99 protein-coding genes (1 of these 99 running past the window's edge) are annotated in these 114353 nt (G+C 71.0%); 35 read left to right on the top strand and 64 right to left on the bottom strand.

Annotated elements, in window-relative coordinates; all coding sequences use genetic code 11:
- Window positions 1-239 precede the first annotated feature (239 nt).
- The 8 genes from IE264_RS25185 to IE264_RS25215 form a co-directional block, all read right to left on the bottom strand.
- Window positions 240-2180 carry a DUF3492 domain-containing protein gene (locus tag IE264_RS25185; protein ID WP_032757842.1) on the bottom strand — a complete coding sequence of 647 codons (1941 nt, stop codon included), beginning with the start codon at window positions 2178-2180 and terminating at the stop codon, window positions 240-242.
- A gap of 190 nt (window positions 2181-2370) precedes the next feature.
- Entirely contained in the window at window positions 2371-4038 is a 1668-nt protein-coding gene (locus IE264_RS25190; protein ID WP_051821858.1) for a dipeptide ABC transporter ATP-binding protein, read from the bottom strand.
- Complete coding sequence (locus tag IE264_RS25195) at window positions 4035-5024, bottom strand: ABC transporter permease (RefSeq protein WP_015611198.1); 990 nt, start codon at window positions 5022-5024, stop codon at window positions 4035-4037. The genes IE264_RS25190 and IE264_RS25195 overlap by 4 nt, the downstream gene beginning before the upstream one ends.
- Window positions 5021-6019: an ABC transporter permease gene (locus tag IE264_RS25200; protein ID WP_032757839.1), complete on the bottom strand. Its 999-nt coding sequence runs from the start codon at window positions 6017-6019 to the stop codon at window positions 5021-5023. The genes IE264_RS25195 and IE264_RS25200 overlap by 4 nt, the downstream gene beginning before the upstream one ends.
- Window positions 6020-6021: 2 nt before the next feature.
- A complete protein-coding gene (locus tag IE264_RS25205; protein ID WP_032757837.1) occupies window positions 6022-7746 on the bottom strand; it encodes an ABC transporter substrate-binding protein in 1725 nt (574 codons plus the stop codon).
- 221 nt (window positions 7747-7967) lie between these two features.
- A complete protein-coding gene (locus tag IE264_RS38735) occupies window positions 7968-8063 on the bottom strand; it encodes an Ms4533A family Cys-rich leader peptide (protein WP_309544399.1) in 96 nt (31 codons plus the stop codon).
- A 78-nt stretch (window positions 8064-8141) separates the two neighbouring features.
- Entirely contained in the window at window positions 8142-9566 is a 1425-nt protein-coding gene (locus tag IE264_RS25210) for a DUF3152 domain-containing protein (protein ID WP_032757991.1), read from the bottom strand.
- An 8-nt stretch (window positions 9567-9574) separates the two neighbouring features.
- Window positions 9575-10540, bottom strand: coding sequence for an alpha/beta fold hydrolase (locus IE264_RS25215; RefSeq protein WP_099130234.1), 966 nt, complete (start codon window positions 10538-10540; stop codon window positions 9575-9577).
- 110 nt (window positions 10541-10650) lie between these two features.
- Here IE264_RS25215 and IE264_RS25220 point away from each other — a divergent pair, with 110 nt between their 5' ends.
- From IE264_RS25220 to IE264_RS25235, 4 genes are all read left to right on the top strand, one after another.
- Window positions 10651-10866, top strand: coding sequence for an Rv3202a family protein (locus tag IE264_RS25220; protein ID WP_032757836.1), 216 nt, complete (start codon window positions 10651-10653; stop codon window positions 10864-10866).
- A gap of 167 nt (window positions 10867-11033) precedes the next feature.
- Entirely contained in the window at window positions 11034-11675 is a 642-nt protein-coding gene (locus IE264_RS25225; protein ID WP_015611192.1) for a TetR/AcrR family transcriptional regulator, read from the top strand.
- Between the two features lie 140 nt (window positions 11676-11815).
- Window positions 11816-12043 (top strand): DUF3107 domain-containing protein, encoded by a 228-nt coding sequence (locus IE264_RS25230; protein ID WP_015611191.1) that lies wholly within the window; start codon window positions 11816-11818, stop codon window positions 12041-12043.
- Window positions 12044-12282: 239 nt separating this feature from the next.
- Window positions 12283-12555 (top strand): hypothetical protein, encoded by a 273-nt coding sequence (locus IE264_RS25235; RefSeq protein WP_032757834.1) that lies wholly within the window; start codon window positions 12283-12285, stop codon window positions 12553-12555.
- A gap of 14 nt (window positions 12556-12569) precedes the next feature.
- Here IE264_RS25235 and IE264_RS25240 read toward each other — a convergent pair whose 3' ends face one another.
- Window positions 12570-13316, bottom strand: a complete 747-nt coding sequence (locus IE264_RS25240) for a ferritin-like fold-containing protein (protein WP_032757833.1) — start codon at window positions 13314-13316, stop codon at window positions 12570-12572.
- A gap of 451 nt (window positions 13317-13767) precedes the next feature.
- Between IE264_RS25240 and IE264_RS25245 the strand changes: the two genes are divergently transcribed.
- Window positions 13768-15978 (top strand): DEAD/DEAH box helicase, encoded by a 2211-nt coding sequence (locus tag IE264_RS25245; RefSeq protein ID WP_032757832.1) that lies wholly within the window; start codon window positions 13768-13770, stop codon window positions 15976-15978.
- Between the two features lie 354 nt (window positions 15979-16332).
- The gene (locus tag IE264_RS25250) at window positions 16333-17190 is read left to right on the top strand and encodes an alpha/beta fold hydrolase (RefSeq protein ID WP_015611187.1); all 858 of its coding nucleotides are present in this window, start codon (window positions 16333-16335) and stop codon (window positions 17188-17190) included.
- A gap of 65 nt (window positions 17191-17255) precedes the next feature.
- On the opposite strand, the gene IE264_RS25255 is transcribed toward IE264_RS25250, so the two are convergent.
- Entirely contained in the window at window positions 17256-18167 is a 912-nt protein-coding gene (locus IE264_RS25255) for an NYN domain-containing protein (protein WP_015611186.1), read from the bottom strand.
- 207 nt (window positions 18168-18374) lie between these two features.
- On the opposite strand from IE264_RS25255, the gene IE264_RS25260 reads away from it, so the two are divergent.
- On the top strand, window positions 18375-18527 hold the full coding sequence (locus IE264_RS25260) for a DUF8834 family protein (RefSeq protein ID WP_015611185.1): 153 nt from the start codon (window positions 18375-18377) through the stop codon (window positions 18525-18527).
- A gap of 114 nt (window positions 18528-18641) precedes the next feature.
- On the opposite strand, the gene IE264_RS25265 is transcribed toward IE264_RS25260, so the two are convergent.
- The 3 genes from IE264_RS25265 to IE264_RS25275 all read right to left on the bottom strand — a co-directional run bounded on the left by IE264_RS25265 (window position 18642) and on the right by IE264_RS25275 (window position 21138).
- Window positions 18642-19247, bottom strand: coding sequence for a MarC family protein (locus tag IE264_RS25265; RefSeq protein ID WP_015611184.1), 606 nt, complete (start codon window positions 19245-19247; stop codon window positions 18642-18644).
- A gap of 163 nt (window positions 19248-19410) precedes the next feature.
- The gene (locus IE264_RS25270; protein WP_032757831.1) at window positions 19411-20298 is read right to left on the bottom strand and encodes a PHP domain-containing protein; all 888 of its coding nucleotides are present in this window, start codon (window positions 20296-20298) and stop codon (window positions 19411-19413) included.
- A 162-nt stretch (window positions 20299-20460) separates the two neighbouring features.
- On the bottom strand, window positions 20461-21138 hold the full coding sequence (locus IE264_RS25275; protein ID WP_015611182.1) for a DUF6758 family protein: 678 nt from the start codon (window positions 21136-21138) through the stop codon (window positions 20461-20463).
- 159 nt (window positions 21139-21297) lie between these two features.
- On the opposite strand from IE264_RS25275, the gene IE264_RS25280 reads away from it, so the two are divergent.
- Window positions 21298-22548, top strand: coding sequence for an MFS transporter (locus tag IE264_RS25280; protein ID WP_032757829.1), 1251 nt, complete (start codon window positions 21298-21300; stop codon window positions 22546-22548).
- A gap of 18 nt (window positions 22549-22566) precedes the next feature.
- Here the strand turns inward: IE264_RS25280 and IE264_RS25285 are convergent, their stop codons facing one another.
- Entirely contained in the window at window positions 22567-23151 is a 585-nt protein-coding gene (locus IE264_RS25285; RefSeq protein WP_015611180.1) for a suppressor of fused domain protein, read from the bottom strand.
- Window positions 23152-23619: 468 nt separating this feature from the next.
- Here IE264_RS25285 and IE264_RS25290 point away from each other — a divergent pair, with 468 nt between their 5' ends.
- Both IE264_RS25290 and IE264_RS25295 read left to right on the top strand, forming a co-directional pair.
- A complete protein-coding gene (locus tag IE264_RS25290) occupies window positions 23620-24747 on the top strand; it encodes a magnesium and cobalt transport protein CorA (protein WP_015611179.1) in 1128 nt (375 codons plus the stop codon).
- Window positions 24748-24776: 29 nt separating this feature from the next.
- Window positions 24777-25298 carry a hypothetical protein gene (locus IE264_RS25295; protein WP_032757828.1) on the top strand — a complete coding sequence of 174 codons (522 nt, stop codon included), beginning with the start codon at window positions 24777-24779 and terminating at the stop codon, window positions 25296-25298.
- Window positions 25299-25307: 9 nt separating this feature from the next.
- Here the strand turns inward: IE264_RS25295 and IE264_RS25300 are convergent, their stop codons facing one another.
- Window positions 25308-26069, bottom strand: coding sequence for a hypothetical protein (locus tag IE264_RS25300; protein WP_015611177.1), 762 nt, complete (start codon window positions 26067-26069; stop codon window positions 25308-25310).
- Between the two features lie 164 nt (window positions 26070-26233).
- Between IE264_RS25300 and IE264_RS25305 the strand changes: the two genes are divergently transcribed.
- From IE264_RS25305 to IE264_RS25315, 3 genes are read left to right on the top strand one after another with little or no spacing between them, the layout of a single operon-like run.
- The gene (locus IE264_RS25305) at window positions 26234-27511 is read left to right on the top strand and encodes a magnesium transporter MgtE N-terminal domain-containing protein (protein ID WP_015611176.1); all 1278 of its coding nucleotides are present in this window, start codon (window positions 26234-26236) and stop codon (window positions 27509-27511) included.
- Window positions 27498-28061 (top strand): DUF1003 domain-containing protein, encoded by a 564-nt coding sequence (locus tag IE264_RS25310; protein WP_015611175.1) that lies wholly within the window; start codon window positions 27498-27500, stop codon window positions 28059-28061. The genes IE264_RS25305 and IE264_RS25310 overlap by 14 nt, the downstream gene beginning before the upstream one ends.
- A gap of 43 nt (window positions 28062-28104) precedes the next feature.
- Complete coding sequence (locus IE264_RS25315) at window positions 28105-29238, top strand: Mrp/NBP35 family ATP-binding protein (RefSeq protein WP_078618755.1); 1134 nt, start codon at window positions 28105-28107, stop codon at window positions 29236-29238.
- Between the two features lie 70 nt (window positions 29239-29308).
- Here IE264_RS25315 and IE264_RS25320 read toward each other — a convergent pair whose 3' ends face one another.
- The 5 genes from IE264_RS25320 to sigE form a co-directional block, all read right to left on the bottom strand.
- Window positions 29309-29974, bottom strand: coding sequence for a hypothetical protein (locus IE264_RS25320; protein ID WP_015611173.1), 666 nt, complete (start codon window positions 29972-29974; stop codon window positions 29309-29311).
- A 125-nt stretch (window positions 29975-30099) separates the two neighbouring features.
- Entirely contained in the window at window positions 30100-30597 is a 498-nt protein-coding gene (locus tag IE264_RS25325) for a sec-independent translocase (RefSeq protein WP_032757827.1), read from the bottom strand.
- Between the two features lie 126 nt (window positions 30598-30723).
- Window positions 30724-32445: a trypsin-like peptidase domain-containing protein gene (locus IE264_RS25330; RefSeq protein ID WP_032757826.1), complete on the bottom strand. Its 1722-nt coding sequence runs from the start codon at window positions 32443-32445 to the stop codon at window positions 30724-30726.
- A 122-nt stretch (window positions 32446-32567) separates the two neighbouring features.
- Entirely contained in the window at window positions 32568-33635 is a 1068-nt protein-coding gene (locus IE264_RS25335; protein WP_032757825.1) for an anti-sigma factor family protein, read from the bottom strand.
- Entirely contained in the window at window positions 33632-34390 is a 759-nt protein-coding gene (gene sigE / locus IE264_RS25340) for an RNA polymerase sigma factor SigE (protein WP_179115456.1), read from the bottom strand. The genes IE264_RS25335 and sigE overlap by 4 nt, the downstream gene beginning before the upstream one ends.
- Before the next feature lie 177 nt (window positions 34391-34567).
- Between sigE and IE264_RS25345 the strand changes: the two genes are divergently transcribed.
- A complete protein-coding gene (locus IE264_RS25345) occupies window positions 34568-35242 on the top strand; it encodes an O-methyltransferase (protein ID WP_015611168.1) in 675 nt (224 codons plus the stop codon).
- 92 nt (window positions 35243-35334) lie between these two features.
- Here the strand turns inward: IE264_RS25345 and IE264_RS25350 are convergent, their stop codons facing one another.
- Window positions 35335-35502, bottom strand: a complete 168-nt coding sequence (locus tag IE264_RS25350) for a DUF3117 domain-containing protein (protein ID WP_003966491.1) — start codon at window positions 35500-35502, stop codon at window positions 35335-35337.
- Window positions 35503-35819: 317 nt separating this feature from the next.
- Between IE264_RS25350 and chcB the strand changes: the two genes are divergently transcribed.
- The gene (chcB, locus tag IE264_RS25355; protein ID WP_032757824.1) at window positions 35820-36632 is read left to right on the top strand and encodes a 2-cyclohexenylcarbonyl CoA isomerase; all 813 of its coding nucleotides are present in this window, start codon (window positions 35820-35822) and stop codon (window positions 36630-36632) included.
- A gap of 9 nt (window positions 36633-36641) precedes the next feature.
- Here the strand turns inward: chcB and IE264_RS25360 are convergent, their stop codons facing one another.
- Window positions 36642-37238 (bottom strand): DNA-3-methyladenine glycosylase I, encoded by a 597-nt coding sequence (locus IE264_RS25360; protein ID WP_032757823.1) that lies wholly within the window; start codon window positions 37236-37238, stop codon window positions 36642-36644.
- Window positions 37235-37687, bottom strand: a complete 453-nt coding sequence (locus tag IE264_RS25365; protein WP_051821857.1) for a cell division protein DivIVA — start codon at window positions 37685-37687, stop codon at window positions 37235-37237. Before IE264_RS25365 ends, IE264_RS25360 begins: the two co-directional genes overlap by 4 nt.
- Window positions 37688-37751: 64 nt before the next feature.
- Between IE264_RS25365 and folP the strand changes: the two genes are divergently transcribed.
- Complete coding sequence (gene folP / locus IE264_RS25370) at window positions 37752-38624, top strand: dihydropteroate synthase (RefSeq protein WP_015611164.1); 873 nt, start codon at window positions 37752-37754, stop codon at window positions 38622-38624.
- 128 nt (window positions 38625-38752) lie between these two features.
- Here folP and IE264_RS25375 read toward each other — a convergent pair whose 3' ends face one another.
- Complete coding sequence (locus tag IE264_RS25375) at window positions 38753-39538, bottom strand: LOG family protein (protein ID WP_015611163.1); 786 nt, start codon at window positions 39536-39538, stop codon at window positions 38753-38755.
- 120 nt (window positions 39539-39658) lie between these two features.
- Complete coding sequence (gene dapE, locus IE264_RS25380; RefSeq protein WP_032757821.1) at window positions 39659-40738, bottom strand: succinyl-diaminopimelate desuccinylase; 1080 nt, start codon at window positions 40736-40738, stop codon at window positions 39659-39661.
- 165 nt (window positions 40739-40903) lie between these two features.
- Between dapE and IE264_RS25385 the strand changes: the two genes are divergently transcribed.
- On the top strand, window positions 40904-41824 hold the full coding sequence (locus IE264_RS25385; protein ID WP_180289091.1) for a hypothetical protein: 921 nt from the start codon (window positions 40904-40906) through the stop codon (window positions 41822-41824).
- Window positions 41825-42111: 287 nt separating this feature from the next.
- On the top strand, window positions 42112-42549 hold the full coding sequence (locus IE264_RS25390) for a hypothetical protein (protein ID WP_015611160.1): 438 nt from the start codon (window positions 42112-42114) through the stop codon (window positions 42547-42549).
- A gap of 95 nt (window positions 42550-42644) precedes the next feature.
- Here the strand turns inward: IE264_RS25390 and dapC are convergent, their stop codons facing one another.
- Window positions 42645-43739 carry a succinyldiaminopimelate transaminase gene (gene dapC, locus IE264_RS25395; RefSeq protein ID WP_032757820.1) on the bottom strand — a complete coding sequence of 365 codons (1095 nt, stop codon included), beginning with the start codon at window positions 43737-43739 and terminating at the stop codon, window positions 42645-42647.
- A 114-nt stretch (window positions 43740-43853) separates the two neighbouring features.
- Window positions 43854-44174, bottom strand: a complete 321-nt coding sequence (gene fdxA, locus IE264_RS25400) for a ferredoxin (protein WP_003966501.1) — start codon at window positions 44172-44174, stop codon at window positions 43854-43856.
- Between the two features lie 117 nt (window positions 44175-44291).
- On the opposite strand from fdxA, the gene IE264_RS25405 reads away from it, so the two are divergent.
- The 3 genes from IE264_RS25405 (at window position 44292) to IE264_RS25415 (ending at window position 47102) form a co-directional block, all read left to right on the top strand.
- Entirely contained in the window at window positions 44292-45293 is a 1002-nt protein-coding gene (locus tag IE264_RS25405; RefSeq protein WP_032757819.1) for a GNAT family N-acetyltransferase, read from the top strand.
- Between the two features lie 71 nt (window positions 45294-45364).
- The gene (locus tag IE264_RS25410) at window positions 45365-46246 is read left to right on the top strand and encodes a transglutaminase-like protein (protein WP_015611157.1); all 882 of its coding nucleotides are present in this window, start codon (window positions 45365-45367) and stop codon (window positions 46244-46246) included.
- 250 nt (window positions 46247-46496) lie between these two features.
- Window positions 46497-47102 (top strand): response regulator transcription factor, encoded by a 606-nt coding sequence (locus IE264_RS25415; protein WP_015611156.1) that lies wholly within the window; start codon window positions 46497-46499, stop codon window positions 47100-47102.
- Here IE264_RS25415 and IE264_RS25420 read toward each other — a convergent pair.
- The 5 genes from IE264_RS25420 to IE264_RS25440 all read right to left on the bottom strand — a co-directional run bounded on the left by IE264_RS25420 (window position 47071) and on the right by IE264_RS25440 (window position 54809).
- Window positions 47071-48900, bottom strand: a complete 1830-nt coding sequence (locus IE264_RS25420; RefSeq protein WP_032757818.1) for an ATP-binding cassette domain-containing protein — start codon at window positions 48898-48900, stop codon at window positions 47071-47073. The two genes, IE264_RS25415 and IE264_RS25420, sit on opposite strands and share 32 nt — an antisense overlap.
- Window positions 48897-50708, bottom strand: coding sequence for an ATP-binding cassette domain-containing protein (locus IE264_RS25425; protein ID WP_032757817.1), 1812 nt, complete (start codon window positions 50706-50708; stop codon window positions 48897-48899). The genes IE264_RS25420 and IE264_RS25425 overlap by 4 nt, the downstream gene beginning before the upstream one ends.
- A 135-nt stretch (window positions 50709-50843) precedes the next feature.
- On the bottom strand, window positions 50844-50975 hold the full coding sequence (locus tag IE264_RS25430) for a SapB/AmfS family lanthipeptide (protein ID WP_015611153.1): 132 nt from the start codon (window positions 50973-50975) through the stop codon (window positions 50844-50846).
- A gap of 69 nt (window positions 50976-51044) precedes the next feature.
- On the bottom strand, window positions 51045-53666 hold the full coding sequence (gene lanKC, locus IE264_RS25435; protein WP_032757816.1) for a class III lanthionine synthetase LanKC: 2622 nt from the start codon (window positions 53664-53666) through the stop codon (window positions 51045-51047).
- Window positions 53667-53831: 165 nt separating this feature from the next.
- A complete protein-coding gene (locus IE264_RS25440; protein WP_190167704.1) occupies window positions 53832-54809 on the bottom strand; it encodes an ArsR/SmtB family transcription factor in 978 nt (325 codons plus the stop codon).
- An 86-nt stretch (window positions 54810-54895) separates the two neighbouring features.
- Here IE264_RS25440 and IE264_RS25445 point away from each other — a divergent pair, with 86 nt between their 5' ends.
- Both IE264_RS25445 and IE264_RS25450 read left to right on the top strand, forming a co-directional pair.
- Complete coding sequence (locus tag IE264_RS25445) at window positions 54896-56131, top strand: MFS transporter (RefSeq protein ID WP_032757815.1); 1236 nt, start codon at window positions 54896-54898, stop codon at window positions 56129-56131.
- 71 nt (window positions 56132-56202) lie between these two features.
- Complete coding sequence (locus IE264_RS25450; protein WP_032757988.1) at window positions 56203-56769, top strand: sugar O-acetyltransferase; 567 nt, start codon at window positions 56203-56205, stop codon at window positions 56767-56769.
- A gap of 69 nt (window positions 56770-56838) precedes the next feature.
- On the opposite strand, the gene IE264_RS25455 is transcribed toward IE264_RS25450, so the two are convergent.
- Window positions 56839-57363, bottom strand: coding sequence for a DUF4265 domain-containing protein (locus IE264_RS25455; RefSeq protein WP_032757813.1), 525 nt, complete (start codon window positions 57361-57363; stop codon window positions 56839-56841).
- Between the two features lie 322 nt (window positions 57364-57685).
- On the opposite strand from IE264_RS25455, the gene IE264_RS25460 reads away from it, so the two are divergent.
- A complete protein-coding gene (locus IE264_RS25460) occupies window positions 57686-59482 on the top strand; it encodes a pectate lyase-like domain-containing protein (protein WP_015611147.1) in 1797 nt (598 codons plus the stop codon).
- 75 nt (window positions 59483-59557) lie between these two features.
- On the opposite strand, the gene IE264_RS25465 is transcribed toward IE264_RS25460, so the two are convergent.
- The 5 genes from IE264_RS25465 to IE264_RS25485 all read right to left on the bottom strand — a co-directional run bounded on the left by IE264_RS25465 (window position 59558) and on the right by IE264_RS25485 (window position 65228).
- Window positions 59558-60826 carry an ATP-binding protein gene (locus tag IE264_RS25465; protein ID WP_190167705.1) on the bottom strand — a complete coding sequence of 423 codons (1269 nt, stop codon included), beginning with the start codon at window positions 60824-60826 and terminating at the stop codon, window positions 59558-59560.
- Window positions 60827-60972: 146 nt separating this feature from the next.
- Window positions 60973-63213: a hypothetical protein gene (locus IE264_RS25470; RefSeq protein WP_158706536.1), complete on the bottom strand. Its 2241-nt coding sequence runs from the start codon at window positions 63211-63213 to the stop codon at window positions 60973-60975.
- Window positions 63214-63388: 175 nt separating this feature from the next.
- Entirely contained in the window at window positions 63389-63898 is a 510-nt protein-coding gene (locus IE264_RS25475) for a DUF6113 family protein (protein ID WP_032757806.1), read from the bottom strand.
- On the bottom strand, window positions 63895-64914 hold the full coding sequence (gene mshB, locus IE264_RS25480; RefSeq protein ID WP_032757804.1) for an N-acetyl-1-D-myo-inositol-2-amino-2-deoxy-alpha-D-glucopyranoside deacetylase: 1020 nt from the start codon (window positions 64912-64914) through the stop codon (window positions 63895-63897). Before mshB ends, IE264_RS25475 begins: the two co-directional genes overlap by 4 nt.
- Window positions 64915-65033: 119 nt before the next feature.
- Window positions 65034-65228: a hypothetical protein gene (locus IE264_RS25485; protein ID WP_015611142.1), complete on the bottom strand. Its 195-nt coding sequence runs from the start codon at window positions 65226-65228 to the stop codon at window positions 65034-65036.
- Window positions 65229-65399: 171 nt separating this feature from the next.
- Here IE264_RS25485 and IE264_RS25490 point away from each other — a divergent pair, with 171 nt between their 5' ends.
- Window positions 65400-67526: a S9 family peptidase gene (locus IE264_RS25490; RefSeq protein ID WP_032757802.1), complete on the top strand. Its 2127-nt coding sequence runs from the start codon at window positions 65400-65402 to the stop codon at window positions 67524-67526.
- A gap of 151 nt (window positions 67527-67677) precedes the next feature.
- Here IE264_RS25490 and IE264_RS25495 read toward each other — a convergent pair whose 3' ends face one another.
- The 13 genes from IE264_RS25495 to IE264_RS25555 form a co-directional block, all read right to left on the bottom strand.
- Complete coding sequence (locus IE264_RS25495; RefSeq protein ID WP_032757800.1) at window positions 67678-68964, bottom strand: ABC transporter ATP-binding protein; 1287 nt, start codon at window positions 68962-68964, stop codon at window positions 67678-67680.
- Window positions 68954-69931, bottom strand: a complete 978-nt coding sequence (locus IE264_RS25500; RefSeq protein WP_032757798.1) for an ABC transporter ATP-binding protein — start codon at window positions 69929-69931, stop codon at window positions 68954-68956. The genes IE264_RS25495 and IE264_RS25500 overlap by 11 nt, the downstream gene beginning before the upstream one ends.
- A gap of 13 nt (window positions 69932-69944) precedes the next feature.
- Window positions 69945-70922 carry an ABC transporter permease gene (locus IE264_RS25505; protein ID WP_015611138.1) on the bottom strand — a complete coding sequence of 326 codons (978 nt, stop codon included), beginning with the start codon at window positions 70920-70922 and terminating at the stop codon, window positions 69945-69947.
- Window positions 70915-71838 (bottom strand): ABC transporter permease, encoded by a 924-nt coding sequence (locus tag IE264_RS25510; RefSeq protein WP_031123129.1) that lies wholly within the window; start codon window positions 71836-71838, stop codon window positions 70915-70917. The genes IE264_RS25505 and IE264_RS25510 overlap by 8 nt, the downstream gene beginning before the upstream one ends.
- Before the next feature lie 104 nt (window positions 71839-71942).
- Window positions 71943-73574, bottom strand: a complete 1632-nt coding sequence (locus tag IE264_RS25515; RefSeq protein WP_032757796.1) for a peptide ABC transporter substrate-binding protein — start codon at window positions 73572-73574, stop codon at window positions 71943-71945.
- Between the two features lie 177 nt (window positions 73575-73751).
- Window positions 73752-74894: an ABC transporter ATP-binding protein gene (locus IE264_RS25520; RefSeq protein ID WP_015611135.1), complete on the bottom strand. Its 1143-nt coding sequence runs from the start codon at window positions 74892-74894 to the stop codon at window positions 73752-73754.
- On the bottom strand, window positions 74887-75945 hold the full coding sequence (locus IE264_RS25525) for an ABC transporter ATP-binding protein (RefSeq protein WP_015611134.1): 1059 nt from the start codon (window positions 75943-75945) through the stop codon (window positions 74887-74889). The genes IE264_RS25520 and IE264_RS25525 overlap by 8 nt, the downstream gene beginning before the upstream one ends.
- An 11-nt stretch (window positions 75946-75956) precedes the next feature.
- Window positions 75957-76916 (bottom strand): ABC transporter permease, encoded by a 960-nt coding sequence (locus IE264_RS25530; RefSeq protein WP_015611133.1) that lies wholly within the window; start codon window positions 76914-76916, stop codon window positions 75957-75959.
- Window positions 76909-77835: an ABC transporter permease gene (locus IE264_RS25535; protein ID WP_015611132.1), complete on the bottom strand. Its 927-nt coding sequence runs from the start codon at window positions 77833-77835 to the stop codon at window positions 76909-76911. The genes IE264_RS25530 and IE264_RS25535 overlap by 8 nt, the downstream gene beginning before the upstream one ends.
- Window positions 77836-77927: 92 nt before the next feature.
- Window positions 77928-79550, bottom strand: a complete 1623-nt coding sequence (locus IE264_RS25540; protein ID WP_015611131.1) for a peptide ABC transporter substrate-binding protein — start codon at window positions 79548-79550, stop codon at window positions 77928-77930.
- A 505-nt stretch (window positions 79551-80055) separates the two neighbouring features.
- A complete protein-coding gene (locus IE264_RS25545) occupies window positions 80056-80424 on the bottom strand; it encodes an SH3 domain-containing protein (RefSeq protein WP_015611130.1) in 369 nt (122 codons plus the stop codon).
- Window positions 80425-80653: 229 nt separating this feature from the next.
- Window positions 80654-82525, bottom strand: coding sequence for a translational GTPase TypA (typA, locus tag IE264_RS25550; protein ID WP_015611129.1), 1872 nt, complete (start codon window positions 82523-82525; stop codon window positions 80654-80656).
- Between the two features lie 357 nt (window positions 82526-82882).
- Window positions 82883-85360 carry an ABC transporter family substrate-binding protein gene (locus IE264_RS25555; protein WP_032757794.1) on the bottom strand — a complete coding sequence of 826 codons (2478 nt, stop codon included), beginning with the start codon at window positions 85358-85360 and terminating at the stop codon, window positions 82883-82885.
- 386 nt (window positions 85361-85746) lie between these two features.
- Here IE264_RS25555 and IE264_RS25560 point away from each other — a divergent pair, with 386 nt between their 5' ends.
- Both IE264_RS25560 and IE264_RS25565 read left to right on the top strand, forming a co-directional pair.
- On the top strand, window positions 85747-86817 hold the full coding sequence (locus IE264_RS25560) for a LacI family DNA-binding transcriptional regulator (RefSeq protein ID WP_032757792.1): 1071 nt from the start codon (window positions 85747-85749) through the stop codon (window positions 86815-86817).
- A gap of 28 nt (window positions 86818-86845) precedes the next feature.
- Complete coding sequence (locus IE264_RS25565) at window positions 86846-87307, top strand: PaaI family thioesterase (RefSeq protein ID WP_032757790.1); 462 nt, start codon at window positions 86846-86848, stop codon at window positions 87305-87307.
- A gap of 133 nt (window positions 87308-87440) precedes the next feature.
- Here the strand turns inward: IE264_RS25565 and IE264_RS25570 are convergent, their stop codons facing one another.
- Window positions 87441-88460, bottom strand: a complete 1020-nt coding sequence (locus tag IE264_RS25570) for an acetylxylan esterase (RefSeq protein WP_032757788.1) — start codon at window positions 88458-88460, stop codon at window positions 87441-87443.
- Window positions 88461-88812: 352 nt separating this feature from the next.
- Between IE264_RS25570 and IE264_RS25575 the strand changes: the two genes are divergently transcribed.
- From IE264_RS25575 to IE264_RS25595, 5 genes are all read left to right on the top strand, one after another.
- Window positions 88813-90057, top strand: a complete 1245-nt coding sequence (locus IE264_RS25575; protein WP_032757787.1) for a sugar ABC transporter substrate-binding protein — start codon at window positions 88813-88815, stop codon at window positions 90055-90057.
- Between the two features lie 2 nt (window positions 90058-90059).
- On the top strand, window positions 90060-91010 hold the full coding sequence (locus IE264_RS25580; RefSeq protein WP_032757786.1) for a carbohydrate ABC transporter permease: 951 nt from the start codon (window positions 90060-90062) through the stop codon (window positions 91008-91010).
- A complete protein-coding gene (locus tag IE264_RS25585; protein WP_032757784.1) occupies window positions 91007-91891 on the top strand; it encodes a carbohydrate ABC transporter permease in 885 nt (294 codons plus the stop codon). Before IE264_RS25580 ends, IE264_RS25585 begins: the two co-directional genes overlap by 4 nt.
- 101 nt (window positions 91892-91992) lie before the next feature.
- The gene (locus IE264_RS25590) at window positions 91993-93198 is read left to right on the top strand and encodes a glycoside hydrolase family 1 protein (protein WP_032757783.1); all 1206 of its coding nucleotides are present in this window, start codon (window positions 91993-91995) and stop codon (window positions 93196-93198) included.
- Window positions 93199-93358: 160 nt separating this feature from the next.
- Window positions 93359-94822, top strand: a complete 1464-nt coding sequence (locus IE264_RS25595) for a glucoamylase family protein (RefSeq protein ID WP_032757782.1) — start codon at window positions 93359-93361, stop codon at window positions 94820-94822.
- Between the two features lie 88 nt (window positions 94823-94910).
- Here IE264_RS25595 and IE264_RS25600 read toward each other — a convergent pair whose 3' ends face one another.
- The 5 genes from IE264_RS25600 to IE264_RS25620 all read right to left on the bottom strand — a co-directional run bounded on the left by IE264_RS25600 (window position 94911) and on the right by IE264_RS25620 (window position 107643).
- A complete protein-coding gene (locus IE264_RS25600) occupies window positions 94911-95198 on the bottom strand; it encodes a DUF3027 domain-containing protein (RefSeq protein ID WP_199814997.1) in 288 nt (95 codons plus the stop codon).
- A gap of 466 nt (window positions 95199-95664) precedes the next feature.
- Complete coding sequence (locus IE264_RS25605) at window positions 95665-96138, bottom strand: hypothetical protein (protein WP_229887755.1); 474 nt, start codon at window positions 96136-96138, stop codon at window positions 95665-95667.
- Between the two features lie 72 nt (window positions 96139-96210).
- A complete protein-coding gene (locus tag IE264_RS25610; protein ID WP_229887757.1) occupies window positions 96211-103239 on the bottom strand; it encodes a polymorphic toxin-type HINT domain-containing protein in 7029 nt (2342 codons plus the stop codon).
- A gap of 128 nt (window positions 103240-103367) precedes the next feature.
- On the bottom strand, window positions 103368-106955 hold the full coding sequence (locus tag IE264_RS25615) for a laminin G domain-containing protein (RefSeq protein ID WP_032757780.1): 3588 nt from the start codon (window positions 106953-106955) through the stop codon (window positions 103368-103370).
- Window positions 106956-107220: 265 nt separating this feature from the next.
- Complete coding sequence (locus tag IE264_RS25620) at window positions 107221-107643, bottom strand: MarR family winged helix-turn-helix transcriptional regulator (protein WP_015611113.1); 423 nt, start codon at window positions 107641-107643, stop codon at window positions 107221-107223.
- Window positions 107644-107837: 194 nt separating this feature from the next.
- Between IE264_RS25620 and eno the strand changes: the two genes are divergently transcribed.
- Complete coding sequence (eno, locus tag IE264_RS25625; protein WP_032757779.1) at window positions 107838-109142, top strand: phosphopyruvate hydratase; 1305 nt, start codon at window positions 107838-107840, stop codon at window positions 109140-109142.
- A 50-nt stretch (window positions 109143-109192) separates the two neighbouring features.
- Here the strand turns inward: eno and IE264_RS25630 are convergent, their stop codons facing one another.
- The 5 genes from IE264_RS25630 to IE264_RS25650 form a co-directional block, all read right to left on the bottom strand.
- Window positions 109193-109579, bottom strand: coding sequence for a PPE family protein (locus IE264_RS25630; RefSeq protein WP_032757778.1), 387 nt, complete (start codon window positions 109577-109579; stop codon window positions 109193-109195).
- A gap of 112 nt (window positions 109580-109691) precedes the next feature.
- Complete coding sequence (locus IE264_RS25635) at window positions 109692-110081, bottom strand: hypothetical protein (protein WP_032757777.1); 390 nt, start codon at window positions 110079-110081, stop codon at window positions 109692-109694.
- 24 nt (window positions 110082-110105) lie between these two features.
- Window positions 110106-110558 (bottom strand): hypothetical protein, encoded by a 453-nt coding sequence (locus tag IE264_RS25640; RefSeq protein WP_032757775.1) that lies wholly within the window; start codon window positions 110556-110558, stop codon window positions 110106-110108.
- 62 nt (window positions 110559-110620) lie between these two features.
- A complete protein-coding gene (locus IE264_RS25645) occupies window positions 110621-111046 on the bottom strand; it encodes a hypothetical protein (RefSeq protein ID WP_032757774.1) in 426 nt (141 codons plus the stop codon).
- Between the two features lie 55 nt (window positions 111047-111101).
- Complete coding sequence (locus IE264_RS25650) at window positions 111102-111371, bottom strand: hypothetical protein (protein ID WP_015611107.1); 270 nt, start codon at window positions 111369-111371, stop codon at window positions 111102-111104.
- A 93-nt stretch (window positions 111372-111464) separates the two neighbouring features.
- Between IE264_RS25650 and IE264_RS25655 the strand changes: the two genes are divergently transcribed.
- Both IE264_RS25655 and IE264_RS25660 read left to right on the top strand, forming a co-directional pair.
- Window positions 111465-112304, top strand: coding sequence for a helix-turn-helix domain-containing protein (locus IE264_RS25655; RefSeq protein WP_032757985.1), 840 nt, complete (start codon window positions 111465-111467; stop codon window positions 112302-112304).
- Window positions 112301-112516: a DUF397 domain-containing protein gene (locus IE264_RS25660; protein WP_032757773.1), complete on the top strand. Its 216-nt coding sequence runs from the start codon at window positions 112301-112303 to the stop codon at window positions 112514-112516. The genes IE264_RS25655 and IE264_RS25660 overlap by 4 nt, the downstream gene beginning before the upstream one ends.
- Window positions 112517-112574: 58 nt before the next feature.
- Here the strand turns inward: IE264_RS25660 and IE264_RS25665 are convergent, their stop codons facing one another.
- Both IE264_RS25665 and guaD read right to left on the bottom strand, forming a co-directional pair.
- Window positions 112575-113900 carry an MFS transporter gene (locus IE264_RS25665; protein WP_032757771.1) on the bottom strand — a complete coding sequence of 442 codons (1326 nt, stop codon included), beginning with the start codon at window positions 113898-113900 and terminating at the stop codon, window positions 112575-112577.
- A gap of 17 nt (window positions 113901-113917) precedes the next feature.
- Window positions 113918-114353, bottom strand: partial view of a guanine deaminase gene (gene guaD / locus IE264_RS25670; RefSeq protein WP_032757768.1) — the end only. 890 nt of this gene lie beyond the right edge of the window; 436 of the gene's 1326 nt are visible here — the last part of the coding sequence; its start codon lies off the right edge, out of view; the stop codon is at window positions 113918-113920.

Consider the following 114353-nt stretch of genomic DNA (forward strand, 5'->3'; position numbering starts at 1 on the left):
CGGAACCGGCAACCCCGGCGGACCCGGCGGACGCGACGGAACCGGCAACCCCGGCGGACGCGATGGCCCCGGCGGCCCCGCCAGACCCCCCGGTCCCAGCGCCCGCGACCCCCACAAGAGGTGCGTCCCCCGCCACGAGGTCCCCCGAGGGTGCGGCGGAGGCCGGAGCGGCAGGCGCTGTGGTGTCTTCCGGACGGGGCATCGGGTGGTCTTCTCCGTGGTCGGGGCGGATCGGGTGGTCACGCATCGCCGTCCCCCGGTCCGCAGACGCACGCGGGCTCCCGGACCGGCCCGGACCGGCGGGCGGCAACAGGCTCCGGGGCCGGGGCCGGACTCAGGGCCGGGCCGGGGCCGGGCCCCGAGGCAGGCTCGCGCTGCGGGGATCGGCCCGGCTGCCCGGCGGCCACCTGCTCCAGCTCCCCGGCGCACTCCGCCCCCTCCTCCTCCGGCTCCGCCCCGGCGGCCCAGCTCGGCGACCGGGCCCCGGTGGCCGGAGGCTGCGGCTGGGTCCAGTGGCCCAGCAGCCGGGCCTCCGCAGGGGTGGCGAAGAGCAGGGGCTCGCCGTCGGCGTCCACGGCGTCGGCCTCCCGGCGCACCGGGGCGTGCGAGATCAGCTCCAGGTAAATGCCGCGAAATGCCGCGAGGTTCTGTTCGACGGTGAAGAGTTCGAGCGCGCGGGCCCGCGCCGCCGCTCCCAGCCGCGCCCGGCGTTCGGGGTCGCGCAGCAGCGCGATACAGGCGTCCGCGAGCGCCCGGGGGTTGCGCGGGGGCACCACCAGGCCGGTGCCGCCGATGACTTCGACAACGGCTCCGACGTCCGTGGAGACGGTGGCCCGGCCGCAGAACATCGACTCGACGAGGCTGATCGGGAAGCCTTCGACCACGCTGGAGAGCACGATCACACCGCCCGCCGCGTACGCCTCGGCGAGGTCGGGGACCTCGGGGCCGCCGATCTCCTCGAAGCTGACCGGGCTGACGCCCTCGGCATGGGCGCCGGTGGCCTCGTCGGGGAAGAGCTGGGCGGCCAGCGCCCGGCAGTGCGCGAGGTACGTGGTGGCCTCGTCGCTCTCGGCCGGGGCGCCGAAGATCCGCAGCCGGGCGTCAGGCTCGGCGCGGCGGACCTCGGCGAAGGCGTGCAGCAGGGCGATCAGGTCCTTGGCGGGCTCGATCCGGCCGACCCAGACCAGGGTGTCCGGGCCGCCCGCGTCGTCGTCCTCGCCGACCGGGGAGAAGCGTTCGGCGGCCATGCCCGGGTAGACCGTCCGCTGCTCGGCCGGGTCGGCGCCGCACCGCTGCTGCCAGCGGCGGACGTGGGTGTTGCCGGCGGTGACGATCGCGGCCTGCCGGTAGACCTCGGCTGCCAGTTGGGCGTGGAAGTTGGCGAGGAGGGCGCGCACGGGGGCGCCGAAGGGCGCGTCGGGCGCGGAGAGGTAGTGCGTACGGAGCTGCACGCCGTGCTCGGTGACCAGGAGCGGCACCCCGAAGAAGCGTTTGGCCAGCAGTCCCGGGAGTGCGGCCGCCCCGCCGGAGGCTGCGTGGCAGAGGTCGACCGCGCCGAGGCTCTCCTGGTCGTACCAGTCGAGGGAGAGGGGGCGCAGGACGCGCTCCAGCTCGGCGGCGAAGGCGAGGTGGTCCACGACGGTGGCGCTCTGCACGGTCCGGCCGGTGCCGCGGGCGCGGGAGGCGGCCTCCAGGATCCGGACGGTGGTCTCGGAGCGCAGGGCGAGGTGGAGGCCGCCGCGCTCCCGGGCCAGCTCGGCCAGGCCGTAGAGCCCCTCGGTGAACAGCTCCGCGCCGGGCCCCTCGCCGGTGGCCGGGTCCGGGCCCGCGTCCTCGGTGGCGCAGATCGCGGTGGCCAGGGCGGTGAGGTGGTGGGCGAAGCGCCTGCGGTCGCGCCGCCCGAAGGAGACGCCGCCACCGGTCACCAGCCGGGCCAGCAGGCCGCGTTCACCGCTGCCGCGCAGGGTGCCGTCCTCGGGGGTCCAGAGCGGCGCGGTGCGCACCCGGCTGACGTGGTGCGGCAGTCTGACCCAGCCCTGGTCCTCCTGATGGGCGGAGCGGCTCAGCGCGAAGAGGTCGAACTCGTGCTGCGGCAGGCCGCGCACCAGTCGGTCGCACCAGAGTCTGGACTCACCGGTCGCATACGGATAACCACCGTCGGTGAGCAGTCCGATCCGCACGAGTACACCCCCGATCTCCCTTGTGGGCGGCCGCCGTTGGAACGGCGACTCGCAGCGGGACGACCGTAAGCGGATACGCCGGTGGCGCGACGGACGGTTGTCCGTCGCACCACCGAAAGGGGTGAACCGTCGTAACTTTCCCGGCCGGGTCGCGTTCCGTCGCGATAAGGCGGTCGGTTGTTACGGAGGGTCAGGCTGCGGCCAGCTCCTTGCGGGCCGCCCGGCGGGCCGCGGCGAGCCCGGGGTCGAGCGCCGGAACGGCCGCCAGCAGCTGCTTCGTGTACGGGTCGCGGGGGTCTCCGTACACCTCGTCGGCGCTGCCCTGTTCGACGATGAGGCCGCCGCGCATCACCGCGACCCGGTCGCTGACCTGCCGGACCACGGCGAGGTCGTGGGCGATGAAGACCAGGCCGATACCCAGCTCGCGCTGGAGTTCGGCGAGGAGCGCGACCACCTGGGCCTGGGTGGTGACGTCGAGCGCGGAGACCGGTTCGTCGCAGACGATGACCTTCGGCTCGGCGGCCAGGGCGCGGGCGATCCCGATGCGCTGGCGCTGTCCGCCGCTGAACTCGTGCGGGTAGCGCTCGAAGTGCGCCGGGTCGAGCCCGACGCGCTCCAGGAGTGCGCCCACCCGGTCCCGGATGCGCCCCTCGTCGCCCTCCCCCGCGGCCCGCAGCGGGTCGGCCACGGACTCACCGACCGAGCGGCGCGGGTTCAGCGAGGCGACGGGGTCCTGGAACACCATCTGGAGCTCGCGCCGGAAGGGCCGCAGCTCCTTCTCCGACAGCGAGCCGATCTCCGTACCCCCGTAACGGAGCCGGCCCGCCGTCGGGTCCAGCAGGCGCACCAGCATCCGGCCGAGCGTGGTCTTGCCGCTGCCGCTCTCCCCGACGATGCCGAGCGTGCGCCCGGCGTGCACGGTGAGCGAGACCCCGCCCACGGCGGCCACCTTCCCGTTCCCCCGGCCGAACTCGCGCCGCAGGCCGACGGCTTCGAGCAGGGGTACGGAGGCTTCCTCGGCGCGCGGCGAGGGCACCGGCACCACCCGCCGGGTCTCCACCCTGGGCACCGCCGCCAGCAGCTCCTTCGTGTACGCCTCGCGCGGAGATCCGAGGACCCGGGCCACCGGCCCGCGCTCCACCTCGCGGCCGTCGCGCATGACGAGCACGTCGTCCACGCTCTCGGCGGCCACGCCCACGTCATGGGTGACCAGCAGCAGCCCCATGCCGGTCTCCTGGCGCAGGGTGTGCAACAGGTCCAGGATCTGGGCCTGCACGGTCACGTCGAGCGCGGTCGTCGGCTCGTCCGCCACGATCAGCTGCGGCTCACAGGCCAGCGCCATCGCGATGAGCGCGCGCTGCCGCATCCCGCCGGAGAACTCGTGCGGCCGCAGCCGGGAGCGGCGGGCCGCGTCCGGGATGCCGACCCGGTCCAGCACCTCGACGGCCCGGGCGCGGGCCGCCTTGCGGGAGACGCGGTGGTGGACCCGGTGGACCTCGGCGATCTGGTCGCCCACCGGGTAGTACGGGTCGAGCGAGGAGAGCGGGTCCTGGAAGACCATGGCGGCCTTCGCGCCCCGCAGCGCCCGCAGTCCGGCGTCGTCGGCCGCGTTCACGTCCGTACCGGCGACCTCGACCGTGCCGCCCACCCGGGCGCCCGTCCCGCGGTGCAGGCCGAGCAGGGCGTAGGCGGAGGCGCTCTTGCCGGAGCCGGACTCCCCCACCACGGCGAGCGCGCCGCCCGCCTCCAGGGTGAAGGAGAGCCCGTCGACGGCCCGTACGGAACCGAAGTCGACGGTGAGACCGGCGACGCGCACCAAGGGTTCACGCGTTGTCTTCAGTAGGTCGTGCGTTGTCATGAAAGGACCACCCGTCGGTCGGCCAGCGCGTACAGCACGTCCGCGAGGGCATTGGCGAGGACGACGAAGAAGCCGGTCACCAGCACCATGCCGACCACGACGGGCAGGTCGACGACCTTGACCGCGTGGACCAGCTCGCGGCCGATGCCCGGGATGCCGAAGAGGGATTCGGTGAGCACCGCGCCGCCGAACATCGTGCCGAAGTCCAGGGCGCTGAGCGCGATGACGGGCGCCACCGCGCCCCGGAGCGCGTGCCGGCCGATGATGGCCCGCTCCCCGACCCCGTACGCCCGGAAGGTGCGCACATGGTCCTCGGCGAGCGTCTCCAGCATGGCGCTGCGGGTGAGCCGCGCGTACTTGGCGGACTCGATCAGCGCCAGCGACACCCAGGGCAGCAGCAGTCCCCAGGCCCACTGTTCGGGGTCCTCGGCGAAGGGGACGTAACTGGGGGCGGGGAGCCACTGGAGGGTGGAGCAGAACACGATGATGAGCAGCAGCCCGATGACGAAGACGGGCGTGGCCGCGCCCGCCAGGGTCAGCCAGGTCAGTACGCGTTCGGTGAGGCGGCCGCGGCGCCAGGCGGAGAGCACGCCGGTGCCCACACCGAGCAGCAGCCAGCCGGCGAAGGCACCGATGACCAGGGAGCCGGTGACCGGGAGCTTGGCCAGGATGAGCTGGGTGACCTGCTGGTCGGACTGGTAGGAGACGCCGAGGCAGGGCGCGGAGCAGTGCTCCACACCGGTGCCGGTGGAGAAGTCGCGCCCGGCGACGATGCCCTGGAGGAAGTGCCCGTACTGCACGTACAGCGGGTCGTTCAGCCGCAGCTGCTCGGTGACCTGGGCGACCTGGGCGGGTGAGCAGCGCGGGCCGCAGGCGATCTGGGCGACATCGCCGGGGGCGACGTAGAAGATCCCGTACAGGATGGCGGTCAGGGCGAACAGGACGAGAACGGCCCCGCCCAGCCGCCGGACGAGGAAGCCGGTCACGCCGCGCCTCCCTCGGTGTGCTTGGCGCTCTTCGTGCCCACGCGCAGCCGGGAGGCGGCGCGCGGGTCGAGTGCGGTGCGGACGCCCTCGCCGAGGACGGTGAGCGCGAGGACGGTGACGAACAGCAGCCCGGCGGGGAGCAGCAGATACGTGGGGGCCGCCTGGTACCAGGTGTCGGCCTCGGTGAGCATCTGGCCCCAGGACGGGGTGGGCGGTTTGATGCCGACGCCGAGGAAGGAGAGGGCCGCCTCCACGATGATGTTGGAGGGGAAGGCCAGGGCGGCGTACGTGATCACGGGGGCGGCGAGCGAGGGAAGCAGCTCGCGGCGGGCGATGGACCACTTTCCGCGTCCGCTGAGCCGGGCCGCCGAGACGAAGTCGAGGGACTTCAGGGTGAGCGCCTGGGCCCGCACGATCTTCGACGTACCGGCCCAGTTGATGCCCCCGATGACCAGGGCGATCAGGACGGGCCGGGGGAAGGTCTCGGGGACGATCGCCAGGAGCGCCAGCGCGATGACCATGATCGGCAGGGCGACGTTGATGTCGGTGATCCGGCTGAGGAGCTGGTCGACCCAGCGGCTGCCGAGGGCGGCGGCCAGGCCGATGATCAGGCCGAGGGTGATCTGCAGGACGGTGGCGACGAGGGCGACGCCGAGGGAGACCCGGGCGCCGTACACGATCCGGGCGAACAGGTCGCGGCCGGTCTGCGGTTCGACACCGAGCCAGTGGTCGGCGCTGATGCCGCCGAAGGGGCCGATGGGGACGCCGCCGGCCGCCGAGTCGACGAGGTCGGGGTGGTAGGCGTTCGGGTCCTGGCCCGCCAGCGCGGTGAGCAGCGGCGCGGCGAGCGCGACCAGGACGAGCAGGAGGACGACGAGGGCCGCGGCGGAGGCCGCGCGCTGGGCGCGCAGCCTCCGCCAGAACAGCCGGGCCCCGGAGGCGGGGGCGACGACCGGCGCCGCTCCCGCCTCCTTGACCAGCAGGGCTTCCGACATGGCTACTTGACCGCGACCTGGGAGACGTCGAGGACGCCGGTCCAGTCGCTGATGACGATGTTCTTGACGTCCTGGCCGTACAGCCGCTTGTAGACGGGGTGGAACAGCGGCACGGTCAGCGCCTTCTCACCGATCTTCTTGTCGAGCGCGCCCCAGCGGGTGGCGGCGGCCTTCAGGTCGGTCAGCTTGTTGATCTCGTCGATCTCCTTGTTGACCTCGGGGTCGTTCAGGAAACCGGTGTTGAAGTTGGCGCCGCCCTCGACGATCTGCCGGCCGTCGAAGATCGGGGCGAGGAAGGGACCGCCGGAGGGCCAGTCGGCGCCCCAGTGGGCGAGGAAGAAGCCGGGCTCCTTCTTGGCGTCGTGGATGGTGTCGGAGTAGTCGTTGCTCTCCAGGCCCTGGAGCTTGACGGTGATGCCGGCCTTCTTGAGCGCGGCCTGGATCGCGGTGGCGATCTCCGGGCTGGTCTCGAAGTCCTTGTCGTTGGAGTGGGTGAGGGTGACGGTCAGGCCCTTGTCGTACCCGGCCTCCTTCAGCAGCTCCTTCGCCTTCACCGCGTCACCGGTCTTCCCGGCCGGGAAGTGGTCGTAGGGCGTGTGGCCGAAGGAGTCCCGCTCGGGGAGGAAGGTGGTGGCGGGCTCGGCGAGCGAGGAGCCGCCCGCCGCGTTGACGACGGAGGAGCGGTCGATGGCGTACGAGACGGCCTGGCGCACCTTCGGGTCGTCGAAGGGCTTCACCTTCGGGTTGAAGGCGATGTAGTTGGTGTAGCCGAAGTGGCCGGTGCCGACCCGGGCGGCGAGCTTCTTGTCGCTGCTGACCTTGGCGAGTTCGGCCGGGCCGAGGTTGGTGTCGGTGGTGACGGCGGCGGCGTCGGGCCCCTGGGAGGCGGAGAGCCGCTGGTTGATGACGGCGGAGTCGAGGCCGGAGCGGACGTCGATCCGGTCGGGGTAGGCCTTGCGCTCCTCGTCGGTCGTGGCCGACCAGTGCGGGTTGCGCTCCAGGACGAGGCGCTCGCCGTCGTTCTCGTTGGTGACGACCTTGTACGGGCCCGAGGAGACGGGGTGCTCCTCGTACTTGGTGCCGGTGTCCTTGGCCTTGGGCACCGGGGTGGTCTGGGTCTGCGTCGCCAGGTAGGGGAACTCGCCCTCGGGCTTGTTCAGGCGGAACACGATGGTCCTGTCGTCGGGCACCTCGATGGAGTCGAGGCCCTTCTTGTCCTTGTACGGGCCCTGGTAGTCGGCCCCGCCGATCAGCCAGTCCCGCAGGTAGGGGGCGCCGCCGGAGAGTTCGGGGGCGAAGGAGCGCTCGATGCCGTACTTGATGTCGGCCGAGGTGATCGCGGTGCCGTCCTCGTACTTGAGGCCCTCCTTGAGGGTGTACGTCCAGACCGTGGCGTCCGCGTTGGGCTTGCCCAGGTCGGTGGCGAGGTCGGGGACGACCTGCGCGCCCTCGGCGCCGTCCTCACGGTTGCGGGTGGTGAGGGTGCGGAAGACGAGGGAGGGGATGTTGCCGCCGCCGGAGGTGTAGAGCCGGGCGGGGTCGAAGTCCTGCTGGGTGTTGGAGTTCAGGACGGTGAGGGTGCCGCCCTTCTGCGGCTTGCCCTCGGCCCCGGAGCCGCTGTCGCCGCCCTTGCTGTCCTCGGGACCGCAGGCCGCGGCACCCGCGGCCAGGACGAGGGTGACGGTGGCCGCTGCCACGCGGCGCGATATGACGGACGGTTGACGCATCGGAAAATGACCTCTCGGAATGCTGCTGTGCATGAAGCGGGAAAGGGGGAAATCCGCGCAGGCGACAGCGGGAGAGGGCCCTGGTTCAAAGGAATCAGGCCGAATAAGGAAAATGCCGCGCCTGCGGACGGAGTACGTCCGGGCGCAGCAGTCGAGGGGCCACCGGAGCCGGTCAGGGGCTCACGGAAGGGAAAAGGGGCCGACGCGCGCTCGGACAGGCGTCAGCGACAGAGAATGTCGGCTACGCAGTGCCCGGTCACGCCGAGAAGCGCCAGCTCAAGGGCGGCGATCTCGGAAGGTGCGGGGCTGCGTGACATGCCGAGAAATATGAACGACCGCCTTGACCGCTGTCAAAGCGGAACAAGACGGCCGTCTCGGTATGCGGACACTCTTCGTCAACTACCGGGGTGCACCCAAGGGTTGGGTTTGCACTTGATGCCCTCGATGTCCAGGGATTTGGTCTGCTGCTGCATCACCGGGGCCAGGGCGCCGGGCGTGCGGCAGCTCACATGGTTGTACCCGAGCCGGTGGCCGACCTCGTGGTTGATGAGCATCTGGCGGTAGGCGAGCAGCTTCTCCGGGCCGAATGTGGCGGAACCCTGCGCCCAGCGATAGGCATTGATCATCACGCGGTCGGTCGAGGCGGAATCGCACGAGACATTGTCGATCGTCGTGTCCAGACCGGATTTGGCACACCAGTCACCGGTCGTCCCGGGGCTGGCGAGCGTGATCACGAAATCCGGTTTGCCGGACGAGATCCGCTCGAAGGTCATCGCACCGTTGTGCGCCCAACTCCGGTCGTCGTTCAGCGTCTTCTGGACGGCTTCGGCGAAAAGACCGGCGTCGAGGGAGAGGCCCTTCTCGACATCGATCCGATAGCGGTGCTTCTGCCCCTTGCCGGGTGCCTTCGCCAGCCCGGGAACAGCCTCGAATTTCCCGGTCGCCTTCAGGTCCGCGGCGAGCGGGACGGGCTGCGCCATCCGCTCGGCGTACGAGAGGGGCTTGACCTCGGGGGGCTTCGACGCGGGCTGCTCGGGGGTCGGCCGGGCGTCGGAGCGCGAGGCGCCCTCGCCCCCGTCCCGGTCGACGCCCGCCGCCCGTGCCGCCGCGGCTTCCCGGCCGGCGGAGTCGTCGGCGACCTGTCCGGCCACCACGACCGCGAGCACGGTCGTCACCGCGGCCGCGGCGATCCCGGTGAAGGTCCGCCCCTTGCCGCCCTTGGCATCGCGGCGCTCAGAGGACTCCCCGCCCAGGGCCTCGTCCGGCTCCACCGGGGGTCCGGCGGCCCCGGCGCCCGGGCGGGCGTCGGGTGTACCCGCCGGGGCGGAAGCATCGGCGTCGAACGCGTCGACGAACTCCCGGCGCGGGCCCGGCATCGCCCCGGGGCCGGCGGCCGGCTGACGCACCGTCCGCCCGTCGGCCGCACGCTGCGCGGCCCGCTGGGCGGACACCTGGCGCGCCACGGCCTGCTCGCGGGCGGCGTCCTGGTCCGGACGGCCCGGTGCGTCGTCGCCGTACGGCGACGACTGCCCGGCGGCAGCCCCGTAACGCGACTGTCCTGCGGGCCCGCCCGGAGCGTCGTACCGGGGCTGCGGTCCGGTGCCCCAACCGCCGCCCGGCTCGTGCTGCTCGGGGTGGCCGCCCCGGACATGGGGGGCGTCCTGGAAGGGGGTGTGCCCGTCGGCGGGGGGCACGGGCGCCTGGCGCCTGCGCCGGCCGCCGCCGGAGGCGGGCCGGGGTACGGCACGCGGGCCGCCCGGATCCGCCGCTGCGGCGTCCGGGCGGGTGGCCCCGGTGCCCTTTCGGCTGTGTCGTCCCACGCCCCGGATCAGCTCCCGCCGCAATCGTCCAGCAGTTCCCGGAACGCCTGGGCGACCGCCTCCGGGTACTCCATCATCGCCACGTGCCCCGCGTCGGGCAGGGTCAGCAGCCGGGCGTCGCGGAAGGCCGCGGACGCCCTGCGTGCCATCCGGTACGAGACGAGCTGGTCCCGTCCGCCGTACACGAGCTGGGTCGGTGCGAGCACCCGCTCGGCCTGGCGCCACAGTCCGTGCTGGCCGCCCAGGGTGTACGCATCGACGATGCCCCGGGCCGAACGCGTCATCGCGTCCCAGAAGTACGGCAGCTCCAGCCGGCGCTCCATCTCGGCCACCGCATGGCGGAAGGCCTCGTCGGAGATCCGTGCCGGATCGCCGTAACAGAGTGCCATGACTCCGCGCGTCCGCTGCTCCGCCGTCCAGCCCTTCGTGAGCCGGGCGAACAGTGGAGCGACCCCCGGCACCGCCAGCAGCCCGGTCGGTACGGCGGGCCGCTGCACCCGCCACTCGGGCAGCGCGGGCGAGATCAGGGTGAGGGTGCGCACGAGGTCGGGGCGGACGGCGGCGACCCGGGTGGCGACCGCGCCGCCCAGTGAATTGCCGAACAGATGAACGGGGCCACGTTCACCCGCGTCCAGCAGCCGGATCACCGCACGGGCGTGCCCGGTGATCGAGAAGTTGCCGTCGTCCGGCGGCGGCGAATCACCGAATCCGGGCAGGTCGACGGCGTCGCTGTCGACCACGTCCGCCAGCAGCGGCATCAGCGCCGACCAGTTCTGCGAGGACCCGCCGAGCCCGTGCACGAAGAGCGCCGGGGGCAGCCCCGTCCGGTCGGCGGGCCGGGAACGGACGGTCAGCGTGAGCCCGGGGAGCGCCACGGAGCGCAGCCGCTCCCCCTCGGCGACCCGGACGGCGCTGACCGTGGGGGCCATCGCGGCGGCGATGGCCTGAGTACCCGGCAGCTCGGTCGAAGACATGCGGCAATGTTACGAGACGATCACGCACCAGTTCATGTGTTCGCGGTCACAGGCCGCATCGCGGGGTAGGAGTGTTGCTCCTACGCTTCAAGGGAAGGAAGGGAGCCACCATGACGGTCGACCCGAGCGACCCGGACACCTTCGACCACGCCGACCCGGACGAGCCGGGTCCGGAGGCGCCGGAGGCGGACGCCGCCGAGCAGCGCACGGACATCCGGCCGGAGGAGGACGAACCGGTGGAGAACGTCGACCCGGCCACCGCGAACGAGGCCGATGCGGCGGAACAGCGCAGGGTGATCCCCCTGGATGAGGACGATTACCGATAGAACGCCCCGCTTTGCTCCCGACCTGGGAGAACTGTGGCTTCCGAAGCCGTCCGGTCCGTGAAATTCTGCGTCCGCGCCGCGCGCACCGGGGTTACCCAAAAGTACGATGGCTGTACGGCGCAGCGTGTACGGATCGGCTGTGCTGGAACACACATTTGGGAGGCGGCGTGAGCGCCATCGAGCAGACAGAGGCAGCGCGCCCGCGGGGCACGCGCCTTCCCCGCCGCGCCCGACGCAATCAGCTGCTGGGCGCCGCGCAGGAGGTCTTTGTCGCACAGGGCTACCACTCCGCCGCGATGGACGACATCGCCGAGCGGGCCGGCGTGAGCAAGCCGGTGCTCTATCAGCACTTCCCCGGGAAGCTGGAGCTCTACCTGGCCCTTCTCGACCAGCACTGCGAGTCGCTGCTCCAGGCCGTGGTCACGGCGCTGGCGTCGACGACGGACAACAAGCTGCGCGTCGAGGCGACGATGGACGCCTACTTCGCGTACGTGGAGGACGAGGGCGGCGCCTTCCGGCTGGTCTTCGAGTCCGACCTGACCAACGAGCCCGCCGTGCGCGAGCGGGTCGACCGGGTCTCCCTCCAGTGCGCCGAGGCGATCTCCGACGTGATCGCCGGGGACACGGGCCTGTCGAAGGACGAGTCCATGCTCCTGGCTGTGGGGCTGGGCGGCGTGTCGCAGGTGGTGGCGCGCTACTGGCTCTCCAGCGGCTCCAGCATCCCGCGCGACACGGCTGTGCAGCTGCTCACCTCGCTGGCGTGGCGGGGCATCGCGGGCTTCCCGCTGCACGGCGCCGAGCAGAACTGACGCCCCGGCCGGGCGGCGCGGCGCACCGTGTTCGCTGCGGGCGTTGCCGGTCGGGCCGTGAGGCGTGCTCCCACCGGGCTAATGTGGCTGCGTACGGCGCGGTTCGCCGCGCAGGGACTGACCGTCGGAGGGACATAGCCGTGGAGGTCAAGATCGGGGTGCAGCACACGCCCCGCGAGATCGTTCTGGAGAGCGGGCTTTCCGCCGAGGACGTCGAGAGCGCGGTCGCCGCTGCACTGGGCGGCAAGGCGGAGCTGCTGAGCCTCACGGACGACAAGGGCCGCAGGGTCCTGGTGCCGGCCGACCGGATCGCCTACGTGGAGATCGGCGAGCCCAGCACCCGGCGTGTGGGGTTCGGCGCGCTGTAGTCCACGGACGCGACAGCTCACAGGAGCGGCCCGGCGGGATTCCCGCCGGGCCGCTCCTGTGTTGCTTCTGTGCTCCTGCTCCTGTGTGGCCTGCCGGGCCGCTCCCGTTACGACGTGGGCGCGCGTGCCGTACCCGTACGGGTTCCCCGGCTCGGGGAAGGGTTGTACGGCATGGGCCGGGGGTAGTACCGCCTACGACCGATTTGCCCGCCCCGCACACCCCCGCGAGGTGATCCTTAGTGATCTGGGAATCCTTCGGCGCCGCCGCGCTCGGACTCGCCCTGTCCTGGGCGGCCGTCCGCTCACTGGCCGACCGGCTCCCCTCCGCCCGTGCTGTTTATCTCACCGGCGCTTTGGGGGCACTGTTCGGAGCGTTCCTCACACATTCGGCGCTGGGCCCCGGCCACGGCGTGGCGACCCTGATCGGCGCCGTCTCCGTCGGGGCGGTGACGCTGTCGCTGCTGATCCGTCCACGCGGCCGCCGCCTCACGAGGTCGGCGGCGGCCCAGTAACCCGAGGTCAGGTGTTACGCGGCCAGCCCGAGCGCGGCCATGCGCTTGGTGTGGGCCTCGGTGATCCGGGAGAACATCCGGCCCACCTCCGCCAGGTCGAAGCCGTCCGCGACGCCGCCCACCAGCATCGTCGAGAGCGCGTCGCGGTCGGCGACCACCCGCTGGGCCTGCGACAGCGCCTCGCCCATCAGCCGGCGGGCCCAGAGCGCGAGCCGCCCGCCGAGCCGGGGGTCGGCCTCGATCGCGGCGCGCACCTTCTCCACGGCGAAGTTCCCGTGGCCCGTGTCGTCGAGCACGGCGAGGACCAGGGAGCGGGTGTCGGTGTCGAGCCGGGCCGCGACCTCCCGGTAGAAATCGCTGGCGATCGAGTCACCCACGTACGCCTTGACCAGGCCTTCCAGCCAGTCCGACGGAGCCGTCTGGCGGTGGAAGTCGTCGAGCGCCTTGGCGAAGGGCTCCATCGCGGCGGTCGGGTCCTCGTCGACGGCCGCGAGCCGGTCGGACAGCTGCTCGAAGTGGTGGAACTCGGCGGAGGCCATCTTCGCCAGCTCCGCCTTGTCCCCGAGGGTCGGCGCGAGTTTCGCGTCCTCGGCGAGGCGCTCGAAGGCGGCCAGCTCGCCGTAGGCGAGGGCGCCCAGCAGGTCCACGACCGCGGCCCGGTACTGCGGCTCGGCGGAGGCGGTGGTCCAGCTCTGGGCGGCGATTCCGGTCGCTGCGGGCGCTTCTTCGGGGTGTTCAGTGGCGTTGTCAGGCGTCTCCATGAACCGCACAATAGCCCGCCCGACGAGGGGCGGAAGGGCCCGGTGAGGAGCGGACATCACACCGTTCCGATGAATTCGTCCAACACACATGCGCGAATCCGGGGTACAGTGGTATTGCGCTTACTGAGCATTTTCCTGTGCCAGGGGCGCGTCCTTTGAATGAGGATGCCCGGTCGGTGGCCCGATCGGCTCCGACCCGACAGCCCTCCACGCGGTGCGTACGACACGTACGACTGCAGATGAGGGGCCCCCTCAGCGGCACGAGCGCTCGAGCGACGGCAGTGGTCCCGCGCCACCCGGCCCATCCACGGCCGGATGACCAACCCCGGCACGGTACGACCCCCAGCGTTCGCCTCGGACCGCGTCTCACAGAAGAGGCAGCACCCTGACTACGTTCCGAGACCTCGGTATTCTTTCCGAGACGGCCGAAGCCCTTGAGGCGGTCGGCATCATGTCCCCCTTCCCCATCCAGGAGATGACGCTCCCCGTAGCGCTCTCCGGCTCCGACGTCATCGGCCAGGCCAAGACCGGCACCGGCAAGACGCTCGGCTTCGGACTCCCCCTCCTGGAGCGCGTGACCGTCCCCGCCGATGTCGAGGCGGGGCGCGCCACGCCCGAGCAGCTGACCGACGCGCCGCAGGCGCTCGTCGTCGTCCCCACCCGTGAGCTGTGCCAGCAGGTCACCAACGACCTGCTGACCGCCGGCAAGGTCCGTAACGTCCGCGTTCTCGCGATCTACGGCGGCCGGGCCTACGAGCCCCAGGTCGAGGCCCTCAAGAAGGGCGTCGACGTGATCGTCGGCACCCCGGGCCGGCTCCTGGACCTGGCGGGCCAGCGCAAGCTCGACCTCTCCCACATCCGCGGGCTCGTCCTCGACGAGGCCGACGAGATGCTGGACCTGGGCTTCCTGCCCGACGTCGAGCGCATCATCACGATGCTGCCGCCCAAGCGCCAGACGATGCTGTTCTCGGCCACCATGCCCGGTGCCGTCATCAGCCTCGCCCGCCGCTACATGTCGCAGCCGACGCACATCAACGCCACCTCGCCGGACGACGAGGGCACGACCGTCAAGAACACCGCGCAGTACGTCTACCGCGCGCACAACATGGACAAGCCGGAGATGCTCTCCCGCATCCTCCAGGCCGACGGCCGCGGGCTCGCGATGATCTTCTGTCGCACGAAGCGGACGGCCGCCGACATCGCCGAGCAGCTGGAGAAGCGCGGCTTCGCCTCCGGCGCGGTCCACGGCGACCTCGGCCAGGGCGCCCGCGAGCAGGCGCTGCGCGCCTTCCGCAACGGCAAGGTCGACGTCCTCGTCTGCACCGACGTCGCCGCGCGCGGCATCGACGTCGAGGGTGTGACCCACGTCATCAACTACCAGTCGCCGGAGGACGAGAAGACCTACCTCCACCGCATCGGCCGCACCGGCCGCGCGGGCGCCAAGGGCATCGCGATCACGCTGGTCGACTGGGACGACATCCCGCGCTGGCAGCTGATCAACAAGGCACTGGACCTGAAGTTCCCGGACCCGCCGGAGACGTACTCCACCTCGCCGCACCTCTTCGAGGAGCTCGGTATCCCGGCGGGCACCAAGGGTGTCCTGCCGCGTGGCGAGCGGACCCGTGCCGGTTTGCGCGCGGAGGAGGTCGAGGACCTCGGCGAGACCGGCGGCCGCGGCCGCAAGTCCGCAGCCGCACCCGCTCCGGCCCGTGAGGAGCGCGAGCCCCGTACGCGTACGCCGCGTCAGCGCCGCCGCACCCGTGGCGGTTCCACGGAGGAGGGCACCGCGACGGTCCCCGCGCCCGCCAAGGAGGCCACCCCGGTCACCCCGGCCGGCGACGAGGCCCCCGAGGGTCCCCGCACCCCGCGCCGCCGTCGCCGTACGCGGCTCACCGCGGCCGAGACCGTGACCGAGGCGGCCGTGGCGGTCGCCGAGGCTCCGGCTCCGGTGGCTCCGGCCGTCGAGACCGCCGTCCCCGTGGTGGCCGAGGCCGCTGCCCCGGTCGTCGCCGAGGCCGAGCCGGTCGCGGAGGCCAAGCCGCGCCGCCGTCGCAGCCGCGCCGCGGTGAAGCCGGTGGCCGAGCCGGTGGCGCAGGTTCCTGCCGCCGCCGCTCCGGTGGAGGCCGGGTTCCAGACCGTGGCGGTCGCCGCGGGCATCGCGGAGCCGGTCGCCGAGCCGGTCGCGACCAAGCCGCGCCGCCGCACCCGGATCGTGAAGCCTGCCGACGAGGTGGACTTCCAGATCGCCCCGGCCTCCGAGCCGGAGCCGGATGCGAAGTCCCGCCGTCGCCCGGCGCGCACCACGAGCCGCCCGAAGGCGGAGTCGAAGCCCAAGGCGGAGACCGCGCCGAAGGCCGATGCCGGTACGAAGGCGGAGTCGACGCCCAAGGCCGAGTCGAAGCCGAAGAGGGTGTCGAGGGCGAAGGCCGCGGCCCCCGTCGAGGCCGTCGCGCCGGAGGCTCCGGCCGCCGCCGAGGCGGAGACCGAGGCCAAGCCGCGCCGCCGCCGGGCGACCCGCAGCGTCACCTCGACCGCGGTCCAGGAGGCCGCTGTGGTCTCCGAGGCCGAGGCCGTGGTGAGCGAGGCCGCCGCCGAGGCCAAGCCGCGCCGCCGCCGCGCCACCCGCGCCGCGGGCAAGGCGACGGCGACGACCGAGAGCTGACAGCCTGCTCCACCCGCTCCACCTACGGCCCCGGCCCCCGCACCTGCGGGGGCCGGGGCCGTTCCGCTGCCCGGCGGCGGTTCGGCACGGCACGGAGGGCTCGGCCTGCTTGATGGCGCCCGGGGCCGACGGCGCCCCCCGGCCCTGCGGCCCGGCACGGCGGCACGGCCTGCCCCGTTGGTGCCCCGGGCCGACGGCGCCCCCAGCACTGCCACCTGGCACGGTGGCGTGGCCTGCCCCGTGGCGCCCCGGCACGGCTGCTCGGCCCGCCCTATAGTGCCCCGGCTGCCCCGGGCCGGCGGCTCGCCCCGCCCCGTGGCGCCCCGGGCCCGGCGGCGGGGATAGCCTCGCCCCATGAGCCGGCCGCCCACCTTCACCCCGCCCCCCTGCGCCACCCGACGCGTCCTGCGTACCGAGCGCGGGGACTTCGCCGTCCTGGACGCCGTCCCGGCCGGGACCGCCCGCGCCACCGCCCTGCTGCTGCCCGGGTACACCGGCAGCAAGGAGGACTTCATCGCCCTGCTCGAACCGCTGTGCGCGGCCGGGTACCGCGTGGTCGCCGTCGACGGGCGCGGACAGTACGAGTCCGAGGGGACGGACCAGCAGGAGCCCTACGCACAAGGGGAGTTGGCCCGGGACGTGCTCGCCCAGGCGGCGGCGCTGACCGAGGGCGGCGGAACGCTGCACCTGCTCGGGCACTCGCTGGGCGGCCAGATCTCCCGCGCGGCCGTCCTGCTGGACGCCACCCCGTTCCGCTCGCTGACGCTGATGTCCTCCGGCCCCGCCGAGGTCGTCGCCGCCCAGCGGGACAAGGTGAAGATGCTGGGTGACGCCCTGTCCGTGCTCTCCATGGACGAGGTGTGGGAGGCGATGCGGGCCCTGGACCCGCCGCAGGACGCGGACACCGGCGACGGCGAGGATATGCGCCGGCGCTGGCTGCGTCACCGCCCGGCGCAGCTGATCGCCACCGGCGCCCAGCTGCGCACCGAACCGGACCGGGTGGACGAGCTGGCCGCCCTCCATCTGCCCGTCCACGTCCTGTCCGGCGAGCGCGACGACGTATGGCCGGTGGAGCAGTTCGACGCGATGGCCCGGCGCCTCGGTGCGCGCCGCACCACGATCGCCGGGGCCGAGCACTCCCCCAACACCGCCAGGCCGCACGAGACCGCCGAGGCGCTCGCCGCGTTCTGGGACAGCGTGGACGGGGCCTGAGCCGCCGCAGACGGCCCCCCGCAGCACTTCCGTACGGCAGGGGGCCGCCCCCGCACCGCAATGGCTCAGTACTGCGACTGCAAGTGCTGCCAGAACCCGTCGCGCAGCGCCCGGCGCAGATGCGCGTGGCCGCGCAGTGAGTGCTGGAGCAGGCGTTCGGCCTCGACCAGCAGGTCCTGGTCGACGGAGCCCGGCAGGTAGGGGTGGCCGGGCAGCAGGTCGGCGAGGGATTCCCGGCCGCGGGCGGCGAGCCAGGCGGCGGCGATCTGGGCGCCGACGAAGCGGACGTCCTCCCGCGAGGGGGCCGGGGTGTCGTCCTCGTACGTCGTGACCGGGCGGCGGGTGACGTAGGGGCGGCAGAAGTCGAGGTCGAAGGTGCGCTGGCTGTCGACCTCCCAGAGCAGCGGCTCGGCCTGGTTGCGGCCCTCGCCGGCCTCGATGCCCCAGAGGTGGACGCGCGCCCCGTAGCCCTGCGCCGCCTCGACCGCCGAAACCAGGTCCTCGTCGCCGCCGATGAGGGCCGCGTCGCTGATGGCGCGGTGCCGGGCGAGCGATTCGAGGTCGGTGCGGATGAGGGAGTCGACGCCCTTCTGCTGGTTGTTGGCGTTGAGGTTGCCGAGCCGCACCTTGACGTCGGGGAGTTCGGCGATGGCCTGCTGCTCGGTGGTGTGGATGCGGCGCCTGGCCCCGTCGTACCAGTAGACGCGCAGCAGCCGGCTGTCCGCGAAGATCGTGCGGGCCTTGTCGATGAAGGCCTCGATCAGCCCCTCGGCGTCGAGATCGAAGGAGCGCCGGTCCTCGGTGCCGGTGACGAGCAGCCCGGCCGCGGCGTACACATAGCCCGCGTCCACGAAGATGGCGTGCGTCGAGGGGGTCTTGGAGACCTCGACGAGCATGCGCTGGAGCAGCTCGTTGGTGCGGTCCAGGCGCTCGGCGATCTCGGCCTGGCGGGGAAGCTGCGGGTCGGCCGCGCTCATGCGAACCTCATGGTCTGTGTATGGGTGGCTACCGACGGGTACTTAGGCATCCAAAAAATTTCCTTAGCGTAGGGAATGTTTGTACCGGGCAAGCCGTTGTAACACTCGTGGAACGCGAGGGAAGCCTCGCGTTCCTATCCTTGCGGGTAGGTCACATCGCCCGTGCCAGTAGTTCTCCAGCAGGAGGATCAGACGAAGGGAAGCCATATGCGCTTCGAGATCATGCGACTCGACGACGTCGACGGTACCGCCGTGGACAGCACCGTCGTGGACGCCGCCTCCGTCAACCGGATCGTGCAGCAGGCCGCAGCCATGGGCCAGCGCATCTACATCCGGCCCGCCGAAAGCTCGGCTTCGTAACGCTCCATGGGCTTCTGACGCCTGATTACGCATTGCGCCGCTAAAGACGAAGCGCCCCCGCACGGATGGTCCGTGCGGGGGCGCTGTGGTGTCCGGAGGGCACCCGTGCGGGCCTCAGGAGTTCTGGACGACCTGGGTGACACCGTTGATGATCTGCTGGACGGCGATGGCCGAGAGCATCATTCCGGCGAGCCGGGTCACCAGGACCACCCCGCCGTCCTTGATGATCCGGATGATCACCAGCGAGTAGCGCATCGCCAGCCAGAGCACCACGTGCATGGCCACGATCGCGGACCAGACGGAGAGCTGACCGCCGAAGCCGTCGGCGTGCTGCACGGCCAGGATGACCGAGACGATCGCACCGGGACCGGCCAGCAGCGGCATGCCCAGCGGTACGAGCGCCACGTTGACGTCCTTGGTCTGCGTCGGCTCGTCCGTCTTGCCGGTCAGCAGATCCAGCGCGATGAGCAGCAGCAGGAGCCCGCCCGCGATCATCAGGGCGGGCACGGAGACATGCAGGTAGTCGAGGATCTGCTGGCCGAGCAGACCGAAGACGGCGATCACACCGAAGGCGACCGCGACGGCCTGGAGCGCCATCCTGCGCTGGACCTTGGCAGGGCGGCCCGCGGTGAGGGCGAGGAAGATCGGGGTGATCCCGGGCGGATCCATAATCACAAAAAGGGTGAGAAAAAGGGATCCGAAGACAGCGACGTCGAACACAGTGAGCCTTGCGAGAGAAGAGCGGGCGGTACGGGGGGTGCGCGGGCCCGGTGGGCGGCCGTCGGCATACGACGGCAGGTCAAAGGGCGCGCGAGGAGTGGGACGTGGTGCGGGGGGGGAGGGTGAGCCCCAGGGCGTGTCCGGCGGATCAGGGCCGACCCGGTCAGGATCCGCCGGACACGCCCTGGCGGCGGCCGGGTCCACCGGCGCCCGGCACCGGGAAGGCTCCCGTGGCGCGCCGGGTGATCTCGCCGTAGATCTCGGGGTCGGTGGTGTACTCGCCGAGCGCTACGGTTTTTCGGCTGCCGTGGTAGTCGCTGGAGCCGGTGGGCAGGAGCTCCAGCTCCCGGGCGAGGCCGCGCAGCCGGGCCCGGGTGGGCTCGTCGTGGTCCATGTGGTCGATCTCGATGCCGTCGAGACCCGCTGCGGCGAGCGCGGCGATCGTGGCCTCGGGGACCACCTCACCGCGTTTCGAGGCGGCCGGGTGGGCGAAGACGGTGACTCCGCCGGCCGCCTTGACGAGCCGGACCGCCTCGAAGGGGTCGAACTCGTGCTTCTCGGCGTAGGCCCGGCCGCCGTTGCCCAGCCAGTCGGCCGTGAAGGCGTCGGAGACGGTGGGTACGACCCCGATTTCGACGAGGGCGGCGGCGACGTGCGGGCGGCCGACCGAGCCGTCCCCGGCGATGCGGGCGACCTGCTCCCAGGTGATGGGCACGTCGAGGGCGCGGAGCTTGCGGACCATCTCCTGGGCGCGGGGCACCCGGTCGTCGCGGACGAGTTCCCGGGCCCGCTCCAGCTCGGCGTCGGCGGGGTCGAAGAGGTACGCCAGCATGTGCATGCCCACGCCGTCGACGCGGCAGGAGAGCTCGGCGCCGGTGACCAGGGTGAGCCCTTCGGGCAGCGCGTCGATGGCCTGCTTGTGGCCGCCGACGGTGTCGTGGTCGGTGAGCGCGACGACGTCCAGGCCCGCGGCGGCGGCGTTGGCCACCAGCTCGGCGGGGGTGTCCGTACCGTCCGAAGCGGTGGAGTGGGTGTGCAGGTCGATGCGCACGACGCTTGACTCCGGGGCTCGCGGGCGGACGGGGGACCGCTCAAGGATAACCGCCGCCACCGGGCCCCCGGCCGCGCCGAACCCTCGGTCCCGCCGCGCTGAATCCCGGGTCCGGCCGCGCTCACGCCCGGGTCCGGCCGCGTTCACCCCTCCCCGCGCGGGCTACCGCCGCCCCGGCCCCTGCCGCGGCGGTGTCTCCGGGGCGGCGAGCAGGCGCGGGGTGAGCGCGCCGCACGGGACGAGGTCCACCTCTCCCCCGGCGTCGCGCAGATCGGTCAGCACCAGCTCGTCGTACATCAGCAGCCCCGACTGCTCCGGCCACAGGATCGCCCAGAGCCAGAGGCCGCGCGCCTCCCCCGCGAAGACCGCCCGGTCCTCCGGGGCGTTCCTGACGTGCCAGAGCGGGGTGGGTCGGCCGGCGGCGTGCACCTTGGCGTCGGGGGCGGAGTCGACGTCCAGGTGGTGGCCGGGGTCGAGGCCGTCGATCCCGGCGTACCGGGCACCGAGTCCGACGCCGAGCTCCTCGGCGACCAGGAGCAGCTCACCCATGCCCCCAAGCGGTCCGGGACCCGAGCAGGCGACGACGGTCGCGCGTCCGCCGCTGCGGTCATCACCCGCGCAGGCCACGCCGGTGAAGAGCCAGCCCACGGGGAGCGGCCAGGGCATCCAGACGGGCACCTGCGAGCGGTGCACCACGACGCCGAGCGCCTCGACGCTCGGTGGGACGACCGGCTGCATCGGGTGCACCTGGCCGTGCACGGCGCACTGCCAGGCGTCGACGAAGAGTCCGGGCGCCCTGACCCGGCCACCGCACTTCGGGCAACTGGGTTCGCCCCTCATAGGGCCCAACCGTCCTCCCCGCCGGTCGCCCCGTCAAGGACGATCACCCGTCCGCAGCGTGGCTGCCACCCGGGAAAGTAGATGTAACTTGCATTTATTAGATCGCCTAACTTAATCTGTGCATAACGCATCGACCAGGAGGAGAGAGGGAGCCGACCCATGCAGGGATTGAGGCAAGGAGAGGACCCGTTCGACGAAGGGTCGACGGCGACCGGCATCCTGCGCCAGCCGAAGGCCGTCTGGGCCACGGCGGGCGCCTCGGTGGTCGCCTTCATGGGGATCGGCCTGGTGGACCCGATCCTGCCGTCCATCGCCCAGGGGCTGGACGCCACACCCAGTCAGGTGTCGCTGCTGTTCACCTCGTACTTCCTGATCACCGCCGTCGCGATGCTCGTCACCGGCTTCGTCTCCAGCCGCATCGGCGGCCGCAGGACCCTGCTCGCCGGTCTCGCGCTCGTCGTCGTCTTCGCCGCGCTCTCCGGCACCTCGTCCTCCGTCGCCGAACTCGTCGGCTTCCGGGCGGGCTGGGGCCTGGGCAACGCCCTCTTCGTCTCCACCGCGCTCGCGGTGATCGTCGGAGCGGCGGCGGGCGGCAGCTCCGCCGCGATCCTGCTGTACGAGTCGGCGCTCGGCCTCGGCATGGCGTGCGGGCCGCTGCTCGGCGCCCTGCTCGGGAACGCCAGCTGGCGCTATCCGTTCTTCGGCACGGCGGCGCTGATGGCGATCGGCTTCCTCTGCATCGCCGCGTTCCTCAAGGAGCAGCCGAAGCCCGCCCGCAAGACCTCACTGCTCGACCCTCTCAAGGCGCTCGGCCACGGCGGTCTGGCCTCGGTGGCCGCCTCGGCCTTCTTCTACAACTACGCGTTCTTCACGATCCTGGCCTTCACGCCGTTCGTGCTGGACATGACCCCGTACAAGTCCGGCGCGGTCTTCTTCGCCTGGGGCCTGCTGCTCGCGGTCTTCTCCGTGCTGGTGGCCCCGCGCCTCCAGCGCCGCTTCGGCTCGCTCAAGGTGCTCGGGGCCTCGCTGGTGCTGCTCGCCGTCGACCTGCTGGTCCTCGGTTACGGCAGCCACAGCACGGCGATCGGCGCCACGATCGTCTCCGGTGCCTTCATCGGCATGAACAACACCGTCTTCACCGAGCTGGCCCTCGGGGTCTCGGACGCGCCGCGCCCGGTGGCGAGCGCCGGGTACAACTTCGTCCGCTGGTTCGCAGCGGCGGCCGCCCCCTTCCTCGCCCCGAAGATCGAGGAGTGGAGCGACGTCCACATCCCGTTCGTGGTGGCCGCGCTCGCCGCCCTCGCCGGAGCAGCCGTCGTGGGCGTACGGCGTACGGCGCTGACCCACGAGGCCGAGGAGCTGGAGCCGGTCCACGCCCTGGAGGACGGCGTGACGGTCTTCGCCGACTGACCCTTCGTACGGGCGGGTTCAGTCCAGCGGTACGGACGTGCGCAGCGGGTCGCGCAGGTCCGTACCGTGCGTGAGCCACCGCTCCTGGAGCTCCTGCGCCCCGCGCACCCGCTTCCAGGCGGCCTCGTTGCGGGTCATCGGCAGCAGCGGCAGGAACCGCACCGGATCCATCGGCTCGTCCAGCTCCAGGTCCTCCACAAGCCCCCCGGACTCCGCCACCAGCACCGAGGTGAAGGGCGCGCCCGTCCAGAGCGGGTCACCCAGGTCCAGCGAGGCCCCCGGCGCCACGATGAGCCCCTCGACCTGCGGGGAGGCGGCCAGTACGGCGAGGGGGCGCAGCACCTGGTCGGTGTCGGCGAGCCCCACCCGTACCGACAGGACCAGCTCGGCGCGGGGGCCCTTCACCGGGTCGGCGAGCGGTGAGGTGGGGTCGGCCATCGGCTGCCCGGACATGCCGAGCGTGGCGTAGCGCACCACATCGCCGTCGAGGAAGCGGAGCACCTCGATACGGTCCGTGCCGAGGAACGTCACATCGGCGCGGGCGTCCGGTTCCCCGAGGGCCGAGCGGAGCCGGGCTTCGACCAGAGCGAGAATTTCTGCCATCCGGCGAGCATAGAGTGCGCATGGAGTGGGCAAAGTAAGGGATTCGGCCTGGGACGGCTGATAGCCTGGCCGCCGGTCGGGACAGCGCGCAGAAGCGTCGCTCTCTTTGTCCCGACGACACGTCGTCCCCCACGGGGGACCGGCCGGAGGAGGTGGGGACTGCTATGGATCCAAGTCGACCGTGCAGTACCGATCACTCTTCCGCTTACCGCCCTTCCTGCTGAACTTCTCGCTGAACTCCCCGTTGAACTGACGACTCGTCGGCCATTGCCGATGGCCCGTGGACGGTCGTTCGCACCGCGGAAGAGCTCCAGGAATCCGCGGAAGAGTCTCTCGTTCTTTTGCCTGTCTGTTGCGAACGCCGTCATCGCGCCTGCGCGGTGGAGCCCGCTTTGCGGACGTGAGCACACGTCCCCATTCCGGGCTGTTCCACGCCCTCGCCGACGGCCCTCCGTGAAGGAGCCAGCCATGTCGATGATCCGTGACCTGCGCGCCGCCGTGCGCCCGTCCCTGCGTCCCTCCCTCCGTAAGAACAGCGCCCCCCACAGCGGGTACGACACCACCCGCGACCCCTCCGCCTCCAGCGCCGTCGTCGACTGCGCGGTCTACCGCGACGGCAGCCGCCTGGAGGGAACCACGGCCCCGACCCCGCACGAGGCGATGCTTCAGGTGCGCGAGGAGGGCGGCTTCGCCTGGATCGGCCTGCACGAGCCGACGGAGGAGGAATTCGCGGGCATCGCCCGGGAGTTCGGACTCCACCCGCTCGCCGTGGAGGACGCCGTCCACGCCCACCAGCGGCCCAAGCTGGAGCGGTACGACGACACGCTGTTCACGGTCTTCAAGACGATCCACTACGTGGAGCACGCCGAGCTGACCGCGACCAGCGAGGTCGTGGAGACCGGCGAGGTGATGTGCTTCACCGGCCGGGACTTCGTCATCACCGTCCGGCACGGCGGCCAGGGCTCCCTGCGCGCCCTGCGCCACCGCCTCCAGGACGATCCGGAGCTCCTCGCCAAGGGCCCGTCCGCCGTGCTGCACGCCATCGCGGACCATGTCGTCGACGGGTACATCGCGGTGGCGGAGGCGGTGCAGGACGACATCGACGAGGTGGAGATCGATGTCTTCTCCACCCCGGCGAAGGGCGGCCGGCGCGGTTCGGACGCGGGGCGGATCTACCAGCTCAAGCGTGAGGTGCTGGAGTTCAAGCGGGCCGTCTCGCCGCTGCTGCGGCCGATGCAGCTGCTGAGCGAGCGGCCGATGCGGCTGATCGACCCGGACATCCAGAAGTACTTCCGGGACGTCGCCGACCACCTCGCCCGGGTCCAGGAGGAGGTCCTCGGCTTCGACGAGCTGCTGAACTCGATCCTCCAGGCCAATCTGGCGCAGGCGACCGTCACCCAGAACGAGGACATGCGCAAGATCACCTCCTGGGCGGCGATCATCGCCGTGCCCACGATGATCTGCGGGGTCTACGGCATGAACTTCGACTACATGCCGGAGCTGGAGTGGAGGTACGGCTATCCGCTGGTGCTGGGCGTCATCGGCGCGGTCTGTTTCTCCATCCACCGCATCCTGAAGCGCAACGGCTGGCTCTGAGCGGTGCCGGCCGGTCTAAGCTCCCGGCCATGAGTGATGCTGCCGACGCGCTGCTGGAGAAGGCCCTCGTCGAGGAGGCCACGAAGAAGTCCGGTCTCATCTGGGTCAGGGCCGCCGGGCCCGCCCGCGCCGTGTGGCACGTCTGGCACGAGGGCGCGGCCCACCTCGTCGGGGACGGCCCCGGCGAGCAGCCACTGCCCGAGGGCCTGACGGACGGCGGCCACGCCGAGGTCACCGTACGCAGCAAGGACAAGGGCGGCCGGATCGTCGCCTGGACGGCGGGGGTACGGGTGGTGGCGCCGCACTCCGAGGAGTGGGAGGAGGCCGTCGCCGAGCTGAAGGGCAAGCGGCTGAACGCGCCGGACGCCGAGGTGATGACGGAGCGCTGGGCGAAGGAGTGCACGGTGGTGCGCCTGACGCCCGAGGCGGTCAGCACGGACCTGCCGGACACCTCACTGGCCGCGGCCCCGCTGCCGACCGGGGCGACCACGCGGCAGCCCGCACCCGCCGCGCTGCCCCGGCTGCTGCTGAAGCGGCGCCGGGGGCGCTGAGGGGGCCGCTCAGCCGGAGGACTTGGGGAGCTTGCCGCCGTAGTCGACGGTGTCGTCGTCCTGCGGGGCCTCCAGCGGGACGGTGCGCCCCCAGTCGGCCAGGGTGACGGTGCCTCCGCCGCCGCCGCGGGCCACCCGTACCGGGTACGGCTTGCCCTCCAGGGAGACGTCGAGCGCGCCGCCCTCGCCCTTGCCGCCCAGGAGCTGGATGGTGCGGTGGCCGGTGACCGTGTCCCGGGCGCCCTTGTTCAGGGTGCCGTGCAGCGTCAGCAGGCCGTCGAGCAGAACCTTCTTGTCGGTGAAGCCGCGCAGCTGGCGGTAGCTGGGGTCGTCCTGGGGGACCTTCACGTACTTGCCGCCCAGCTTCTCGGCGGCCTCCTGGTCGGAGGAGCCCGCCTTGCCGCCCTCCTCGTGGATCCAGAAGTCGGCGTCGGCCTTGATGAAGAGCTCGTCCTCGATCCGCAGGAGCACGAAGCTCCGCTTCTTGGAGGAGACCGACCCCGTGCCGCCCTTGTCGCTGAGCTTCATGTTCAGCATGTAGGTGCCGCCCTTGCTCACCAGGGTGCCCGCCAGCCGGACCCCGTCGGCGCTGTCGGCCGCCGCCCTGGCCTTGTTGTCGATCTGCTCCGCCGAGAGTTTCCCGACACCGTTGGTCCCCTTGTCCGGGTCCTCGCCCGCGCAGGCGGTGAGGGCCGCGACGAGCCCGCCGCAGAGCACGACTGCGAGGGCGGTCCGGCGATGATTCCGGACGGCCGGGGCAAAAGAGGTCACGGGCGTACTGCCTCTCAACTGCGATCGGGGGGGCAGAGCGCAGCGTACCCGGGGACCGCGCACCGCCCGGCAGCCAGCCGTACGGACGGGTCCGCCGGGGCGCTCCACCACGGCAACGGCTAGCCTGATCATGGCGTACGGCGGCACGGAGAAGGAGGCGGAGCATGGCGGCAGGAGCCCCTCGGGTCTTCGTCTCGCATCTTTCCGGGGTGCCGGTGTTCGACCCGAACGGGGATCAGGTCGGCCGGGTCCGCGATCTGGTGGCGATGCTGCGGGTCGGCGGACGGCCGCCGCGCATCCTGGGTCTGGTCGTCGAGGTGGTCAGCCGGCGGCGGATCTTCCTGCCGATGACCCGGGTGACGGGCGTCGAATCGGGCCAGGTCATCACGACCGGCGTGGTCAACATGCGGCGCTTCGAGCAGCGGCCCACCGAACGGCTCGTCCTCGGCGAGTTCCTCGACCGCCGGGTGCGGCTGGTGGAGAGCGACGAGGAGGTCACCGTCCTGGACGTGGCGATCCAGCAGCTGCCCGCCCGCCGGGACTGGGAGATCGACAAGTACTTCGTCCGTAAGGGGCGCGGCGGGGCGCTGCGCCGCAAGGGCGAGACGTTGACGGTGGAGTGGTCGGCGGTCAGCGGCTTCTCGCTGGAGGAGCACGGGCAGGGCGCCGAGAACCTGGTCGCCACCTTCGAACGGCTGCGCCCGGCGGATGTCGCCAACGCCCTGCACCACCTCTCACCCAAGCGCCGGGTCGAGGTGGCCTCCGCACTCGACGACGACCGGCTGGCCGACGTCCTGGAGGAGCTGCCCGAGGACGACCAGGTGGAGATCCTCGGCAAGCTCAAGGAGGAGCGGGCCGCCGACGTCCTGGAGGCGATGGACCCGGACGACGCGGCCGACCTGCTCTCGGAGCTGCCCGAGGAGGACAAGGAGCGGCTGCTGACCCTGATGCGGCCGGGCGACGCCGCCGACGTACGGCGTCTGATGGCGTACGAGGAGCGGACCGCGGGCGGTCTGATGACGACCGAGCCGATCGTGCTGCGCCCGGACGCCACGGTGGCCGACGCGCTCGCCCGGGTCCGTCAGTCGGACCTCTCCCCCGCGCTCGCCGCACAGGTGTACGTGTGCCGCTCCCCCGACGAGACGCCGACCGGCAAGTACCTGGGCACCGTGCACTTCCAGCGGCTGCTGCGCGATCCGCCGTTCACCCTGGTCAGCTCGATCGTCGACAGCGACCTGGTGCCGCTGCCCCCGGACACCCCGCTGCCGACGGTGACCAGCTATCTGGCCGCGTACAACCTGGTCTCGGCGCCCGTCGTGGACGAGAGCGGCTCCCTGCTGGGCGCGGTGACCGTGGACGACGTCCTGGACCACCTGCTGCCCGAGGACTGGCGCGAGACCGACTTCCACGGCGAGGGGGGCATCCGCCATGGCCGAACGTGAGGAGCGGACGAAGGCCGCCTCGACGGGCTCCTCCGGCCTGATGCGCCCGCCGCGCACCCGGCTCGACCAGCCGAAGTCGCCGCGACGCAGGCTGCTGCCGGAGTACGACCCGGAGGCGTTCGGCCGGTTCTCCGAGCGGATCGCGCGGTTCCTGGGGACCGGGCGGTTCATCGTCTGGATGACGCTGATCATCATCGTCTGGGTGCTGTGGAACATCTACGCGCCCAAGGATCTGCGGTGGGACGAGTACCCGTTCATCTTCCTGACCCTGATGCTCTCGCTCCAGGCCTCGTACGCGGCCCCGCTGATCCTGCTGGCCCAGAACCGGCAGGACGACCGGGACCGGGTCACCCACGAGCAGGACCGCAAGCAGAACGAGCGCTCCATCGCCGACACCGAGTACCTCAGCCGGGAGATCGCGGCGCTGCGGATGGGCCTCGGTGAGGTCGCCACCCGGGACTGGATCCGCTCGGAGCTCCAGGACATGGTGAGGGACATGGAGGACCGGCAGATCCTCCTCGCGTCCGAGAGTGACGAAGCCGACCGCTGACGGGCTACCCGCCCGTAGGGCCGGGCGCCGTAACATCGTCGGTATGGCTACGGAAGACGCGGTGCGTGAAGCACTGGCGACAGTGAACGACCCGGAGATCCACCGCCCGATCACCGAGCTGGGCATGGTGAAATCGGTCGAGATCGATCCTGACGGTGTAGTCGCTGTCACGGTGTATCTCACGGTCTCCGGCTGCCCGATGCGCGACACGATCACCAGGAACGTGACGGAGGCGGTATCCCGCGTCGAGGGCGTCTCCCGCGTGGAGGTCACCCTCGATGTGATGAGCGACGAGCAGCGCAAGGACCTGGCGAGCTCGCTGCGCGGCGGGACCGCCGAGCGGGAGGTGCCCTTCGCCCAGCCCGGCTCGCTGACCCGGGTGTACGCGGTCGCCTCCGGCAAGGGCGGCGTCGGGAAGTCCTCGGTGACGGTGAACCTCGCGGCGGCGATGGCGGCCGACGGGCTGAAGGTGGGCGTCGTGGACGCGGACATCTACGGGCACAGCGTGCCCCGGATGCTCGGCGCGGACGGCAAGCCCACCCAGGTCGAGAACATGATCATGCCGCCGTCCGCGCACGGCGTGAAGGTCATCTCCATCGGCATGTTCACCCCGGGCAACGCGCCCGTGGTGTGGCGCGGCCCGATGCTGCACCGGGCGCTCCAGCAGTTCCTCGCCGATGTGTACTGGGGCGACCTGGACGTCCTGCTGCTCGACCTGCCGCCGGGCACCGGTGACATCGCGATCTCCGTGGCGCAGCTCGTGCCGAACGCGGAGATCCTGGTCGTCACGACCCCGCAGCAGGCGGCGGCCGAGGTGGCCGAGCGGGCCGGTTCCATCGCCGTGCAGACCCACCAGAAGATCGTCGGCGTCGTGGAGAACATGTCGGGCATGCCGTGTCCGCACTGCGACGAGATGGTCGACGTCTTCGGCTCGGGCGGTGGCGCCCGGGTCGCGGAGGGGCTGACGCGGACGGTCGGCGCGGAGGTGCCGGTGCTCGGCTCGATCCCGATCGACCTGCGGCTGCGCGAGGGCGGCGACGAGGGCAAGCCGGTGGTCCTGTCGGACCCGGACTCCCCGGCCGGCAAGGCGCTGCGTGCGATCGCGGAGAAGCTGGGGGGCCGTCAGCGCGGCCTGTCGGGCATGTCGCTGGGGATCACCCCGCGCAACAAGTTCTGAGCTTCTCCGGCTCTTTGCTCGTCCTGTGCCGGACGGGCTGGTTCTGCCAGCCCGTCCGGACGCTTCGGGCCTACGCGTACGCCGCGATGTCCTTGATCACCGCGAACCCGAGGCCGTACGCGCTCATCCCCCGCCCGTACGCGCCGATGTGCACGCCCTCGTGCGCCGACCCGGCCAGCACCCAGCCGAACTCGGACTCCCGGTAGTGGAACTCCACCGGAACCCCGTCCACCGGCAGGGAGAGCGTCGACCAGGGCGCGGAGCCGAGGTCGTCGGCGAGGGTGAACGCCGTCTCGGTCTGCTGGTCCAGCCAGTCGTCGCGCAGGGCGTGGTCCATCTGCGGCGGCCACGTGTACGCCAGCAGGCCCGAGCCGGCCAGCCAGGCCGCCGAGGAGACCGTGGTGGCGTCCAGGACCCCCGTACCGTCACCGCTGCGTCTCACGGGACTGGCGGCGACCGTGATGACGGCCGCGAAGCGTTCCTTCTCGGCCGCGGCCCCGTCCGTCTTCACCGAGGGCTCCTCGCCATGACCGGTGGAGCCGTGCTGCACCGTGCCGTCCGCCGCCGTGCCGACCTGCATCAGCCAGCGCGGGCCGGTGAAGGCCTCGTCCAGCCCGTACCAGGGGAAGGGGGCTTCCAGGTAGCCGTCGACGGTACGCCGCCGGGCCGCCGGCACCTCCTCCGCCGTGACCGTGCCAGGGGCACCGTCCGTATCCACCCGACTCGTCGTCTCCATCTGAGCGGCCGCCTCCTCGATCAGTTCCGATCCGGAGCGGCCCGCCCCCCGCGGGCGTGGGCGTCCTCGCAACCGGACAGATGGAGAATAGCCATACCGTCCGGACGAGTCGGGATCGACTGGCGTCAGGTGGCGTCCGCGTCGAACGGCGGCCGCTCGCTCTGCGCCTGCTGCGGAGCCTTCTTCAGCAGGTCAGGGGTGGTGTCGCCGGTCTTGGTGAGGCTGGGCGAGGTGCCGGTGCCCGACGCGCCCGCCGAGCCGTTCGCCGCACTGTTGGCGGAATCCGGTGCCGACGTGCGGCCGTTGACCGCGTCGGTGACGTCGGAGATCTCCTTGCGCAGGTCGAAGCTCTCGCGGATCTCCTTCAGCCCCAGGTCGTCGTTGCCGTCCATCAGCTGCTTGCGGACGAACGTCTTGGGGTTGAGGTCCTCGAACTCGAAGTCCTTGAACTGCGGGCCCAGCTCGGAGCGGATGTCGTCCTTGGCGCTGTCCGAGAACTCACGGATCTTGCGGATGGTGCGCGTGACGTCCTGGATGAGCTTGGGCAGCTTGTCCGGGCCGAAGACGAGTACGGCCAGCACCCCGAGCGTCAGCAGCTCCAGTGCGCCTATGTCATTGAACACCTAGCTGCTCCTCGTGTTCTCCGCCTGATCCCGACTTCTGCGTCTGGTCCCGGCCAGGTGGGACGAGTGCCCGGACCGTTCAACGGTACCTGGCCAACCTGTCCGGGCGGTACCTTGCCGTGTCGCTCACGTGCCGCTCGCCGAACCGAGCGTCAACGTGACGGACAGCTCCTTGCCCCCACGGGTCAGCCGCAGCTCCAGCCGGTCGCCCGGCCGGTGGGCGCGGATCTTCACGATCAGCTCCTCCCCGCTGTGCACCCGCTGGCCCCGGACCTCGGTGATCACGTCACCGGATCTGATGCCCGCCTTGGCTGCCGGGCCGTCCTTGGTGACCGCCGGGCCGTCCTCCGGGCCCTTCTCCCCGACCTTGGCCCCGTCGCCCGTGTACTTCATGTCCAGCGTGACGCCGATCACCGGGTGGGTGGCCCTGCCGGTGTTGATCAGCTCCTCGGCGACGCGCTTGCCCTGGTTGATCGGTATCGCGAAGCCGAGGCCGATGGAGCCGGACTGGCCGCCGCGCTCGGTCCCCTTGCCGCTGTCGGCGGCGCGGATGGCGCTGTTGATGCCGATGACGTGGGCCTGGGTGTCGACGAGCGGGCCGCCGGAGTTGCCGGGGTTGATCGGGGCGTCGGTCTGGAGGGCGTCGACATAGCTGATGTCGCTGCCGTCGCCCTTCTCGCCGCCCGCGGTGATCGGCCGCTGCTTGGCGCTGATGATGCCGGAGGTGACCGTGTTGGACAGGTCGAAGGGGGCGCCGATGGCCACCACCGGGTCGCCCACCCGGACGTTGTCGGAGTTGCCCAGCGGCAGGGGCTTGAGGCCCGAGACTCCCTTGACCCTGACGACGGCGAGGTCGTAACCGCTGTCCTTGCCGACGAGTTCGGCGGCGGCCGTCTCACCGCTGCTGAACGTCACGGTGATGTCCCCGCTGGATCCTGCCGGGGCGACGACGTGGTTGTTGGTGAGGATGTGGCCCCGGGCGTCGAGGACGAAGCCGGTGCCGGTGCCGGACTCGGCGGTGCCGCTGACGTGCAGGGTGACCACGCTGGGCAGGGCGCTGGCGGCGATGCCCGCGACGCTCTCGGGCGCCCGGTCGCCGTTGTCGTGACTGGCCTGGGGCAGCTCGACGGTGGTCAGGCCGCCGGTGCGCTCGATGTACGCGCCGACCCCGCCGCCGATACCGCTGGCCACGAGGGTGAGCAGCAGCACTCCGGCGAAGGCCCCGCCCCGGCGGTTCTTCCGGTTCCCCGGCTCGGTGCCGGCCGGTGGTCCCGCCTGGGTCAGCGGCTGCCCCGGCGCACCCCACGGGTCGTACTGGCCCCACTGCGAGGACGGGGACCGCTGCTCCCCCGGCCCACCGGCCCCGTGCGTCGTCGCGTACGGCGGCTGCTCCGGAGCGCCCTGCGGCGGTACGGGGGCTGGGTGCGGGGGCTGGGGCGAGGACTGCGGCGGTACGGGGGCGGCCTGCGGGTCCACCGGGGAGGGCTGCGGCGGCAGGGGTGCGGCCTGGGGCGGTACGGGGGTGCCGTGGGCCGGGGTCGGCCGCTGGACCGGTGGCGCGGGCGCCCACGGTCCGGGGCCGCCGTAGGGCGGGGTGCTGTACTCGTCGGGCTCGTGCAGAGGCGGCCCGGACGGGAGGGACGGCTGCACCTCCCGGCCTTCCGGCGCCCGGCCTTCCGGCGCCTGGTCCTCCGGTACCTGGTTCTCCGGTGCCTGAGTTTCAGATGCCTGGTTCTCCGGTGCCTGAGTCTCCGGCTTCCGGTTCTCCGGCCCGGAGCGGCTCGGCCGCCCCTCGGCGGGGCGGCTCCACCACTTCGCCTGCGGCCCGGTGGGCTTCCCGTCGTCCATGCTCTCCCCGCAACTGGCCTCTGCACGCCCCACAGAGGCGTCCCTCCCCGGAATTCAACCAGGTTTGCGAATCCCCGCGCAGGGTCCCGTCCCGGTTCGGCCGGCGTTCGGCCGGGACCCGGTCAGCGCCGGGGCAGGAGCGGGCTCGCCAGGTCGTTGGTCGGCGTCGGCCGGACCGGGTCCGAGGAGACCGGTGGTGTGAGCGCCTTCGCCGTCGAACCGCCGCCCAGCACCGTCGCGAGCAGCGGGGTGGAGCCGCCGGTCGGGCGTATCAGCGGCGGCACGGACACGTTCAGCACGGGGAACGTGAAGGGGTGCCCGCCCAGGGGGGAGCTGGAGAAGGGCGGCGGGGCCGTCGTCTGCGCCCGGGGCGACAGGGGCGGCTTCACCCCCGGGGCGACGGCTGCCGGCGGGGCGGAGAGCAGGGGCGAGGGCCGGTGCCCGCCGGTCGACGACACATCGGCAGCCGACCGGTTGACGGCCAGGCGGCCGCCGCCCACCGACTGGGCGCCGCCGCGGCGGCTGACCGCCTCGGTGGATCCCCCGGCGCGGGTCTCGGCGTCGAGCGGGATCACGCTGTTCCCGCTGCCCTCGGCGCGCAGGAGGGGGTCGGGGCCGGAGTCCAGCGGCAGGGTGCCGCCGAGCGCGATGGCCGCCAGGGAGACCGCACCGGCCGCGGCGAAGGCGAAACGCCGCCCGCGCCACGGCGAACGCTCGGCGTCCCGGGCCACCTCGTGGAAACGGAAGGCGGATCCGGAGCCGCCGGGCAGGACGGCGGTGGAGCCGTGGGCCGCGGGGAGATAGCCGAAGTCGTCCAGCGGGGAGGAAGGCGCGGCGGGGTCGCGGCGGGTGGAGCCGGAGGAGCGCAGCGGGGGGAAGAACTCGTCGGCGAACGGCCCGCCGGAGCCGAACGGCCGACCGGAGCCGGTGTCGTCGCCGCCAGGACCCCCGGGAAGGCCCTGCAGACGGGCCAGGAACCCCTCGGAGGGCGAGGGTGCGGCGGACATCGCGAAGGCGCTCTTGAGGCGCCGCTGGGCGTCGGCCTCGACCTTGCACCTGGCGCAGGTGGCCAGATGGGCGAGGACCCGCTCACGGGCGTCGTGGTTGAGCTCGCCGTCGACCAGCGCGGCGAGCCGGTCCCCCAGATGCGCTTCGGCCGGGGTGGGACCGGTGAGACCTGTGCCGCTCACGCCGTTCCGCCCTCCCCTGCCAGGACCGCGTCCGCCAGGGAGCGCTGCTCGGCGCGGGCTTCGGGCGAACGGTGCTTGAGCGCCTTGCGCAGGTGCGAGCGGCCGCGGTGGATGCGGCTGCGCACGGTGCCGAGCTTCACGCCCAGGGTCGCGGCGATCTCCTCGTAGCTGAGGCCCTCGATGTCGCAGAGGACCACGGCCGCACGGAATTCGGGCGCGAGGGTGTCCAGCGCCTGCTGCACGTCGGCGTCGAAGTGGGTGTCGTTGAAGACCTGCTGCGGGGACGGCTCCCGGCTGGGCAGCCGCTCGGCCGCGTCGTCGCCGAGCGAGTCGAACCGGATCCGCTGCTTGCGCCGGACCATGTCCAGGAAGAGATTGGTGGTGATGCGGTGCAGCCAGCCCTCGAACGTGCCGGGCGTGTAGGTCGACAGCGAGCGGAAGACTCTGACGAAGACTTCCTGGGTGAGGTCCTCGGCGTCGTGCTGGTTACCCGTCAGCCGGTAGGCAAGGCGGTACACGCGACCGCTGTGCGTGCTGACGATCTCTTCCCATGAGGGCGGGGTCCACGCCTGATCCGCATCGGAGGCGAAGGTCGCGGTCGGTGCGGAATTTTCGGAAGAACGGTCAGCAATGTTGGTCACGGATTTCGGCTCACCGGCCGACCTGAGAAGGCGCCGCAGCACCCCTCCCCGATCCACAGGCGCAGCCGCACCTCCCCTATCGGCTCTGGTGGTGTCCAGTGGAGCCCCTACCATAGCCACCTCGCCCGTTAGCTCCGGATAAGCCTTTTCCCTGCTGGGGCCGGGCGCCGCCCGGGACTTCCTCGCAGCTCACCGGTCCGATCCGCGGGCCGGGGCGCTGCGCTTTCCCCACTCCTTGCACAACGCCCGGTCCCATCTGCGGGTTCCCGGGTCCAGCGGATACAGTCACCGTTGCGCCAACTACGGGGACAGGAGAGGGTCATTACCGCCAACCGGCAGACGAGCTGGGGCCTCGCCGACGCCTTTGTCGCCGAGGACGAAGCTCTGCACCGGGCCCGGGAGCGGGCCCGCGAGCTGGGGCTGCGCTCGGTGTCCCCGGGCACCGGCGCCGCGCTGCGCCTGCTGGCCGGGGCCGCGGATGCCAAGGCTGTGGCGGAGATCGGCACGGGCACGGGCGTGTCCGGCATCTATCTGCTGCACGGAATGCGGCCGGACGGTGTGCTGACGACGGTGGACCCGGAACCCGAGCGCCAGCAGTTCGCCCGGGAGGCGTTCCGCGAGGCGGGCTTCGCCTCCAACCGGGCCCGTTTCATCCCCGGCCGCGCGCTGGACGTCCTGCCCCGGCTCGCGGACGGCGGTTACGACCTCGTCTTCTGCGACGGCGACCGGCTGGAGAGCCTCGACTGCCTCGCTGAATCGTTGCGCCTGCTGCGTCCGGGCGGTCTGGTCTGCTTCGAGGGCGTCTTCGCGGACGGCCGCACGGTCGACTCCGCCTCCCAGCCGGCCGAGGTGCTGCGGCTGCGGGAGCTGCTGCGCGCGGTGCGCGAGAGCCAGGAGCTGATGCCGACGCTGCTACCGGTCGGCGACGGGCTGCTCTGCGCGGTCCGGCGCTCCCGGACCCCGTAGAGCCTGAGGAAAAGCCTGAAGAGCGTGCAGACGCACCACTGCCCGGTACGGAATCCGTACCGGGCAGTGGTGCAGGTGATGGGCGTTCCGCGTCAGCCGACGACCTTCTTCAGCGCGTCGCCGAGGGCATCGGCCTCGTCCGGAGTCAGCTCGACAACAAGCCGACCGCCGCCTTCGAGCGGAACGCGCATGACGATGCCCCGCCCCTCCTTTGTCACCTCGAGCGGGCCGTCGCCCGTCCGCGGCTTCATGGCCGCCATGCTCGTTCCCCTTCCTGAAACCAGCTCATCGCAACCGGCGGCCCCATGACAGGCGCTGCCTCACCGGCATCGAACACATTGCTTCTTCACCATTATCCCGCATCAACGACCCCGATGACCAACATCGCTCTGCATCGCTTGCGCAACGCGCTCTCTCAAAACCACCCAATTCGGCGATCCGGCTGCGATACTGCGCCGCCCTGGACCCCCAGGTGAGAGCCAATTGTTAGACGCAGGTCACATCTACACCCCGCCCCGCGTCGGCCATGCTTGCCTCCAGTGGCAACGATGCCCGCGCAGTGAGGGGATGGACCGCAATGGCCGACGAGCCGGCGAACACCGTGCTGTACGACGTGAGCGAGGGTCTCGCGACGATCACGATCAACCGACCCGACGCGATGAACGCCATGAACACCGCGGCGAAGGTCGCGCTCCGGGACTCCCTGCGGGAGGCGGCCGCGGACCCGGCGGTACGGGCGGTTCTGCTCACGGCCACCGGGCGCGCCTTCTGCGTCGGCCAGGACCTCAAGGAGCACGTCGCCACGCTGGCGGCGACCCGTGAGTCGGGCGGCGGGAACGCGCTGAGCACCGTGCGGGAGCACTACAACCCGATCGTGCGGGCGATCACCGAGATGGCCAAGCCGGTGGTCGCCGGGGTGAACGGCGTCGCGGCCGGGGCCGGGTTCGGTTTCGCCCTGGCGGCCGACTACCGGGTGGTCGCCGACACGGCCTCCTTCAACACCTCCTTCGCGGGTGTCGCACTCACCGCGGACTCGGGCGTGTCCTGGACGCTGCCGCGGCTGATCGGCCCGAGCCGCGCCGCCGATCTGCTGTTCTTCCCGCGCTCGATCTCCGCGCAGGACGCCTTGGAGCTGGGCCTCGTCAACCGTGTGGTCCCGGCGGCCGAGCTGGCCGAGCGGGCCGCCGCGGTGGCCCGCACCCTGGCGGACGGCCCCACGGTGGCGTACGCGGCACTGAAGGAATCGATGGCGTACGGCGCCGGGCACACGCTCGCTGAGGCTCTGGAGAAGGAGGACGAACTCCAGACCCGGGCGGGCGCGTCGCAGGACCATGTCATCGCGGTGGAGGCGTTCCTCGCGAAGGAGACCCCCGTCTACCTGGGGAAGTAGCGGGTCACCCTACGGAGCTACGGGGGCACCACCGCGGGCCACGCAGTCCGCGAGGTGGTCGTCGACGAGGCCGCAGGCCTGCATCAGCGCGTAGGCGGTGGTCGGGCCGACGAAGCGGATCGAGCGCTTCTTCAGCTCCTTGGCGAGCGCGGTGGACTCCGGGGTGACGGCGGGCACGTCGCCCAGCCCGCGCGGGGCGGGCCGGACGGCCGGGTCGGGGGCGTAGGACCAGATCAGCTCGTCCAGCTCCCCGGCCGGCCAGTCGGCGAGCACCTTCGCGTTGTCGAGGGTGGCGTCGACCTTGGCCCGGTTGCGGATGATGCCCGGGTCGGCGAGGAGCCGCTCCCGGTCGGTGCCGGTGAACTTCGCGACCTCGGCGATGCGGAATCCGGCGAACGCCGTACGGAAGGTCTCGCGGCGGCGCAGGATCGTCAGCCAGGACAGGCCGGACTGGAACGCCTCCAGGCAGAGCCGCTCGAACAGGGCGTCGTCGCCGTGGACCGGGCGGCCCCACTCGGTGTCGTGGTAGGCGAGGTAGTCCTCGGTGGACAGGCCCCACGGGCAGCGCAGCCTGCCGTCGGGGGCGGCCACGGCTCCGCCGCTCATCGTGCGTCGTCCTCGCCGCGGGCCGGGCCGTGGCCCTGGTCGCCCGGCTCGGCGGGCCGGTCCCCCGGCTGCTTGAACAGGTCGGTCCCCGTCGTCACCGCGGACGCCTGCACCCCGGCCAGGGCGGACTCCAGCTCCGCGATCCGGGCGTCCCGCTCGGCCAGCTCCGCGCCGAGCCGGGACAGCGCCTCGTCGACGTCGGCCATCCGGTAGCCGCGGGCGGCCATCGGCAGGCGCAGCGCCTCGACGTCCGCCCGGCCGACCGGGCGGGTCGCGGGCAGGGGGTCGGTGAACCGCTCGGGGGTGACGTCCTGGAGCACGGGGCTCCCGCCACCGCCGACCACCGCGAGGGTGACCGCCGTGACGACCACGACCATCGTGAGCAGCAAGAACCAGAACACGCGCATCTCCCCGGGGGCGGAAACCTCGTCCGGCTCCGATCGTGCCATGCGGCACGGACAGTCGGGGCCGGACGTTAGGGTCGCAGGCGGGCTATCGAGGAGGAAACACGGGATGCGAAGCGGTGCACTCAGGCTGGGGCGGCGGGAATTCGGGCCGCACGAGCCGGTGATCATGGCGATCGTGAACCGGACCCCGGACTCCTTCTACGACCAGGGCGCCACGTTCCAGGACGAGCCGGCGCTCGCCCGGGTCGAGCAGGCGGTGGCCGAGGGCGCCGCGATCATCGACATCGGCGGGGTGAAGGCCGGCCCCGGCGAGGAGGTGAGCGCCGAGGAGGAGGCGCGCCGCACGGTCGGGTTCGTCGCCGAGGTCCGCCGTCGCCACCCGGATGTGGTGATCAGTGTGGACACCTGGCGGCACGATGTGGGCGAGGCGGTCTGCGAGGCCGGGGCGGACGTGCTGAACGACGCGTGGGGCGGGGTCGACCCGAAGCTGGCGGAGGTCGCCGCGCGGTACGGGGCGGGGCTCGTGTGCACGCACGCGGGGGGCGCGGAGCCGCGGACGCGGCCGCACCGGATCGCGTACGACGACGTCATGGCGGACATCCTGCGGGTGACGGTGGGGCTTGCGGAGCGGGCGGTGGAGCTCGGGGTGCGGGCGGACGGGATCATGATCGATCCGGGTCACGACTTCGGGAAGAACACCCGGCACTCTCTGGAGGCGACGCGTCGGCTTGAGGAGATGGCGGAGACGGGGTGGCCGGTGCTGGTCTCGCTGTCCAACAAGGACTTCGTGGGCGAGACGCTGGACCGGCCGGTGAAGGAGCGGGTCATCGGCACGCTGGCGACGACGGCGGTGTCGGCGTGGCTGGGGGCGCGGGTGTACCGGGTGCATGAGGTGGCGGAGACGCGGCAGGTCCTGGACATGGTGGCGTCGATCGCCGGGCACAGGCCTCCGGCGGTGGCGCGGCGGGGGCTGGCGTAGTTCTGCCGCCTGCCCGGCGGGCGGGGCCGGGGGCGCTGCCCCTGGGCCCCGCTCCTCAAGCGCCGGAGGGGCTGAGTGCGGCCGGACCGGCCGGAAAAGATGTCCTCAAACGCCGGACGGGCTGAAAATCACCGCCCGACCTCCTTCGTCACCAGGGTCACCGCTTCGTCCACGTCGTCCGTCACGTGGAACAGCAGCAGGTCCTTCTCCGAGGCCTTGCCCTGGGCCACCACCGTTTCGCGGAGCCAGTCGATCAGGCCGCCCCAGTAGGCGGTGCCGAAGAGGACGATCGGGAAGCGGGTGACCTTGCCGGTCTGGACGAGGGTGAGCGCCTCGAAGAGTTCGTCCAGGGTGCCGAGGCCGCCGGGCAGGACCACGAAGCCCTGTGCGTACTTCACGAACATCGTCTTGCGGACGAAGAAGTAGCGGAAGTTGACGCCGATGTCGACGTGCGGGTTCAGTCCCGACTCGAAGGGCAGCTCGATGCCGAGGCCGACCGAGACGCCCTTCGCCTCCCTGGCCCCCTTGTTGGCGGCCTCCATCGCGCCGGGGCCGCCGCCGGTGATCACCGCGAAGCCCGCGTCGACCAGCGCCTTGCCGATCCGGACGCCGGCCTCGTACTCCGGCGATCCGGCCGGGGTGCGGGCCGAGCCGAAGACGCTGATCGCGCTCGGCAGTTCGGCGAGCGCGCCGAAGCCCTCCACGAACTCCGACTGGATGCGCATCACCCGCCACGGGTCGGTGTGCACCCACTCGGAGTCGCCCTCGGAGTCCAGCAACCGCTGATCGGTCGTGCCGGGCTGGACCTGCTCCCTGCGGCGCAGTACCGGACCCAGCCACTGTTCCTCGGGGGCCACCGCGCCCTCGGGGACCTCCGCACCTTCAGGGATTCGTGCGTCCTCGGCGTTGCCCATGTTCCGCTCCCTCCACCGGCCTGTGTCGTCCTGGGCCGGGCTGTGTCGTGCTGCGTCCGGCCAGCGTAGATCGGCGGAGGTTACGTACGGGGGAATGCCGTGCGTCGGGCGGTCGGGCGCTCAGGCGGTCAGCCAGGAGCGGAGGCGGTCCTCGCAGTGGGTGATCTTCTCGACCACCACGTGCTCGTCGCGCTTGTGGGCGTAGATCGGGTCGCCGGGGCCGTAGTTCACCGCGGGGACGCCGAGGCCGCCGAAGCGGGAGACGTCCGTCCAGCCGAACTTGGGCCGGGCCGTGCCGCCGACCGCTTCCATGAACGCCTTGGCGGCGGGGTGGGAGAGGCCGGGCATGGCGGCGCCGGAGTGGTCGTCGATGACGATCTCGGCCACCCCGCAGTCGGCGAAGACCTCGCGGACGTGGGCGATGGCCTCCTCCTCTGTGCGGTCGGGGGCGTAGCGGTAGTTGACGACGACGGTGCAGGCGTCCGGGATGACGTTGGTGGCGACGCCGCCCTCGATGCCGACGGCGTTGAGCCCCTCGTGGTATTCGAGGCCGTCGATGACCGGGCGGCGGGGCTCGTACGCGGCCAGCTTCGCCAGGATCGGGGCGGCGGCGTGGACGGCGTTGGACCCCATCCAGCTGCGCGCGGAGTGCGCCCGCTCGCCCGCTGTACGCAGGTGGACCCGGAGCGTGCCCTGGCAGCCGCCCTCGACCTCGCCGTCGGAGGGCTCCAGGAGGACGGCGAAGTCTCCGGTCAGCCAGTCGGGGTGGGCGTCGGCGATGTGGCCGAGGCCGTTGAGGTCGGCGGCGACCTCTTCGTTGTCGTAGAAGATGAAGGTCAGGTCGCGGTTGGGCTCGGGGACCGTCGCGGCGATCCTGAGCTGCACGGCGACGCCGGCCTTCATGTCGGTGGTCCCGCAGCCCCAGAGGATGCCGTCCGCGTCGAGGCGGGAGGGGACGTTGCCGGCGATCGGCACGGTGTCGATGTGCCCGGCGAGGACGACGCGCTCGGCGCGGCCGAGATTCGTGCGGGCGACGACGTTGTTGCCGTGGCGGTCGACGGTCAGATGGGGCAGGGAGCGCAGCGCTGTCTCGATCGCGTCGGCGAGTGCCTTCTCCTCCCCGCTGACCGAGGGGAAGTCGACGAGCCGGGCGGTGAGCGCCGGGCCGTCCAGGGTCAGGTCAAGCGTGCTGTCGGACATGGCCACGACCCTAGAGGACGGGGCGTACGGGCATGGTCGTGACCCTGGAGTACGGGGCGTGGGGGCACGGTCATGACCCTGGAGTACGGGGCGTGGGGGCATGGTCACGCCCCTGGAGGGCCGGGGTATCGGCCCCCGGTCGTACCCTCCAGTACGGTGGGGCCCGTGCCCCGGACAGCCAGCCCCGCCCGCCGCCGTCGCAGCCGCCTTCTCCGCTACGCGGCCGCCTTCGCCGTGCTCGCCGCGCTGGGCGGTTATCTGGCCGTGCAGTACGACTCCTCCACCACCGAGTCCGCGCCGCGCTGTGTCGTGCGGGCCGCCGACGGGGACCACACCTACGAGATGAGCCTGCACCAGGCGGCGAACGCGGCGACGATCTCCGCCGTGGGGACCACCCGCGGGATGCCGGAGCGGGCGGTGACGATCGCGATCGCGACGGCGATCCAGGAGTCCACGCTCCGCAACATCGACTACGGGGACCGCGACTCGGTCGGCCTGTTCCAGCAGCGGCCCTCGCAGGGCTGGGGCACCGTGGCGCAGATCATGGACCCGGTGTACTCGTCCGGGGAGTTCTACGACCACCTCGCCGAGGTCCCGGGCTACTCGCGGCTGCCGCTGACCGTGGCGGCACAGCGCGTGCAGCGCAGCGGCTTCCCGCAGGCGTACGCGAAGCACGAGCCGGACGCCGCGCTGCTGGCCGCCGCGCTGACCGGTCGCGAGCCCGCCGCGCTGAACTGCACGCCGCCGAAGAGGACCGACGAGAGCCCGGGGGACGCGGCGCAGGTGCGGGCCGAGCTGATCCGCACCTTCGGCAAGGACGTCCTCCCGGCCACGAAGGCGGCGGGCGCGTCGGCGGCCGCCTCCGTGTCGGTGCCCGTACCGGCGACGGCCCGGGCGAAGGCGGAGGGCGCGCCGCAGCGCGGCTGGGAGCTGGCGCACTGGGCGGTGGCGCACTCCGAGGAGCTGCGGATCGAGCGCGTGAGCTATGCCGACCGGGTCTGGGACGCCGGTTCGGGCTGGCGGACGGAACGCACGAAGGACAAGGAACCGGACACGACAGCCGTCGGGATCCGGGTCGCTCAGTAGTACGGCCCGTCACCCGTTCGGACCCTTGAGGCTGCCGCTGCGGGCCCCCTGGACCGCCACTTCGGATTTTCGTTCATGCAGCACCGATTCCCTTGCCGCCCATGGGAAGTGACGGTTCATCGAACGGCTCCGGAATGCTTTGTTTGCCCGGGTTCCTCCGCTGCGGATTATCGGACGCATTACTCACTCTTTACCTTTGCCCGCCGCAACTTTCCCTCCCCTCCGACCTGTTGTCAGTGCGTCCGGCTCACCGGACCGAATCACTGACATCCCGTCGAAGGAGCACCATGTCCCTCCCCCTGACCCGTCGGATCGCTCGTACCGCGCTGCTGATCGCCGCAGGTGCAGCCCCCGTGGTCGGTGCGGCCGGCGCCGCAGGTGCCGCAGAGCTCCCGCAGGCCCCGGACCTCGGCGGTCTGACCGCGCTGGACGGTGCCAGCCTTGGCAACACCCTGGACAGCACCGCCCAGCAGGGCACCAAGGCGGCCGGTGACACCGGCGGCCGCCTCGTCGGCACCGCCCTTCCGGCCGCGGGCAGGACGGCCGGCCAGACCGCCAAGGTGGCCGCCCCCGCCGTCCAGGAGACCGCGGGCCAGACCGCGGGCAGCGCGGGCGAGGCCGTCGGCGGCGTCGCCGGTGCCGCCGGTGGCGGCCTGCCGACCGACGCCCTCGCGGGCGGTCTGCCCACCTCCGGTCTGCCGCTGAACGGTCTGCCGATCGGCTGACCCACCGCCGTACGGCATACATGCGAGAGGGCCCGGGGAGTGCGCACTCCCCGGGCCCTCTCGCACGTCCGCGTCAGGACAGGCGTACGTCCGCGTCAGGACAGGCGCTTGACCGCCGCAGCCACCCGCTCGTCGGTCGCGGTGAACGCGACCCGGACGAAGCGCTCGCCCGCCGGGCCGTAGAAGTCGCCGGGCGCCACCAGGATGCCCAGCTCCGCGAGGTACGCCACGGTCTCCCAGCACGGCTCGCCGCGGGTCGCCCAGAGGTAGAGGCTCGCCTCGCTGTGCTCGATCCGGAAGCCGTGCGCCTCCAGGGCGGCGCGCAGGGCCAGGCGCCGGTCCGCGTACCGGGCGCGCTGCTCGGCCACGTGCACGTCGTCACCGAGGGCGGCGACGGCGGCGGCCTGCACGGGGGCGGGCGTCATCATCCCGCCGTGCTTGCGGATCAGCAGCAGCTCACCGAGGACGGCCGCGTCGCCCGCGATGAACGCGGCCCGGTAGCCGGCCAGGTTGGAGCGCTTGGAGAGCGAGTGGACGGCGACGATCCCGTCGTAGTGACCGCCGCAGACGTCCGGGTGGAGCACCGAGACCGGCTCGGCGTCCCAGCCGAGCTCCAGGTAGCACTCGTCACTGAAGACCAGCACCCCGTGCTCGCGCGCCCACGCCACGATCCGGGTGAGCTCGTCCTTGGGGAGCACCTTCCCGGTCGGGTTGGAGGGCGAGTTGAGCCACAGGAGCTTCAGCCCCGCCGGGTCCAGCTCGGTCGGGTCGTCGTAGACGACGGGCTCCGCACCGCAGAGCCGGGCGCCGACCTCGTACGTCGGGTAGGCGAGCCGCGGGTAGGCGACCCTGTCGCCCGCGCCGAGCCCGAGCTGCGTCGGCAGCCACGCCACCAGCTCCTTGGAGCCGACGACCGGCAGCACGTTGGCATGGGTCACCCCGACCGCGCCGAGGCGCCCCTCCACCCAGCCGGTGAGCGCGTCGCGCAGGGCCTCGGTCCCCCACACCGTCGGATAGCCGGGGCTGTCGGCGGCGGCGGCGAGCGCCCGCTGGACCACCTCGGGCACCGGGTCCACCGGCGTACCGACGGAGAGGTCCACGATGCCGTCCGGGTGGGCCTGGGCCGTCGTCTTGTACGGCGTGAGCCTGTCCCAGGGGAAGACCGGGAGGCGGGAGGAGACTGCGGACACGGGTCTCTGCTTTCTCGGGTTCTCGGGCCGTTCCCGGCCGTACGGGGAAACGCCTCGGCCCCGCACGGTGACAAGCCGTACGGGACCGGGCTGCGCACTTGGTGCCGCTGCCGCCTACTGGTTCTGCGGCGGCAGTCCGGCGACGAACGCGTGGTCGCGCTCGATGAGACCCAGCTTCGAGGCACCACCCGGGGAGCCGAGGTCGTCGAAGAACTCGACGTTCGCCTTGTAGTAGTCCTTCCACTCCTCCGGAGTGTCGTCCTCGTAGAAGATGGCCTCGACCGGGCAGACCGGCTCACAGGCTCCGCAGTCGACGCACTCGTCCGGGTGGATGTACAAGGACCGCTGGCCCTCGTAGATGCAGTCGACGGGGCACTCTTCGATGCAGGCCTTGTCCTTCACGTCGACACAAGGCTGCGCGATGACGTAGGTCACGCTGTCGTTCCTCCTCGGTAGGGCGTTGGCTCTCGCGCGGGAGCGCGGCGTCGTCGATGCCCGCCCCTAGTATCTCCGTTCTCGGGCACGATCCGAACAGGAGGGGCGGACAGAGCTGTGGAATTCACCATGGGCGGACGGCTGGAAATCCGCATCACACCGGCTGACGTGGGCAAACGGGTCTCCGTCCGGCGGCGCCCCGAGGGGGACGGCGCAGGCGCGGAGTTCACGGACACGGTCGGTGTTCTCACATCATGGAACGACGGTGTGGTCTCGATCACACGAAAGAGCGGGGAGTCCGTCCACATCGTGGAATCGTCCCTGGTCGCGGGCAAGGTCGTGCCCGCCGCCCCGGCCCGCAGGCGGGGCCCGGCGGCCTCCTTCCGGGAGCTGGCCGCCGTCACCGCCCGCGCCTGGCAGCCGGTGGAGAGCGAACCCCTGGGCGAGTGGCGGCTGCGCGCCGCCGGAGGCTTCACCCGGCGCGCCAACTCCGCGCTGCCGCTCGGCGATCCGGGCCTGCCGCTCGGCGAGGCGTTCGGGCGGGTCGAGCGCTGGTACGAGGAGCGGGGCCTGCCCGCGTACATCCAGACGGCGACCGGGGCCGAGGGGACGCAGGAGACCCTCTGCGCGGAGCTGGAGCGGCACGGGTGGCGGCGCGAGGTCACGGCCGAGGTGCGGATCGCCGCGCTGGCGCCGGTCGGTGACCTGGACGCGGACGTCACGGCGGTGCGGCTGACCCGCGAGCCGGACGAGGCCTGGCTCTCCCGCTACCAGCGCTTCTCCACCCCCGGCCCCCATGTGCTGCGGGTACTGGGCAGCGGTCCCACCGTCTGGTTCGCCACGGTGGCGGGCGAGGCCGGCGGGGAGGCGCCCGCGGCGATCGGCCGGTGCGTGGTGGACGGGAGGTGGGCGGGGTTCATGGCCGTCGAGGTCGCCCCCGAGCACCGGCGGCGCGGGCTGGCCACCTCGGTGATGGCGGCCCTGGCCCGCCGGGCCCTGGACGAGGGCGCTTCGGCGGCCTGGCTCCAGGTGGAGGAGGACAATGAAGGGGCGCGGGCCCTGTACGACGGCATGGGCTTCGCGGCGCACCACCGCTACCACCACTTCCGGCCCGCCTGACGAGGCCCGGAGCGGGGAGCCGGGCGGGGGCAGGGCACGGCAGCAGGGACGAGCAGGGACATGGTTCGCATATGAGCGCGCAGGATTCCGGTACGGCCGACCGCCGACGGCAGTTCGCCGAGGAGGCCCGGTCCGAACGGCCGGATCTGGCACTGCTCTGTCTGCTGCTGGGCGCGGAGGCGGGCCCGGTCGGCCCCGACGAACCGCGCCCGGTCGAGCCGCACGAGGTCTCCCCCGACCCGTACGGGGTCGACGCGGCGCAGATCGAACTGGACCGGCTCGCCGGACTGCTGCCGTACGGCTCCCGCTCCCCCGCCGCGTGGGCCTCGGCGCTGTCGGAACTGCTGGGCGGGCGGTTCGAGTTCAGCGGCTCGTCGGCCGACTACCAGCGGCTGGAGTCCTCACTGCTCCAGCAGGTGCTGCGGCGTCGCCGGGGGCTGCCGATCCTGCTCTCGGTGGTCTGGATCGAGGTCGCCCGGCGGGCCGGCGCCCCGGTGTACGGGGTGGCGCTGCCCGGCCACTTCGTGGTCGGTTTCGGGGACCCCGCACAGCCGGTGCTCGTCGATCCGTTCGCCGGGGGCGCGCCGTTGACCGGTGAGGACGCCGATCTCCTGGTCGCCGGGGCGACGGGGGCACGGCTTGAGCCCTCCATGCTGACGCCCGCGCGGCCGCTGGAGATCGTGCTGCGCATCCTCAACAACATCAGGGCCTGGGCCACCGCCCGCCCCGAGCGCACGGATGTGGCCCTCTGGGCGGTGGAGCTCTCACTGCTCCTGCCCTCGCACCCGGCACGGCTGCGCTACGAACGGGCCCAGCTGCTGGTCCAGCGCGGGGAGTTCCAGCGCGGGGCGGCGGAGATGGAGGAGTACGCGGAGGTACTCGACACCATCGAGCCGACGACCGCCGAGTCGGTCCGCCGGAAGGCCCAGGCTGCCCGCGCCCTGCTGAACTGAAACGGCCCGCGCACCGCTGAACTACCCCGGAAACCGGCCGGATTCAGCCGTTCCGCCACCCGATGCGCTCCCGCTGTACATCCGAACGCCCCCATCCGCGCCCATCAGGCACGGGAATCCGCCAATTCGTCGGCATACCCGAATGCTCATGCGTTCCACTGGAGACCCGTCACCCGACGCGCACACACCATCGCATTCTGCGATACGCCTGTAGTGCGCGCGCCAGGAGAGAAATGCCGAGGGCAGCCTGATGACAACCGTTCTGCTGGTCCACACCGTGCCCCTGTGGCGCGCTTCGCTGGCCTCCCTGCTCGGTGCGGGGCAGGGAATAGAGGTACGGACCGCCGACCGGGGCGCGATACGTTCGGCGCTCGCCGGAACGGGGCCCGATGTGCTCCTCACCGACCTCGACTGTCCGGATGCCCTGGACGTCCTGGAGGAGGTGAGGTCGCTGGCCGGACCGCACGGCAGGCGCTGTCCGCTGGCCGTGCTCACCTGCAGCGACCGGCCGCGGGGGCTGCGCCGGGCCTATGAGGCGGGCGCCCGTGGCTATATCGACAAGTACCGCCCGGTGGACGATCTCTCCGAGGTCATGCACAAACTGGCCGACGGCGGGCGGCATATCGACGAGTCACTTGCCTTCAGCCTGTTGCAGGTGGCCGACATGCCCTTATCTCCCAGGGAATTGGGCGTGCTCGCCCTCGCCGAGGGCGGGGAAACCGTCTCGGGTATCGCGCAGCGGCTGCATCTGACCCCGGGGACGGTCCGCAATTACCTGGCCGCCGCCATTCGGAAATCCGGGGCGCGCAATCGGGTGGACGCCATCAGAAGAGCGAAGGAGGCGGGCTGGATTTGAGCCCGTTCTCGCGGGGCCGGCCGTCCGGTTCACCGTTCTCGCGGGGCTCTTCGTCCGGTTCCCAGAGTCCGGCCAGGTCCCGGTAGAGGGCCGAGGTGCGCAGCAGCTCCGCGGAGGTTCCGCAGCAGGTGCGGGGCCCGTCCATCACGAGGATCCGGTCGGCGCGCCGGGCCGAGCTGAGCCGGTGGGCGACGACCACCAGGGCGCCCGGCAGGGCGGCGAACGCGAGCTCGGCGCGGGTCTCGGCGGCCGGGTCGAGCCGGCTGGTGGCCTCGTCGAGGACGATGAGCGGCGGGGCGGCCACATAGGCGCGGCCGAGGGCGATGAGCTGGCGTTCACCCTGGGAGAGCCGGTCCGGTTCCAGGGGTGCGTCGAGGGAGCCGAGCCGGGAGAGCAGGGGGTCCAGGCCGAGCGCGTCGATCATGGCGGCGAGGTCGCGGTCGCCCGCGGCGGGACGGAGGTAGCAGAAGTTGTCCCGCAGCGAACCGGTGAACACGTAGGCGTGCTGGGGCAGCAGGACGCGTACGGCGGTGGCGTCGGCCGGGCGCACCGGCCGCCCGTGCCAGCGCACCGCGCCTGCCGTGGGCCGCTCCACCCCGGCGATGACGGCGGCGAGCGTCGACTTGCCGCTCCCGCTCGGCCCGACGACCGCGAGGTGCTCGCCGGGGGCGACGGTGAGCGAGAGCCGGTCCAGGACGGGGTGCGCGGCCGGTCCGTACGCGAAGGTGACCGCCCGGAGTTCGGCCACGGGCGCGGAGCCCCGTACAGGTGGCACGGAAGGCGGCCGGTCGTCGGCGGCGGGCGGTGGCGGCGCGTCCGTGAACCGGTCCAGGACCACCAGCAGGCGGCCGCCGACGGTGGAGAGCATGGTCATCAGCGCCTGGACGGCCGGGGCCAGCGCCTGGGTGAGGTAGGTGAGCGCGCCCACCAGCGCGCCGGGCGTGAGGCCGTCGCGCAGCAGCCAGGGGGCGCCGAGCAGCAGCAGGAGCGGCGGGAACCGGCCGCAGACCGCGAGCGCCACCACGCGTACGCCGGACCAGCGGGCCAGCGAACGGGCCGCGCGGACCTGGTCGTCGGCCAGGGCCCGGGACTCCGCCACCGTGCGGTCGGCGGCCCCGGCGGCGGCGATGTCCCGCAGATCGGCGGCGGCCTTGCCCGCGTGGGCGGCGTACGCCTCGTCGGCGGTGAGGTAGTCGCGCTGGCGGGCGGCCATCGGCAGCAGGGTGGCCAGGAACAGGGCGGCGCCCAGGATCAGCGGGGGCAGCACGATCAGCAGGAGCCTCGGCTCCAGGGCGAGCAGCCCGGCCACGGCCCCGGCCACCGTGAACACGAACGACCTGAGGGTCAGGACGAGTCCGGCCCAACCGTCCCGGGCGATCTCACTCTGATGAGTGACCTGGGAGAGGGAGCGGGCGGTGGTGCCGGCGGGGTGCGCGAGGGCGCCCGCGAGCGCCCGGGAGACCGCGCGCCGCACGAGCCCGTCGCGCAGCGGCTCCACCAGGTCGGCGAGGCGGCCGAAGACCCCGCGGGTGGCGAGCTGGGCGGGGAGCACGGCGACGGCGGCGACGGCCAGCCAGAGGAGGCCGGTGAGCGGGCGTCCGGCGAGGAAGCCGTGGTCGAGTGCCCGGGCCACGCCGTATCCGCCGAGGAAGGTCTGGACGAACTCCAGCAGGGACCAGCCGGCCAGCCGCAGCACGGTTCCGGTGCGGGCGCGGAGGAAGGGGCGGGCGTCCCGGGTGACCCGGGTGAGGGCGCCGTCGCGGCGGCTGTCCCCCTTGGCCGGTCGGGGTGGCGTCACCGGGCCTCCGCTCCCCGCATCGCTTCGGCCCGTGGCCGTGGTGGCGTCCCGGACGGGTCCGGCTCGTCCGGTGTGCCCTGTGCATCCGCCACATCGGCCACCTCCGCCACCTCCGTACGGAACACCGCCCGGTACTCCGGGTCCGCCCAGAGCTCCTCGTGCGGGCCCGTCGCCCGGACGCGGCCGTCCTCCAGCCAGAGGACCCGGTCAGCCCGCGCGGCCGAGGAGAGCCGGTGGGCCACGATCACGCGGGTGGAGCGCCCGGCCCGCTCGTCGAGTGCGCGCCGGACGTGGTGCTCGGTGACGGTGTCGAGGCCGGAGAGGGCGTCGTCCAGGATCAGCAGCCGCCCGGGGTGGGCGAACGCGCGGGCCAGGCCGAGGCGTTGGCGTTCGCCGCCGGAGAGCGGGGCGTCGGTGAGCGGGGTGGCGTAGCCGTACGGGAGGAGCCCGACGAACCCGTCGGCCCGGGCGGCCCGGGCCGCGTCGCGTACCGCCTCGGGCCCGGCGGTCCACGGTCCGAAGGCGATGGTGTCCTCGACCGTGGTGCCGGGCAGGGCGGGGCGGGCGAAGGCGTAGGCGACCTCGGGGCGCAGGAGGGCCGGGTCCATGGCGGTCAGGGGTACGCCGTCCAGCAGGACGGTTCCGGTGTCCGGGTCGAGGAGGCGTCCGGCGACCGCCGCGAAGACCGACTTGCCGGAGCCGGAGCGGCCCACGACGGCCAGGGACGTGCCGCCGGGGACGGTCAGGTGGACGCCGGTGAGCAGGGGCTGCCCGTCCTGTACGACGCCGACGTCCCGGAGTTCGAGGTGGCCGGGGCGGCCGGGGACCGGGCCGAGCCCCTCGTGCGGCAGCGGGTCCAGGGTGAGCAGCGGGTCCAGGGTGCGGGCGGCGGCGCGGCTGCGGGCCAGGGCGCCGAGCGCTCCGGTGAGGGCGCCGATGCCGACGGCGAGGCCCGCGTACCGGGAGGCGGCGACCAGGTCGCCGACGCCGATCGCGCCCGCGCCGAGCCGGAGTCCGGCGACGGCGAGGACCAGCAGCATGAGGAGCGGCAGCAGCAGGGCGCTCTGGCCGGCGGCACGCCCGTACACGGTCCAGGTGCGCCGGCCGTGGTCCGCCAGGGCGCCGAGCGGTTCGAGGATGCGGTGGTACTCGCGGGCTCCGGTGCGGGCGGCGCGGATGGTTTCGGCGCCGTCGAGGGCCTCGGTGAGGCGGTGGGCGATGACGGACTGGGCGCGCTGGTAGTCGGCTCCGGCGTCGGCGGTGCGGCGGGTGAAGGTGTGCAGGAGGGCGACGAGCAGGGGTGCGCCGAGGAGGAAGGCGGCCGCCGTCCAGGGGTCGATGAGGAAGAGGCCGGCGACCGCGCCGACCGGGAGCAGGACGCCCGCGACGGCCCCGGCGGCGGTGACCGGGGCGGCGGCCGCGTCGGCGGTGCGGGCGGTGAGCCGGGCGGTGAGGTCGCCGGTCGGTACGGCGAGGGCGCCGCGGGGTTCGGCCGCCAGGACCCGGGCGGTGGTGCTGGTGCGCAGATGGGCGGTGAGCCGGGCGGTGGTGCTGGTGCCGAGGACGGCCGCGCCCGCGTCGAACCAGGTCTCGGCGAGGGTCAGTGCGGCGCAGAGCAGCAGCCCGGACCAGGGCACGGGCCCGCCGTCGATGAGCCCGTCGACGGTGTGGCCGAGGGCGGCGGGCAGGGCGAGGGCGGCGAGCGCGCCGCCGGTGGAGCAGAGGAACAGGGCCAGGAGGGCGGCCGGGTGGCGCCGGGCGAGCCGCCGGGTGCCGGATGCCGCCGCGGGGCGGGGATTCAGCCGCACGTGGTCTTCCTTTCCGGACCCGCGTCGGTCGGTACGGACAGACGCCGCCGGTCCCGGGCGGACGAACCGCGCGGGACCGGCGGACGGGCCGCCCGGTCCGCCGGTTGGGTCACCGGCGGAACGGGCGGCGAGGCGTCACGGGGTGCAGAGGACCACGCTCAGCGAGCTGTACTCACAGACCAGCAGCGAGACCTGGCTGCCCGTGGCGAGCTCACCGAAGGACTCCTCGGCCGGGGTCTCCATCGCCTGAAGGTCAAGAAGCGCCATGATGGTGTTTCCTTTCTGGGACGGTAACCGGAACCCGTTGCTCCGGCTGGGTGTTGAGCGGTTGTGCTGTTACGACCCCTGAAGGAGCCGGTCCGTGGGGCCGCTCGCGCGGCCGGGGTGCGCCGCGTGTGGAGCGGCGGCGAGGAAGGGAAGCGTGGTGGGCGGGCCCGGCGCGGTGTCCAGCGCGCTGCCCAGGGCGAGCAGGCAGCCGGCGGTCCCGGTGGCCAGGTCCATCGACAGCCGCATCAGCTGTTCGCCGGGGAAGGCCAGTTCACCTTCGTACGCGAGTGCGTGGCTGGACAGCAGGCGGGTGTGGAGGCGGACGGCCCCGTCCCGGGTCTCCTCGTCGCACCGGGGTGTGGCCGCCAGGTGCAGGAGGAGTCCGGCCGAGCCGCGCAGCAGTCCGGGCTGGACGTAGAAGGCGGAGAGCGCGGCCGGGAGCAGGGCGCGGCCCGCGGCCTCCAGCTCCGGGTCGGGGCGGTGGGCCAGGTAGGCGTCGATGACGGCCGCGATTCCGGCGCTGCCCGCCCCGAGGTAAGGCATCAGCCGCTTGCCCTCGACGACGAGGAGTTCACCTTCGTCGCCCGCCCGGCACCGGTCCAGGTCGCGCCGCAGGGCGACGGCCGCCAGGTCGAGCAGGGCGGTGTCCCCGGTGGTCTCGTACCGGCGCACCAGCAGCAGGGCGACCCCGCTCGCGCCGTGCAGGAGTCCGGTCCGGGGCGACGGCGGGCCGTCCACGAGGGCCCGGACGGCGAGGGCGGTGCAGCGGCCCGCCGCGGCGGCCAGCGCCCGGCCCTCGGCGGCGGAGGCGGTGCGGGCCAGGTCGTCCAGGGCGAGGCCGATACCGGCGTACCCGCTGTGCAGGTCCGCCGTCAGCCCTTCCAGGGGCTGATCGAGGACGATCCGGGTGAGGTCGGCGGCCTCGGCGGTGCGACCGATCCGGTGCAGGGCCCAGGCGATGCCGGTGAGCCCGTCGTAGAAGCCTAGCGGAGAGCCGGAGGCCGGGGCCTTGGCCTGCCGCAGCAGCCACTCCTCGGCCGGCTCGCAGCGCGGGGCGCCCGTCTCGTGCAGGGCGTAGAGCACTCCGGCGGCGCCGTACGCGAAGGACTGGCCGCCGGTGGCCGTGGCGAACTGGGCGATGTCGCCCGGGAAACATCGGTCGTCGCGGTCGGGCGTACAGGAGGCGGCGATGGCCCGGGCCATCGAGTCGCGGGCGGCCGGCCAGTCGCCGGGCGCGGGCGTACGTGTCCCCGAGGCCGGGGCCTCCGCACCCCGCTGGATCTCCTCCACCGCCGGGCGCAGGCTCTCCTCGTCGACCGGGAAGATGCGCGCGATGTCCCGGGCGAGGCCGGCGGCCTTCGTGCGGTCGATGCCGAAGAGCGTGGTGAGCGGCAGATACAGGGCCAGGCGCAGACAGGCCAGCGCGTACCGGTCGATCTCGGTGCCGCGCCGGTCGGGCGGGGCCACGAAGGCCGGGTTGGCGACGATCTGGCGGCGCCGGTCACCGGCCCGGGAGGCGGCCTCGAAGTCGAGCAGGGCGATCCGGGAGGTCTCCTCGTCGACCATGACGTTGCTCATGTGCAGGTCGCTGATGACGACGCCCCGGGCGTGCACGGCCTCGACGGCGCGCTCGACCTTCCCGTACAACTCCTCGGCCCACGCCGCGTGTTCGGCGAGCAGCTCCGGGGACGGGTTCTGCCGGGCGAGCGGGAAGTGGCGGGCGAAGACTGTGTTGAGGGTGGTGCCCGGCAGGTATTGGAGGACAAGGAAGTGGTGGCCGCCGACCTCGAACGCGTCGTGCACAGCGGGTACGCAGTCCAGTCCGGCCAGTTGCTCCAGCGCGGTCCGTTCCCGCTCCAGCCGGGCGACGGCGTCGGCCCCGTCGGCGGCGAGCCCGGCGTAGGGGCGGGCCTCCTTGAGGACGACCTGCTCGCCGGTGCGGGTGTCGCGGCCGAGGTAGACCCCGCCGCCGTTGGAGAAGTGGAGCGCCTTCTCGACGGTGTACGGCACATCGCCGAGGCCGACCGCGGCGCGGGCTTCGAGGTGCGGTCGCAGGAAGTCCGGCGGGGTCACCCAGGCGGGTATCCGGAAGGCCGGGCCCCGGTCGTCGGGGACGAGGCGGCCCTGCGGGTCGGCGACCGCGGGTACGGGCCGCCCGTCGGGGCCCGTACAGAAACGGGCGGCGAACGCCCCGTACCGCGTGTGCACCGGCCCGTTCCCGCACCGCAGATCGCTGAGGATGTACGGGCCGTGCTCGCCCTCCAGCAGCTTCATCAGCGAGGTGCACACCTCGGGGAACGTGTCCTCGGAGTGCGGGTAGACGGTGATGAACTTGCCGCTCCCCGCCCGGTCCGCGTACTTGGCGTTCCGCAGGTTCAACAGGCCGGGGGACGGTACGCACTTGAAGGGCAGTCGGTGGGCCAGACAGTGCTCGGCGACCCTCTCCAGCACCGATGCGGCGTTGTCGGCGGCGGCCGATATGTGGATCTTCCAGCCCTGGGCCGGCAGCCGGAGCCCGTCGGGGCTGAAGGAGAGCCAGTCACCGCGCCGGGAGCGGGTCCACCCCTGGGGTGCGGCGCCACGGACCGGTGCGTAGAACGAACCGTCCTCGGCGCCGTCCTGGAGGGAACGGTGGGGTGCGTCGTAGAAGCGGCGGTCCGCCTGGCAGTACGCGGCGTACTCCGGATTCACGACATTCCCCTCGCTCGGTCTTTGCTGGCGAGAGAGAAATTGTCACAACGATGAGCATTGCCAATAGTCACCGATGTCACGACTCATACATGCGCGCTATCCATGCGGACCGCACCGCCTTTCGGTGACTTGCCTGCTGCGGGCAGGGGCGCGCGCGGGGCGCGTTCAGCCCGCCGCGCGCAACAGCCCGTCCCCGGCGGCCGTCCGGAAATAGAGCACGGACCGGCCGTCCCTGCGACGGCGTACCAGCCCCGCGTCGAGCAGGACCCGCAGGTGGCGCCCGACCGACCCCAGCCCCTGCCCGGTCAGCGCGACCAGCTGGGTCGTGCTCAGCGGGGAGGCCAGGAGGACCAGGACCCCGGCCCGCGCCGGGCCGATCAGCGCTCCCAGCGCCTGCGGCACGGGGGCCCGCCCGGTGTCGGCGAGTGCGCCCGAGCACGGGTACACCACGCCGTAGCGGTGCGGGATGTCCCAGCAGACCCAGCCCACGTCGGCGGTGACGGGGGTGAACACCAGCTGGGCGCCGCCCAGTTCGCGCGGCGGGTTGTCGTACGTGTTGATCTGGAGCCGGCTCTCCCCCAGCCACCGCATCCCCGGCCGCATCCCGTCGATCGCCTCCGCCCAGCCGCCCCGGCTCAACTGGGCGGCCCGGGCGATCACATCGGCCTCCAGGATCCGGCGGCGCGCGGGCCACTCCGGCTCCACCGTGTGCGTCCACACCCACTCCAGGACGTCGGCGCTCCGCCGCGCCAGGTCGTCCCGGTCCAGCGCCGCGGGCAGCGGTCCGCGCAGGCTCTCGGCGAGGTCGGCGCGGGCCCGGTCCGGCGGTGTCGCCCGGACCCGCTCCAGCTCCTGGGCGAAGGTGGCGGGCGGCCGGCCGGGGGGCGGGGGGACGGGGGTGGGGGTGAGGAAGTCGGCGCTCCAGCGGGGTGCGAGGGCGGTGCGGATGATCCGGGCGGAGAGCGGGTCGTCCGACCGGAGCCGCCGGTAGGCGGGCAGCCACCGCTCCAGCCAGGCGCGCTCGCGCGGATGCGCGGAGACGGCCCGCTCCAGGGTGCTCAGGCTCGCCAGGGTCTCCGCCAGCGGAGAGACGACGAAACGGCTGTCCGCGAGGGTGTCCGCACTGATCTGCCACCAGCCCATGGCCGCCCCCGGATGCCGTACGTGGAGAGTTTCGCCTCTCCGCGAAAGAGTAACGAGCCGGCGGAGCGTCCTCGCACACTCCGCTGATGCGCACCTACCGCGAACTCTTCCGCACCCCGGAGTTCCTCCCCTTCTTCACGACCGTCTCCGTGCAGGTGGCGGCGCAGACCGCGGCCGGCCTCGCCCTCGGCACCCTCGTGTACGCGGCGACCGGCTCACCGCTGCTGTCGGCGCTGGCCATGTTCGGCCCGTCCCTGGCCCAGGTCGCCGGGGCCCTCACCCTGCTGTCGGCGGCGGACCGGCTGCCGCCGCGCGCCACGCTGACCGGCCTGGCCCTGCTGTTCGCGCTCGGCACCGGCGTGCAGGCGGTGCCGGGGCTGCCCCTGTGGGCCGCCTTCGCGGTCCTGCTGGGGCTCGGGGTGGCGTCCTCGCTGGGCGGCGGTGTGCGGTACGGGCTGCTCAACGAGATCCTTCCGCAGCGGGGCTTCCTGCTCGGCCGCTCCGTGCTCAACATGGCGGTGGGCACCATGCAGATCCTCGGTTTCGCGGTGGGCGGGGTACTGGTGACCGCTCTCTCGGCGCGCGGCACGCTGCTGGTCGGCGCTGCCCTGTACGTCGTCGCTGCCGCCCTCGCCCGCTTCGGCCTCACCGCCCGGCCGCCCCGCGCCTCCGGCCGGGCCTCGGTCCGGGAGACCTGGCGGACCAACGCGCTGCTCTGGTCGTCCGCGCCCCGCCGCTCCGTCTACCTCGCCCTGTGGGTGCCCAACGGGCTGGTGGTGGGGTGCGAGTCCCTGTACATCGCCTACGCGCCCGCGCACGCCGGGCTCCTCTTCGCCTGCGGGGCCCTGGGGATGCTGACCGGGGACGCGCTGGTCGGCCGGTTCGTGCCGGGGCGGTGGCGGGCCCGGCTCGGCGCTCCGCTGCGGCTGCTGCTGGCCGCCCCGTACCTGGTGTTCGCCCTGAACCCCGGGCTGCCGGTGGCGGTGGTGGCGGTGGTCCTGGCGAGCGTCGGCTTCAGCGCGAGCCTGCTGCTCCAGGAACGGCTGATGGCCCTGACGCCCGAGGAGCTGAGCGGTCACGCGCTGGGGCTGAGCTCCTCGGGGATGCTCGCGATGCAGGGTGTGGGCGCGGCCGTCGCGGGCTCCGTCGCCCAGCTGACCTCGCCCGGGACCGGGATGGCGGCGGTCGCGGCACTCTCGCTGGCGGTGACGGTGGCCCTGGCGCCGGGGCTGCGGGCGGGACGTGGGCGGGGAGCGGAAGGCAGACTGCAGGGGGAAGGATCATCCCGTACGACGGAAACGAAGGAGACGACGACCTCGTGACCAGCCAGGACAGCCCGGCCACCAGCGCCTCGCCCGCTACGGGCCACGGCGCGCGCAGCCAGCGGGAGGCCATGCTCGCGGGCGAGCTCTACCTCGCCGACGACCCGGAGATCGCGGCGGACGCCCTGCGCTCGGCGCTCCTGAACGAGACCTTCAACGCCACGTCGGCCGGCGCCCCCGAGGCTCGCCGCGCGGCACTGGCCGAGCTGCTGGGCGAGGTGGGTGAGGGCACCGAGATCCGCCCGCCGCTCCGGGTGGACTACGGGCACCGGATCACGGTGGGCCCGCGCACGTTCGTCAACTTCGGGGCGGTGTTCCTGGACGTCGCCCGCATCACGATCGGCGCCGACGTCCAGATGGGCCCGAACGTCCAGCTCCTCACCCCGACCCACCCCATCGACCCGGAGCCGCGCCGCGCCAAGTGGGAGGCCGCGCAGCCGATCACGATCGGGGACAACGTGTGGCTGGGCGGCGGGGTGATCGTCTGCCCGGGGGTGAGCATCGGGGAGAACACGGTGGTGGGCGCGGGGGCGGTGGTCACGAAGGACCTGCCGGCGAATGTGGTCGCGGTGGGGAATCCGGCCCGGGTGATCCGGAGGATCGGGGAGGCGGAGGAGGAGAAGCCGACGGCCCCGTAACCGTAGACCTGGGGTCGTGGACATCCTGGGGTCGTGGACCGGGCCGGGTCCACGACCCCAGCCCCACCCCTACGCCGCCCGCCACGCATCCGTGGCGCACGAGACCTCGAAGTGCCACCACCCCTCGTCCCGGCCACGGGCCAGCAGCGCCTTGATCCCCCGGAGGTCCGCCCCGCCCGGCACGGTGAAGGCGACCAGCGGAAAGTCCGCGCTGAAGACCTCGCCGCCCAGCCCGAAGGGCGCGAACCGCTCGTGCACGGCGCGGGCGTCCCGCCCGAGGGGGCCGTCCGGCACGGAGAGCACCCGGACGGTGCAGTTCCCCGAATCGGCCACCCGCCCGGTGGACCAGTGCACGCCGTCCGCGTCGGTCCTGAACCGTACGGTCTCGCCCTCGGCGACGCCGTCCTGGAGGAAGGGCACGTTGTCGACCCGGGCGGTGTCGGCGCTCAGCCGGGTCGCCCACAACCCCTCGGTGTCGTACGGCAGCCAGTCCTCACGCGGCACGAAGCGGAACCAGACCTTGATCTGCCGGCCGACGTCACGGGGCGGGCGCTCGTCACGGGGCGGGCGCTGCGGACCGGCGGGCGAGCTCATGGCCCCATGGTCCCCCCTGCGCCGCACGCCCGCTCGTCCGGCCCCGGCAGCGGCACACCGCCACGCCTCCCGGTCGGGACATCAGCCTCTGAAGCCGGCCGGCGCCCCCAACTGGAGACGAAATCGGTCAATCGCCTTATCAATGGCTCCAGTTGTTGCGATCCGGCCCCTCCCACGAGACACATCACGCACACCTCTTGACGCGTACAGGCCCACCGGGGAAACATCACCGTAACGAGAGAGCGCTCTCTCGCTTCTCCCCACGGGCGCTCTCCCGCCCGTCCGTCGTGCACACGTACCACGACCCAGGAGACGTACCTTCATGCATGCTCCCCCCACCGCACCACGCTCCGCACCGCGCAGGCACCGTCGCTCCAAGGCGCTCGGGTTCGCCGCGCTCGCCGTATCGCTGCTCATGGCCGTCCCCACCGCCCAGACAGCGTTCGGCGAAGAGTCCCAGCAGGTCCAGGCCGTCCCCGGCGGCGGTGACCTCGGACCGAACGTCCATGTCTTCGATCCCTCCACGCCCGACATCCAGGGCAAGGTCGACGAGATCTTCAAGAAGCAGGAGTCCGCGCAGTTCGGCCTCGACCGCTACGCGCTGATGTTCAAGCCGGGCACGTACGACAACATCAACGCGCAGATCGGCTTCTACACCTCGATCGCGGGCCTCGGGCTCAACCCGAACGACACCACGTTCAACGGCGATGTGACGGTCGACGCGGGCTGGTTCGACGGGAACGCCACGCAGAACTTCTGGCGCTCGGCGGAGAACCTGACCCTGAACCCGGTGAGCGGCACCAACCGCTGGGCGGTCTCCCAGGCCGCGCCCTTCCGCCGGATGCACGTCAAGGGCGGGCTCAACCTCGCGCCCGACGGATACGGCTGGGCCAGCGGCGGCTACATCGCGGACAGCAAGATCGACGGCCAGGTCGGGCCGTACTCCCAGCAACAGTGGTACACCCGCGACAGCTCGGTGGGCGGCTGGGGCAACGGCGTCTGGAACATGACGTTCTCGGGCGTCGAGGGCGCACCGGCCAACAGCTTCCCGGAGCCGCCGTACACCACGCTCGACACGACGCCCATCTCGCGCGAGAAGCCGTTCCTCTACCTCGACGGTGCCGACTACAAGGTCTTCGTCCCGGAGAAGCGCGAGAACGCCCGCGGCACGTCCTGGGCCAACGGCACACCGGCGGGCGAGTCGATCCCGCTGGACCAGTTCTACGTCGTGAAGGAGGGGGCGGACGCTGCCACCATCAACGCGGCCGTCGAGCAGGGCCTGCACCTGCTGTTCACGCCCGGCGTCTACCACATCGACGAGACGATCAACATCGACCGCCCCGACACGGTGGCCCTCGGCATCGGCCTCGCGACGATCATCCCGGACAACGGGGTGACCGCGATCAAGGTCGGTGACGTGGACGGCGTCAAGCTCGCCGGCCTCCTGGTCGACGCGGGTCCGGTGAACTCCGAGACGCTGATCGAGGTCGGCCCCGAGAACGCCTCGGCGGACCACTCGGCCAACCCCACCTCGCTCCAGGACGTGTTCGTACGGATCGGCGGCGCGGGCCCCGGCAAGGCGACCACCAGCATCGTGGTGAACAGCGACGACACGATCATCGACCACACCTGGGTGTGGCGCGCCGACCACGGTGAGGGCTGGGGCTGGGAGACCAACCGGGCCGACTACGGGGTGCGCGTCAACGGTGACGACGTGCTGGCCACCGGGCTCTTCGTGGAGCACTTCAACAAGTACGACGTGGAGTGGTACGGCGAGCGCGGCCGGACGATCTTCTTCCAGAACGAGAAGGCGTACGACGCACCCAACCAGGCGGCGATCCAGAACGGCGACACCAAGGGCTACGCGGCCTACCGGGTCGACGATTCGGTCGAGCAGCACGAGGGCTGGGGCATGGGCAGCTACTGCTACTACAACGTCGACCCGACGATCATCCAGGAACACGGCTTCAAGGCACCGGTGAAGCCCGGCGTGAAGTTCCACAGCCTGATCGTGGTCTCGCTGGGCGGCAACGGCCAGTACGAGCACGTGATCAACGACGTGGGATCCCCCACCTCGGGCCCGGACACGATCCCGTCCCAGGTGGTCAACTTCCCGTAATACGGGAGCTGTACGGGAGCGGGGTCCGGCTGCTGTTGAGCGCCGGGCCCCGCTCCGCTGCCCTCTCCTGTGCCCTCAGGTCCTCCCGTACCGGATGGTGTGATCGGCGAACTCCAGCGCCATCTCGGTGGTGACGGTGGGACGGGTGCGGCTGATGGTGCGCAGGAAGTCCTCGGTGGTGGGGTGCGCGCGGGTTCCGGTGTCGAGGGTGCGCTCGAAGACGGCCTGGGCGACGGTCCGGGCGGCCTGTTTGATGTCGGCGGGGGTGAACCCCTCGCTGGCGTCGGCCAGGAGGGCGGTGTCGGCCTCGGCGCCGGTACGGGCGAGGTAGCTGGCCCAGAGCGCGGTGCGGGCCTCGTGGTCGGGCGGGCCGACGGGCAGGACGTAGTCGAACCGGCCGTGGCGCAGGAACGCCGGGTCGAGGGCGGCGACGGTGTTGGTGGCACAGACGAGGAGCCGCCCGTCGCGGTCGCGGAACCGCACGATGGACTTGAGCAGCTCGTTGACGACGCCCACGGAGACGGGGTCGGCGAGATTGCGCGTCCCGGCCACCTCCTCCACCTCGTCGATGAACACGAGCACATGGTCGAGCTGGGCGATCTCCTCGAAGCGGCGGCCGAGCCCGTTGGCGAGCCCGTCCTCCAGGGCGATCCGCGAGGGGAAGAGCTCCACGAAGGGCCAGCCGAGCCGGGAGGCGACGGCCTGGGCGAAGGTGCTCTTGCCGGTACCCGGCGGCCCGAACAGGACGACGGCCTGCGGCGGTTCGACCCCGTGCTCGTCGGCGGCCTCGGGGTTGGCCAGCGGCAGGACGAGCCGCCGCTCCACAAGCTGTTTGGCCTCCGCCATCCCGGCGAGCCGCTCCCAGAGCCCGGCCGGCGGCACGGTCGCGCCGAGCGAGGCGAGTACGGCGGACCCCTCGGCGGTGACGGACTGGACCTTCTCGTAATAGGTCAGCCCGCGGCGCCCGCGGAACCCGGAGTTCACGAGCGCGGCGGCCCCCGTCTCGTCCTCCGGCAGCACCGCCGCGACCAGCACCGCCCCGGCCGCCCGCATCCGCTGCTCCAGCGCGGAGAGCAACGCGGTGCCGAGCCCGAGATTGCGCCAGGCGGGATGCAGGGCCACCCGCAGCACCCAGGCCCGGTCCCCGTCGACCCGCCCCGCGGCGGCCCCCACGAGATGCCCGTCGGCCACGGCGACGACGCCGGGATTCCGCCCCTGGAGCGCGGCGACCACTTCGGAGAGCCGGAAGACGGCGGGCTCCCCACTGGTACGGCTCTCCCCGTCGAGGCGCACGACCCCTTCGAGATCCTCGGACACGAAGTCCCGCACATGCCACACGGCCATGCTCCGGCCCTGCCCAGCCTTCGACGTTCCCCGTCCTGACTTCCATCATCGGCCCGACGACGGCGGGGCGCCTGTCGGCGGGGAAACGGCCGCAGCCCCCGCCCGGAGGGTCCGGGTGGGGGCTGCGAGGCGGGTGGGCGGGAGGCTCAGCCCTCGCCGGTCAAGTTGATGGTGACCGTGCGTTCCGCCGGGGTCTTCCCGGCCAGGGCCGTCTTCATGGCCTGGGCCACGTCGTCCGGGCCGACCTGGTGTTCCTTGCCGTCGGCCTTGACCGCCATGACGCCGTCGAAGACGCCGTCCAGGAGGGTGTCGATCGCCTTCTTGTCGTAGACGTCGACCAGCCGGCCGTCGACGGCCTTCATGGACAGGATCTGCGGGAGCGACCGCGCCGGGCCGAACTGGATCTCCTTCGGGCCCGCCTTGATGGTGATCAGGTCGGACATCGCGGGCTCGGCGAACTCCTTCATCGCCCGGGTCAGTTCGGCCTGGGTGATGGTGGGTTCCCTGGTGGCGACGGGCAGTTCGACCACCCGGGCCTGTCCGGTCTGGACCTGGGCGCGGTAGGCGTCGCGGACGGAGATCAGCGACTGGCCGACGTCCAGGGTCTTGCCGGGCTTGCCCGGCACCGCGATCGCCTTGTTCGGCTCGAAGCGGATCGTGCCGTCCTGGGCCGAGCCGGCGACGCCCGCCAGGTCGGTCAGCGCTACGCCGAGCTTCTCCTCGTCGACCGGGATCACCGGGTCGGCGGTGCGCGCCCCGCCGAAGAGCGAGCCGATCACCGAGACCGGGTTGTAGTCGCTGCCCGCGGCACCGCGCACGGTCTCCTGGCTGTCCAGGGTGAGACCGGCCTTTTCCGGGTCCAGCTTCTGCTCCTTGCCGTCCACGGAGAGCGTCAGCGGCGCCTGGGAGCGCTCGCCGAGGGCGGCGTCCAGCTTGGCTACCGCCTCCTCCTTCGTGCCGCCGCCGATGTCGACGCCGAGCACCGTGGTGCCCTTGGGGACCTCGGAGTGGTTCAGGAGGAGGCCGGCGCCGTAGGCGATGCCGAGCAGCACGATCGCGGCCACACCGAGGAGGACCAGCTTGGAGCGGCCCTTCTTCGCGGGGGCGGGGGCCGGAGCGGGCTTCGGTGCCGGGCGGGCGGCGGCGGTGCCGGGCGCGGGCACGCCCGTGGCGCCGGGGCCGCCCGGGAAGGGGCCCCCGGGGCCACCGGGGCCGCCAGGGCCACCGGGCCCGCCGCCGGGGCCGCTGAAGCCCCCGGGGCCGCCGGTCACGTCCGGCCTGCCCGGGAACGTCGAGCGGGGCTCACTGGGCACCACGGGGATGCCTGAGGTCAGCGTGGAGCCCGAGACGTGGCCGGAGTCGGGCCCCGGGGACTGCGGGGTCAGGATCGCGGTGTCGTCGGAGAGCCGGGGCGGTACGCCGCCGGTGCCCGGGACCATCGGGCCGGGGCCGCCGAGGCCCGGGACGCCGTCGAGGTTGGGGGTCAGCGACGAGGTGCCGGTGACCGGGCCCGTGGTGGGGCCGGCCGGTCCGGGCGTACGGACCCCCGGGTCGGGGGCGGAGTGCGGGCCCGCGCCGGGGGGCTCCGTGCTGTAGCCGTCCAGGGCGCTGCCGGAGCCGGGGGCGCCGGGCCCCGGAGCGGCGTCCGAGAAGTACGGCAGGTCGGGGCGGGACCGGCCGGCGTCACCGGGCGCACCGTGCGGGCCCGACGGGCCGGGGCCGGGGCCGGGGCCGCCAGGACCCGACGGGCCGGGGCCGGGGCCGCCAGGACCTGACGGGCCGGGGCCGGCGCCGGGAGCGCCCGCGCCGAGCGGGCCCGGGCCACCGGAACCCGTACCCGGCGCACCACCGGAACCGGGCGCACCGCCCGTACCGGAACCCGGTGCGGGTGCCGCGTTCCTGCGCGGGGCGAACCAGTCGCTGCCGCTCTTCGCCCTGCCCGGTTCGTCGGCCGGGGACGGGTCGGCGGACCCGCCGCCGTCCCGGGCCTGCGAGGGCGAGGGGGCCGGTGCGCCGGACGCGCCGGTTCCGCCCGGCGCGCCGCCTGCCAGGCCCGAGGGCGCGGGCGGTGGCGTGCCGGGGCGCGGCGTGCTGCCGGTGCGCTCCGCGTCGGGGCGCCCGGCGGCGATGTCGCTCTCGGCCATCGGCGTACGCATCACGACCGGCGGGATGGGACGCGACCCGGGGATGTTGATCCGGATGCGCGTCGTCAGCGTCGTCTCGGTCTTCGGCTCTTCGGGCCGGGGCGGATCGACGGATTCCGGGGTCTCGTCCGAGCCCGCCGGCGACGGATACTGGCGGGATCCGTACGGCGGCGTACCCGATGGGTACGCGGCTCCACCGCGCCCCTGAGGCCCGGAGGACGAACTGTCAGTTTCACGACTCAAAGCAGGTTCTCCCGATTGGCTCCGCCGCCCGTACTTCCCCCATGCCGCAGGCCAGGGGACGGCTCGGCGCGCGCACCACCATACTGGCCGCCGCCGTCGGACACTCCGCGACCGGGGGAAACCTCCACCTCGGCATCACACCTGTGGGGGGCATTCCGGGCGCGGACTTAGCACTTCAGATACCGGACCGGCCACTACGGGTGGCTGATTGCGGCACTTTGGAGGTGGTGGCGCACATCACAGCGACGGCTGTCCCGCCGAGCATGAAGAGCACCAGACCGAGTTCGTCGCCGAATACGTAGTCGCCTTCCGGCCGGCCGGACAACAGGACGAACACCGTGACGAACCAGCCGACCGCCGGGGCGAGCGCACCGATCTGGGTCCCGGTCAGGATGCGGCCGCCGTAGAAGAGGCCCGCCGAGCCCGCCAGGGCGATGATCAACCCGCCCGGGAACCACGCCGCTTGGACGAGAGTCCCGGCGAGCGCGACGAGCGCCCCGAGCACCGCGAGCCCGAAGTAGCCCGCGATCCGGGCCGGGTTCGGGCGGGCGGTGAAGCCGGTGCCCTCGGGCACCCTGGGCGGTGCGTTGGAGCGGGGTGCGTCGGAGCGGGGTGCGCTGCTGCGCGGTGCGTCGGAACGCGGTGCGCGGGCGCGGTCGCGGCCCTTGCCGGGGTTCCCGCTCATGCGCCCGCCCCCGATGCGGAATCCGGCCGGGCACCCGATGCGGAACCCGCGCGGACCCCGGAAGCGGAACCCGGCCCTGCGCCCGAAGCGGAACCGGAAGCCACATCCCGTACAGCCTCTTGAAGACCCCCGGCCTCCGGAAGACCCGCGAACAGGTCGTCCTCCCGCGCTCCCCCTCCGGCCCCCGGGACGCCGCGCACCAGCTGGTAGTACTCCGTCGTCAGCAGCGGCTGGCCCAGGTCGTTGGAGAGGGCGAAGAAGGGCCCGTCCACCGCGATCTGGGTGGCATGGGCGCGCATCGCCGCCGCCTTCGCCCCGGCGTACGCCGATCCGTCGATCTCCGCGGTGATCTCGTCCCCGTCGACCACACCGGGGACGTCGTCCACCGCCGCGATGCCCGGGAACGCGTCGGGGGCCGTCGTGCGCAGGTGGTCGAAGGCGGCCTCCACCACGGCCCGCTCCACCCGGTTCCAGTAGATCTTGGCGATGGTGTGCGGGGCGCCGGTGCCGTACGCCGGGTCGGCGGCCAGGTCGGCGGCGCGCATCGCGACCCGGTGGGCCTGGATGTGGTCGGGGTGGCCGTAGCCGCCGTCGGGGTCGTAGGTGACCAGGACCTGGGGGCGGACCTCCCGGATCACCTCCACGAGGGGGGCGGCGGCCTCGTCCACCGGGGCGGCCCAGAAGGCGCCGGGGCGCTCGTTCTGTTCGGTGCCCATCATCCCGGAGTCCCGGAACCGGCCCGCGCCGCCGAGGAAGCGGTGGTCGGTGACGCCGAGCTCCTTCATCGCCGCGGCCAGTTCGCCGGTGCGGTGCGGGCCGAGGACGTCGTCCCGGTCGGCGGCGAGAGCGGCGAGGGCGGGCGGGATGACCTCGCCCTCCTCGCCGAGCGTGCACGTCACCAGCGTGACGTGGGCGCCCTCGGCCGCATACCTGGCCATGGTGGCGCCGTTGTTGATCGACTCGTCGTCCGGGTGCGCGTGCACCAGCAGCAGACGGCGGGCGGGGAGGTCCTTCATGGGGACCACCCTACGAGCCCGGCGGCCCCCGGCGTCCCCCGCTCCCCGCCGACGGCGTCAACCGTGGGCGTACCCGGCCGGAAAGCGGGTACACGCGGTCGGAAGGCGATTGCACACGGTCAGAACTTGATGCTTCCGATCATCCCCGCCACGTTGGACGTCAGGTCCGAGATGGTCGGCGCGACCGACGAACTCGCGATGTAGAACCCCAGCAGCATGCAGACCACCGCGTGTCCGCCCTTCAGTCCGGATTTCCGGATCAGCAGGAAGACGATGATCGCCAGCAGCACCACCGCCGAAATCGAGAGCGCCACGGCGGTTCACCTCCATCAGTACGGTTCGGGACGGGGACACGGGGACACACAGAGCCGATGGGTTCTTACCCACCGAGCGCTACGGATCATAACTATCCGTGCCAACGCATTGATCGGGGCACGGCAGCACGAGGGGCGCACGGACCGCTGCGCGAGGCTAAGTTCGAGGCCATGACCTCACCGAAGCTGTCCTTTCCCCGCCAGCACGCACGGACCCAGCGGTTCACTCTCGGCGCACCGCGCGCCTTCACCGTCTCACCGGACGAGACGCGAGTGATCTTCCTGCGCTCCACTTCGGGCACCGACCGGACCAACCGGCTGTGGGTGCTCGACCCGGCCTCCGGACAGGAGCGTCTCGTCGCCGATCCCGAGGCGCTGCTGGGGGGTTCGGCGGAGCGGCTGTCGCCGCAGGAGCGGGCCCGGCGCGAGCGGACCCGTGAGGGGTCGGCCGGAATTGTGTCCTACGCGGTGGACGCGGCGGCCGAGCTGGCCGCGTTCGCCCTGTCCGGAAAGGTGTACGTGGCCGAACTGCGGGCCGGTACGGCGCGGGCGCTGCCGGTGCCGGGCCCGGTGATCGACCCGCGGCCCTCCCCCGACGGGCGCCGCATCGCGTACGTCTCCAAGGGCGCGCTGCGGGTCGTGGGCGCCGGGGGCGACGGCGACCGGGCTCTGGCGGAGCCCGAGGACGCCCATGTCACCTACGGCCTGGCCGAGTTCGTCGCGGCCGAGGAGATGCACCGCTTCCGGGGCTTCTGGTGGTCGCCCGATTCGGACCGGCTGCTGGTCGCGCGGGCCGACGACAGCCCCGTACAGCGGTGGTGGATCGCCGATCCCGCGCACCCGGACCGCAAGCCGGCCGAGGTCGCCTACCCGGCGGCGGGGACGCCCAACGCCGAGGTGCGGCTCTTCGTCATGGACCTGGAGGGGGCCCGTACGGAGGTGGTCTGGGACCGGGCGGCGTTCCCGTACCTGGCCCAGGTCCACTGGTCCTCCGCGGGTGCCCCGCTGCTGCTCGTGCAGGCCCGTGACCAGCGCAGTCAGCGGTATCTGGCGGTGGACCCGGAGTCCGGTGAGACCCGGATCGTCCATGTGGACGAGGACCCGGTGTGGCTGGATCTGTTCGGCGGGGTGCCCGCTTGGGCGCCGGGCGGGCGGCTCGTGCGGATCGCGGACGAGGGCGGCGCGCGGGTGCTGGCCGTCGGTGACCGGCCGCTGACCGGGGCGCAGTTGCACATCCAGGCGGTGCTGGACATCGGGGAGTCGGACATTCTCGTCTCCGCCGTCGCGGGCGAGGAGGCTGCGGCTCCGGAGACCGGCGAGAGCCATGTGTACCGGGTCAACGAGCTGGGAATCGAGCGGATTTCCGAAGGGGTGGGTGTGCACTCCGCGGTCCGCTCGGGCGATCTGACCGTGCTGGTCTCGGCCACCCCGGACGAGCCGGGATCGGCCGCCTGGGTCGTCCGGGACGGCAAGCGGCTGGTCCGGATCGCGAACCACTCCCAGGAGCCGGTGGTCTCGCCACGGGTCACGCTCACCGAGGGGGGCGCACGGCGGATTCCGTGCGCCGTGCTGCTTCCGTCGGACTACCAGGAGTCGGATGGTCCGCTTCCGGTACTGATGGATCCGTACGGCGGACCGCACGGCCGCCGGGTCGTCGCGGCCCACAACGCGTACCTCACCTCGCAGTGGTTCGCGGACCAGGGGTTCGCGGTGGTCGTGGCGGACGGGCGCGGCGCGCCGGGCCGCTCGCCCGCCTGGGAGAAGGCCGTACGGGACGATTTCGTCCTCACCCTGGACGACCAGATCGAGGCCCTGCACGCGCTCGCCGGGCGGTTCCCGCTGGATCTGGACCGGGTCGCCATCCGGGGCTGGTCGTACGGGGGTTACCTCGCCGGCCTCGCGGTGCTGCGCCGCCCCGACGTCTTCCACGCGGCCGTGGTGGGCGCCCCGGTGACGGACTGGCGGCTCTACGACACCCACTACACCGAGCGCTATCTCGGCGACCCGGCCGCGCAGCCCGAGGTGTACGCGTACAACGCCCTGATGACCGACGAGGGGCTCTCGCACGCGGCCGAGCAGGTGCGGCCCATGATGATCGTCCACGGGCTCGCGGACGACAACGTGGTGGTCGCGCACGCGCTGCGGCTCTCCTCGGCCCTGCTGGCGGCCGGGCGGCCGCACGAGGTGCTGCCGCTGAGCGGGGTGACGCACATGACGCCCCAGGAGCAGGTCGCGGAGAACCTGCTGCTGCTCCAGGTGGACTTCCTCAAGCGGTCACTGGGGCTGTCCGGCGCCTGAGCGGGGGACATGGGTAACCGGCCGGAGCGACAAGACGACGCTCCGGCCGGTCCACGGCACCCGCACGGCCGTACGTTGTTCAGCATGGGACGTTCGTATATCGGTGTGGCGACGCTGAAGTTGCCTGCTTGTTAACGAATCTGATGCCGGTTTACGGTGTTTCGCCGCCCTGCTCCCCCGGCTCCCCCGGCCCGCCCCGCTTCCCCACGTCCTCCCCCGGCTCACCCACGTCCTCCCCCGGCTCACCCACGTCCTCCACCGGCCGGCCACGCGTCGTCGTGCCCGGTGCCTCCACGTCCGGCCCCGGTGTGCGTCCCGGGGTCTCCAGCTCCCCCTCCAGCGGCACCACGCGCTTCTCCTCCGCGAAGTGGCACGCCGAGTCGTGCCGGGCCGGGGAGTCGACCAGGCGGAACTCCGCCGGGACGGCCAGCAGCGGCACCTCCAGCTCGCAGCGCTCCTGCGCCTTCCAGCAGCGGGTGCGGAAGCGGCACCCCGAGGGGATGTTCGCGGGCGAGGGCACATCGCCGTGGAGGATGATCCGCTCCCGGTGCTCGCGGGCCATCGGGTCGGGCACGGGGACGGCGGAGAGCAGCGCCTGGGTGTACGGGTGGGTGGGGTGGTCGTAGATCTCCGCGTCGGAACCGATCTCCACGATCCGGCCGAGGTACATCACGCCGACCCGGTCGGAGATGTGCCGGACGATGGAGAGGTCGTGCGCGATGAAGACGAAGCTGAGGCTGAACTCCGCCTGGAGCCGGTCCAGCAGGTTGACGACCTGGGCCTGTACGGAGACGTCGAGCGCGGAGACCGGTTCGTCGGCGACGATGATCTCCGGGTTGAGGGCGAGGCCGCGGGCGATGCCGATGCGCTGGCGCTGGCCGCCGGAGAACTGGTGCGGGTAGCGGTTGATGTACTCCGGGTTGAGCCCGACGACATCCAGCAGGTCCTGCACCCGCTGCCGGCGGCTGCCCTTGGGGGCGACCTCGGGGTGGATCTCGTACGGCTCCCCGATGATGTCGCCGACCGTCATCCGCGGGTTCAGCGAGGTGTACGGGTCCTGGAACACCATCTGGATGTTGCGCCGCACCGCCTTCAGCGCCCGGCCGGAGAGCTTGGAGATGTCCTCGCCCTTGTAGCGGATCGCGCCGGCGGTCGGCCGCTCCAGGTGGACGAGCATCCGCGCGACGGTCGACTTGCCGCAGCCGGACTCCCCCACGATGCCGAGCGTCTCGCCCGCGTGGAGGTCGAAGTCGACGCCGTCGACCGCCCGGACCGCGCCGATCTGCCGCTTGAAGAGGATTCCCTGGGTCAGCGGGTAGTGCTTGGCGAGATCCCGTACTTCGAGGATCGGCTCGCCCTCCGCGTACGGCCTGCTCTCCTCCCGGGCCTTGGACAGCAGGGTCGAGCCGGCCGCGTTACCCGTCCGGTCAGTGTGCATCGAGCGTCTCCTTCCAGAAGTGGCAGGCGCTCCGGCGCTGCTCGTCCACCTCGTAGAGCGGCGGCACATCGGTGCGGCACACGTCCTGCGCCATCGGGCAGCGGGGGTTGAACGCGCAGCCGGGCGGGATGTGCAGCAGGTTGGGCGGCAGGCCCTTGATCGCGTAGAGCTCCTGCCCCTTCTGGTCCAGGCGCGGGATCGACTGGAGGAGGCCCTTGGTGTACGGGTGGGCGGGCGCCTTGTAGATCTCGTGGACGGGGGCGGTCTCCACGATCCGGCCCGCGTACATCACCGCGATCTTGTCGGCCACGTCCGCGACGACGCCGAGGTCGTGGGTGATCAGGATGAGCCCCATGTTCAGCTCGCGCTGGAGCTCGGCGAGCAGGTCCATGACCTGGGCCTGGACGGTGACGTCGAGGGCGGTGGTGGGCTCGTCGGCGATGATCAGGGACGGTTCCAGAGCCATCGCCATGGCGATCATGATGCGCTGGCGCATGCCGCCGGAGAACTGGTGCGGGTAGTTGCCGACCCGCTCCTTGGCGGCGGGGATGCGGACCCGGTCCATCAGCTCGACCGATTTGGCCCGCGCGTCCTTGCGGGACATGCCGCGGTGGACGACGAACATCTCGCCGAGCTGCTGGCCGACGGTGAGGACCGGGTTCAGCGAGGAGAGCGCGTCCTGGAAGATCATGGCCATCTCCTGGCCGCGGATCTTCCTCCGTTCCTCCGGCTTGAGCTTCAGCAGGTCCTGGCCCTTGAAGAGGATCTCGCCGCCGGTGATCTTCCCGGGCGGCATGTCGAGGATGCCCATGACCGCCTGGGCGGTGACGGACTTGCCGGAGCCGGACTCCCCGAGGACGGCGAGCGTCTCGCCCTCGGCCACCGAGTAGTTGACCCCGTTGACGGCCTTGGCCACCCCCTCGCGGGTGTGGAACTCCACGTGAAGATCGCGCACTTCGAGCAACATGGCAACCGGCTCCTCAGCGCAGCTTGGGGTCGAGGGCGTCGCGTACCGCGTCGCCGAGCATGATGAAGGCGAGCACGGTGACCGCCAGTGCTCCGGCGGGCCAGAGCAGCATGTGCGGGGCGTTGCGGATGTAGTTGGAGGCCGCGGAGATGTCGATGCCCCACGAGACGGCCGGGTCCTTCAGGCCGACCCCGAGGTAGGAGAGGGTCGCCTCCAGCGAGATGTACGTGCCGAGCGCGATGGTCGCCACGACGATGACGGGGGCGATGGCGTTCGGGGTGATGTGGCGCAGCAGCATCCGGGAGTTGGAGGCGCCGAGCGCGCGGGCCGCCTGGACGTAGTCGTTCTGCTTGGCGGTGATCACCGAGCCGCGGGCGATACGGGCGATCTGCGGCCAGCCGAGCAGGATGATGAAGCCGACGACGGGCCAGACGGTGGAGCTGGTGACGACGGAGAGGAAGACCAGGCCGCCGAGGATGACGGGGATGCCGAAGAAGACGTCGGTGACGCGGGAGAGGACCGAGTCCCACCAGCCTCCGAAGAAGCCCGCGAGGCCCCCGAGCACACTCCCCAGCAGGGCGACGCCGAGGGTGGCGCAGACGCCGACGGTCACCGAGGTGCGGGTGCCGTAGACGACCCGGGTGTAGACGTCGCGGCCCTGGGGGTCGAAGCCGAAGGGGTGGCCGGGCTCGGAGCCCTTCTGGGCGTCGTCCAGGTCGGCCTGGAGGGGGTCGCCGCTCGCAATGAGCGAGGGCCAGATCGAGATGATCACCAGGAAGAGGATGACCAGCGCGGAGATGATGAAGACCGGGTTGCGCCGCAGGTCGCGCCAGGCGTCCGACCAGAGGCTGCGCGGTTTGCCGGCCGGTCCGGTGCCCTCGGGACCGCCCGGGGTCTTCTCCAGGCTGGCGCCCTCCTCCATGGCGAGGTCCGTCGCGCCGCCGGCGCCCGCCTGGGAGATCGCTTCGTCCGGGGTCTGCGGCTCAGGCATAGCGGATCCTCGGGTCGAGTACGGCGTACAGGAGGTCGACGATCAGGTTGGCCGCCAGGAAGACGAGGACCAGGATGGTGACGAATCCGACGACGGTCTGGGAGTTCTGGCGCAGGATGCCCTGGTAGAGCTGGTAGCCGACCCCGTGGATGTTGAAGATCCGCTCGGTGACGATGGCTCCGCCCATCAGGGCGCCCACGTCGGTGCCGATGAAGGTGACGACGGGGATCAGCGAGTTGCGCAGCAGGTGCCGGACGACGACCCGGCGCCGGGGCAGGCCCTTGGCGACGGCGGTGCGTACGTAGTCGGCGCGGGCGTTCTCGGCGATCGAGGCCCGGGTGAGCCGGGTGACGTAGGCGAGCGAGACCGAGGCGAGGACGAGGCCGGGGACGAGCAGTTCGTCGATGGTGGGGTCCGGGGAGACCGAGGGCTTGATGATGCCCCACTTGACGCCGAGCAGGAGCTGCAGCAGCAGACCGGTGACGAAGGTCGGGATGGCGATGACGACCAGGGTCAGGATGAGGACCGTGGTGTCGATGGGCCGGCCGCGCCGCAGGCCGGTGACGACGCCGAGGCTGATGCCGATGACGATCTCGAAGACGATCGCCACGATGGTGAGCCGGATGGTGATGGGGAAGGCCGTGGCCATCAGCTCGGTGACCTTCTGCCCGTTGAACGCGGTGCCGAAGTCGCCGGTGAACAGGTTCCCCATGTAGGTGAGGTATTGCTGCCAGACCGGCTTGTCGAGGCCGAACTCGGAGCGCAGCTGGGCGGCGGTGGCCGGATCGCACTGGCGGTCGCCGCAGAGGCCCGCGATGGGGTCGCCCATCACGTTCACCATGAGGAAGATCAACAGCGTGGTGCCGAAGAAGACGGGGATCATCTGCAGCAGCCGCCGGATCACATAACGTCCCATGAGGGGCTCCGGGGGTCGGGGGGTGCCTTGTCGGTCAGGCCGGACGGGCGGATGGGTTCGGGGGCCGGGGCGCGTCAGGCGCCCCGGCCCCCTGCCTCAACGGGTCAGTTGACCGTGATCTCCGTGTAGACCGGCACGCTGAACGGGTTCAGCTCCACGTTGCTGACCCGCTCCGAGTAGCCCGCGCTGCCGTTCTGGTACCAGAGCGGGATGGACGGCATCTGCTCGACGAGGACCTTCTCCGCGTCCTGGAACGTGGTGATGGCCTTCGCCTTGTCGGTCTCGGCGTTCGCCTTGTCGACCAGGTCGTCGAAGTCCTGGTTGGTCCACTTGCCGTCGTTGGACGGGGCGTTGGTGTAGTACAGCGGCTGCAGGAAGTTCTGGATCAGCGGGTAGTCCATCTGCCAGCCCGCGCGCCAGGGGCCCGTCATCTTCTGGGTGGAGACCTGGTTGCGGAAGTCGGCGAAGGTGCCGACCGCGCCGCCGACGCAGGCCTGGTTGTTGCCCATGACGTTGTTGATGCTGTTGCAGACGGCGTCGACCCACTCCTTGTGGGAGCCGGTGTCCGCGTTGTACGAGATCTTCAGCTGGCCGCCGGGGATGCCGCCGCCCTCGTCGATCAGCTTCTTGGCCTCGGCCTTGTTGTACGTGCACTCCTTGCCGCAGAGCCCTTCCTTGAAGCCGCCGTCCTCGCCGAGGACCGGGGAGGTCCAGTCGGATGCGGGGGTGCGGGTCTTCTGGAAGATCTGGTCGGTGATCTGCTTCCGGTTGATCGCCATGGAGAGGCCCTGGCGGACCTTGCGGGCGTTGTCGGTGTCCCACTCCTTGTCGTAGAACGGGAAGGAGAGGGTCTGGATGATGCCGGCGGGGGTGTTGATGTACCGGTCGCCCAGGTCCTGTTCGACGTTGCGGAGCTGGGAGGCGGGCACGTCGTCGACGAGGTCGAGGTTGCCCGAGGTCAGGGAGGTGTAGGCGGTGTTGTTGTCGGTGAAGACCTTGAGGTCGACCCCGCCGTTCTTCGCCTTGTCGTCGCCCGGGTAGTCGTCCCACTTGCGCAGGTTCATCGAGGAGCCCTTGGCGTACGACTCGATGGTGTACGGGCCGTTGCCGATGGGCTTGGAGAGCCAGGCGTCGTGGTCGTCGTAGAACGCCTTGGGCAGCGGTACGAAGGCGGAGTAGCCGAGGGTGTCGGGCCAGAGGGAGAACTTCTGGCTGAGCTTGGCGGTGAAGGTCAGGTCGTCGACGACCTTGAGGCCCGAGAGGGACTCGGCGGAGGCCGAGCCGGACTCGGGGTGGACCTTGTCGTACCCCTCGATGTACTGGAAGAAGTAGGCGTTCTTCTGGTTGTTCTTCAGCGCCGCGCCGTAGTTCCAGGCGTCCACGAAGGACTTGGCGGTGACCTTCTCGCCGTTGGAGAAGGTCCAGCCGTCCTTCAGCTTGATCGTGAAGTTCTGGGCGTCGCTGGAGTCGATGGACTCGGCGAGCATGTTCTGCGCCTCGCCGGTCTTCGGGTCGTACCGGATGAGTCCCCGGAAGACCATGTCGAGGACCTTGCCGCCCTGCACCTCGTTGGTGTTCGCGGGCTCCAGCGGGTTCTGCGGGTCGCCCCAGGAGGAGCTGACGATCCCGTCGGCGCCGCTGCCGCCGCTGTCGTCGCCTCCGCCGCCGCAGGCCGTCGCTGCCAGGGCGACGGCCACCGCACATGCGGCCCACCTGGTCCGTGTGGCTCCGCGCATGAAGTGCCTCCTAGAGTCATCGAGTAGCTCAATGCCTCATATCACCCCATACCGCCACGCATCGCATGTGGGCTTACCCCGTACGTGCACGGGGCCGACCGGACGCGACGATGCCCGGCCCCCCTTGCCGGGGGGCCGGGCATCCGACCTACTGCTACGTACTGCTACCGGAAGCGGTCACGCCGCGTGAACGACGTTCTTCTCCTCGGCGAAGTGGCAAGCCGACTCGTGCGCGGCCGGGGTGCCCGACGCGACGAAGCGCTCGGGGATCGCCAGAAGCGGCATCTCCGTGGAGCAGCGCTCCTCCGCCTTCCAGCACCGGGTGCGGAAGCGGCAGCCCGAGGGCGGGTTCGCCGGTGACGGAACGTCACCGGTGAGGATGATCCGCTCACGGCCCTCACGCGCCGACGGGTCCGGCACCGGCACCGCGGAGAGCAGCGCCTGGGTGTAGGGGTGCGTCGGGTGGTCGTAGATCTGCGCGTCCGTGCCGATCTCGGCCATCTTGCCGAGGTACATGACACCGACCCGGTCCGAGATGTGCCGGACGATGGAGAGGTCGTGCGCGATGAAGAGGTAGGAGAGGTTGAACTCGTCCTGGAGCTTCTCCATCAGGTTGATGACCTGCGCCTGCACCGACACGTCGAGCGCGGAGACCGGCTCGTCGCAGATGATGATCTCCGGGTTGAGCGCGAGGCCGCGGGCGATGCCGATGCGCTGGCGCTGACCGCCGGAGAACTGGTGCGGGTACCGGTTGATGTACTCCGGGTTCAGGCCCACGACGTCCAGCAGGTCCTGCACCTTCTGGCGACGGCTGCCCTTCGGAGCCACCTCGGGGTGGATCTCGAACGGCTCCCCGATGATGTCGCCGACCGTCATCCGCGGGTTCAGCGAGGTGTACGGGTCCTGGAACACCATCTGGATGTTGCGTCGCACGGCCTTCAGCGCGCGCCCGGACAGCTTGGTGATGTCCTGGCCCTTGTAGAAGACCTCGCCGGCGGTCGCCTTCTCCAGCATCATGAGCAGCTTGGCGACGGTGGACTTGCCACAGCCGGACTCGCCCACGATGCCGAGCGTCTCGCCCTGGAAGAGATCGAAGGAGATCCCGTCCACGGCCTTGACCGCGCCGACCTGCTTCTTGAACAGGATGCCCTGGGTCAGCGGGAAGTGCTTGACCAGGTTGCGCACCTGGAGGATCGGCTCGCCCCGCTCGACCGGCGCCTCGATGGCGGCGACGGCCTCCTCGACGGTGGCGGCGTCGACCGTCTCCACCTCGGTGACGTTAGGGGTGGCGTCCACGGACTCCTTGTCGAGCTCAGCCATGGATCGTCTCCTTCCAGAAGTGGCACGCGCTTCCGCGGCCCGGCAGGTCGGTGCCGTCGCGCTCGGTGACCGGGTGCAGCAGCGGGATGTCCGTGGCGCAGATGTCCTGCGCCTTGGGGCAGCGCGGGTTGAACGCGCAGCCCGCCGGGATACGCGTCAGGTTGGGCGGCAGGCCCTTGATCGCGTAGAGCTCCTGGCCCTTCTGGTCCAGACGCGGGATCGAGTCGAGCAGACCGCGGGTGTAGGGGTGCGACGGGCGGCTGTAGAGCTCGTGCACCGGCGCGGTCTCCACGATCCGGCCCGCGTACATGACCGCGATCTTGTCCGCGACGTCGGCGACCACGCCGAGGTCGTGGGTGATCAGGATGAGACCCATGTTGTACTCGCGCTGGAGCTCCGCGAGCAGGTCCATGACCTGGGCCTGCACGGTCACGTCGAGCGCGGTGGTCGGCTCGTCCGCGATGATCAGGTCGGGCTCCAGGGCGAGCGCCATCGCGATCATGATGCGCTGGCGCATACCGCCGGAGAACTGGTGCGGGTAGTCGTTGACCCGCTCCTTCGCCGCCGGGATGCGCACCCGGTCCATCAGCTCGATGGCCTTGAGCTTGGCGTCCTTCTTGGACATGCCCAGGTGCGCACGGAACATCTCGCCGAGCTGGTAGCCGACGGTCAGGACCGGGTTGAGCGAGGACAGGGCGTCCTGGAAGATCATCGCGACCTTGCGGCCCCGGATCTTGCGGCGCTCGTTCTCGGGCATGGTGAGCATGTCCTGGCCGCGGAAGAGGATCTCTCCCTGCGGGATACGGCCCGGAGGCATGTCCAGGATGCCCATGATCGCCTGGGCGGTCACGGACTTGCCGGAGCCCGACTCGCCGAGCACGGCCAGCGTCTCACCGGCGTCGACGGTGTAGTTGACACCGTTGACCGCCTTGGCCACGCCCTCGCGGGTGTGGAACTCGACGTGCAGGTCGCGGACTTCGAGCAGCGGGCCCTGGTAGTCCTCGTCGCTGCGGGGAGCGGGGACGTTCGCGGTTTTTTCCATGGTGGTCACGTACGCCTCCCTCAGCGCAGCTTGGGGTCGAGGGCGTCGCGGACCGCGTCGCCGAGCATGATGAACGCCAGCACGGTGATGCTGACGAAGCCGGCCGGGAAGAGCAGCGGGTGCAGCGACTCGCGGATCCGCCCCAGGGACTGGTTGATCATGACGCCCCAGGAGATGGTCGGCTCCTGGATGCCGACACCGAGGAAGCTGAGCGTCGCCTCGGCCGAGATGATCACGCCGAGCGAGATGGTCGCCAGCACGATCAGCGGGGTCAGCGCGTTCGGCAGCACGTGGCGGAACATCAGCCGGCCGGTGGAGGCGCCGAGCGAGCGGGCGGCGGTGACGTAGTCGGACTGCTTGGTCTGCATGGCGGTGGACCGCATGATGCGGGCCATGCTCATCCAGCCGAGCACCGTGAGCGCGGTGAGCACGCCCCAGATGCCGCCGATACGGAAGCCGTCCTCGTCGCGGAAGCTGTTGAGGATCACGATGGCGCCGACCAGGAACGGAATGCCCATCACGATGTCGATGCCGCGGGAGATGACCGCGTCGATCCACCGGCCGTAGAAGCCGGATATGAGGCCCAGGAGCAGGGCGATGACCGCCGAGCCGAGGGTCGCGAGGACACCGACCGTGATCGAGGTGCGGGCACCGTGGATGGTCCGCGCGTAGACGTCGCAGCCACGGGCGTCGTAACCGAACCAGGCGTCGGCGCTGGGCTTCTGCAACGAGCGTCCGAGCTCGCACAGTTGCGGGTCGGCGCTGGCGAACAGGGTCGGGAACGCCGCCATGACGACCAGCACCAGGATGATGCCGGACGAGACCAGGAACAGCGGCTTGCGCACGAGGTCGCGCACCGCGTCCTGGAGGAGACTGCGCGGCTTGGCGGCGTCGCGTACGGGGGCGGCCGGAGCTGCCGGTTCGGCCGTGGCCTCGTCGGCGGACCCCGGGGCGACGGAGGTCTTGGTTGCGTCACGCATAGCGAATCCTCGGGTCAAGCACGGCATAGAGCAGGTCCACGACGAGCGCCATCACCACGTAGACGACGACGAGCAGAGTGACGAAGCCGACCAGCGCCGGTCCGTCCTCGATCTGGATCGCCTTGAAGAGGTTGTAGCCGACACCGGGGATGTTGAAGATCCGCTCGGTGACGATGGCTCCGCCCATGAGGGATCCGAGGTCCGCGCCGAGGTAGGTGACCACCGGGATCAGCGAGTTCCGCAGGACGTGGATCCCGGTGATCCGGGACGGGGACAGGCCCTTCGCCTTCGCCGTACGCACGTAGTCCATGCGCAGGTTCTCCGCGACGGAGGCCCGCGCGAGGCGTGCGATGTAGGCGAGCGAGACGGAACCGAGCACCAGACCGGGCAGAAGGTAGCTGTAGAACCCCTCGTTGGTCCCCGAGACGGGGAAGATGCCGGCCTTGACGCCCAGGAAGATCTGGCTGACCTGCCCGAGGACGAAGATCGGGATGGCGATGACGGTGAGCGTGGAGAGCAGGACAAGGTTGTCCAGGAACTTTCCGCGCCGCATGCCCGCCATGACACCGGCTGCGACGCCGATGACCATTTCGAAGGCGAAGGCGATACCGGCGATGCGGAGGGTCTCCGGCCACGCGTCGGCGATCATCTCGCTGATGGGACGGGAGCCACTGAGGCTCGTCCCGAAATCACCCTGGACCAGACCCGCGAGGTAGTAGCCGTAGCGGATCGGCAGGGGGTCGTCCAAGTGGTACTGCGCGGTCAGCGCAGCTCTGATGCCCTCCGGGACAGGTCGCTCTCCGTACAGGTTCTGTACAGGATCGCCGCCCATGGCGGTGACGAGAGCGAAGACCAGAAAGGTGGTCCCGATGATGACCGGGAGCATCTGGAGCAGCCGTCTTGCGACGTAGCGGCCCATGGTTCCTCCTCGTGGGAACGACGGGGGGCGGATTGGGTCCGCCCCCCGTCGTCAGGCCCTAATGTTCTTGACTGCGTCGTGCGAGACGCAGGTCAGGACTTCTCAACCTTGGTGAGTTCAACCTGGTTGAACAGGTTCATCTCGACGTTCTTCACGTTGGTCGAGTGACCGAAGTTGTTCTTGCCGAAGCGCAGCGGGATGACCGGCATGTCCTTGGCGAGAATGTCCTCGGCCTCCTGCCACTTCTTGATGGCCTCGGCCTCGGTCTTGGCCTCGCGGCCCTCCTGGAGGAGGCGGTCGAAGTCCTTGTTGCTGTAGCCGTAGTAGTTCGAGGAACCACCGGTGCTGTACAGCGGGCCCAGGTAGTTCTCCATGGACGGGTAGTCCATGATCCAGCCCATGCGGAACATGCCGGAGAACTTCTTGTTCTCGACCTGCGTCAGCAGCTCGGCGAACTTCGGCACGGCCTGGCTCACGCACTCCAGGCCCAGGTTCTTCTTGAGCTGGTCACACGTGGCGTTGATCCACTGCTCGTGACCGCCATCGGCGTTGTGACCGATGTTGATCTTGTTGCCCTCGACGCCACCGGCTTCGGTGAAGAGCTTCTTGGCAGCGGCCGGGTCGAACTTGCAGGCCTCACCACAGGTGTTCTCGCGGTAGCCGCCCACGACCGGGGAGACGAAGGAACGCGCGGAAGCCTGCGAGTCCTGGAAGACGACCTTGATGATCTCGTCGCGGTCGATGGCCATCGAGATGGCCTTGCGGATCCGCGGGTCGCTGTACTTCTTGTCGTACGTCGGGAAGGCCACGAACTGGAAGGTGGAGGCCGTCGACGTCTTGAAGCGCTCACCGAGCTCGCTCGGGGCGGTGCCCATGACCTCGGTCGGGATCTGGTCCACGATGTCGAGGTTGTTGGCGAGCAGGTCGTTGTACGCGGTGTTCTGGTCCTGGAAGATCCGGAACTCGACCGAGTCGACCTTGGGCTTCTCACCCAGCTTGTAGTCCTTGTAGGCCTTGACCTTCACGAACTTGTCGTGGTTCCACTTGCCGTCCATCTGGAACGGACCCTGGCCGATCGGGGCTTCCTCGTACGCCTTGATGTCGGCGAGCGCCGACTCGGGCATCGGGTAGAAGACCGTGTAGCCCAGGACCGACTTGTAGCCGGCGAACGGAGCCTTGAGGGTGATCTCGATGGTCTTGTCGTCGATGGCCTTGAGGCCCGAGAGCTCCTTGGCCTTCGGCTCGGCGGCCTTCTTCGGGCCCTCTTCGCCGTCCGGGTCGACGGGGTTCATCTCGTCGTAGCCCGCGATGGTGCCGAAGAAGTAGTTGCCGTCAGCGGCGTTGGGGCCGTAGGCGCCCCAGTTCCAGGCGCCGACGTAGTCCTTGGCGGTGACGGGCTTGCCGTCGTGCCAGGTGGCGTCCTTGAGCTTGACGGTCCAGACCTTGTTGTCCGGGCTCTCGATGGACTCCGCGGCGGCCAGAACCGGCTGGTTCTTCGCGTCGAAGTCGACCAGCGGGGTGAACAGGCCCGACAGGACCTGCGAGCCACCGGACTCGGTGGTCGACTGCGGGACGAGGCGCTTGGGCTCGGCGATGTTCATGCTGAACCCGCCGCCGGCCTTGCTCTTGTCGCCTTCGTCGCTACCGCCACCGCCACAAGCGGTCGCGGCCAGGGCGACGACTATCGCGCACCCAACCATCTTGGAACCACGCATGGGTTCTCCTCCTCAAGAGTCCACTTTTGATCACTGCAAGAGGGGTCCTGGTACGTCGCCGACACCCCTGACGGCGATGAGCAGTAACCCCGAAGTGTGCTCGTGAGTCGGCGCTCCCCACAGCGCGTGACCCATTGACCCGAGCTCAATGGAGCCAACTATTGAGTACGGCCGAGCCGTAAACCACACTTAAAGGGTCTCGGTTTGACAACATCACCGAGCCCCGGATGCCCGAAATCCGGACAAAGTGATCCTAGACAGACGACCGCGAAACGGACTGTTAACGCAACTTCCGGAGCACGATGGTCGCTATCCGGACATCGGAGCAGCAGCCGGACGCCCAAAAGGAGTTGCCGCCGGAGCGTGCCCATGCCGGTGACACTTCTCACGAAACAGGGGCGATAAACGACGAACGGCCCGGCCGTCGTGGTGAATCCACGACGGCCGGGCCGCATACGCGTTGACGGGCCGCCAGCTTTCGGCCATCCGTTCCGGCGGAGGTTTATCAGCTGTACTGACAGGTGACGCTGGTGACCTGAGTGGTGTACTGCGTCGTCACGTAACGCGCGGCGCCCACCTGGCGCCAGCCGTTGCTGCTGGCGGCCTTGCCCCAGAACTGCTGGTTGTGGGAGTACGTGCCGACGATCGTGTGGTTGGTGCCCGGGCCGCTGCGGATGTTGATGCCGGCCGTGGTGGTCACCTTGTACTTGCACCACTTTTCAGCCGCAGGGGCCTTGGTGGCCGTCGTGGCGGCCGGTGCGGCCGCCTGGGCGGTCGCGGCGGTGCCGCCCAGCACGACGGCGGCGGTCAGCGCGGAGGCCGCGACGGTACGGAAGCCGATGGTCATGGCGCGGTTGAAGGACTTGACGGTCATCTCGTGCCCCTACCCCTTGAGTGACATTGGCGTACTGCGTACGTGTCCGGCTCCAGGTCTCCGATAGTCGGAGGTCGATCTCCTGAAGCCGGACACCAGCCAATCGCACAGAGGTTCACTTCGGGGGCTCACGGTCCCGGTCTCGACCGGAACTCCCCATTCGGAAGGGGAGCAGCCCGTTCCCGGCCCGGGCGCCGTGCGGTGTCACAGCGCCCGGTACGGGGGTACGTCAGCGCTTGGCGCGGGAGGCGGAGCGGCCGCGCTCCTTCTGGTCCAGGACGACCTTGCGGATACGCACGGTCTCCGGGGTCACCTCGATGCACTCGTCGTCTCGGCAGAACTCCAGCGACTGCTCCAGGGAGAGCTTGCGCGCGGGCACCACGTTCTCGGTGGTGTCCGCGGAAGCCGCACGCATGTTGGTGAGCTTCTTCTCCTTGGTGATGTTCACGTCCATGTCGTCGGCGCGCGAGTTCTCGCCGATGATCATGCCCTCGTAGACCTCAGTGGTGGCCTCGGTGAAGATGACACCGCGCTCCTGGAGGTTGACCATCGCGAACGGCGTCACGACGCCCGCGCGGTCCGCGACGAGCGAACCGTTGTGACGGGTGCGCAGCTCGCCGAACCACGGCTCGTGGCCCTCGAACAGGGAGTGCGCGATGCCCGTACCGCGGGTCTGGGTCAGGAACTCCGTACGGAAGCCGATGAGGCCGCGGGACGGGACGATCCACTCCATGCGGACCCAGCCCGAACCGTGGTTCGTCATCGTCTCCATGCGGCCCTTGCGGGTCGCCATGAGCTGCGTGATGGCGCCGAGGTGCTCCTCGGGCGAGTCGATGGTCATGCGCTCGATCGGCTCGTGCGTCTTGCCGTCGACCTGCTTGGTGACCACCTGGGGCTTGCCGACCGTCAGCTCGAAGCCCTCGCGGCGCATGGTCTCGATGAGGATGGCCAGGGCGAGCTCACCGCGGCCCTGCACCTCCCAGGCGTCCGGGCGCTCGGTCTCCAGGACGCGGAGCGAGACGTTACCGACGAGCTCGCGGTCCAGACGGTCCTTGATCTGGCGGGCGGTGACCTTGTGGCCCTTGCCGCCCTTGCCGACGAGCGGCGAGGTGTTGGCACCGATGGTCATCGAGATGGCCGGCTCGTCGACCGTGATCAGCGGCAGCGCGATCGGGTTCTCGGGGTCGGCCAGGGTCTCGCCGATCATGATGTCCGGGATACCGGCGATGGCACAGATGTCGCCCGGGCCGGCCTTCTCGGCGGGCTTGCGGGTGAGCGCCTCGGTCATCAGCAGCTCGGTGATGCGGACGTTGGACATCGTGCCGTCACGCTTGATCCACGCGACGGTCTGGCCCTTGCGCAGCTCGCCCTGCTCGACACGGCAGAGCGCGATACGGCCGAGGAAGTTGTCGGCGTCCAGGTTGGTGACGTGCGCCTGGAGGGGCGCTTCGTCGTCGTACTCCGGGGCCGGGACGGCGGAGAGGATCGTGTTGAAGAACGGCTCCAGGTTGGAGCTGTCCTGCGGGGCGGTGCCGTCCTCGGGCTTGGTCAGCGAGGCGACGCCGTCACGGGCGCAGGCGTAGACGATCGGGAACTCGATCTGGTCCTCGTCGGCGTCCAGGTCCAGGAAGAGGTCGTACGTCTCGTCGATGACCTCGGCGATCCGGGAGTCCGGGCGGTCCGTCTTGTTGATGCAGAGGATGACCGGCAGCCGGGCCGTCAGCGCCTTGCGGAGCACGAAGCGGGTCTGCGGGAGCGGGCCCTCGGACGCGTCGACGAGCAGCACGACCGCGTCCACCATCGACAGGCCGCGCTCGACCTCACCACCGAAGTCGGCGTGGCCGGGGGTGTCGATGATGTTGATCGTGATCGGGTCCCCACCCTCCTTGGGGTGGTACTTCACCGCCGTGTTCTTGGCGAGGATCGTGATGCCCTTCTCACGCTCCAGGTCGTTCGAGTCCATCATGCGATCGTCGAGGTGCTCGGCGGCGTGGGCGGCGAACGCTCCGGCCTGCTTGAGCATGGCGTCGACCAGCGTGGTCTTGCCGTGGTCGACGTGGGCGACGATGGCTACGTTACGGATGTCGTGGCGCGTGGGCATGGGTGGCTTGCGCTTCTCTCGGATCGTGGGATCAGGCGTCTCAGTCGGTCTTCGAGTCCTCGTACGCCCGCCGGGCGGCACGCCACGGCTCGTCCCATGGTACGGGCCTTGTGTGTGCCGGGCTTCCCGGGCCGATCCGCGATAGCGGTCTTCCCGTGTGATTCAGCCGATATTCAGCTCATGTCAAGAAGCGACGGCGGCCGGTGGGGGGCCGCGTGGGGGGAGGGTGTGAGGAGGATCGAACGGCCCGGGTCAGGGCGGATACCACCTTGCCCGCCGCGGTGACGGCGGGCAAGGCTTTTGAGCAGCATCTGAGCTTGCGTGCACCGTTGACCTGCTGGTTCTTCCGCTGACCTGCTACTTCTTCCGGTCTGCGGGGGAACCTGCCGCTTGCCGGTCCGTGAACCCGATGTCCTGGTAGCGGGGGGCCGCGAAGCCGAAGGCGCCGACGTTCGAGAGCTTCTTGTCGACCGCGACGAGCTGCGGGCGCTGGAAGAGCGGAATCGATCCGGCGGCGGCCCAGATCCGGGCGTCCGCCTGCTTCATCAGCTCCCGGGAGGCCTTCTCGTCGAGCTCGGCGACCGCCTGGTCGAAGAGCTGGTCGATGTGGTCGGTGCCGACCCGGGTGTAGTTCTGCTCGACGAGGAGCGAACCGTCGGTGGCCGGCTCCGGCTTCGCGTAGATCGGGCGTCCGTCGGTGGCCGGGTAGGCGGTGGCGGGCCAGGAGTAGAGCGCCAGGTCGTAGTCGCCGGAGGCGATGTGGTCCTTGAAGTAGCTCTCGTCGGGGACCTTCGTGATCTCCGTGCCGATGCCGATCTTCTCCAGCATCGCCGCGATCCGGTCGCCGACACCGCGCAGCGACTGCGAGCCGGGCCCGGAGGGGAGCACGAAGCGCAGGGTCAGCGTCTTGCCGTCCTTGCCGAGCGGTCCCTTGACCGAGGCGGGGGCGGGTGCGGCGGTGCCCACGGGGGCGTACGCGCCGGCCGCTCCGCCAGGCTGCTTGTCCTGGGCCGTGACCTTGGCGGCGGCGCTGTCCCCGCTCACTGCACCGGCCTGGCGGAGCAGGGCGATGCTCTGCGCGGCGGCGTCCCGGGACGGGGCGAGAACGTGGGTGGCGGCGGAGCGCGCGGGTCCGGCGCCCGGCTTGTCGTCCTGGCCGACGATGTAGAGGCCCTCGGCGCGGGAGGCGGCGCTCTCGTCGGAGCCGGCGGCGGCCCGGTCGGCCTTCTCGGCGTCCTCGTCGGCGTCCTTGTCTGCCTTCTCCTCAGCCTTCTTCTTCTCCGCCTCCTCCTCGGCCTCGGTCTTGCCGGTCTTCTTCTCGTCCGCGTCGGCCTTGCCGGCCTTCTCCGACTTCTCCGCCTTCTCGGTCGTCCCGGCCTTCTCCGCCCCCTCCTTCTTCTCCTCTCCCTCCTTCTTCTCCGCGTCCTTCTTCTCCGCCTCGCTGCCCGCCTTGGTGTCCTTGGGCTTCTCGGCCGCACCGCCCTGGGTCCACCCCGCGTCGGCCAGCAGGGCCTGGGCCTCCTTGGTGTTCTGGTCGCCGAGCGCCCCGCTGCCGTCCTTGTATCCGGGCTGTCCGGCGAGGGCCAGGTGGCTGCCGAGCGGCTTCGCCGGGAGGCCCAGCGGCTTCAGTACGGTCTCGGCGAGCTCCTGCCGGTCCAGGGCGCGGGCCACCGCCCGGCGCACCCGGTCGTCCGCGAGCGGCCCGGACTCGCCGTTCAGCGCGAGCTGGGTGTAGGCGGGCTCCAGGGACTTGCGTACGGCGTAGCCGCGCAGGGCCTTCTGCTCCGCCCCGTACGCGACGACGGCCTTGCGGTTCGCCTCCCGGGCGGCCTGGGCGATCTCCGCCTGCTTCTCGTCGGACCCGTGCGCCAGGGCCCAGGAGCGCAGCGCGGCGGCGGGCGTGAGGTCGGCGCCGGGGCCGTGGGTGAGCGGCTGGCCGCCCGAGCCGTCGCGGAGGGCGAGGGCGATGCGGTTGGCGGTGGCGGCGTCGATGTCGGTGACGTGCACGGTGCCGTCGGCGAGCGCCTTGGTGCGGTCCTTGGGGGCGACCACCCGGAAGACGAGGCTGTCCAGCTTGGCCTTCTCACCCCACCAGCGGGGGCTGCGGACGAGGGTGACGGTCCCCTTGGCCTTGTCCACGCCCTTCAGCTGGAAGGGGCCCGCGGTGTTCTTCAGGGCGGTGCGCGCACCGTCGTTGAAGGTGTCCGGCGAGCCGGTGATCTCCTTCGGGTAGAGCGGTGAGAAGAGCGAGCGCCAGTCCGCGTACGGCTTGGCGAACGTGACCCTGACCTGGAGGTCGTCGGAGCCGCGCTCGATCTTCTCGATCCGCTCGTAGCCGGCGTTGCGGGCCGTCCAGAAGGCCGAGTCCTTGCCGCTGAGCGCCCGCCACTGGGCGACGAAGTCGGGCGCCCCGATCTCCCGGCCGTCGCTCCAGACCGCCTGCTGGTTGAGCTTGTAGAGCACGACCTGCTTGGGCTCGCGCTCGATGATCTTCGCGGACTCCAGGTAGTCCGGGTTGAGCTTCGGGTGCCCGGCCGCGTCCATCGGGAAGAGCGTGGGCAGCAGGGCCCCGGTGATCTTGGTGGTGGCGCTGTCGGCGTCCGCCTGGAAGGCGTTGAGGGTGGTGGGCATCGCGTCGACGGCCCAGTTCACCGTCGATCCGTCGGCGACCCGGTCGCGGGCGGCGGGGGCGATGTCCTGCGGGACCGCCCGGGAGGTCTCCTCGCTGTCGGAGCTGCAGCCCGCCAGCGCGGGGATCGTGAGCACCCCTGCCGTGAGGAGCGCGAGCGAGCGGCGCTTTCGTACCGTCCCGCGCGGGACGCCGACGTGGGACATGGCTGATACCTCCGGGGCCGGCCCGGACCACCCCGTACCGGAATGGGCCGGATAGTGCGTGTTTGGTGGCATTTGCAGTTGATCACACTGATTCCTTCCGTCCACTGAAAGCGTGTCCGCGCGGGAGGGGGCGCCGACACGACCGAGGGGAACCGCAAGCTCACCCGCCCGGAGGAACGTTTTGGCACGCCTCCGCTCCCGGCCCGACACCCCGGGCGGTCCCGCCTTGCTCCCCCGGCGGCCCAGGATCTAGGGTGAATGCGCTTTCACGAGCCAGAGGGGACGGCACCAGCCGCCCAGGAGTCAGCAGTCCGCGAGTCCGCCCCGGAGCCGGCACAGGCGCCGGACGGCCGCGCTGCGGAAGAAGCGGACGGACGGTCGGTCGAGTGAGCGCCCCCACGGTGTACGACGTCGCCGAGCGGTCGGGCGTCTCCATTGCCACGGTCTCGCGGGTCTACCGGAACCCCGACTCCGTACGCGCCCAGACCCGCGAACGGGTCCTGGCGGCCGCCCGCGAGCTCGGTTACGTACCCAGCGGCAGCGCCCGGGGCCTGGCCAGCCGCACCACGGGGGTGCTCGGCCTCTGCTTCCCCGACTACGCCGACCCGGACGCCGAGAGTGCGGCCGCGCTCAACGACGCCGACGACGACCAGGCCGTCATGCTCTACTCCGACCAGATCATCCGGGGCATGGAACGGGCGGCGAGGCGCCACGGCTACGCCCTGCTCATCGCCGCCTCGCTGGACGGCGGGCCGGAGAGCCTGGTCGCCAAGGTCGCGGGAAGGGTCGACGGGTTCGCCGTACTGGCGCGGACCGTGCCGACCGAGGACCTGGAGGTGATATCGCGCCGGCTGCCCGTGGTGATGCTCGCCGGGCCGCGCGAGATCGACCACCTCGACCACATCGTGGTCGCCAACGCGGACGGCCAGCGCGCCCTGACCCGCCACCTCGTCGAGGACCACGGGCTGCGCCGCCTCGCCTTCGTCGGCGGCGAGGACGACTCGCCGGACGCCCTCGCCCGCTTCCACGGCTTCCAGCAGGCGTGCCGGGAGGCCGGGCTCCCGGTCCCGTCCCGCCCCGACCTGAGCACCGGAACCCTGACGCAGGCGGAGGGCGCGCGGGCGGCGAACGTGCTGCTGGACCGGTCGGAGGGTACGGGGGTCGAGCGGCCGGAGGCGATGCTGTTCGTCAACGACCAGATGGCGGTCGGGGCCCTCCAGGCGCTGGAGCAGCGCGGGGTACGGGTGCCCGAGGACATCGCGGTGACCGGGTTCGACGGCATCCCGCTCAGCCGGATCGTCCGCCCGCCCCTGACGACGGTCCGGCAGCCGATCCGGCAACTGGGCGAGCAGGCAGTGGAGTTGCTGGTCCAGCGGCTGGCCGACCCGGGCCGCGCCCCGGTCTCGCTGGAGCTGCCGGTCTCGGTGACGCGCCGGGCGAGCTGCGGCTGCGGCTGAGAGGAAGAGGGAGAGGGAGAGGGAGCACATGAACGAGCACGCCGATCAGGAGCGTACGAGCCCCGCCACGGAGGCGCGGATCCGCGACAGCTTCGGCCGCCAGGGGCTGATGCGCCACCTCGGCGCCCGTATCACCGAGGTCGCACCCGGCCGCGTCCACATCGTGCTGCCGAGCCGGCCCGAGGTGACGCAGCAGCACGGTTACGTCCACGCCGGCGCCACCAGCGCCATCGCGGACAGCGCGGGCGGCTATGCGGCCCTGACGCTGTTCGCCGAGGACAGCGAGGTCCTCACGGTGGAGTACAAGATCAACCTCCTCGCGCCCGCCGCAGGCGACCACCTGGAAGCCGTGGGTACGGTCCTGAAGTCCGGGCGCACGCTGACCGTGTGCGGGCTGGAGGTCTTCGGCGTCCAGGAGGACGGCCGACGCAAGCTCGTGGCCAACGGGCAGCAGACGCTGATCCGCGTGGACGCCCCGAAGACGCCGTGAGCGGCATGCCCTGACCGGCCGCACAAGGCCCGGCCCCACAAGGCCCGGCCCGACCGGCACGTCCTGACCCGCAGGGTCTGACCGGCACGTCCTGACACGCCCCCCCTGTGGCCCGGCCTCACCGCCCCGCCCCTCAGGCGGAGCCGTCGGCAGCCGTCAGCCGCTCCCCGAAGAACCGCGTCCGGTTCGCGTCCAGCTCCGCCGCCTCGGCCGTCATCCCCCGGTACGGGAAGTGCCCCGCGCTCAGCACCTGGAGCTCGCGCTCCCCGGCCAGCGCGTTGTATACGGCGAACTGCCCCGGCGGCGGCACCGACGGGTCGAACAGCGCCGCAGCGACCAGCGTCGGCAGCTCCAGCCGGGTGGCCGCCGTCGCCGCGTCGAAGTAGCGCAGTACGTCGGCGACTTGGGGGTGCTCGCGGTGGTACGCCCGCACCGCCTCACCGCTGCCGACGCAGGGCAGGGTCAGCCGGAGCGGGTGGTTGCCGAAGGTGGGGACGGTGAGCTGGGCGGCGCCGAAGCGGCTCTCCCAGGGCAGCGCGAGGGCCCCGAGCCCGCCGCCGAAGCTCTCCCCGAGGTAGCCGAGACGGGGACCGCCGAGGTGCCCCGCCCCCGCCAGCTCCGGGACGACCTCCGTGAGGGCCGAGGCGGCGCACCAGAGGTCGGCCACGCACTCCCCGATGACGTACGAGTCGCGGGAGCCGATCCCGTACAGGACATGCTCGGCGGCCAGGTCCGGGATGCCGACGACCCGGCCCCGCTCCCCCATCCCCCGTACGCAGGGCAGGATCGCGGCGGCCCCGGGCAGCGGCGGCAGGTCCCGGCCCGGTTCCTGGCGGCCGCCGTACCCGTGGCCGACGACGAATCCGTACCGCACCGGCCCCTCGGCGGGCAGCGCGAGCCAGCCGCCGAGCCGGACGCCGCCCACGGAGGTGTACGTGATGCCGTGGATCCGTACGCCATCGCGCTCCTCCTCCACAGGGCCGAGCACCGGCCGCGTGGAGACCGCGCGGGCGCGTGCGTACCGGTCGCGCCAGAACGCCTCGAAGTCCGCGGGGGCGGGTGGGGCGGGGATGCCGAGCAGCTGGTCGGGGGCGGTGTAGCCGTAGGCCGGGTCGAACGGGAAGTCGTGGGCGAAGGCGACGGGTGAGGCCATGCGGCGAGGGTAGACGCCGGTGGCTGCCGGAATCCGGCGGGGGTGGACGCCGATGCGTCGCCGGAATCCGGCGGGGGTGGACGCCGATGCGTCGCCGGAATCCGGCGGGGGTGGACGCCGGGCCGCCCCAGGATTCGACCGGCCGGGGGCGACGAATCGGTCACATCGCCTGTTGTTCCACAAACGGCGCGATTACGGTGCGGGAGTGAGGCGCCCAGGTGTCCACCGCGTTGCACGAGTGTGACCCAGCACCCTCTTGCGGATTCCGGAACGCCTGGCGCAGAGTGATGTATGCGCTTACAGGCAGCGCATACATCGCGCAGCATCAGGATTGCTCAAGGAGGAGCCCTCCATGTCCCGCATCGCCAGAACCGCCCCCGCCGGCCTCGCACTCGCGCTCGCCGTCACCCTCTCCGCCTGCGGCTCCTCCGGCGGAGATGTCGCCGCGGACGAGAAGCAGACGCTCACCGTCTGGGCCATGGGCGCCGAGGGCGAGAAGCTCGCAGAGGTGGCGAAGGTCTACCAGAAGGCCAACCCGAACATCACCGTCAAGGTGACTCCGGTCGGCTGGGACGTCGCCCACCAGAAGCTCGTCTCGGCCGCGGCGGCGGGCACGCTGCCCGACGTGGCGCAGATGGGCGGGAGCTACATGGGCGAGTTCGCCGAGCTGGGCGTGCTGGAGCCGGTCGACACCAAGGTCTTCGACAAGAAGGACTTCTTCCCGGCGGGCTGGGAGCAGGGCGAGGTGGACGGCACCGCGTACGGCGTGCCGTGGTACGTCGACACCCGGGTCCTCTACTACCGCACGGACCTGGCCGAGAAGGCGGGCGTGACCAAGGCCCCGGCGAACTGGAAGGAGCTCCAGGCGCTGGCCACCGCGTACCAGGAGAAGGCCGGTACGAAGTGGGGGCTGTCGATCCAGCCCAGCGGCCTGGACACCGTGCAGAACTTCTACTCCTTCCTCTACTCGGCGGGCGGCGAGATCGTCGACGACAAGGGCGAGGCGGTCATCGACAGCCCACAGGCCGTGAAGGCGCTGAAGGAGTACGGCTCCTACTTCGACAAGGGCCTCTCCAACAAGTCCGTCCAGCCCGGCTACGACGTGGTCAAGGACTTCGGCAACGACCGGGTCCCGATGTTCTTCGGCGGCCCCTGGCACGTGACCCTCCTGAACGAGGGCCAGCCCCAGATCAAGGGCAAGTGGGCCATCGCCAACGTTCCGGCGGACGCCTCCTCCACCTCGATGGCCGGGGGCTCCTCCCTCGTCGTCTCCAAGGACAGCGAGCACAAGGCCGCGGCGACGGAGTTCATCGAGTACCTCACCGACACCGAGGGCCAGGCCGACTGGTACGAGCGGACGAAGGACCTGCCCGCCAACACCTCCGCGTGGGAGTCCGGCACGCTCGCCGACGACGCGGACCTCCAGATCTTCAAGAAGCAGATGGACACCGCCAAGTCCTCGCCGTCGCTGGCGCAGTGGACCGAGATCACCGACAAGGTCGACCAGGCCATCGCCAAGGTGACCCAGGGCAAGGCTTCCGCCGAGGACGCGCTCAAGCAGGCGCAGTCCGAGATCGAAGGTCTCGTGAAGCAGTAGCCATGAGCACCACGACCGAGAAGGCAGCCACACCACCTCCGGCCCCTGCGGGCCGGCGGGTCCGCAAGCCGTCGATGGGCGTGCAGAACGCGGCGGGCTGGCTGTTCTCCACCCCGTTCCTCGTCCTGTTCACCGTCTTCATGGCGTTCCCGATCCTCGCCACCCTGGTGATGAGCTTCACGGACTTCGGGCTGCGCAATGTGACGCGCCCGTGGGAAGCGAACTTCATCGGGTTCGAGAACTACGTCAAGCTCTTCGGCGACGAGAAGTTCCTCAAGTCCCTCTTCAACACCGGGTACTTCGTGGTCGTCGGCGTCCCGCTGACCATCGCGATCGGGCTGGTCACCGCCGTCCTTCTGAACAACGGCATCGACCGGGCGCGGACGTTCTTCCGGGTCGGCTTCTACGCCCCGGTGGTCACCACCATCGTCGCGGTGGCCGTCGTGTGGCGGTTCGTGCTCGACCCGAGCGACGGCCTGATCGCCGGTCTCTTCTCCGAAGTGGGCTGGAGCGCACCGGACTTCCTCGGCTCCGAGAAGCTGGCGATGCCGTCGCTGATCGTGATGGCGGTGTGGCGGAACGTCGGAACGGTGATGGTGCTCTTCATCGCGGGCCTCCAGGCCGTACCCACCGAGGTGCGGGAGGCGGCGAAGCTGGACGGGGCGAGCGTCTGGCAGGAGTTCCGGGGCATCACGGTGCCGCTGCTGCGCCCGACGCTGCTCTACGCCACGGTGATCACGACGATCGGCTACCTCAACGTGTTCGAGGAGCCGTTCGTGATGACGCAGGGCGGCCCGTCGGACTCGACCCTCACCGTCTCGCTGAACATGTACCGCGAGGGGTTCAACTTCTTCCACATGGGCTACGCGAGCGCCATGGCGTACGTCCTGTTCGTGGTGATCATGGGCATCACGGTGCTCCAGCTCCGACTGCTGAAGGACAACACGAAATGAGCGCCGACAGCAGCCCCAACGCACCGGCCAAGACCCTGGACAAGCGGTCTCCCGGAAAGCGGAGCACCGCACGCCCCCTGGTCTACGTCCTGCTCTCCCTCGGCCTGCTGGTCATGTCGGCGCCCTTCCTCTGGATGGCGGTCTCCGCCTTCAAGACGCAGAGCGAACTGTCGGCCAGCCCGCCGGTGTGGATCCCCACCGAGTGGACCCTGGAGAACTTCCGGCAGCTGCTCGACAAGCTGGACCTGCCGCTGTACTTCATGAACTCGGTGATCGTGGCGGTCCTGGTGACCGTCTCGAACCTGGTCTTCTGCTCGATGCTCGGCTACGCCCTGGCCAAGCTGAACTTCGTCGGCCGCAACAAGCTCTTCGGTCTGGTGCTCGGCGCGCTGATGGTGCCCGGCAACCTGATGCTGCTGCCGCTGTTCGTGCTGATGAGCAAGCTCCAGCTGATCGACAGTTACGCGGGTCTGGTGCTGCCGTTCGCCGCCGGAGCCTTCGGGGTCTTCCTGATGCGGCAGTTCATGCAGTCGATCCCGGACGAGCTGCTGGAGGCGGCCCGGATGGACGGGGCGAGCGAGTGGTACATCTTCTGGCGGATCGTGATGCCGCTGGTGAAGCCCGCCCTCGCGACGCTCTCGATCTTCACGTTCCTGGGCTCCTGGAACAACTTCGTCTGGCCGCTGATCGCGACCAACGACCCCGACAAGTACACGCTCCCGGTCGCGCTGGCGACCTTCGCCACGGACCCCAACAAGGCCGGCGGATCGAACGGGATGCTGATGGCCGGGGCGTTCCTGGTCGTGCTCCCGGTACTGGTCCTCTTCATCGCCCTGCAACGGCACTTCACACAGGGCATCGCCACGGCGGGCATGAAGTAGCCCGGCCCCAGGGCCTGTTCACGTACGAGGCCGCCGCACCCCACCCCGTATCAGCAGACGGCGGCCACACCCCTCACCACCCACCAGAAAGACATGTCGCGATGACGAACACCCCTGCTCCCGTCCCGTTCCCCGAGGGCTTCCTCTGGGGGGCCTCCACGGCCGCGCACCAGATCGAGGGCAACAACACCAACAGCGACTGGTGGATCAAGGAACACAGCACCGGCACCCACATCCAGGAGCCGAGCCTGGACGCCTGCGACAGCTACCACCGCTGGCCCGAGGACATGGACCTGCTGGCCTCGCTGGGCTTCACCGACTACCGGTTCTCCATCGAGTGGGCCCGGATCGAACCGGTCGAGGGCTCCTTCTCGCGCGCCGAACTCGCGCACTACCGGCGGATGGTGGAGGGCGCGATCGCCCGCGGCCTGCGTCCGATGGTGACGCTGCACCACTTCACGGTGCCGCAGTGGTTCGAGGCGCGCGGCGGCTGGACGGCCGAAGGGGCGACGGAGCTGTTCGCCCGTTACGTTGCGGCCTGCGCGCCGGTCATCTCCCAGGGCGTACGGCACGTCTGCACGATCAACGAGCCGAACATGATCGCCGTGATGGCGGGCCAGGCCAAGCGCGGCGACATCGGCTTCCCGCCCGCCGGCCTGCCCACCCCCGACGACGAGACGACCCAGGCGGTCATCGCCGCCCACCACGCGGCCGTCAAGGAGGTCCGGGCCCTGGACGCGGGCATCCAGGTGGGCTGGACCATCGCCAACCAGGTCTATCAGGCGCTCCCGGGCGCGGAGGACGTGACGGCCGCCTACCGCCACCCGCGCGAGGACGTCTTCATCGAGGCGGCGCGCGGTGACGACTGGATCGGTGTGCAGTCCTACACCCGTACGCGGATCGGCCCGGACGGCCCGATCCCGGCGGCCGACGACGTCGAGCGGACCTTGACGCAGTGGGAGTACTACCCGAGCGCGGTCGGCGAGGCGCTGCGTCACACGGCCGAGGTGGTCGGCGACGTCCCGCTGATCGTCACGGAGAACGGCATCGCCACCGCCGACGACTCCCGCCGCGCGGACTACTACGCGGGCGCTTTGAGCGAGGTCGCCTCCGCGCTGGAGGACGGCATCGACATCCGGGGCTACCTGGCGTGGAGCGCGCTGGACAACTACGAGTGGGGCACGTACAAGGCCACGTTCGGCCTGATCGCGATCGACCGGGAAACCTTCGAGCGCACGCCGCGCGACTCGGCGAAGTGGCTGGGCTCGCTCGGCCGCACCCGCGAACTCCCGCGCACGGCAGCGTAATCAAGGCGTCCCCTCGCTACAGAGGGACGCCCCCGATACGGGGAGCCACCTGACGGCTCCCTCCGGCCCGGGAGCCGGCGGCACCTGACGACCGCCGGCTCCCGAGCCGCCCGCACGAGCACCGTTCCTCCTCCCCCTTCTGCCACCAGGAGCCGGACCGATGGACCGTCGCACGTTTCTCACCGCCGCAGGGACCGGGGCCGCGGCCCTGTCGCTCGGAGCCGTAACCGCCCCGTCCGCACAAGCGGCCACCCCGCCCGACCCACGCCTCCTCCACCACTGGTTCCGCGACACGTACCGCTCGCTGGAGGCCATGACGACGGACTTCGGCCTGGTCACCGACAAGATCGACCTGAGCGCCCCCGGAGCCCCCGCCCAGTCCATCCAGACCTCGCCCACCAACATCGGCTGCGGCCTCTGGTCGACGGTGGCCGCGGCGGGTCTCGGGGTGATCGGCGAAGCTGCGATGATCCGGTCCCTGACCCGTACGGTCGCGGCCGTGGAGAAGCTGGAGCGCCACCACGGCTTCTGGCTCAACTGGTATGACGCGCACGACGGTTCGGTGCTGACGGAGTGGCCGGGGACGGGCGACCCGGTGCGCCCGTTCCTCTCCTCGGTGGACAACGCGTGGCTGGTGACGGGCCTACGGATAGCCGCCGACGCGGCACCGACGCTACGCGCCCGCATCGGCCGCATCCTGGCGACGGCGGACTGGTCGTACTTCTACACGCCGTATGACCCGGCGGACCCGGTAGCGGGCCCCGGCCAGCTGCGCGGCGGAGTCTGGACGGACACGGAGGAGCCGACCCCGCACCACTACGGGGCGCTCAACACCGAACCGCGCATGGCCAGTTACCTGGGCATGGCCGACGGATCGCTCCCCGGCGACCACTACTGGCACCTGCTGCGGACGATGCTGCCGGAGCACGAGCAGGAGCAGAGCCCCGGCGGCGGTTACGTCACGGTCGACGGCGTACGGGTATGGAACGGCCACTACACCCACCGCGGCCGCAAGGTGGTCCCCACCTGGGGCGGCTCGATGTTCGAGGCACTGATGGTGCCGCTGTTCGTGCCGGAACCGGAGTGGTCGCCGCGCGCGTGGGGCCTGACCCACCACCGCTACGTACGAGCCCAGATCGACCACGGCCTGCGGGAGGCGGAGTACGGCTACTGGGGCTTCTCACCCTCCAACGTTCCGGAGGGCGGATACCAGGAGTACGGGGTCGACGCCCTCGGCATGGCGGTCGACGGCTACGCCTCCAACACGGACCGCACGCACACGACCGACGGCGAACCGCTCCCGGCGCCCTCGGCGTTCACGAACGGAGTGGTCACCCCGCACGCCTCGTTCCTGGCCCTGCCGTACGCGGGCCGCGATGCGGTGGCCAACTTGCGGGCCCTGGAACGGGACTTCGGAGCGTACGAGGACGGGCTCGGCTTCCGGGACTCGGTGAACGTGTCCACGGGCCGGGTCAGCGACTTCATGCTCGCCCTCGACCAGGGGATGGTCATCGCGGCCCTGGCCCAGCACCTGCGCCCGGGCCTGCTCCAGCGCCCGTTCCGCACCGGCGGGTTCAGGGCTCGGGTGCGGCCGCTGCTGGCGAAGGAGCGGTTCTCGATCTGAGGCACTGATGCCCCGCCAGCCTCAACTGGTGGGGCATCAGGTCCGCTCCGGCAACGACGGCCAGCAGCCTGGTTAGCCAGGCAGACGATTACGCATCGTCAGGTATAGCCCAGCTTCCTGAATCCTCGAATACCTCACAGCCATCATGCTCGAACCGAATAGTCCCATCGAAAGGCGACGCCGAGTTCGCATATGCACCGTAGTCCGACCCGAGTGCCCCGGAGAGCGGGATCCAGAAGCGGCACCCGCCGCACTGTTCGTCGTACCAGGATTCCTGATACTCAGGATCGTCCGTGCGGCGATTCCTTTTCTGGCCCCATCGGGAATGAATCTCGTCGAGTTCGCCAGGCCGGCGCGTCTCGTGGCCCTTACCCATTGCCAACCATCACCGAACACTCGCAGGATTTCCGTCGATCGAAGTAATGCACCGATCCTTTTTGGACGACCCGAAACCAACCCCGCCGCCCACTCACCGAGGCTCCAGCACACGTACCCGTGCGAACGGGAGGCCACGTGGCAGGACGGGGGGGGCAGGTGTTCACCACCCCGCAGGGCAAAGCGATCGCCCCGGCCAACCTCACCCGCACCTCACCTCACTCCTCCGCAAGGCCGACCTCCGCCGCATCCGCTTTCACGATCTCAGGGACTTGACCGCTGCCCCGCGCCACTGGCGTCCGCTGACGCTGCCGTCAAACACCAGGTCAGCCCCACCGAGCTGCGCTCGGTGGGGCTGACCTTTGCCACGGCATGACCCTTCTCGTGGCACAGCCGGGCCGAATCGGGTAACGACTCCCATGCGGTCCATGAGAACCAACGTTACGGAACCCGATTCTTGAGACCCGTCAGAAAGAACCGAAGAACCGGTCCCACCAACTGGGCTCCCCAGAACCGTGGAAACGCAAAAGAGTGGGCCCGTCATAGCTTATTTCAAGAAGTTCTTCCGGAATCGTGATGTACCCCGATTCGGCGAGAACTTGCTCTACCTTCTCAAGGTCACTCGCGTCGAGCTCACCTTCAGCCTGCGCTTCATCCGTGCCCAAGAAGGCGCCAGGGTTATCGGCCGCCACCATTGCCAACGGCTTGAATTTGCTCACCAGGGCAACAATTCTCGTCCCACAGACTGTGGCTTCGCCCGGCACTTCGATTCGTCCGTACTGCGCAGAGTCCTGGATGTCTCGATCGATGTTACAAGGCGTCGAGAAGCGAGAACCAACCTGCACAACCAGACGGCTGAACGAAGCTGCAGCATCGGCCGCACTGTAGTCAGCTGGCGTTTCTGTAAATTCGGGATCGTCCAGACGGTGCAACAGTTCCATCAGACTCGCATCTCTTTCCATAAATCCTCCAATCATCGAATTCGCTACACCCGGACCCGGTGAACCATTTTTTCAGTGCGGAAACGCCGTGAGCACCTTCCCAGTAAGAGGTTCGTAACGCACCAGCATTCTCACCCCTCCCACCGACCCGATCACATTCTGAACCGCAGGTTGGCCTTTCCTGGTCTTCAGGGTTCTCTCGGCATGCACAGCAGATCCCTGGTACCAGGTCCTCTGACTATTTGGACTCGTCACCACGTCAGCAACAGCATCCAAAATCTGGTCATCAGACCACCCCTCCGGGAAAGCGTCCTTGCCCGGCGCCCCGGGGTACCTGTGACCATCAAGGATGTGATCCGCCCTCTCGTCACCGATCAGCTTCCGACCAATTCCGCAGTTGCTGTTGTGAACCAGAACCGGAGTCTGCCCCGCCAGCACATAGTACGTGTGAAGGTCATCCACGGTGAGGTTGTACGTACGTGCCCGCTTCCTGAAGTCCTTGTTGCCAGTGACGACCACCGTGTCGCCGGCGTCGGTCAGCAGGGTCATCCCCGGTGCGAGGTCACGTGCCGCGACCCAGTCGTCTTCGGATGGAGACCAGAAGGGGTGCTCGTGTGTCGCGGTGAGTTCTTCGATGCCGTCTTCGGTGGCGATGGAGAGGGTGTTGAAGTGCTTGTCGTCCTCGGTCCTGATGAGGCGGGTGACTTTCCTGGGGCCCGCCTCTCCGGTTTCGGGGTCGGTGGCGAGTACTTCGTCCCCGACTTCGACGTCCTCGATGGCTTTGGCGGATCCGTCGGCCATCAGGACTTCGACGCCGGCGAGGAAGCACTTGCAACTGGAGAGCAGCTTCGCCAGTGCCCCGTCCGCTGCGCCGGCGGCGGTTCCCGAAGCGGCTGCTCTGGCCCCTACACCTGCGACTGCGCGACCGAGTCCCCACGTGATCAGTGCGATGGCATCGGACACCAGTGCCTCTACGCAGTCGCCCTTTCCGGTGATGCAGTTGATGTGTGCCTGGACTCCCCAGGGGTCATTGCCGACTTCCAGGAGGCCCACGGCGTCGGCGGCGTTGCAGAAGGCTGTGTTGTCTTCCCACCCGGCGCCGAAGCACTTGTGCTTCGCCCATTTCTGGGTGAGCTCTTCGTACGAGTCGCCCGGCCACGCGTAAGGCATCGCCCGCATTTCATCCTGGGTAGGCAAGGGGACGCCATGGACGACAGGCTGCTGTCCTGTACCGGAAGGTGATGTGTAGCTGCCGGACGTGCCACCGCCTCCTCCGGCACCCCCGCCACCAGCACCGCGACCCCCAGCACTGCCACCGCCCCCGTGCGGGGTGCCGCGTACGGAGCCGTCGGAGTTCTTGCCGCCCTCGGGATCGCCCTTGGTTCCGCCGTCGGGGCGGGTCCATCCAGCACCGTCGTTGCAGCTGTCGCACCACAGGCCGGAGGCGTCGCTGGAGGTGACGGGGGTGTTGTTGGCGTAGGCGTAACCGTTGAGGGACTGGGGCTGGCCGGGACTGAGTACCGGATCGACGCTGATGAACTGGCCGATGGCCGGGTCGTACTGACGGGCGCCGACGTGGGTGAGGCCGGTGGTCCTGTCGTCGGTCTTGCCCAGGAAGCCCTTGTCGTTCGGCCAGGGGGCCCCGGTGGGTGTGCCCCGTTCGGCGCCGAAGGGGCTCGTGTACCGCTTGCTGAAGGACTGGCTGCTGTCGGCGGAGACGGCCAGGCTCTGGGTGCCGTGGCGGTCGCCGGCGAGATAGGTGAGCTTGTTGGCGCCGCTCTCGTTGGAACGGACGGCGACGGTCAGATCGCCCGCGGCGTAGGTGCGCTGTGCCCAGGTGGTGCCGTTGGCCCTGAGGTGAAGCTCTGTGGCTCCGGCGTAGAGGACCCTCTCGCCGCCCTGGGTGGCGCGGATGAGGAGGGTGCCGTCTGCAGCGTAGACGTAGTCGGTGGACTTGCCGGATTCGGTGAGTTTGGTGAGCCTGCCTTCATCGGACCAGAGGAGGTCCTGCTTTCCGGCCTTGCCCGGGCGCTCGGTGGTGTTGCCCGTGACGTCGTAGACGTAGCCGCGTTCGGGCGCGGTGCAGTTGGCCGTGGTGCTGGTGCCGGTGAGGGTGTGGGGCTGGTCGCCCTCGTAGCAGTACGTGGTCGAGGTGGTGCCGCTGGTCCGGTGAACCGCTTCCTTCGTGCGTTGACCGGCGAGGTTGTAGGTGTAGCTGTTCCAGTACGGGGCCGGCCCGGACAGGTTCGTGGCGCTGCGGGGGGTCGAGCAGTTCTGGGAACCGGGTGTCCAGGCTTCGGCCAGGCGGCGGTTGCCGTCGTACGCGAAGCACTGCGTCTCCGCCGACGACGTGCCGCCCAGGGTGGTCGGGTCGGTGATGGAGGTGACGTTCCCGGCCGGGTCGAAGGCGTAGTTGAGGTCCTGCAGCATGTACGGGTGGGACTGGGTCGTGACGTGGCTGCGGGTCAGCCGGCCGGTGCCCTGCTCGTACGTGTTGGTGATGTAGCTCTTCTTGCTGTCTTCACTGTTGGTGGTGCCGAGAACCAGCTGTTGCGGCTGGCTGAGCGCGGAGTAGTCGACGTCCAGCAGGTATCCGGTCGAGCCACCGATCGAGGTGACGTTGCCGACGCTGTCGTAGCCGTATCCGACGGTCTCCGCCGGCAGGCCGCCCAGGGCCGGTTCCTTGCTGTTCTGCAAGGAACCGTCGATGTTGAAGTAGCTGGTGTACGCCAGCGTGGCCGGCGCTCCGGCCTGCACGAACGGGTCGCCGGCCGGGAGCTGGAGCGTGGATGCGACCGGCCGCCCGAGGACGTCGTACTCGGTGACGCTCTTCGTGTACGCCGGGCCGTTCTTGCCACCTGTGTAGCGGATGGAGGAGTCGGGCTTGCCCTTGAGCAGACTGTCGTAGGTGTACGCGGTGAGTTGGGTGGCGTCGGTCTTCGTACCGGACCAGGTGCCGAGCGGCCGGCCGAGGTCGTCGTACTCCGTCAGAACGGACTTTCCGCGCTGATCGGTGCTCTCGACGACCTGGTCGAGAGCGTTGTAGCCGGTCGTCGCCTCGCCCTTGTCCGGGTCGTCCACGAAGGTCTGGCGGCCGAACAGGTCGTAGTCGTAGATCCACCGGGCATTGTCCGGGCCCGTCAGCGACGTCGGCTTGCCGTCCAGTGTGTGGTTGAACTTCGTGGAGGCGTAGGAGGTGCCGAGTCCGGAGCCGAATCCGGCATCGGCCGGGTCCGGGCCCGCGTACTCACGTGTCTCGGTGACCGCCCCGAGTGCGTCGGTGATGCTCCGGGTCGCGGTTCCCCCCTGGGCGGCGGTCGTTGCGGTGGAGTCGCCCGTGTAGCCGGCGGCCGTGGACCACTTCTCGACACCGAACACGTACAGCGTGCTCTTCGTGGAGCGTCCCGCGCCGTCGAAGACGGTCTCGGTCTGGGTGGGTGCCTCACCGTATTCGGCCCGGGTGTAGGTACCGTTCGGCGTCGCGGTGTTGTCGAAGATGTCGGCATACGTCTCGTACGCCAGGCCACGGGAGTCGTAGCGGGTGTCGGTCAGCAACCGCCCGCCGTGCGGGGCCGGTGTCTGGGTCTGCAGCGGACGCAGCAGCGAATCGACGATCGTGTAGCTGGTGCTGTAGGTGGTGCCGTCCTTCTTCAGCGTGGAGGTCGACACCCAGGACTGCTCGGTGCTGCTGACGTGGTAGGCGAACGTGCTGCTGGGGCTCTGGGTGCCACGGACGCGGTTGGGCATCCATACGCCGGTCACCCGGCCGAGGGCGTCGTAGGCGAGTTCGGTCTTCTTCAGGTTCTCGTCGTAGACACGTTCCCGCTGTCCTCGCCGCGCATCCAGGAAGGCGACCGTGCTGTGTCCCTTGGGGTCGGTCGCGACGATCTTGGTCAGCGGGCCCGCCGCGGTGGGGGTGTAGGCGGTGCTGGTGGACTTGCCGGCGGCGTTGACCTCGGACAGCGGGCGGCCGAGGGTGTCATAGGTGGCGGTGGATGTCTTCTGCCAGGTCACCGCCCCTGCGGCCCCGTAGCTCTGCGCCCGCCCGGTCCATCTCACCAGGCCCTTGGTCGGTTTCATCGCCGCCGACCAGGTGGTCGCGCCGTCGTAGGCGACAGCGGTGTCGGAAAGCACATCGCCGCGGCGCGTGGAGTCCGCCGGCAGGTCGAGCCCGCTGTCGGCGACACTGCAGGCCCTGCCGACCGCCCGGGTCCGGGAGGCGAAGGCCGTCAGTCCGGCGGCATCGTCGCGGGCGTACCAGGTGACCTTGCAGGTCTCGTCGCCGCTCTTCGCGTTGTCGCCGCGGTCCTCCACCTTCGACGGCATGCCGTAGTCGTCGTGGGTGGTCGTGACGGTTCGGGCCCGCCAGGTCTTGGGGACCGTCAGATAGGTGTGCGTGGTGGAGGCCTTCGTCCGCATGAACCGTGCCACGTGGTCCCCGGCCCCGGGCACGTCCGACTGGCGGGCGGTCTCCTTCGACCACGGCTCGTCGCTGGTCGCGCTGACAGCGGTCGCACCGTCGTAGGTGACCTGCTGGCGCAGGAACCCGGCGTACTGGTCACTGTCCGGGACCGCCGCGAGGCCGAGCGCGGGAGAGGCCAGCGGGGCGATGTTGACGCTGCGGGTGGTCCCGTCCTTCTTCTTGTCCCCGTCCATGCCCTGCATATAGAGGGAGACGGTCCTCGAACGGGTGGTGTCCGCCGCTCCGGAGTACACCGTCACCTGACGGTATCCACGCCACCCGGACCAGGTCCGCTCCGCCGCCGGTGTGAACGGATCGTCGCTGTGGTGCCAGGCCGCACCGGCGTACTGGTAGGCGTGCTCGACCGTGTCGTTCTGCCCTGCGGGGTCGGACACCGTCACGGCGAGGACACGGTACTTGTGGAACCAGTCCACCGACGCGTTCTCGGCGCCGTTGATGTTCCAGTACTGCGGGTAGCAGTTGCGGGTGTTGGTGTCCTCCGCGGCGCCGATGACCTGGCTGCGCACGCACTCGGGTGCGGAGAGGGTGACCGTGGTGATCGCGCCGGTCTCCGAGGTGACCGTGGAGACGCGCGGCCGGGTGAGCGGCAGGATGTCGTCCGTCGCGTCGACCCGGTTGGGGCGCATCTGGTACGTGAACGAGATCGGGTTCAGCCCGATCGCTGTGCCGGCCTTGCCGGTCCGCTTGAGGGACTGGAGCGTCAGGACATGGTCGCTGGTGTCACCGATGTCGCCGCCGTCCAGATACTTCTGGGTCAGAACCCAGGAGTCCACGGGCTGATACGTGCGCGTCGCGGCCGACCACGAGAAGGTGTCCACACCGGTCACCCGCTTGCGGGAGAAGAACGACGGGGACGAGGACAGGCATTCGTCGTCCCCGCTGGAGCAGATCGCGTCGAAGGGCACGTCGGGCCAGTTGTCGGAGGTCGCCTCAGTCAGCGACGCGCAGTCCGATACGGTGCACCGCTCGGCGTGGCTGAACGTGACCTTGGCATCGGCGTCGTCGGTGAACAGTGCGCCCTTGCGCAGGCCGTACTTGATCTCCTGGAGGTAACCGCCCCGCACGTAGGAGGCGTTGGCGGTCTCCGACTTGTTCTTCTTGTAGTAGTTCGACTCCTTCGCATACCAGTAGGTGGAGGCGTTGCCGTGGACGTCCTCGACATAGTCGAGATTCCAGCGCCACGCCTGCGTCAGCGACCGGGCCGCGAAGGTGCTGCCCTCCGCGTAGCCCGGTTCTCCGGAGTCGTCGCCGAAGACCGGGGCGGTCCAGGTGGAGTTGGTGCGCTGGTCGGTGGCGCCGTCGAGTTTGTCCAGGCCGAAGGCGTACCGGGTGCCGTCCCCGGTGATGACGGTCCAGTACTCGCCGTTGTCGTCCTTGTTGTCCGCACCGGTGGAGCGGACGACCTTCGATGCGTCGTCGCCCTCCAGCCGCCACGTTCCGGTGCCGGTGTCCTTCACCAGGCGGGAGGACTTGCCGTTCAGAACCAGCCTTGCGTTGTCGTACTTCCAGCACTGGTCGAAGACTTCGTCATGACCGTCGTCGTCGCACGAGCCGTAGGCCCGCTCGATGTATGACTCGGTGAGGGAGAAGCCCTCACCGACCGCGCTGCCCTGGTTGTTCGTGGTCGCTGTGCGGCCGTCGATACTTCCCGAGTCGTACGAGAGGGAGAGCGACGGGACCGGGCCCGCGGCGGGGGACGGAAGCGTGAAGCCGTAGGACCATGCGAACGAACCGGAACTGCCGCCGGCCTGCCACGACGAGGACTCCGAAAGCTGCGTCGCCGAGTAGTTGCCGGTGCCTGACGGCGACTCGCCCGAACCCGCTCCGGCGGCGACCGCCAGGACGGTCGTGCCCGGGGTACCGGCGCCCAGCTGCGCCGAGGGACCGTCCGTGCTTCCGGCCAGTGCCACCTGGGCCGAGACGGACTGCTCACGGACGTCGTTGGCCGACTTCAGGGGAGTCTGCTTGCGGCAGGCGTCCTTCTCGGGTGTTGTCAGGACGCACGACGGCAGCGACACCAGTCGCAGGCGCTGGGCCCAGCCGCCGCCCACCTTCGAGGCGAAGCCCGAGTAGTCGACAGTGATGTCGGCCGGCCCGGGAGAGTCCGTCTCGGCGGTCAGCAGTACGCCGGTGAGGCCCGCCCTCTTCGCGGCATCCCGGTCCAGGACCGTGATCCGGGCCGCGGAGGCCTTCGCCTCCGTCCGCTGCGCGAGCGTCCCGGGCTTCGCACTCTTCCCGGGCTTGGCACCGACGGTGACCGGGAGACCACCCGGCGCGGCTCTGCCCGCCTTGCCGCCGCTGAACCTCACCGTCGCCGTGCCCCGTCCGGGCCAGGCGCTCCGCTGCTCGGCCACGGCACTCCGGGCCTGCTCGGCGTTGGCCTTCTTGTCCTTGGCCACCCGGTCCCGGGCCCGCTTCGCGCCCAGGGAGTCGACGGCCTTGACCTTGCTCACCCGCTGATCGGGAAGGGCCGTACGCCCCAGCCCCCCTGCGGTATCCGCGGCTTGCGCCACCGACACCGTGCCGACCGGGGCGATGAGCGCCAGAGCCAGCGCGTGGACCAGGATTCGTCTACGCCTCCGTCGCGCAGCGGCCATCCAGTTGCTTGTTGCGCCCATGCCAAACACCATTAGTTCCGCCCCACCCCGTCGGGAAATGGTTGATCCACTGGAGGTACCGCTTCGGCCGATCCCGGCCCGGCGCGGGCAGCGGCCGCATACCGCCGCTGCCCGCGCGCTCTGCTCCGTCAGTCGCCCACGATGGTCCCGACCTGCTCGGAACTGGCCATCGCTCCTGCCCAGAGCCGGACTTCCGCGATCCGGGCCGGCAGGTAGTGCTTCCAGCCGCCCGCCGTGAAGCCCTTGCCAATGGCGAAGTCACCCGAGCCGAGCTTGGCCGAGAACGCCCGGTCCTCACCGTTCTGGTTGTGTCCCAGATAGAGGCTGATCGTTCCCGACTGGGCATCGTGCGTTCCGGTCAGACGGACCATGCCGTCCAACGCGGCCACCTCGTCGGACACGACCGAGGAGAACGTCCCGTCGGCGTTCAGACGGCCGAAGTGCCACACGCCGACCGGCACAGTGCGTTCCTCGAAGGTCTCCTCATCCAGAACGGTCTCGTGTCCCGTCAGCTGGTACCAGAAGCCCCACGCCGAGCCGTCCGCCGTTCGCTGCCCGACGACTTGGCCGGTGTATCCCACGCTCTTGGACGCGAGCTTCTCCGCATCCAGAGCCGCCAGGGCGGTGACGGTGAAGGAGCCCGTGTCGTCGACGAGCGGACCCGCGACCGCTGCCGCGTCGTCCACACCGTCCAGGACGATCTCTTCGCCCTCGACCGCCGCTCCTCCGGACAGCGTCAGCGTCCTCCCGTAGCCGGACGTCGTGTCGGCGATCGTGCTGCCCGAAGCGCCGGCCGGGGACCATCCAGCCACCAGCTCCGCGCCCGCGAAGGCCTCCGAAGTCAGCAGACGGGCCTCGGAGGCGATCTCCGCCGCAGAAAGCACCCGCTGCCAGACAGCGACCTCGTCGATGCTGCCCTTGAACGGGAGACCGTACTGACCCGCCCACTTGTAGCGGCCGAACTGCATGTTCCCGGTGGACGACCAGGAGCCCACGACGGTGGTGTTGGTGCCCTCCAGACGGCCGTTCACGTACAGCTTCAAGGTGCTCAGATTCGGGTCGTAGGTGCCCGCCACATGTGTCCAGACCCCGAGCTGGGCAGGCGTTTCCGCCTTACGGCCCCAGTAGGCCTCTCCCGTGTTCTGGTCCTTCTCCTTCACTCCGAAGTACCAGGTGTCGTAGGGCTTCTCGTAGCTCAGGACGAAGGGGCTGTACTGTGCTCCGTCCTGTGACAGGACCACACTGGTGGTGTCCTTGCTGTCCAGCCGCACCCATGTCGAGAAGGAGTAGCCGGACCGGGTCTCCAGCACGGGGCCGCTCGTGGCCGCGTGCGCGCCGGTCCCGTTCAGCAGGAGCCCTCGGTCGGTCAGCGGCTGCGCCAGCGGGGCCCCTGCCGCGTCATGGGTGATCACTCCACGTCGCCCGCGGTCGTCGCGTACGGCACCGGCGGCCAGTGTCGCGTCGCGGCGGGGAGCTCCCCCCACGGTCGCCGAGTCGACTGCCACGCCGCTCGCCTCACCGAAGTGCCAGCGGCTCACCGGTCCCTCGCCCGCGGCGACGAGGAAGTCGACCACGCTCTCGGCGCCCCATCGGCCCACGTTGTCCTTGGCCTGGACGTAGAGCCGGTGCGTTCCCGACCTCGCGGGGACGATGTCACGCGTCACGGTCGAGCCGGAGCCGGCGGCCAGCCAGCCGTCCGTGAGACTCAGCCGGTACTGGTAGGCGACGTTGTTGGTGTCTCCGGTGGCCGGAGCGAAGGTGAACTTTCCGGCCACACCCGGTCCTCCGGCCGTGATGCAGTCGTTGGGCGTGCACTCCTTGTACGGGGTCCCGAAGGTGATCTTCGGGGCCTTGGGGGCCGTCGGATCCACCTTGAAGTAACACGGCGTGGTGTAGCCGGTGTTGAGCCGGTTGGTACCGCCCTCGAAGTACGACATCGTGAGCGCCTTCAACCGGTACTGCACGCCTTCCTGCAGAGCGGGCAGGCTCCTGGACTGTTTCACCAGGTTGCCCACATAGCCGGAGGTGGGCCCGTCGAGATCGGTGTGCGCCGTCGCCCACGCCGAGCCGTTCCACTTGTCCGTACGCCACCGGATCCGCAGGTTGGCGCCGGACTCACCGCCCGCCGCGGTCTTCGGCTTGCCGGTGGCCAGGGGCGTCGGGTCGCTCACCACGGTCGGGGAGGCGGAGTTGGTCGAGCAGACATGGCCCGACCCCGTGACCAGGCCCACCTCGGTGGGCAGCGCGGGCAGGGCGACGTACTTGACCGCGAGCACGGCATCGTTGCGGAACCGCTTCCACGCCGATGTGTCGCCCTCGTCGTGCGCCCTTATCTGCAGGGTCAGCCTGGAGAACTTGCCCGCCGCGAAGTCACGGACCGTCGGGGTGAGGTTCTCGTTGGTCTCCTCCGGGTTGTCCCTGAACTCGATCGGCGCGTCGGGCGAGTCCGGGTCGCACAGGGACCCACGTCCCGCGGACACGTTCCTGTCGCCCATGAGGTCCAGTTCCTTGGGACGGGAGGACCAGGTGGTCGAGGAGGAGATGTTGTTCGTACGGACCAGGTCCACCCAGCGAGGACTGCACTGGAAGGCCCAGGGCTCCGTCACCCGGAAGGTGGCGTCCAGAACGTTCTTGCCCTTCAGGCTGGCGGGTGAGAACTCGAAATAGAGCCGCTGCACATACCCGGGACCGCAGTAGTAGCCCGACCAGGAGCCGCACTTGCCGGCGCCCTTGCCGAGGTTGTCGTCGCCGTTGCCCCACCCGTAGGACTCGTAGCCGTCAGACCGCAGCAGGGTCCGCTCCGCCTCGCCCCAGGTGACCGTCGGGTCGATGTACAGCGGAAAGTGCGCGGCCTCCGTGCCGGTGAGCATGTCGAGGTCCGGCACCACACCCAGTGAGCCCGAGGTGATCTTCACATCCATGGTCTTCACCGTGTCGCCGGCCAGCGGCTCGACTCCCGCGGCTGCTCCCGCGCCGCTTTCGGCGATGCGCGGAGCCGTGGCCGCTGCCGCACCGGCGCGCGTCGGGGTCTGCGGTGCCTGGGCAGCTCCCGCCGAGTCCCACATCTGCGCCGGCGGAGCGCGGAAGACCCGCTTGCCGTCCGCGTCCACTGCGGTGAGGTTGCCGGCCTCCCCCTTGACGATCTTCAGCCCGTCGGCCTTCAGGGAGTAGTCGATCTGCTTGAGGTCCGACCGCGCCGCGGCCTGGGGGGTCTTGACGATCAGGACGTGCCGGAAGCCCTCGGTCGAGGCGGTCACCTTGAGGTCGACGCCATCCTTGACGTCCCGGTACAGCGCACTCGCCCCGTCCAGCTCCGGCGCGGGCAGAGTGCCGGGCCAGCCCAGTTCGAGGGACCGGCCGCGCTCCTCGATCCTGACCAGGGGACTGTCGGCCCCGCCTGCGGAGAACTCCATCTCCACGGCTGCCGCCTTCGGCGCGACCGTACCGTCGGGATTCCGCTTCAGCGTGGGGTCGGGCGCCTGCCACCCTCCGCCGGACTTGGCGACACGCACCGGAACCACGGACTCCTCCAACGTGAAGGTGAAGCCGTCCGGGTTGGCATAGACCGTCGTCCGCTCCGACCGCTCACCGGCGACCTCGACCTGCTCACCGGAGTCCTTCGCGCTCGCCAGAGCTCGCTGAGCCTCCGTCAGTGGCGCAGGATCCTCGGCGGCAGCCGCCGAAGCAGCCGGGGCGGAGCCCACCGCCGGCGCCATGGACAGCACCACGGCGGCAGCGACACACGAACTGAGAAGTGCCCTGCGTCTACCTCTCGAACCGTCGCTTCTGTGTACCCGCGCCATACCCATCCCCCACGCTGGACAAAATCTGAACAAGATCCGTCACATACGAAGGGCACGTTACGATCCTCGGCTAGGAAGCGAAGATTCCGTGACTATTTTGTGATCAACATCGTGGAACGTCTCGCACTAAGTGGCCTTTTGGCCTTCTTCGGCGGTCCAGATCTTCACACGGGGACGCCTAGTGCGCCGCGAGCCTCTCCACCAGACCGATCCCACGCCCCAGCAACTCCCGCTCCTCCGGAGTCAGTTCCGACTCGATCGCGCGCGCGAGCCAGTCCGTCCTGCGCCCCCGCTCCTCCTCCAGCAGCGCCTGCCCGGCGGTGGAGAGTTCGACCAGGCTCTTGCGGCCGTCGGTCGGGTGTGCGCGGCGGGTGATCAGGCCCTGGTCCATGAGCAGGCCGACGGCCCGGGCCATGGACTGCGGGCGCACCCGCTGGTCGGCCGCCAGTTCGCTGGTGGTCATCGCACCGCTGCGGTCCAGGGCGCCGAGGACGGCCACCTGGCCGAGCGGCATCTGGTCCTCGAGCTTCACGCGGCGCGTGAGCTTGCCCATCGCGGTGCGCAGTTCGGCCGCGATGGCGGTGGATTCCGGAAGGGACATACCAAATTTTAACGCGATGCAGTCGCGCGACAGAACTGCGCAGCTCAACTGTACAGCGCAACTGCACAGCCAAGCTAAACAGCACAACTGAACAGCACTGCTGTAGAGTCTACGGAGCCGGGTCCAGCGCCACCGTCGCCGCAGCCGAACCCGGCGGAACGCATGCGACACATGCGACAACGGGAGGGCATCCCATGACCGCCATCACCTCCGTCACCGGCCGCACCGTCCTAGACAGCAGGGGCAACCCCACCGTCGAAGTGGATGTGGAGCTGGCCGACGGATCCATCGGCCGGGCCGCAGTCCCCTCCGGGGCCTCCACCGGCGCCCGCGAAGCCGTCGAACTCCGCGACGGCGACCCCGCCCGCTGGCACGGCAAGGGCGTCGACCAGGCCGTACGCAACGTGAATACGGAGCTGGCCGCCGCCGTCACCGGGCGCGAGGCCGAGGACCAGGCCGGCCTCGACGCCGTCCTCGTCTCCACGGACGGCACCGCCACCAAGTCCCGGCTCGGCGCCAACGCGGTCCTCGGGGTCTCCCTGGCCACCGCCAAGGCCGCGGCCGCCGCCCACCGCCTGCCGCTCTACCGCTACCTCGGCGGCTCCGACGCCCGGCTGCTGCCCGTGCCGATGATGAACATCATCAACGGGGGCGCGCACGCCGACAATCCCCTGGACTTCCAGGAGTTCATGATCGCCCCGATCGGCGCGGAGACCTTCGCCGAGGCCGTACGGATGGGGTCGGAGGTCTTCCACACCCTGCGCCGCGACCTCCTCGCCGCCGGGCACTCCACGGGCGTCGGCGACGAGGGCGGCTTCGCGCCCGCCCTCCGCACCGCCGAGGAGGCCCTCGACTTCGTGGTGGCCGCCGTCGAGCGCGCCGGCTACCGGCCGGGCACGGACATCGGCCTGGTCATGGACCCCGCCACGTCCGAGTTCTTCCGCGACGGCGTCTACGACTACACCGGGGAGGGCGTACGCCGCTCCCCCGCCGAACAGGTCGACTACCTGGTCAAGTTGATCGACGCCTACCCCATCGTGTCGATCGAGGACCCCATGGCCGAGGACGACCTGCCGGGATGGCGGGAGCTGACCGCACGGGTCGGTTCACGGTGCCAGCTCACCGGCGACGACGTGTTCTGCACGAACGAGACCATCCTTCGCGAGGGCATCGGCTCCGGCGTCGCCAACTCGGTCCTGGTGAAGGTCAACCAGATCGGCACCCTGACCGAGGCCCTGGCGACGGTCGGCACCGCTCACCGGGCCGGCTACACCGTCGTCATGTCGCACAGGTCGGGAGAGACCGAGGACACGACCATCGCGGACCTCGCGGTGGCCACGGGCTGCGGCCAGATCAAGACCGGCTCACTGTCCCGCTCCGACCGCACCGCCAAGTACAACCAGCTCATCCGTATCGAGGAGGAGCTGGGGGACAGCGCCCGGTACGCGGGGTCGCTCGTGCTGCGCCGCCGGCCGGCCGCCCCTGGAGCGGCCGGCTGAAGTGACCAGGGGGTCGGGAGCTTCGCGCTCCCGGCCCCCTTCTGCGTGGATCAGTTGCCGATGCCCGAGCTGCCGATGCCCGAGTTCCCGATGCCGGAGCTGCCGAGGCCCGTGTTGCCGAGACCGGCGTTGCCCAGCCCGCCGTTCTCGATACCGGCGTTGCCGACGCCCCAGTTGGCGATGCCCGCGTTGCCCAGGCCCCAGTTGGCAATACCGGCGTTGCCGACGCCGTGGTTCTCGATACCGGCGTTGCCGATACCCCAGTTGGCGATGCCCGCGTTGCCGATGCCGTCGTTGAAGGCGCCCGAGTTCCCGACGCCCGAGTTGCCGATGCCGGAGCTGCCCACACTGTCGGCACTGGCCGAACCGGCGCCGCAGATGGCCAGAGCGGCCGCGGCACCGAGGGCCACTGTCACACGGATAAGGGTGGTGCGCATCGTGGCATACCTCCTATTTAGGGAATCTTGCTGCTATCCCTAGCACGCAGCCGGGGCGGATCCGGGGATGACCGCCTGACGCCGCCGTACGCTCACCGGCGCGAGTGGTCCCCTACGCCCCGTCCAGCGGGTCGGGCCGGGGTGCCGCAGGGTCCGGCGGCCACCCGTCGACGACCGCCGCCACCGCTTCGAGCGTGGGGTCCAGGACGTCCCAGTCGTGCGCGGAGGGGTGCCCGGCGAACAGCCCGCACGCGTCCTCGCTCCGCGCGTCGATCGCGGGGCACCAGGCCAGCCCCGCCAGCCTGGCCCCGGTCTCGTTCCACCGCACCCAGATGCCCTCGCGGTTCGCGTCGTCGTCCCACAGCAAGCTCGCGTGGTCCTCTTCGTGGTCGTCGCCGAGTTCGCACAGGACGTACCCGGCCTCGGGCAGGTGCCCGGGGGCTGCAAGCCGGACGACGTGATCCGGGGGCGGTAAGAGGGCCACGGCAGTGCACTGGTTCATGGGGCGGAAAACCTCCGGTTGCCGTCAGGGCTCGTCGGTATCGGAATCGGAATCGGTATCTGCGTCTGTGTCTGTGTCCGTGTCGGGGTCGGCGCGCTCGGTGATCAGTTCGCCGAGCGGGTCGGTCACGGAGAACGAGTGCGGGCCGGGATGGTGGTCGAAATACGCGCACAGGGTGACGGTCCGCGTGACCAGGTCGCGGAGTACGGCGGGGCACAGCCGCACCACGTCGAGCCGGTGGACGCGGTGGGCGCCGGTCCCCGCCCAGAACAGCCACAGGTCCCGGTCCTCCACCGTCTGGGCCGCCCACACATGCGCGGCGTGCTCGACCGCATCGTCGTGCTCGCCCAGCTCGCAGAGCAGGAACTCGTCCGGGGCGAGGAACTCGGGCGGGTGCTCGGGACCGCCTTCCATGGTGGCGAGCGCCAGGAGCGCTTCGTAGTACGGAACAGCGGTTACGGCGGTGCACTGCAGCACGGCGTCAGATCTCTTCCCTGCGGTGCCGGGGCGGTACGAAGCCCTCGGCCACGGTCTCCGGTTCAGTACGGGGGCGGCTGGTGGGCGGACCCAACCGGCCGCCCGCCCGGCCACCCAACGGGCCACCCGACCGACCACCCGGCCAGGGTGACCCGCAGCCCGACGGCGGGGTCGACCACCGTGAGCAGGGCCGGGTGCCCGGACTCCAGGGCGCATATGGCCTCGTCCTGCCGCCCCTCGTCCCCGGCCCACGCCCGCAGCCCTTCCGGGGCGTCGGAGCCGTGGAAGGTGACCGGGCGGACGTCCCGCGCCCGGAGCCACGGCGAGCCGGGCGGCAGGTGCCGCCCGTGGCCGTCCGCCAGCCGCAGGGCCTGCCTGCGGAGCCACCGGAGGACGAGCCGGCGATGGGGTACGGCGATCCCGCCGAGCCAGACCGTGCGCCCGCCGCCGGTCGCGGTGACGGCCGCGACGTAATCCAGGTCCCTCATGCGGACCGCCCCCGAACCCGTTGGCAGGACGGAGGGGTTGGTGGGCCGGGTGCCCTCACAGCACTTCCCCCCGGCTTCGGGCGTTGAGGCGTGCGGTGCGCGCCCGCAGTTGCTCTATCAGCAGCGCAGGGCGTACGTGGCGGGGCTCGGCCTCCCACTCGCGCCCGCCGCCCACCGGGCGCAGGGACCAGTGCGGGCCCGCCACCCCCCGGAACTCCCCCACGCGGTCGGCGCGGCTGGTGTCGACCACGAGGGTGCCGGGGGCGGGGGGTTCCGGGAGGCCAGGAGGCTCCTGGGTATTCGGACGCGCGTTCTCGCCGTACACCGATAGTTCCTCTCCGTAGCTGAATGACTACCGGGGTGGCTCAGCGTGGCCTAGCGTGGAATCGCCTTCAACGTTTCAGGGGTGGAGAGAACGTTGGTAAACCTCAAGGATTTGAACCCGGACGCCAGCCTGGAAGCGGCCTACGGCGCACGTCTACGCAGTGCGCGCGAGGAGCGTGGCTGGCGGCAGGACGACCTCGCCGGGCGGATCGGATACACCGGACGCCATGTCTCCGGGGTGGAAACTTGTCATAAATCCCCAACTCGCAAGTTCTCGATCGCCGTTGATGTCGCACTGGGGTTCGTGGGATCGACGGAGTCGTTCGAGCGCGAGTGGCGGAAGATCAAGCACGGGGTGCTGTTGCAGGGCTTCCCGGAGTACGTGGCGCTGGAAGGCCGGGCGGCGGAGATCAGGCTGTTCGAGGTGGGCGTCATTCCTGGTCTGTTGCAGACGCGGGAGTACGCGCAGGCGCTGGCCGACGGAGCGGTCGACCGCGGGGTCATCACCCGTGAACAGGCCGATGAACGCGTCTCGTTCCTCATGGGGCGTCAGGCCGCGCTGCTGCGGGACGTACCGCCCGTGCTGATCGCCGTGCTGGACGAGAGCTGCATCCTCCGGCCGGTCGGCGGCCCGGACGTCATGGCGGCGCAGTTGCAGTATCTGATCGACTTCGCCGCGCAGCCCCACACCACGCTCCAGATCGCCCCCTACAGCATCGGAGAGCGTCGGCCCTTCAACCGGTCGGTGAACCTGCTGACCCTCCAGGACCGGTCCGTGGTCTCCTACGTCGAGTCCGAGACGCAGGGGCACTTGGACCGTGAACTCGGCTCCGTCATCCCGATGGTGAGGGCCTACCATCAGTTGCAGAACGTGTCTCTGTCGCAGACAGACTCCGTGGACGTGTTCCACCGGCACCGAAAGGGCACCCCGTGACGACCGAAACGACGACCCAGCAGTGGGTCAAGTCCTCCTACAGCGACAACGGCGGCACCTGCGTCGAGTGGGCCCCGCACACCGCGACCACCACCGGCCTCGTCCCCGTACGCGACTCGAAGAACACGACCGGCCCGGCCCTGAACCTCCGCGCCGCCGCGTTCTCCTCCTTCGTCGCAGGCGTCAAGGCCGGAGACTTCGGCACCGTCTGACCCGTCGACCGGCCGCATCCCGCCCCACCGCGCCCAGCGCGGTGGGGCGGAGCCGTCTCTACGCGTCCACGCGCGCCTTCGCTGTGTCCTTGATGAAGAAGCCCGCCAGCGCTCCGAGGACCAGCAGGATCGGCATCATCAGCAGGGCCCCGCCGTAGTCGCCCAGCGAGGGCGAGTCGGGCAGGATCCTGCCGGGGACGGCCTGGAGGAGACCTCCGACGATGAAGCAGATCCCGTTGACGATCGCCGCCGAGCTGCCGACGAGCGCACCGGGGACGGACTCCCCCGCCACCGTGAATCCGAGCATGTGGGCACCGGCGAAGAGGCCCACGCAGAACATCGTGACGACGGAGACGCTGTTGGTCTCCTTGGGCAGGTAGATCAGCAGGGAGACCGCCGCCGCCTGGAGCAGGACACCGACGACCGCGGGGATGCGGCGGTTGTTCCAGTGGTCGGAGAGCAGGTTGAACAGCGGTGCTCCGACCGCGAGTCCGAGCCAGGACATGGCGGTCAGCACGGCGGCCAGCGAGGTCCCCGCGCCGCGCGCCTCCATGATGCGCGGGCCCCACAGCACGCCCATGGCGAGCATCGAGCCGAACGAGACTCCGGCCAGGGCGGCGGAGAGGACGACGTTGCGGTTACGGAAGCAGGTGCCGAGGTCGCGGAGGATGCTGGAGACCAGCGGGGGGCGGGAAGGCCGGGCGGTGGCCTGGGCGAGCTGGGCGGGGCCGGTCGAGGGGTTCCGTACCAGGAGGACGAACAGCACGATCAGCACCACACCACCGGCACCGAAACCGTTGAGGAGCTGCTGCCAGGTGACGTGCTGGAGCTGCCAGGAGATCGCGGGCTGGCCGAAGGCCGAGCCGAGCGAGGCGAGCGACTGCACCAGGCCGAACATCAGGCCGTAGCGCGCGGCGGGGAACCACTGCCCGCCGATGTATCCGGCGCCGACGAAGCCGAAGGAGGAGCCGATGGCCAGGACGATCTGCGCGGCGATCAGCGTGGCCATGCTGTCGGTCTGCGCGTAGAGGAACGCGCCCGCCGTGACGAACGCGACGGCGATGGCGAGCAGCGGGCGGGAGCCGAAACGGTCGAGCAGGGCGCCCGAGAAGAACTGGCAGAGGGCGAAGGCCCAGGTGTAGATCGATCCGGCGAGGCCGATCTGGGCGACGGTGAGGGAGGCCGTCTTCTGGATCTCCGGGGAGACGACCGCGTAACCGGTCTGGATCGAGAAGAGCCAGACCACGAACACCGTGCACAGGCCCCAGACCATCCAGGCCTCGACCCCGCCGATGGTCTTGTGCGGGCCGTGCAGGATCCGGGCGCCGGGGTGCTTCTTGTAGTCGTTCTCGCCGCCGGTCGCGGCCTGGGCGGTGCTCGCCATGACGATCTCCTGTCGGTTCAGGCGGACGCGTGGTCGCGGTCGTGGGCCAGGACACCGTTGACGTACGTGGCACGGACGGCGCGGTCGTCCCCCATGACGGCCAGGACGAAGAGGAGTTCCTCGATGTCGCTGACGCGGGAGGTGCGCTGGGCGAGGAGGGGCGTCGCCTTGGGGTCCAGGACGACAAAGTCCGCCTCGTGGCCCGGTTCGAGGGAGCCGACCTTGTCGTCGATGCCCATGGCCTGGGCGCTGCCGAGGGTGGCGAGGAAGAAGGCCTTGACCGAGTCGAGCGGATAGTTGCTCAGCTCGGCGACCTTGTAGGCCTCGTTCATCGTGGCGAGCAGCGAGAAGGAGGTGCCGGCGCCGATGTCCGTGCCGAGGCCGACGTACATGGGGCGCTTGGGGTCCTTCGCGTCGTGGACGTGGAAGAGGCCGCTGCCGAGGAACAGGTTG

Source organism: Streptomyces microflavus (assembly GCF_014650075.1).
Classification (GTDB): domain Bacteria; phylum Actinomycetota; class Actinomycetes; order Streptomycetales; family Streptomycetaceae; genus Streptomyces; species Streptomyces microflavus.

Bases quoted from the DNA above. Each gene is read 5' to 3' on its own strand.
- IE264_RS25490 (WP_032757802.1), top strand. From the start codon at position 65,400: ATGACCTCACCGAAGCTGTCCTTTCCCCGCCAGCACGCACGGACCCAG.
- IE264_RS25190 (WP_051821858.1), bottom strand. From the start codon at position 4,038: ATGACAACGCACGACCTACTGAAGACAACGCGTGAACCCTTGGTGCGC.
- IE264_RS25605 (WP_229887755.1), bottom strand. From the start codon at position 96,138: ATGGAACTGTTGCACCGTCTGGACGATCCCGAATTTACAGAAACGCCA.
- IE264_RS25320 (WP_015611173.1), bottom strand. From the start codon at position 29,974: ATGGAGACGACGAGTCGGGTGGATACGGACGGTGCCCCTGGCACGGTC.
- IE264_RS25285 (WP_015611180.1), bottom strand. From the start codon at position 23,151: ATGGCAGAAATTCTCGCTCTGGTCGAAGCCCGGCTCCGCTCGGCCCTC.
- sigE (WP_179115456.1), bottom strand. From the start codon at position 34,390: ATGGTAGGGGCTCCACTGGACACCACCAGAGCCGATAGGGGAGGTGCG.
- IE264_RS25460 (WP_015611147.1), top strand. From the start codon at position 57,686: ATGCATGCTCCCCCCACCGCACCACGCTCCGCACCGCGCAGGCACCGT.
- IE264_RS25565 (WP_032757790.1), top strand. From the start codon at position 86,846: ATGAACGAGCACGCCGATCAGGAGCGTACGAGCCCCGCCACGGAGGCG.
- IE264_RS25495 (WP_032757800.1), bottom strand. From the start codon at position 68,964: ATGCACACTGACCGGACGGGTAACGCGGCCGGCTCGACCCTGCTGTCC.
- mshB (WP_032757804.1), bottom strand. From the start codon at position 64,914: ATGAAGGACCTCCCCGCCCGCCGTCTGCTGCTGGTGCACGCGCACCCG.
- folP (WP_015611164.1), top strand. From the start codon at position 37,752: ATGCGAAGCGGTGCACTCAGGCTGGGGCGGCGGGAATTCGGGCCGCAC.
- IE264_RS25535 (WP_015611132.1), bottom strand. From the start codon at position 77,835: ATGGGCCGCTACGTCGCAAGACGGCTGCTCCAGATGCTCCCGGTCATC.
- eno (WP_032757779.1), top strand. From the start codon at position 107,838: ATGACCGCCATCACCTCCGTCACCGGCCGCACCGTCCTAGACAGCAGG.
- IE264_RS25315 (WP_078618755.1), top strand. From the start codon at position 28,105: ATGGCTACGGAAGACGCGGTGCGTGAAGCACTGGCGACAGTGAACGAC.
- IE264_RS25415 (WP_015611156.1), top strand. From the start codon at position 46,497: ATGACAACCGTTCTGCTGGTCCACACCGTGCCCCTGTGGCGCGCTTCG.
- IE264_RS25570 (WP_032757788.1), bottom strand. From the start codon at position 88,460: ATGGCCTCACCCGTCGCCTTCGCCCACGACTTCCCGTTCGACCCGGCC.
- IE264_RS25620 (WP_015611113.1), bottom strand. From the start codon at position 107,643: ATGTCCCTTCCGGAATCCACCGCCATCGCGGCCGAACTGCGCACCGCG.
- IE264_RS25410 (WP_015611157.1), top strand. From the start codon at position 45,365: ATGAGCGCGCAGGATTCCGGTACGGCCGACCGCCGACGGCAGTTCGCC.
- IE264_RS25510 (WP_031123129.1), bottom strand. From the start codon at position 71,838: ATGGGACGTTATGTGATCCGGCGGCTGCTGCAGATGATCCCCGTCTTC.
- IE264_RS25635 (WP_032757777.1), bottom strand. From the start codon at position 110,081: ATGAACCAGTGCACTGCCGTGGCCCTCTTACCGCCCCCGGATCACGTC.
- IE264_RS25450 (WP_032757988.1), top strand. From the start codon at position 56,203: ATGCTCGCGGGCGAGCTCTACCTCGCCGACGACCCGGAGATCGCGGCG.
- IE264_RS25255 (WP_015611186.1), bottom strand. From the start codon at position 18,167: ATGAGCGCGGCCGACCCGCAGCTTCCCCGCCAGGCCGAGATCGCCGAG.
- IE264_RS25540 (WP_015611131.1), bottom strand. From the start codon at position 79,550: ATGCGTGGTTCCAAGATGGTTGGGTGCGCGATAGTCGTCGCCCTGGCC.
- IE264_RS25360 (WP_032757823.1), bottom strand. From the start codon at position 37,238: ATGAGCGGCGGAGCCGTGGCCGCCCCCGACGGCAGGCTGCGCTGCCCG.
- IE264_RS25250 (WP_015611187.1), top strand. From the start codon at position 16,333: ATGAGCCGGCCGCCCACCTTCACCCCGCCCCCCTGCGCCACCCGACGC.
- IE264_RS25215 (WP_099130234.1), bottom strand. From the start codon at position 10,540: ATGTCTTCGACCGAGCTGCCGGGTACTCAGGCCATCGCCGCCGCGATG.
- IE264_RS25665 (WP_032757771.1), bottom strand. From the start codon at position 113,900: ATGGCGAGCACCGCCCAGGCCGCGACCGGCGGCGAGAACGACTACAAG.
- IE264_RS25280 (WP_032757829.1), top strand. From the start codon at position 21,298: ATGCAGGGATTGAGGCAAGGAGAGGACCCGTTCGACGAAGGGTCGACG.
- IE264_RS25275 (WP_015611182.1), bottom strand. From the start codon at position 21,138: ATGAGGGGCGAACCCAGTTGCCCGAAGTGCGGTGGCCGGGTCAGGGCG.
- IE264_RS25515 (WP_032757796.1), bottom strand. From the start codon at position 73,574: ATGCGCGGAGCCACACGGACCAGGTGGGCCGCATGTGCGGTGGCCGTC.
- IE264_RS25430 (WP_015611153.1), bottom strand. From the start codon at position 50,975: ATGGCGCTTCTTGACCTTCAGGCGATGGAGACCCCGGCCGAGGAGTCC.
- IE264_RS25520 (WP_015611135.1), bottom strand. From the start codon at position 74,894: ATGGCTGAGCTCGACAAGGAGTCCGTGGACGCCACCCCTAACGTCACC.
- IE264_RS25500 (WP_032757798.1), bottom strand. From the start codon at position 69,931: ATGTTGCTCGAAGTGCGCGATCTTCACGTGGAGTTCCACACCCGCGAG.
- IE264_RS25545 (WP_015611130.1), bottom strand. From the start codon at position 80,424: ATGACCGTCAAGTCCTTCAACCGCGCCATGACCATCGGCTTCCGTACC.
- IE264_RS25350 (WP_003966491.1), bottom strand. From the start codon at position 35,502: ATGGCGGCCATGAAGCCGCGGACGGGCGACGGCCCGCTCGAGGTGACA.
- IE264_RS25245 (WP_032757832.1), top strand. From the start codon at position 13,768: ATGTCCCCCTTCCCCATCCAGGAGATGACGCTCCCCGTAGCGCTCTCC.
- IE264_RS25455 (WP_032757813.1), bottom strand. From the start codon at position 57,363: ATGAGCTCGCCCGCCGGTCCGCAGCGCCCGCCCCGTGACGAGCGCCCG.
- IE264_RS25440 (WP_190167704.1), bottom strand. From the start codon at position 54,809: ATGGGCTGGTGGCAGATCAGTGCGGACACCCTCGCGGACAGCCGTTTC.
- IE264_RS25580 (WP_032757786.1), top strand. From the start codon at position 90,060: ATGAGCACCACGACCGAGAAGGCAGCCACACCACCTCCGGCCCCTGCG.
- IE264_RS25365 (WP_051821857.1), bottom strand. From the start codon at position 37,687: ATGGCACGATCGGAGCCGGACGAGGTTTCCGCCCCCGGGGAGATGCGC.
- IE264_RS25200 (WP_032757839.1), bottom strand. From the start codon at position 6,019: ATGTCGGAAGCCCTGCTGGTCAAGGAGGCGGGAGCGGCGCCGGTCGTC.
- IE264_RS25290 (WP_015611179.1), top strand. From the start codon at position 23,620: ATGTCGATGATCCGTGACCTGCGCGCCGCCGTGCGCCCGTCCCTGCGT.
- IE264_RS25305 (WP_015611176.1), top strand. From the start codon at position 26,234: ATGGCGGCAGGAGCCCCTCGGGTCTTCGTCTCGCATCTTTCCGGGGTG.
- IE264_RS25600 (WP_199814997.1), bottom strand. From the start codon at position 95,198: ATGGGTAAGGGCCACGAGACGCGCCGGCCTGGCGAACTCGACGAGATT.
- IE264_RS25295 (WP_032757828.1), top strand. From the start codon at position 24,777: ATGAGTGATGCTGCCGACGCGCTGCTGGAGAAGGCCCTCGTCGAGGAG.
- IE264_RS25595 (WP_032757782.1), top strand. From the start codon at position 93,359: ATGGACCGTCGCACGTTTCTCACCGCCGCAGGGACCGGGGCCGCGGCC.
- IE264_RS25615 (WP_032757780.1), bottom strand. From the start codon at position 106,955: ATGGCGCCGGCGGTGGGCTCCGCCCCGGCTGCTTCGGCGGCTGCCGCC.
- IE264_RS25585 (WP_032757784.1), top strand. From the start codon at position 91,007: ATGAGCGCCGACAGCAGCCCCAACGCACCGGCCAAGACCCTGGACAAG.
- IE264_RS25445 (WP_032757815.1), top strand. From the start codon at position 54,896: ATGCGCACCTACCGCGAACTCTTCCGCACCCCGGAGTTCCTCCCCTTC.
- IE264_RS25575 (WP_032757787.1), top strand. From the start codon at position 88,813: ATGTCCCGCATCGCCAGAACCGCCCCCGCCGGCCTCGCACTCGCGCTC.
- IE264_RS25465 (WP_190167705.1), bottom strand. From the start codon at position 60,826: ATGGCCGTGTGGCATGTGCGGGACTTCGTGTCCGAGGATCTCGAAGGG.
- IE264_RS25205 (WP_032757837.1), bottom strand. From the start codon at position 7,746: ATGCGTCAACCGTCCGTCATATCGCGCCGCGTGGCAGCGGCCACCGTC.
- IE264_RS25375 (WP_015611163.1), bottom strand. From the start codon at position 39,538: ATGGGCAACGCCGAGGACGCACGAATCCCTGAAGGTGCGGAGGTCCCC.
- IE264_RS38735 (WP_309544399.1), bottom strand. From the start codon at position 8,063: ATGTCACGCAGCCCCGCACCTTCCGAGATCGCCGCCCTTGAGCTGGCG.
- IE264_RS25310 (WP_015611175.1), top strand. From the start codon at position 27,498: ATGGCCGAACGTGAGGAGCGGACGAAGGCCGCCTCGACGGGCTCCTCC.
- IE264_RS25220 (WP_032757836.1), top strand. From the start codon at position 10,651: ATGACGGTCGACCCGAGCGACCCGGACACCTTCGACCACGCCGACCCG.
- IE264_RS25555 (WP_032757794.1), bottom strand. From the start codon at position 85,360: ATGTCCCACGTCGGCGTCCCGCGCGGGACGGTACGAAAGCGCCGCTCG.
- IE264_RS25260 (WP_015611185.1), top strand. From the start codon at position 18,375: ATGCGCTTCGAGATCATGCGACTCGACGACGTCGACGGTACCGCCGTG.
- chcB (WP_032757824.1), top strand. From the start codon at position 35,820: ATGGCCGACGAGCCGGCGAACACCGTGCTGTACGACGTGAGCGAGGGT.
- dapE (WP_032757821.1), bottom strand. From the start codon at position 40,738: ATGTCCGACAGCACGCTTGACCTGACCCTGGACGGCCCGGCGCTCACC.
- typA (WP_015611129.1), bottom strand. From the start codon at position 82,525: ATGCCCACGCGCCACGACATCCGTAACGTAGCCATCGTCGCCCACGTC.
- IE264_RS25240 (WP_032757833.1), bottom strand. From the start codon at position 13,316: ATGGAGACGCCTGACAACGCCACTGAACACCCCGAAGAAGCGCCCGCA.
- IE264_RS25505 (WP_015611138.1), bottom strand. From the start codon at position 70,922: ATGCCTGAGCCGCAGACCCCGGACGAAGCGATCTCCCAGGCGGGCGCC.
- IE264_RS25630 (WP_032757778.1), bottom strand. From the start codon at position 109,579: ATGCGCACCACCCTTATCCGTGTGACAGTGGCCCTCGGTGCCGCGGCC.
- IE264_RS25530 (WP_015611133.1), bottom strand. From the start codon at position 76,916: ATGCGTGACGCAACCAAGACCTCCGTCGCCCCGGGGTCCGCCGACGAG.
- IE264_RS25390 (WP_015611160.1), top strand. From the start codon at position 42,112: ATGTCCCTCCCCCTGACCCGTCGGATCGCTCGTACCGCGCTGCTGATC.
- IE264_RS25645 (WP_032757774.1), bottom strand. From the start codon at position 111,046: ATGAGGGACCTGGATTACGTCGCGGCCGTCACCGCGACCGGCGGCGGG.
- IE264_RS25610 (WP_229887757.1), bottom strand. From the start codon at position 103,239: ATGGGCGCAACAAGCAACTGGATGGCCGCTGCGCGACGGAGGCGTAGA.
- IE264_RS25330 (WP_032757826.1), bottom strand. From the start codon at position 32,445: ATGGACGACGGGAAGCCCACCGGGCCGCAGGCGAAGTGGTGGAGCCGC.
- IE264_RS25475 (WP_032757806.1), bottom strand. From the start codon at position 63,898: ATGAGCGGGAACCCCGGCAAGGGCCGCGACCGCGCCCGCGCACCGCGT.
- IE264_RS25590 (WP_032757783.1), top strand. From the start codon at position 91,993: ATGACGAACACCCCTGCTCCCGTCCCGTTCCCCGAGGGCTTCCTCTGG.